Source organism: Nocardia sp. NPDC051981, from assembly GCF_040680715.1.
Classification (GTDB): domain Bacteria; phylum Actinomycetota; class Actinomycetes; order Mycobacteriales; family Mycobacteriaceae; genus Nocardia.
This window is the reverse complement of record NZ_JBFAXK010000008.1, coordinates 1-115,343: the sequence shown is the minus strand read 5'-3', so window position 1 is coordinate 115,343 and position 115,343 is coordinate 1. Positions and strand designations below refer to the sequence as shown.

Annotated in this window: 81 protein-coding genes and 2 pseudogenes (1 of these 83 running past the window's edge); 29 read left to right on the top strand and 54 right to left on the bottom strand. The window is 68.9% G+C overall.

Translation table 11 applies throughout. The features are described 5' to 3' along the window. The 5 genes from AB0L60_RS17100 to AB0L60_RS17080 all read right to left on the bottom strand — a co-directional run. A protein-coding gene (locus tag AB0L60_RS17100) for a non-ribosomal peptide synthase/polyketide synthase (RefSeq protein WP_364614232.1) crosses the window boundary here: on the bottom strand, window positions 1-8,582 show its beginning. Its footprint begins 35,782 nt before the window's first position; 8,582 of the gene's 44,364 nt are visible here — the first part of the coding sequence; its start codon is at window positions 8,580-8,582; its stop codon lies beyond the left edge, outside the window. A gap of 303 nt (window positions 8,583-8,885) precedes the next feature. Then, the gene (gene cobM / locus AB0L60_RS17095; RefSeq protein ID WP_364614229.1) at window positions 8,886-9,644 is read right to left on the bottom strand and encodes a precorrin-4 C(11)-methyltransferase; all 759 of its coding nucleotides are present in this window, start codon (window positions 9,642-9,644) and stop codon (window positions 8,886-8,888) included. A gap of 57 nt (window positions 9,645-9,701) precedes the next feature. Further along, on the bottom strand, window positions 9,702-10,127 hold the full coding sequence (locus tag AB0L60_RS17090; RefSeq protein WP_364614226.1) for a PPOX class F420-dependent oxidoreductase: 426 nt from the start codon (window positions 10,125-10,127) through the stop codon (window positions 9,702-9,704). Window positions 10,128-10,145: 18 nt separating this feature from the next. Next, window positions 10,146-10,781: a response regulator transcription factor gene (locus AB0L60_RS17085; protein ID WP_364614223.1), complete on the bottom strand. Its 636-nt coding sequence runs from the start codon at window positions 10,779-10,781 to the stop codon at window positions 10,146-10,148. Beyond that, window positions 10,778-11,956, bottom strand: coding sequence for a sensor histidine kinase (locus AB0L60_RS17080; protein ID WP_364614219.1), 1,179 nt, complete (start codon window positions 11,954-11,956; stop codon window positions 10,778-10,780). Before AB0L60_RS17080 ends, AB0L60_RS17085 begins: the two co-directional genes overlap by 4 nt. 130 nt (window positions 11,957-12,086) lie before the next feature. On the opposite strand from AB0L60_RS17080, the gene AB0L60_RS17075 reads away from it, so the two are divergent. The 3 genes from AB0L60_RS17075 to AB0L60_RS17065 all read left to right on the top strand — a co-directional run bounded on the left by AB0L60_RS17075 (window position 12,087) and on the right by AB0L60_RS17065 (window position 15,400). Next, window positions 12,087-13,136, top strand: a complete 1,050-nt coding sequence (locus tag AB0L60_RS17075) for an ABC transporter permease (protein WP_364614216.1) — start codon at window positions 12,087-12,089, stop codon at window positions 13,134-13,136. Between the two features lie 35 nt (window positions 13,137-13,171). Continuing rightward, on the top strand, window positions 13,172-13,897 hold the full coding sequence (locus AB0L60_RS17070; RefSeq protein ID WP_364614213.1) for an ABC transporter ATP-binding protein: 726 nt from the start codon (window positions 13,172-13,174) through the stop codon (window positions 13,895-13,897). A 63-nt stretch (window positions 13,898-13,960) separates the two neighbouring features. After that, window positions 13,961-15,400: a DUF222 domain-containing protein gene (locus AB0L60_RS17065; protein ID WP_364614210.1), complete on the top strand. Its 1,440-nt coding sequence runs from the start codon at window positions 13,961-13,963 to the stop codon at window positions 15,398-15,400. Window positions 15,401-15,746: 346 nt separating this feature from the next. Here AB0L60_RS17065 and AB0L60_RS17060 read toward each other — a convergent pair whose 3' ends face one another. Continuing rightward, on the bottom strand, window positions 15,747-16,715 hold the full coding sequence (locus AB0L60_RS17060; RefSeq protein WP_364614207.1) for a YafY family protein: 969 nt from the start codon (window positions 16,713-16,715) through the stop codon (window positions 15,747-15,749). Window positions 16,716-16,807: 92 nt separating this feature from the next. Here AB0L60_RS17060 and AB0L60_RS17055 point away from each other — a divergent pair, with 92 nt between their 5' ends. The 4 genes from AB0L60_RS17055 to AB0L60_RS17040 all read left to right on the top strand — a co-directional run bounded on the left by AB0L60_RS17055 (window position 16,808) and on the right by AB0L60_RS17040 (window position 19,981). Next, window positions 16,808-17,962 carry an epoxide hydrolase gene (locus AB0L60_RS17055; protein WP_364614204.1) on the top strand — a complete coding sequence of 385 codons (1,155 nt, stop codon included), beginning with the start codon at window positions 16,808-16,810 and terminating at the stop codon, window positions 17,960-17,962. Window positions 17,963-17,995: 33 nt separating this feature from the next. After that, entirely contained in the window at window positions 17,996-18,577 is a 582-nt protein-coding gene (locus AB0L60_RS17050) for a TetR family transcriptional regulator (RefSeq protein ID WP_364614201.1), read from the top strand. Window positions 18,578-18,657: 80 nt separating this feature from the next. After that, window positions 18,658-19,419 (top strand): SDR family oxidoreductase, encoded by a 762-nt coding sequence (locus AB0L60_RS17045; protein ID WP_364614198.1) that lies wholly within the window; start codon window positions 18,658-18,660, stop codon window positions 19,417-19,419. 136 nt (window positions 19,420-19,555) lie between these two features. Beyond that, window positions 19,556-19,981, top strand: coding sequence for a DUF4254 domain-containing protein (locus AB0L60_RS17040; RefSeq protein ID WP_364614195.1), 426 nt, complete (start codon window positions 19,556-19,558; stop codon window positions 19,979-19,981). A gap of 3 nt (window positions 19,982-19,984) precedes the next feature. Here the strand turns inward: AB0L60_RS17040 and AB0L60_RS17035 are convergent, their stop codons facing one another. Genes AB0L60_RS17035 through AB0L60_RS17010 form a run of 6 tightly spaced genes read right to left on the bottom strand, consistent with a single transcriptional unit; the run spans window position 19,985 to window position 28,055 of the window. Further along, a complete protein-coding gene (locus AB0L60_RS17035) occupies window positions 19,985-21,919 on the bottom strand; it encodes an acetoacetate--CoA ligase (RefSeq protein ID WP_364614192.1) in 1,935 nt (644 codons plus the stop codon). 11 nt (window positions 21,920-21,930) lie between these two features. Next, on the bottom strand, window positions 21,931-22,764 hold the full coding sequence (locus AB0L60_RS17030; RefSeq protein WP_364614189.1) for a CoA ester lyase: 834 nt from the start codon (window positions 22,762-22,764) through the stop codon (window positions 21,931-21,933). Continuing rightward, window positions 22,761-23,285: a MaoC family dehydratase gene (locus AB0L60_RS17025; protein ID WP_364614186.1), complete on the bottom strand. Its 525-nt coding sequence runs from the start codon at window positions 23,283-23,285 to the stop codon at window positions 22,761-22,763. Before AB0L60_RS17025 ends, AB0L60_RS17030 begins: the two co-directional genes overlap by 4 nt. After that, window positions 23,282-24,442, bottom strand: coding sequence for an acyl-CoA dehydrogenase family protein (locus AB0L60_RS17020; protein ID WP_364614183.1), 1,161 nt, complete (start codon window positions 24,440-24,442; stop codon window positions 23,282-23,284). The genes AB0L60_RS17025 and AB0L60_RS17020 overlap by 4 nt, the downstream gene beginning before the upstream one ends. Further along, on the bottom strand, window positions 24,439-26,457 hold the full coding sequence (locus AB0L60_RS17015) for a biotin carboxylase N-terminal domain-containing protein (RefSeq protein WP_364614569.1): 2,019 nt from the start codon (window positions 26,455-26,457) through the stop codon (window positions 24,439-24,441). Before AB0L60_RS17015 ends, AB0L60_RS17020 begins: the two co-directional genes overlap by 4 nt. Before the next feature lie 17 nt (window positions 26,458-26,474). Then, entirely contained in the window at window positions 26,475-28,055 is a 1,581-nt protein-coding gene (locus tag AB0L60_RS17010; protein ID WP_364614180.1) for a carboxyl transferase domain-containing protein, read from the bottom strand. Between the two features lie 112 nt (window positions 28,056-28,167). On the opposite strand from AB0L60_RS17010, the gene AB0L60_RS17005 reads away from it, so the two are divergent. Next, entirely contained in the window at window positions 28,168-28,758 is a 591-nt protein-coding gene (locus AB0L60_RS17005) for a TetR/AcrR family transcriptional regulator (protein WP_364614177.1), read from the top strand. 223 nt (window positions 28,759-28,981) lie between these two features. On the opposite strand, the gene AB0L60_RS17000 is transcribed toward AB0L60_RS17005, so the two are convergent. After that, a complete protein-coding gene (locus AB0L60_RS17000) occupies window positions 28,982-29,197 on the bottom strand; it encodes a helix-turn-helix transcriptional regulator (protein ID WP_364614566.1) in 216 nt (71 codons plus the stop codon). 231 nt (window positions 29,198-29,428) lie between these two features. Here AB0L60_RS17000 and AB0L60_RS16995 point away from each other — a divergent pair, with 231 nt between their 5' ends. Further along, window positions 29,429-29,641, top strand: a complete 213-nt coding sequence (locus AB0L60_RS16995; RefSeq protein ID WP_364614563.1) for a helix-turn-helix transcriptional regulator — start codon at window positions 29,429-29,431, stop codon at window positions 29,639-29,641. A gap of 328 nt (window positions 29,642-29,969) precedes the next feature. Here the strand turns inward: AB0L60_RS16995 and AB0L60_RS16990 are convergent, their stop codons facing one another. Beyond that, window positions 29,970-30,734 (bottom strand): enoyl-CoA hydratase, encoded by a 765-nt coding sequence (locus AB0L60_RS16990; protein WP_364614174.1) that lies wholly within the window; start codon window positions 30,732-30,734, stop codon window positions 29,970-29,972. Between the two features lie 109 nt (window positions 30,735-30,843). Next, the gene (locus tag AB0L60_RS16985; RefSeq protein WP_364614171.1) at window positions 30,844-31,221 is read right to left on the bottom strand and encodes a zinc ribbon domain-containing protein; all 378 of its coding nucleotides are present in this window, start codon (window positions 31,219-31,221) and stop codon (window positions 30,844-30,846) included. 10 nt (window positions 31,222-31,231) lie between these two features. Between AB0L60_RS16985 and tnpA the strand changes: the two are divergent. Continuing rightward, window positions 31,232-31,499: pseudogene (tnpA, locus tag AB0L60_RS16980) on the top strand (IS200/IS605 family transposase); the annotation flags it as partial. Between the two features lie 41 nt (window positions 31,500-31,540). Here the strand turns inward: tnpA and AB0L60_RS16975 are convergent. Further along, entirely contained in the window at window positions 31,541-31,984 is a 444-nt protein-coding gene (locus AB0L60_RS16975; protein WP_364614168.1) for an SRPBCC family protein, read from the bottom strand. A 95-nt stretch (window positions 31,985-32,079) separates the two neighbouring features. Here AB0L60_RS16975 and AB0L60_RS16970 point away from each other — a divergent pair, with 95 nt between their 5' ends. Next, entirely contained in the window at window positions 32,080-33,300 is a 1,221-nt protein-coding gene (locus AB0L60_RS16970) for a TetR family transcriptional regulator (RefSeq protein ID WP_364614560.1), read from the top strand. Between the two features lie 3 nt (window positions 33,301-33,303). On the opposite strand, the gene AB0L60_RS16965 is transcribed toward AB0L60_RS16970, so the two are convergent. From AB0L60_RS16965 to AB0L60_RS16955, 3 genes are all read right to left on the bottom strand, one after another. Beyond that, window positions 33,304-33,507 carry a hypothetical protein gene (locus AB0L60_RS16965; protein WP_364614165.1) on the bottom strand — a complete coding sequence of 68 codons (204 nt, stop codon included), beginning with the start codon at window positions 33,505-33,507 and terminating at the stop codon, window positions 33,304-33,306. A gap of 645 nt (window positions 33,508-34,152) precedes the next feature. Continuing rightward, window positions 34,153-34,290, bottom strand: a complete 138-nt coding sequence (locus AB0L60_RS16960; protein WP_364614163.1) for a hypothetical protein — start codon at window positions 34,288-34,290, stop codon at window positions 34,153-34,155. A 5-nt stretch (window positions 34,291-34,295) separates the two neighbouring features. Continuing rightward, complete coding sequence (locus AB0L60_RS16955; RefSeq protein ID WP_364614160.1) at window positions 34,296-34,964, bottom strand: TetR/AcrR family transcriptional regulator C-terminal domain-containing protein; 669 nt, start codon at window positions 34,962-34,964, stop codon at window positions 34,296-34,298. Between the two features lie 102 nt (window positions 34,965-35,066). Here AB0L60_RS16955 and AB0L60_RS16950 point away from each other — a divergent pair, with 102 nt between their 5' ends. Further along, the gene (locus AB0L60_RS16950) at window positions 35,067-35,522 is read left to right on the top strand and encodes an ester cyclase (protein WP_364614157.1); all 456 of its coding nucleotides are present in this window, start codon (window positions 35,067-35,069) and stop codon (window positions 35,520-35,522) included. A gap of 190 nt (window positions 35,523-35,712) precedes the next feature. Here the strand turns inward: AB0L60_RS16950 and AB0L60_RS16945 are convergent, their stop codons facing one another. The 7 genes from AB0L60_RS16945 to mftF all read right to left on the bottom strand — a co-directional run bounded on the left by AB0L60_RS16945 (window position 35,713) and on the right by mftF (window position 70,306). Further along, window positions 35,713-35,838: a hypothetical protein gene (locus AB0L60_RS16945; RefSeq protein ID WP_364614154.1), complete on the bottom strand. Its 126-nt coding sequence runs from the start codon at window positions 35,836-35,838 to the stop codon at window positions 35,713-35,715. 63 nt (window positions 35,839-35,901) lie between these two features. Then, window positions 35,902-36,048, bottom strand: coding sequence for a hypothetical protein (locus tag AB0L60_RS16940; protein WP_364614151.1), 147 nt, complete (start codon window positions 36,046-36,048; stop codon window positions 35,902-35,904). Between the two features lie 120 nt (window positions 36,049-36,168). After that, a complete protein-coding gene (locus AB0L60_RS16935) occupies window positions 36,169-36,387 on the bottom strand; it encodes an MbtH family protein (RefSeq protein WP_364614148.1) in 219 nt (72 codons plus the stop codon). Window positions 36,388-36,401: 14 nt separating this feature from the next. Beyond that, window positions 36,402-55,439, bottom strand: a complete 19,038-nt coding sequence (locus AB0L60_RS16930) for a non-ribosomal peptide synthase/polyketide synthase (protein ID WP_364614145.1) — start codon at window positions 55,437-55,439, stop codon at window positions 36,402-36,404. Further along, complete coding sequence (locus AB0L60_RS16925) at window positions 55,439-66,793, bottom strand: amino acid adenylation domain-containing protein (protein ID WP_364614142.1); 11,355 nt, start codon at window positions 66,791-66,793, stop codon at window positions 55,439-55,441. Before AB0L60_RS16925 ends, AB0L60_RS16930 begins: the two co-directional genes overlap by 1 nt. Before the next feature lie 457 nt (window positions 66,794-67,250). After that, on the bottom strand, window positions 67,251-68,603 hold the full coding sequence (locus tag AB0L60_RS16920; protein WP_364614139.1) for a GAF domain-containing protein: 1,353 nt from the start codon (window positions 68,601-68,603) through the stop codon (window positions 67,251-67,253). A 305-nt stretch (window positions 68,604-68,908) separates the two neighbouring features. Next, a complete protein-coding gene (gene mftF, locus AB0L60_RS16915) occupies window positions 68,909-70,306 on the bottom strand; it encodes a mycofactocin biosynthesis glycosyltransferase MftF (RefSeq protein ID WP_364614136.1) in 1,398 nt (465 codons plus the stop codon). 408 nt (window positions 70,307-70,714) lie between these two features. On the opposite strand from mftF, the gene mftR2 reads away from it, so the two are divergent. Both mftR2 and AB0L60_RS16905 read left to right on the top strand, forming a co-directional pair. Next, window positions 70,715-71,335, top strand: a complete 621-nt coding sequence (mftR2, locus tag AB0L60_RS16910; RefSeq protein ID WP_354836466.1) for a mycofactocin system transcriptional regulator MftR2 — start codon at window positions 70,715-70,717, stop codon at window positions 71,333-71,335. A gap of 72 nt (window positions 71,336-71,407) precedes the next feature. Then, window positions 71,408-72,463 carry a ferredoxin--NADP reductase gene (locus tag AB0L60_RS16905; RefSeq protein WP_364614131.1) on the top strand — a complete coding sequence of 352 codons (1,056 nt, stop codon included), beginning with the start codon at window positions 71,408-71,410 and terminating at the stop codon, window positions 72,461-72,463. A 111-nt stretch (window positions 72,464-72,574) separates the two neighbouring features. Here AB0L60_RS16905 and AB0L60_RS16900 read toward each other — a convergent pair whose 3' ends face one another. The 6 genes from AB0L60_RS16900 to AB0L60_RS16875 form a co-directional block, all read right to left on the bottom strand. Continuing rightward, window positions 72,575-73,162 carry a transglycosylase SLT domain-containing protein gene (locus tag AB0L60_RS16900; RefSeq protein WP_364614128.1) on the bottom strand — a complete coding sequence of 196 codons (588 nt, stop codon included), beginning with the start codon at window positions 73,160-73,162 and terminating at the stop codon, window positions 72,575-72,577. Window positions 73,163-73,493: 331 nt separating this feature from the next. Continuing rightward, window positions 73,494-74,273: a DNA alkylation repair protein gene (locus tag AB0L60_RS16895; protein WP_364614125.1), complete on the bottom strand. Its 780-nt coding sequence runs from the start codon at window positions 74,271-74,273 to the stop codon at window positions 73,494-73,496. A gap of 56 nt (window positions 74,274-74,329) precedes the next feature. After that, entirely contained in the window at window positions 74,330-75,469 is a 1,140-nt protein-coding gene (locus tag AB0L60_RS16890) for a hypothetical protein (RefSeq protein ID WP_364614122.1), read from the bottom strand. Window positions 75,470-75,584: 115 nt separating this feature from the next. Then, window positions 75,585-76,793, bottom strand: coding sequence for a lipase family protein (locus AB0L60_RS16885; protein WP_364614119.1), 1,209 nt, complete (start codon window positions 76,791-76,793; stop codon window positions 75,585-75,587). Between the two features lie 128 nt (window positions 76,794-76,921). After that, a complete protein-coding gene (locus AB0L60_RS16880; RefSeq protein ID WP_364614557.1) occupies window positions 76,922-77,557 on the bottom strand; it encodes a helix-turn-helix domain-containing protein in 636 nt (211 codons plus the stop codon). Between the two features lie 223 nt (window positions 77,558-77,780). Then, window positions 77,781-78,134 carry an SPW repeat protein gene (locus AB0L60_RS16875; protein ID WP_354836478.1) on the bottom strand — a complete coding sequence of 118 codons (354 nt, stop codon included), beginning with the start codon at window positions 78,132-78,134 and terminating at the stop codon, window positions 77,781-77,783. Between the two features lie 157 nt (window positions 78,135-78,291). Between AB0L60_RS16875 and AB0L60_RS16870 the strand changes: the two genes are divergently transcribed. Next, on the top strand, window positions 78,292-79,488 hold the full coding sequence (locus tag AB0L60_RS16870; RefSeq protein ID WP_364614115.1) for an FAD/NAD(P)-binding oxidoreductase: 1,197 nt from the start codon (window positions 78,292-78,294) through the stop codon (window positions 79,486-79,488). A 115-nt stretch (window positions 79,489-79,603) separates the two neighbouring features. Then, the gene (locus AB0L60_RS16865) at window positions 79,604-80,386 is read left to right on the top strand and encodes an aspartate/glutamate racemase family protein (protein ID WP_364614112.1); all 783 of its coding nucleotides are present in this window, start codon (window positions 79,604-79,606) and stop codon (window positions 80,384-80,386) included. Window positions 80,387-80,528: 142 nt separating this feature from the next. On the opposite strand, the gene tuf is transcribed toward AB0L60_RS16865, so the two are convergent. From tuf to hppD, 7 genes are all read right to left on the bottom strand, one after another. After that, the gene (gene tuf / locus AB0L60_RS16860) at window positions 80,529-81,719 is read right to left on the bottom strand and encodes an elongation factor Tu (RefSeq protein WP_354836484.1); all 1,191 of its coding nucleotides are present in this window, start codon (window positions 81,717-81,719) and stop codon (window positions 80,529-80,531) included. Window positions 81,720-81,836: 117 nt separating this feature from the next. Then, window positions 81,837-83,939: an elongation factor G gene (gene fusA, locus AB0L60_RS16855; RefSeq protein ID WP_364614108.1), complete on the bottom strand. Its 2,103-nt coding sequence runs from the start codon at window positions 83,937-83,939 to the stop codon at window positions 81,837-81,839. 178 nt (window positions 83,940-84,117) lie between these two features. Beyond that, the gene (rpsG, locus tag AB0L60_RS16850) at window positions 84,118-84,588 is read right to left on the bottom strand and encodes a 30S ribosomal protein S7 (protein WP_030517120.1); all 471 of its coding nucleotides are present in this window, start codon (window positions 84,586-84,588) and stop codon (window positions 84,118-84,120) included. Further along, window positions 84,588-84,962, bottom strand: coding sequence for a 30S ribosomal protein S12 (gene rpsL, locus AB0L60_RS16845; RefSeq protein ID WP_014353064.1), 375 nt, complete (start codon window positions 84,960-84,962; stop codon window positions 84,588-84,590). The genes rpsG and rpsL overlap by 1 nt, the downstream gene beginning before the upstream one ends. Window positions 84,963-85,239: 277 nt before the next feature. Further along, window positions 85,240-85,818 carry a DUF3558 domain-containing protein gene (locus tag AB0L60_RS16840; protein ID WP_364614104.1) on the bottom strand — a complete coding sequence of 193 codons (579 nt, stop codon included), beginning with the start codon at window positions 85,816-85,818 and terminating at the stop codon, window positions 85,240-85,242. Between the two features lie 11 nt (window positions 85,819-85,829). Continuing rightward, the gene (locus AB0L60_RS16835) at window positions 85,830-86,360 is read right to left on the bottom strand and encodes a DUF3558 domain-containing protein (protein WP_354836491.1); all 531 of its coding nucleotides are present in this window, start codon (window positions 86,358-86,360) and stop codon (window positions 85,830-85,832) included. 199 nt (window positions 86,361-86,559) lie between these two features. Continuing rightward, window positions 86,560-87,795, bottom strand: coding sequence for a 4-hydroxyphenylpyruvate dioxygenase (gene hppD, locus AB0L60_RS16830; RefSeq protein ID WP_364614100.1), 1,236 nt, complete (start codon window positions 87,793-87,795; stop codon window positions 86,560-86,562). A 137-nt stretch (window positions 87,796-87,932) separates the two neighbouring features. Here hppD and AB0L60_RS16825 point away from each other — a divergent pair, with 137 nt between their 5' ends. Beyond that, window positions 87,933-88,451, top strand: a complete 519-nt coding sequence (locus AB0L60_RS16825) for an Lrp/AsnC ligand binding domain-containing protein (RefSeq protein WP_364614097.1) — start codon at window positions 87,933-87,935, stop codon at window positions 88,449-88,451. 21 nt (window positions 88,452-88,472) lie between these two features. On the opposite strand, the gene AB0L60_RS16820 is transcribed toward AB0L60_RS16825, so the two are convergent. The 3 genes from AB0L60_RS16820 to AB0L60_RS16810 form a co-directional block, all read right to left on the bottom strand. After that, entirely contained in the window at window positions 88,473-89,585 is a 1,113-nt protein-coding gene (locus AB0L60_RS16820) for a winged helix DNA-binding domain-containing protein (protein WP_364614094.1), read from the bottom strand. 60 nt (window positions 89,586-89,645) lie between these two features. Next, a complete protein-coding gene (locus AB0L60_RS16815; protein WP_354836499.1) occupies window positions 89,646-90,620 on the bottom strand; it encodes an NADPH:quinone oxidoreductase family protein in 975 nt (324 codons plus the stop codon). A 123-nt stretch (window positions 90,621-90,743) separates the two neighbouring features. Further along, window positions 90,744-92,618, bottom strand: coding sequence for a protein kinase (locus AB0L60_RS16810; RefSeq protein WP_364614090.1), 1,875 nt, complete (start codon window positions 92,616-92,618; stop codon window positions 90,744-90,746). Between the two features lie 333 nt (window positions 92,619-92,951). Between AB0L60_RS16810 and AB0L60_RS16805 the strand changes: the two genes are divergently transcribed. Beyond that, complete coding sequence (locus tag AB0L60_RS16805; protein WP_364614087.1) at window positions 92,952-93,728, top strand: acyl-ACP thioesterase domain-containing protein; 777 nt, start codon at window positions 92,952-92,954, stop codon at window positions 93,726-93,728. Between the two features lie 140 nt (window positions 93,729-93,868). Here the strand turns inward: AB0L60_RS16805 and AB0L60_RS16800 are convergent, their stop codons facing one another. Then, window positions 93,869-95,536: an FAD-dependent oxidoreductase gene (locus AB0L60_RS16800; protein ID WP_364614084.1), complete on the bottom strand. Its 1,668-nt coding sequence runs from the start codon at window positions 95,534-95,536 to the stop codon at window positions 93,869-93,871. 225 nt (window positions 95,537-95,761) lie between these two features. On the opposite strand from AB0L60_RS16800, the gene AB0L60_RS16795 reads away from it, so the two are divergent. Then, complete coding sequence (locus tag AB0L60_RS16795) at window positions 95,762-96,253, top strand: histidine phosphatase family protein (protein WP_364614081.1); 492 nt, start codon at window positions 95,762-95,764, stop codon at window positions 96,251-96,253. A gap of 26 nt (window positions 96,254-96,279) precedes the next feature. Here AB0L60_RS16795 and AB0L60_RS16790 read toward each other — a convergent pair whose 3' ends face one another. Further along, window positions 96,280-96,483, bottom strand: a complete 204-nt coding sequence (locus AB0L60_RS16790; protein ID WP_354836509.1) for a hypothetical protein — start codon at window positions 96,481-96,483, stop codon at window positions 96,280-96,282. A 149-nt stretch (window positions 96,484-96,632) separates the two neighbouring features. On the opposite strand from AB0L60_RS16790, the gene AB0L60_RS16785 reads away from it, so the two are divergent. Further along, complete coding sequence (locus AB0L60_RS16785) at window positions 96,633-97,124, top strand: MerR family transcriptional regulator (protein ID WP_364614077.1); 492 nt, start codon at window positions 96,633-96,635, stop codon at window positions 97,122-97,124. Between the two features lie 18 nt (window positions 97,125-97,142). On the opposite strand, the gene AB0L60_RS16780 is transcribed toward AB0L60_RS16785, so the two are convergent. Together AB0L60_RS16780 and ribA are read right to left on the bottom strand one after the other, a co-directional pair. Further along, window positions 97,143-97,946, bottom strand: a complete 804-nt coding sequence (locus tag AB0L60_RS16780) for a class III extradiol ring-cleavage dioxygenase (protein WP_364614074.1) — start codon at window positions 97,944-97,946, stop codon at window positions 97,143-97,145. A gap of 41 nt (window positions 97,947-97,987) precedes the next feature. Next, window positions 97,988-98,623, bottom strand: coding sequence for a GTP cyclohydrolase II (ribA, locus tag AB0L60_RS16775; protein WP_364614071.1), 636 nt, complete (start codon window positions 98,621-98,623; stop codon window positions 97,988-97,990). 95 nt (window positions 98,624-98,718) lie between these two features. Here ribA and AB0L60_RS16770 point away from each other — a divergent pair, with 95 nt between their 5' ends. Continuing rightward, on the top strand, window positions 98,719-99,180 hold the full coding sequence (locus AB0L60_RS16770) for a MarR family transcriptional regulator (protein ID WP_364614068.1): 462 nt from the start codon (window positions 98,719-98,721) through the stop codon (window positions 99,178-99,180). A 15-nt stretch (window positions 99,181-99,195) separates the two neighbouring features. Here AB0L60_RS16770 and AB0L60_RS16765 read toward each other — a convergent pair whose 3' ends face one another. After that, entirely contained in the window at window positions 99,196-99,594 is a 399-nt protein-coding gene (locus tag AB0L60_RS16765) for a MerR family transcriptional regulator (protein WP_364614065.1), read from the bottom strand. A 45-nt stretch (window positions 99,595-99,639) separates the two neighbouring features. Between AB0L60_RS16765 and AB0L60_RS16760 the strand changes: the two genes are divergently transcribed. The 4 genes from AB0L60_RS16760 to AB0L60_RS16745 all read left to right on the top strand — a co-directional run bounded on the left by AB0L60_RS16760 (window position 99,640) and on the right by AB0L60_RS16745 (window position 102,342). Then, a complete protein-coding gene (locus AB0L60_RS16760) occupies window positions 99,640-100,428 on the top strand; it encodes an alpha/beta hydrolase (RefSeq protein WP_364614062.1) in 789 nt (262 codons plus the stop codon). Between the two features lie 107 nt (window positions 100,429-100,535). Next, window positions 100,536-101,018 carry a carboxymuconolactone decarboxylase family protein gene (locus AB0L60_RS16755; RefSeq protein WP_354836523.1) on the top strand — a complete coding sequence of 161 codons (483 nt, stop codon included), beginning with the start codon at window positions 100,536-100,538 and terminating at the stop codon, window positions 101,016-101,018. Window positions 101,019-101,021: 3 nt separating this feature from the next. Then, window positions 101,022-101,336, top strand: coding sequence for a GNAT family N-acetyltransferase (locus AB0L60_RS16750; protein WP_354836525.1), 315 nt, complete (start codon window positions 101,022-101,024; stop codon window positions 101,334-101,336). Between the two features lie 16 nt (window positions 101,337-101,352). Beyond that, window positions 101,353-102,342: a pirin family protein gene (locus tag AB0L60_RS16745; RefSeq protein WP_364614057.1), complete on the top strand. Its 990-nt coding sequence runs from the start codon at window positions 101,353-101,355 to the stop codon at window positions 102,340-102,342. Window positions 102,343-102,396: 54 nt separating this feature from the next. Here the strand turns inward: AB0L60_RS16745 and AB0L60_RS16740 are convergent, their stop codons facing one another. Then, window positions 102,397-103,236 carry a helix-turn-helix transcriptional regulator gene (locus AB0L60_RS16740; RefSeq protein WP_364614054.1) on the bottom strand — a complete coding sequence of 280 codons (840 nt, stop codon included), beginning with the start codon at window positions 103,234-103,236 and terminating at the stop codon, window positions 102,397-102,399. A gap of 165 nt (window positions 103,237-103,401) precedes the next feature. Here AB0L60_RS16740 and AB0L60_RS16735 point away from each other — a divergent pair, with 165 nt between their 5' ends. Beyond that, window positions 103,402-104,409, top strand: a complete 1,008-nt coding sequence (locus AB0L60_RS16735; protein WP_364614051.1) for an aldo/keto reductase — start codon at window positions 103,402-103,404, stop codon at window positions 104,407-104,409. Between the two features lie 21 nt (window positions 104,410-104,430). On the opposite strand, the gene AB0L60_RS16730 is transcribed toward AB0L60_RS16735, so the two are convergent. After that, window positions 104,431-104,922 (bottom strand): DUF4442 domain-containing protein, encoded by a 492-nt coding sequence (locus AB0L60_RS16730; protein ID WP_364614048.1) that lies wholly within the window; start codon window positions 104,920-104,922, stop codon window positions 104,431-104,433. Between the two features lie 111 nt (window positions 104,923-105,033). Beyond that, the gene (gene mqo, locus AB0L60_RS16725; protein WP_364614045.1) at window positions 105,034-106,539 is read right to left on the bottom strand and encodes a malate dehydrogenase (quinone); all 1,506 of its coding nucleotides are present in this window, start codon (window positions 106,537-106,539) and stop codon (window positions 105,034-105,036) included. 254 nt (window positions 106,540-106,793) lie between these two features. On the opposite strand from mqo, the gene AB0L60_RS16720 reads away from it, so the two are divergent. Continuing rightward, window positions 106,794-107,675: an LLM class flavin-dependent oxidoreductase gene (locus AB0L60_RS16720; RefSeq protein WP_364614042.1), complete on the top strand. Its 882-nt coding sequence runs from the start codon at window positions 106,794-106,796 to the stop codon at window positions 107,673-107,675. Between the two features lie 13 nt (window positions 107,676-107,688). On the opposite strand, the gene AB0L60_RS16715 is transcribed toward AB0L60_RS16720, so the two are convergent. Further along, on the bottom strand, window positions 107,689-108,225 hold the full coding sequence (locus AB0L60_RS16715) for a CGNR zinc finger domain-containing protein (RefSeq protein WP_364614039.1): 537 nt from the start codon (window positions 108,223-108,225) through the stop codon (window positions 107,689-107,691). Between the two features lie 39 nt (window positions 108,226-108,264). On the opposite strand from AB0L60_RS16715, the gene AB0L60_RS16710 reads away from it, so the two are divergent. Together AB0L60_RS16710 and AB0L60_RS16705 are read left to right on the top strand one after the other, a co-directional pair. Then, the gene (locus AB0L60_RS16710) at window positions 108,265-109,233 is read left to right on the top strand and encodes a DMT family transporter (RefSeq protein WP_364614036.1); all 969 of its coding nucleotides are present in this window, start codon (window positions 108,265-108,267) and stop codon (window positions 109,231-109,233) included. Between the two features lie 129 nt (window positions 109,234-109,362). After that, complete coding sequence (locus tag AB0L60_RS16705; RefSeq protein ID WP_364614033.1) at window positions 109,363-110,058, top strand: hypothetical protein; 696 nt, start codon at window positions 109,363-109,365, stop codon at window positions 110,056-110,058. Between the two features lie 67 nt (window positions 110,059-110,125). On the opposite strand, the gene AB0L60_RS16700 is transcribed toward AB0L60_RS16705, so the two are convergent. The 3 genes and pseudogenes from AB0L60_RS16700 to AB0L60_RS16690 form a co-directional block, all read right to left on the bottom strand. Further along, complete coding sequence (locus tag AB0L60_RS16700) at window positions 110,126-110,374, bottom strand: hypothetical protein (protein ID WP_364614030.1); 249 nt, start codon at window positions 110,372-110,374, stop codon at window positions 110,126-110,128. 89 nt (window positions 110,375-110,463) lie between these two features. Further along, complete coding sequence (locus AB0L60_RS16695) at window positions 110,464-114,417, bottom strand: DNA-directed RNA polymerase subunit beta' (RefSeq protein ID WP_364614027.1); 3,954 nt, start codon at window positions 114,415-114,417, stop codon at window positions 110,464-110,466. Window positions 114,418-114,507: 90 nt separating this feature from the next. Next, a pseudogene (locus AB0L60_RS16690) lies at window positions 114,508-115,343 on the bottom strand (DNA-directed RNA polymerase subunit beta); the annotation flags it as partial.

Here is a 115,343-nt window from a genome sequence, read left to right as displayed (position 1 = left end):
ATGACCTGGGCCAGGTACACCGGGTCGCGGTGGCCGTCCGGCCTGGCGACCACCAGGCGGGCGCCGGTCTGCAGGGGCCAGAAGAACTCCCAGACCGACACGTCGAAGGTGGCCGGAGTCTTCTGCAGGACAGCGTCGTTCGCGTCGATCGGGTACTCGTGCTGCATCCACAGCAGGCGGTTCACGATCGCACCGTGCTCGACCGCGACACCCTTCGGGCGGCCGGTCGAACCGGAGGTGAAGATGACGTACGCCGTGTGCTCCGGCCGGATCGCCTGTCCCCGTTCGGCATCCGTGATCGGCGCGTCGGAGTAGGCCTCCAGGTTCAGCGTGTCGACCTCGAGCACCGGCACATTGCGGCCGGTGACGAAATCGTCGCGGCTGGTGGTGAGGATCGCGACCGGGCGGGCGGTGTCGAGCACGTAGTCGATGCGCTCGTCCGGCTGATCCGGATCCAGCGGCACGTACGCGCCACCGGCCTCCAGCACCGCGTACATGGCGACGACCAGATCCAGCGAGCGCCGGATGGCCAGCGCCACATGCGATTCCGCGCCCACGCCCTGGGCGATGAGCTTGCGGGCCAGCTGGTGCACCCGCGCCGCGAACTCGGCGTAGGACAGACCCGTCCCCTCGAATTCCACGGCAGGCGCATCGGGGCTGGTCAGAGCCTGTGCTTCGAACAGCGAAACCAGCGTCGCGGCCTCGCCCTCCGGCAGCGCGGGCAGCACCCGCGCCAGGTTGAACGCGGTGTCGTTCCAGTCGTCGAGCACCCGCTCGCGCTCGTCGGCGACCAGCAGGTCGATATCGCCGAGCGGCCGGTCCGGGTCCGCGACCACGGCTGCCAGGATCAGGTCCAGGCGATGCGCGAAGGCCGCGATGGTGGGCTCGTCGAAAAGATCCAGCGCGTAGGAGATCTCGGCGGACATACCGGCGTTCTCGCCGTGGTCGTCCTGCGCCTCCTGCAGGGTCAGCTGCAGGTCGAACTTGGCCAGGCGGGCGTCGTAGTCGATGCCGTTGACCGAGAGCCCGGGCAGTTCCAGGCTGGCCTGCCGGGTGTTCTGGAAGGTCAGCATGACCTGGAACAGCGGGTGGCGAGCCTGCGAGCGGGCCGGGTTGAGCACCTCGACCAGCCGCTCGAACGGCACGTCCGCGTGCGCGAAGGCGTGCAGGTCGGTGTCGCGGGAGCGGGCCAGCAGGTCGGCGAAGGTCTCGCTACCGTCCACCTCGGTGCGCAGCACCAGGGTGTTGACGAACATGCCGATCAGGTCGTCGAGCGCGGCCTCACCGCGGCCGTGCACCGGGGTGCCGATGGCGATGTCGCCGGTCCCGGAGAGGCGGGCCAGCAGCACCGCGAGCGCGCTGTGCATGACCATGAACAGCGAGGCATTGTGCCGGCGGCCCAGATCCACCAGCGCCTGCTGGGTTTCGGCGGAGATGGCGAACGGGTAGGTGCCACCCTGGTAGCTGGCCACGGCCGGCCGCTGCCGGTCGGCGGGCAGCACCAGCTCGTCCGGCAGATCGGCGAGCGCGTCGGTCCAGTAGCGGATCTGCTTGGCGATCAGCGAATCCGGGTCGTCCTCGGACCCGAGCACCTCGCGCTGCCAGAGCGCGTAGTCGGCGTACTGCACCGGCAGTTCCGCCCAGGCCGGGGCCTCCCACGAGGTGCGGGCGGCGTAGGCGACCATGACGTCGCGGGCCAGCGGGCCCATGGACCAGCCGTCGGCACTGATGTGGTGGACCACCATGCCGAGGATGTACTCGGTCTCGCTGATCTCGAAAAGCGCTGCGTGCAAAGGCACTTCGTCGGTGACGTCGAAGGCCATGGTGGCCAGCTCCACCAGGTGGTCGATCAGATTCGACTCGGTGACCGGCACCGGCGTCAGATCGGGCACGATCTGCGCGGCGTCCAGCACCCGCTGCACCGGTCCGTGCGCGGTCTCCGGGAAGACGGTGCGCAGCGACTCGTGGCGGTCGATGACATCGATGACCGCGACCTGCAGGGCCGCGATATCGAGCTCACCGGAGAGCCGGATGGCGACCGGGATGTTGTTCACCGCCGAGGCGGTGTCGAAGCGGTTGAGGAACCACATGCGCTGCTGCGCCAGCGAAAGCGGGACCTCGCTGGGCCGCTCGCGGGCCACCAGGGCCTTGCGGCCGCCGTCGCCGACGTGCGATTCCACCCGGGCTGCCAGGGCTTCCACGGTCGCGGCCTCGAACAGCATGCGCACCGGCACGCGGGTGTCGAGGGCCGTGCCCAGTCGGGTCGCCACCTGGGTGGCGATCAGCGAGTTGCCGCCGAGTTCGAAGAAGTCGTCGTCGACGCCGACCCGGGCGATGCCCAGCACCTCGCCGAAGATCTGGGCGACGATCTCCTCGATCGGCGTTGTGGGAGCACGGAATTCGCGCACCTCGAAGCGCGGCGCGGGCAGCGCGCGGCGGTCCAGCTTGCCGGAGGCGTTCACCGGGAACGCGTCCAGCACCATGATCGAACCCGGCACCATGTAGGCGGGCAGGGTGCGCTGCAGCGAGGTCTTGACGCCGTCCAGATCCACCGGGCCGCCGGCCACGATGTAGGCGACCAGCTGATCGCCCGCCACGGTGTCGATGACCAGCACCACGGCCTGCTGCACCTTGGGGTGGTCCAGCAGCGCGGTCTCGATCTCGCCGAGCTCGATGCGCTGGCCGCGGAACTTCACCTGGAAGTCGGTGCGGCCGATGTAGTCGATGACGCCCGGGTCGTTGTGGTTCCAGCGCACCAGGTCACCGGTGCGGTACAGGCGCGAACCCGGCTCGCCGTACGGGTTGGCGACGAAGCGCTCGGCGCTCAGGTCCGGGCGGCCGAAGTAGCCGCGCGCCACCTGGACACCGCCCAGGTAGAGCTCACCCGGGACACCCGCGGGCACCGGGCGCAGGCCCTCGTCCAGCACGTAGGTCTGCGCGTTCCACACCGGACGGCCGATGGGCACCGAGGTGACCACGGGCGCGTCGATGGGCGCGTAGGTGGCGTGCACGGTGAATTCGGTCGGGCCGTACAGGTTGTGCACGGCCGCGGTGGAGAAGCGGCGGAAGGCGGTCACGGTGGCCGGGGGCAGCGCCTCACCGGCGACCAGCACCGCACGCAGCGACAGGCATTCGGCCGACGAGGCGCTGGAGGCGAACACGCTCAGCATGGACGGCACGAACGAGGTCATGGTGACCCGGTGCCGGCCGATGACCTCCGACAGGTACATCGGATCGCGGTGGCCGTCCGGCGCGGCGATGACCTGCTGCGCGCCCACGGCCAGCGAGCCGAACAGCTCCCACACCGAGACGTCGAAGGTGACCGGCGTCTTCTGCAGGATCACATCGGTGTCGTCGATGTCGTATTCGCGGGTGATCCAGGCGATCTGGTTGAGCACCGCGGCATGCGGGATGGCCACGCCCTTGGGGCGGCCGGTCGAGCCGGAGGTGAACAGCACGTAGGCGGCATTGGCCGGCCGCAGCGGCGCCAGCCGGTCCGCGTCGGTGACCGGGGCGGCGCTGTAGTCGCCCAGATCCAGCGAATCCAGGTGCAGCACCGGGCAATCCGAGGTTTCCACCGCGTCGTCGGCGGTGGTGAGCAGCACCACCGGCTCGGCGGTGCGCAGCACGTAGTCGGTGCGCTCGGCCGGGTGGTCCGGGTCGATCGGCACGTAGCCACCGCCCGCGGTGAGGGTGGCGTAGATGGCGACCAGCATGTCCACCGAGCGGCGGATGCCCACCGCGACCAGGGACTCCGGGCCCACGCCGGCGTCGATCAGCCTGCGCGCCAGGCGATTCACGCGCGCGGAGAACTCCGCGTAGCTCAGCTCCTCGGCGGGGCCGAACATGCTGCCGCTGCGCTCGCCCGGATCGAAGATCAGCGCGGTGGCGCCCGGCCGGATCCGCACCTGCCGCTCGAACAGGTCGAGAACGGTTGCGGCGGAGGGGAGTTCACGCGCGGTGTGGTTCCACGCGTGCAGCACGGTCTCGCGCTCACCGGCGTCGAGGACGTCGATGTCGCGCACCACGGTGTCCGGTGCGGCGACGGCGGTTTCGAGCACGCGCAGGTAGCGCTGCCCGAACTCGGCCACGGTCGAGGCGTCGAACAGATCGGTGGCGTAGGACAGCACCACCGCCAGCCCGGCCGGCTCACCGGCCAGGCCACGCTGCTCGGTCAGCGTCCACTGCAGGTCGAACTTGGCGATGTCGACCTCGAGCTCGTCCGCGGAGACGGTGAGGCCGGGCAGCTCCATGGAGCCGTGCGACATCTCCTGGAACGACAGCATGACCTGGAACAGCGGGTGCCGGGCCTGCGAACGGGTCGGGTTGAGCACCTCGACCAGCCGCTCGAACGGGACATCGGTATTGGCGAAGGCCGCCAGATCGGTCTCCCGGGTGCGGGCCAGGAAGTCGGTGAAGCGCTCGGCCCCATCCACCTCCGAACGCAGCACCAGGGTGTTGACGAACATGCCGATCAGGTCGTCGAGCGCCTGCTCACCACGACCGGCGACCGGGGTGCCGATGGCGATGTCGCTGGTTCCCGAGAGCCGGGCCAGCAGCACGGCCAGCGCGCTGTGCATGACCATGAACAGCGAAACACCCTGGGCGCGTGCCAAACCCGCCAGCCGGGCATGCAGCTCGGCCGGAATGTCGAAGGTGACGCGGGAGCCGTGGAAGCTCTGCACCGGCGGACGCTGACGGTCGGCCGGCAGGTCCAGCTGATCCGGCAGCCCGGCCAGCGCCCCACGCCAGTAGGCGATCTGGCGGGCGGCCATGGACTCGGCATCGGATTCCGAACCGAGCACCTCGCGCTGCCAGATGCTGAAGTCCTGGTACTGCACCGGCAGCGGCGCCCACGCGGGCTCCTGACCGGCCACGCGCGCCAGGTAGGCGGCGGTCATGTCGCGCGAGAGCGGCCCGAACGAGAAGCCGTCCGCCGCAATGTGATGCACCACGAAGGCGACGGCGAGATCGACCTCGCCGGCATCGAGCGCCGCCGCACCGGCGACCCGGAACACCCGCACGCGAATCGGCAGCTGGGTCGAGACATCGAAACCGGCGGAGGCGAATTCCGCCAGCGCGGACGGCAATTCGGCCTCGGCGAGATCGACGACCTCGATGCCCAGCTCCACCTCGGACATCGGCAGCACCTGCTGGAAGCCGCCGTCGCCGGACTCGGGGAAGATGGTGCGCAGGGACTCCTGGCGCGCGACCACATCGGCCAGCGCCAGCTGCAGGGCCTCGATATCGACCTGCCCGCGCAACCGCACCACGAACGGCAGGTTGTAGGTGGGGACGTTCGGGTCGAACTGGTTGAGGAACCACATGCGCTGCTGCGCCAGCGACAGCGGCACCCGGTCGGGGCGCTCCTGGGCCACCAGCGGAGTACGCGAAACATCGGACGGCCCAGCGGCTTCCACCCGCGCGGCGAGGCCCGCCACGGTCGGGGTCTCGAACAGCGCGCGCACACCCAGGCGGGTGCTGAACGCGGCCGAGATGCGGGCCACCACCTGGGTGGCGACCAGCGAGTTGCCGCCCAGATCGAAGAAGTTGTCGTCGACGCCGACCCGGTCGTGACCGAGCACATCGGCGAACACGCCCGCCACGATCTCCTCGGCGGCGGTGCGCGGCGCGCGGTAGCCGGCGGCATCCGCGCTGAACACCGGCTCCGGCAGGGCCTTGCGGTCCAGCTTGCCGGAGGTGTTGAGCGGGAAGGCGTCCAGCACCATGATCGACGCCGGAACCATGTAGGACGGCAGCTTCTCGGCGGCGAAACGGGTCAGCTCGGCCGGATCGATGGACTGGCCGGGGACCGGGACCACGTACGCGACCAGCTGCTGACCGGTGGCGGTGTCCATGACCAGGACGGCGGCCTGGCTGACGGCCGGGTGGGCCAGCAGGTCGGTCTCGATCTCGCCGAGCTCGATGCGCTGGCCGCGGAACTTCACCTGGAAGTCGGTGCGGCCGATGTACTCCAGCGCGCCCGCATCGTTCCAGCGGACGAGGTCACCGGTGCGGTACATGCGTTCGCCGGCGGGCGACAACGGGTTCGCGACGAAGCGGTCCGAGGTCAGATCCGGGCGGCCCTTGTACCCGCGGGCCAGCTGACGGCCCGCTAGGTAGAGCTCACCCGCGGCGCCGATGGCGGCGGGGCGCAGCCGCGAATCCAGAACGTAGACTTCGACATTCCACTCGGGCAGACCGATCGGCACCGTGACGGTGTCGGCGGCGGTGTTCTCCCAGTAGGTGACCGAGACCGCGGCCTCGGTGGGGCCGTACAGGTTGTGCAGGCCGGCCGAGGTGATCTCGCGGAAGCCCGCGCCGGTCTCCGGCGGCAGCGCCTCGCCGATCACGAAAACGTACTTCAGCGAGGCACACTGGGCCCGGGTGGCGTGCGTGACGAAGACCGTCAGCATGGACGGCACGAAGTCGGTGACCGTAACGCCATGGCGCTCGATCATCTCCGCCACGTACAGCGGATCGCGGTGGCCGTCCGGGGTCGCCACGATGAGCTTCGCGCCCACCAGCAGCGGCATGAAGTAGCCCCACAGCGACACGTCGAAGGTGGTGGCCGTCTTCTGCAGGTAGACATCGTCTTCGGTGAGCGGATACTCGTCGAGCATCCACAGCTCTTGGTTGACGATGGCGTGGTGGGTGACGGCGACGCCCTTGGGGCGGCCGGTCGAACCCGAGGTGTAGATGACGTAGGCGGTGTTGTCCGGGCGCAGCGGAGCCAGGCGATCCGCATCGGTCACCGGCTCCGCGGAGAAGCCGGAGACGTCGAGCGTGTCGATCTCCAAGCGCCGCACGGACTCCGGCAGCTCGAGCTCGTCGCGAGCGGTGGTCAGCACACAGACCGGTGCCGCGGACTCGAGGATGTAGGCCGTGCGGTCGGCCGGGTGATCCGGGTCGATCGGCACGTAGGCGCCACCGGCGCGCAGCACCGCGTGCATGCCGACGACCAGGTCGAGCGAGCGGCGCATGCCCAGGGCGACCAGCGACTCCGGGCCGACGCCGTCCTCGATGAGGAAGCGGGCCAGGCGATTGACGCGCGCACCGAACTCGGCGTACGTGAGCTGCTCGCCCTCGAACTCGACGGCGACGTTGTCCGGGGTCAGCGGAATCTGCTTGTCCAGCAACACCGGCAGCGTGGTGACCGGCACCTCGTGCGCGGCGGAGTTCCACTCCACCAGGGTGCGGGTGCGCTCGGCCGCGGTGGTGATGGGCAGGCCCCAGACGGGCTGCTCCGCCCCCGCCGCCAGGAAGCGGTCGAAGAACTCCAGGAACCGCGCGTGGTGACGCTCGGTCTCGTCCGCGGAGTACAGGTTGGGGTTGGTCTCGAAATCGATGTGATTCCGGGTGCCCTTCACCGACTGGTAGAAGTTGACGCCCAGATCCTCGATGGAGCCGGTGGACAGCACGCTGTATTCACCGGTGATGTCACCGAGTACGACCTCGTTGTGGAACAACATGATGTTGACCCACGGGCCGAAGAACTGCGAGCCCACCTCGCCGCCGGTGAACTCGCCACTGGAGTCGCGGCGAATGTCTTCGGCGCGGTAGCGCTGGTGACGCAGCGCACCCGACACCTCGACCTGCACCTGCTTGAGCAGATCGGTCACGGTCACGCCGTGACCGACGCGCAGGCGCAGCGGCACGATGTTCGAGGCGGCGCCGCCGGAGCGGCGCATGATCGCGGTGGTGCGCGCGGTCACCGGCAGGCTGAGGATGACGTCCTCGCTGCCGGTCCACTGCGCGAGATAGGCGGCGAAACCGGCGATGAGCAGACCCGCGGGCGACGATTCGTGGCGTGCCACGGCGTCGTCCAGCAGCGAGCTCTGGTCCTCGCTGAGCGCGCCCGTGGCGATCCGGTTGATGGCGGCCGGCGGCGCGGAGCGGCCGACCAGGCTGGTGCCGTCCTCGAGCCCGGCGACCCGCTCGGCCCAGTACTCCTTGTCCGACTTGAAGCGGCTGCTCTCGCGGTAGGCGAATTCCTGCTCGACCAGGGTGGGCAGGTCGGTCAGCTTGTGCGGCGCGGGCTCGACGCCCCGCACGTACGCGGTGTACAGCTCGGCGACGCGGGTCATGTAGGTCACCGCGCCGAAGCCGTCCAGCACGATGTGGTGGATGCGCGCGTACCAGTAGTAATGACCGTCGGCCAGCTTCAGCATGGCCGTGCGGATGAGGCGGTCCCGGGTGAGATCCAGCGGGGCGCTGTAGTCGGCGCGCATCCAGGCCTGGGCCGCGGCGGCCGGATCGGCCTCATCGGTCAGATCGACGTGGTAGATGGTGCGGTCCAGCGAGTGGTCCACCATCTGCATGGGCTCGCCGTCACGCTCGACGATGCGCAGGAAGCCCGACCCGAACTCCTCCGAGCCGTGGACCATGGCGCGTTCCAGCAACTCGAGGTCGAGTTCGCCGCGCAGTTCCACGTACTGGGCGATATTGATCGGGACCTGCGGGTCCAGGTGCTGGGCATACCAGATGCCGAGCTGCGCCGGCGACAGCGGGAAAAGTTCGCCCGATCCCGGTGCGATTTCGCTGCCAGCTTCGCCGATGCCGCCGAAATCCAGCCGGTCCAACCCAAACCTCGCTTCCGGAACACCACGACACGCAGCGCTCCCCGCCGAAAACCCGAACAAAACGCCACGCCTGCTTCAGCGTGGCGTCCGGTGTTCGGGGCTCACTTCACCGTAAATTGAGACTCCCTGGGGTATCCCCCCAGCTGGCCGATCTTGTTACATGGGCGCGACCACACCCGTCGGCCGCTGCAGGGCAGCCACAGTCGCAAACTTGGTGACGGACACTCGGTCCAATCTACCGTCAGCGCGCAAGCGACAATAAGAAAGGGCCATAGCCCTTAACTATCATCGCATTTCGTTCCTTCAGCCAGTGATGTGCGACCTATCGCGAGCAGGATCGTACAGATGCGACTGGGCACAGTTCAGGGTTTCGGCCAATGCGGGACCCACGAGAATCACCGCCGCCTGCCGCAGTCCGGCCGCCTCCACGCGATCGGCGATATCGGCCAGGGTGCCCCGGAGAACCTGCTGTTCAGGCTGGGTCGCGCGGTAGACCACCGCGACCGGGCAGTCCGCGCCGTAGTCGGGAACCAGTTCCTGTGCGAGGGTTCGGATCCGGGTGATGGCGAGATGCAGGATCAGGGTCGCCCGGGTATGCGCGAAATTTGCCAGCGCCTCCGATTCCGGCATCGTGGTCGACCGCGCCTGTGTACGGGTCAACACAACCGACTGCACCTGCTCCGGCACGGTGAGCTCCGCACCCAGCAGCGCCGCGGCGGCCGCGTACGCCGGCACCCCGGGCGTCACGTCCCAGGGGATTCCCAGGGCGTCCAGCCTGCGTTTCTGTTCGGTGAGCGCGGAATACAGCGAGGGATCGCCCGAGCACAACCGCGCGACGTCCTTGCCCTCGGCGTGTGCCCGCGCACAGTGCGCGATGATCTCGTCCAGATCCAGCCGCTGGGTATCGATCAGCTCGGCATCCGGCGCGCAGTGCCCCAGCACCTCGGGATCCAGATAGGTCCCCGCGTACAGGCACACCGGCGACCACCGCAGCAGCTCGACCGCCCGTACGGTCAGCAGATCCGCCGCCCCCGGCCCGGCCCCGATGAAGTGCACTGTCATCGGCCGAGTCTCGCACACCCGCTCAGCCGAATTGCCCGGCCGCCACCGGCACCGCGATCAGCCGCTGACCGAGAAGTCGGTGACGATCCTGGTGGGGCGGAGGCGGACCACGAGTTCGCCGGGGACGGCATTGCGCTTGCCGAATTCGTCGGCGCGGTCGGGACCCATGTAGCGGGCGCCGATGTCGGTGGCGGTCCGGAGTAGTTCGCCCGGGTCCTCGGAGACTTCGGCCACACCCTGGACCTGAACGAAGGAGTACGGGGGTGCGGAGACGTCCACGCAGAGGCTCAGGCGGCCGTCGCGCCGGATCGAGCGTCCCTTGGCCGTGTCCTTGCCGGTGTTGAAGACGATCTCGTCGCCTTCGAGGATGAACCAGACGGGCGCCACCAGGGGGCGGCCGTCGCTCGCCACGAAGGCGAGCTTGCCGGTCCGGGTGCCCTCGGTCAGGAAGTCGCGTACACGCTGATCGGACAGTGAGGCCATGGGCGACACCGTACGACCTCAGATGGCCCCGCGCTCGCGAGCCCGGGCCACGGCGGAGGTTCGGGATTTGACGCCGAGCTTCGAATAGATGTGGACCAGGTGGGATTTCACGGTGGTCTCGGAGAGGAACAGGCGCTTGCCGATCTCCCGGTTGGAATGCCCGTCGGCCACCAGCCGCAGGACCTCGATCTCGCGCGGACTCAAGGTGGTGTCGGGCTTGCGGACTCGCGTCATGAGACGCGAGGCGACCGAGGGCGACAGCACGCTCTCGCCCTCGGCGGCCGAGCGGACGGCGGCCAGTAGTTCGGCGGGCGGGGTGTCCTTGAGGATGTAGCCGACCGCGCCCGCCTCGATCGCGCCGAGGATGTCGGCGTCGGTGTCGTAGTTGGTGACCACCAGGACATTCGGCGGATTCGGGAGTTCGCGCAGGGCCGCGGTGGCGTCCGCGCCGGACTTGCCGGGGCCGAAGCGCAGATCCATCAGGACCAGGTCGACGGGGGTGGTGGAGCAGAAGGCCACGGACTCTTCGGCGGTCGCCACCTCGCCCACGACTTCGATGTCGTCGCAATCGGTTTCGGCGACGCTGGAGTCCAGCAGCGCGCGCAGGCCCGCGCGGACGATGGCGTGGTCGTCGGCGAGGAGGATGCGGATCATTTCTGCTCCGAGGGGAAGGTGGGCTGCTCCTCCAGGGGGAAGGAGACGGTGACCGCGGTGTGGCCGGGCTCGGATTCGACATCCATGGTGCCGCCCTGCTGCTCCACCCGGCTGCGCATGGCATTGAGGCCGAAACTGCCGGAAGGGGATTCGGCCAGCACCGCGGGATCGATGCCGACGCCGTCGTCGACCACGTCCAGGTGCACGGCGTCATCGGCGTAGGTGAGGGTGACCCGCATGCGCTGAGCGTGGGCGTGCCGCACCACATTCGAGACCGCGCCCTGGGTGATGCGGACCAGGGCGGCCTCCATGGACATGGGCAGCGCCTGCGGCTCCCCCTCGACGAGCACCTGGGCGTCCAGGCCGGGCGCGGCGGCCCGCTCGGCAATGCGGTGCAGCGCACCGGCGAGGGACTGGCCCTCGAGTGCGGCGGGCGTGAGTTCCGCGATGAGCTGGCGGGTTTCGACCAGGCTGTCGGCGGCGGTCTCGCGGGCCAGCCGGATCTTCCCCAGCGCCGGATGATCCGGGGCGGCGCGCTCGACGGCGTGCAGCAGCAACTGAATACTGCTGAGGCCCTGGGCAACCGTGTCGTGGATCTCCTGGGCCAGGCGTTCCCGCTCGGCCATCTTGCCCGCGGTGCGTTCCCGTTCGGCGAGAGTGTTTCTGGTGGCGAGCAATTCGTCGATGAGGCGCTGCCGTTCGGCGGCCTCCCGGAACAGCGCCTGGTAGCCGAGCCCGATGGCCACCGCGACCAGGGCGCCCAGCAGCGGGCCGATCACACCCGCCACCGTCCAGCCGCGGTGCGCGGCGAACCCGACCACCGACACCACCGTGGCCGCGGTCACCGCGAGCAGCCCCCAATTGCGCGGCAGCAGATGGAGATACAGGAAGAACAGCCCGAACACCAGGTACACCGCCAGCGGAGCCACGATCACCAGGCCCAGCCACAGCAGCGTCAACAGGCCCAGCCACACCCGGGCCGCGGGCAGATTGCGACGGAACCGGCCGCCGGCGAAGTAGACGCCGAGAAAGACGCTCGCGAGCACCACGACCAGCACCCGATGCGCACCCGTCAGGAACTCCTGCACCGCCACCACGATGGTGAGCGCCACCACCATGACATGCAGTCCCGCCTGCAGGGCGGAGAAGACCGGGGTGAGTGGCGAGCGGTGCACGCGACCAGCTTATGCCCGGCTATTGCCGCGGCATCCATCGAAAGTAGGAAACGCCGCCCCACCCTTGGCTGGTCCGGGAACCGTCCTGCTCGACGATGGTTTTCGAGGTCCGCGACGACACAGTGGAATCATGTTCGTCGCACTCAGAGATCTGCGGGCCGCCCGCGGCCGCTTCCTCCTCATTTCCCTGGTGGTCACGCTGGTCGCGCTGCTGGTGAGCTTTCTCAGCGGCCTGACGGCCGGATTGGCGCACCAGAACATTTCCGCCATCCAGTCCCTCGAGACCGACACGGTCGTCTTCTCCGATACCGGGTCCTCCCCGTCCTTCGACGCCTCCACCTTGAGCACCGAGCAGGTGCAGACGTGGCAGGCGGCGGGCGGCACCGTCGACCCGATCGGCATCAGCCGCACCCGCGCCACCCTCGACGGCGCGTCGCCCACCCAGGTGGCATTGTTCGGCATCCAGGGCACGCCTTTCGGCAAGCGCGTGGCAACCGATCCGGGCTCGGTGATCCTGTCCAAGGCCGCCGCCAAGGACCTCGCCGCCAAGACCGGCGACACCGTGGAGCTGGGCGCGGCCTCCTACACCGTGCAGGGCGTGACCGATGACGACTGGTACGCGCACACCCCCGTGGTGTGGATGACGCTGGCGGACTGGCAGTCCCTCAACCCCCATGCGGGCGCGGCCACCATTCTCGCGGTGTCCGGCGTGAGCGATCAGTCCGCGGTGAACGCGACCGCGCACACCACCACGACCAGCAGCAAGGACTCGCTCTCCGCGATGTCGTCGTACCAGGCCGAGAACGGGTCGCTGACCCTCATGACCGTCATGCTGTTCGCCATCTCGGCGCTGGTGATCGGTGCGTTCTTCACGGTGTGGACCGTGCAGCGGCAGCCGGATATCGCGACGCTGAAGGCGCTGGGCGCGACCACCGGCTCCCTGATCCGGGATGCCCTGAGCCAGGCGCTGATCGTGCTGCTGCTCGGTGTCGGCGTCGGTGTCGGCCTGACCGCCGTGGCGGGCGTGTTCATGGGCGGCGCAGTGCCTTTCGTGCTCAGTGCGAGCACGACGCTGTTCCCGGCCGCGGCGCTGATCGCGCTCGGTCTGCTCGGCGCGGCCTTCGCACTGCGATTCCTCGTCACCACCGATCCCCTCACCGCCCTCAACCAGGCCCGCTGATGACCACACTCCCTCTGCCTCCCAGGAGCATTGCGATGACCAACGCACTGACCGTCTCCGATCTGACCCTCACCTTCCCGGACGGCACGGACCGCATCACCGCCCTCCACCACGTGAACCTGCGTGTAGGCGGCGGCGAGATCGCGGCCATCACCGGGCCGTCCGGCTCCGGAAAGTCGACCCTGCTGGCCACCGTCTCCACCCTGCTGCGCCCGGATTCGGGGCGGGTCGAGCTCGAAACAGCCACGGGCACAATTGATCTCGCCTCGCTGAGCCGACGCGACGCCGCGACGCTGCGTCGCAACTCGATCGGCATCGTGTTCCAGCAGTCCAATCTGGTCCCGGCGCTGACCGCCGTCGAGCAGCTCGAGGCTATGGTGCACCTGGGGCAGAGCTGGTTCGTCTCGCCCGCCAAGCGGCGCGCAGCTCGGTCGCGCGCACGGGATCTGCTGGCGGCAGTGGGACTCTCGGGGCACGAGAACAAGCGGCCGGCTCAGCTCTCGGGCGGACAGCGGCAGCGGGTGAACATCGCGCGCGCCCTGATGAACGACCCGTCGCTGCTGGTCATCGACGAGCCGACCAGTGCGTTGGATCAGGAGCGCGGGGCGGCCATCATCGATCTGATCGTCGGGATCGTGCGGGAGCATGGAGCCTCGACCTTGCTGGTGACGCACGATCTGTCGCACTTGGATCAGATGGACAGTGTGTATCGGATGGTCGATGGCGTTCTTAAACAACAGGATACGGCATTGGCGGCTTGAAATATGCGGGGATACTGGACAATTCGGATTCCCGTGCTATTGCAGTGGCGATAGAATAGAGGCATGAATTCGAAGGGGGAAGCGCTGGAGAGCTGCGGTATCGCCGAATTGGCGACCGCAGTCCAGACCCTTTCGAACACCAGCCTGAAGCAATTCTCCGATGCCGATGTCGTGGTGTTGATGCAGCGCCTGGAAACCTGCAAACGCCAACTGGCGGCGCTGGATTCACGCCTGATCATCGAGGCCGCGGATCGATCCCTGCCCGAAACCAGCGGGGCAGGCGATCTGGTGCCGTTCCTGCGCCAGACGTTGGGATTGTCGAAGTACGACGCGTCGGTGCGGGTGAAGATCACCCGCCAGTGCGGAGAATTCTTCGAACCCACCGGACACCTGCGCCCGCCCGCTCTCGCCGCGACCGCCGAAGCCTATGAGGCAGGCGACATCTCACGCGACCACGTCCGCAACATCATCGACGTCATGAACCACCTGCCCGCCGACACCCCCGCAGAGGCGCGCACGGAAGCCGAACACATCCTCGTCGGCCACTCGCGCACCGGCTGGCCCGACGACCTGCCCAAGATCGGCCGCGACATCCTCGCCCGCATCGACCCCGACGGCAAGGTCATCTCCGACACCGACCGCCGCCGCAAGCGCGGAATCCTGCTGTGCCGCCCCGGCATCGATGGCATGTCCCGGATCGAAGGCTGGATCACCCCCGAGCTGCGGGCCCTGTTGGATGCGGTGTTCGCAAAGTTCGCCCGTCCGGGCATGTGCAACCTCGAAGACCCCGAAAGCCCCACCGCCACTGCCGCTGTCGTCGATTCGAAGATCCTGGAGGCCGCCGCCCGCCGTGATCGCCGCGATGCCGGTCAGCGCACCCACGACGCGTTGTTCGCGTTGCTGCAGCCCGGTGTCGACCCCGCCAAGCTCGGCTCCCACCGGGGCCTGCCGGTCCAGGCCATCCTGACCATGAACCTCGCCGACCTCGAGCGTGGGGCCGGGATCGCGACCACCGCCTCCGGCGGCCACGTGAGCATCAACGAGGCGTTGAAGCTGGCCGAGGGCACCCGCCCGGTGCTGGCGGTCCTCGACGCCGACGGGTTGCCGCTGTACCTGGGTCGCTGCCAGCGACTGGCCAGCCCGGCGCAGCGTTTGGCGTTGATCGCCCGCGACAAGGGCTGCACCCGACCGGGATGCGATGCGCCCGCCTCGATGTGCGCGGTGCACCACATCACCGACTGGGCCAAGGGCGGCCTCACCGATCTCAACAACCTGACCCTGGCCTGCGATCACTGCCACGCGCTGGTCAACGACAGTCCCGAGGGCTGGAAAACCGTTGTCATGGACAAAGATTCCCCTTATCGGGGACGCACCGGATGGATTGCCCCGAAATGTCTTGACCCCACAGGCACCCCGCGCGTGAACGACAGACATCACGTTGGGCAGTGGGTCGCCGCTGCCATCGAATCGAGTTGCCGAAGGTGGGGTTCACGGGCCGCATGATTCCCGGCTGCGCATGCAATTCCGATGCCATCACCACCGCGTCCGTGACCGTGACCGCCACCGACGACCCCGCGCCCCGTCGGCTCACCGTTTCCCGCCGAACGCCGAACGCCCGCACCGACATTCCTGCCACAGTTTCTCCGATCTCAATCGCCACTGCCGCCACCACGACGCCGACAACCATCATGTGGCGACCCAACCCCCGTGATCCGAAGCAATATCTCCTGCAGTAACCCCACATGCGGCTTCAAGGGTGAGGGGGCTGGTAGGTGCAGGCGCGGACGTGAGCCCGGCCTCCTCCCTTCTCCAGGCATCTTTTGTCTTTTGATTTTTTGGGTTTTGGTTTTTATCTTTTGGCTTCTATTGCGCGGGCGGCGCGATCGCGGATCTTTCGCAGCTCGTCCGTCAGTTGCTGAGGGCTGTGCACTTCGAATTCGACACCCAGCTCCAGGAGGCGATGTGCTACCCATTCGGGGAGGTCGTCCCGGGACATGTTCAGGGCGCAGGTGTTCGGTCCGTGCGGGACGATGTCGCCAGGGCCTTCGCCCAGGCGGCCGATTACGGCTTCGGCGGGTGCGGCGATGTCGACCTGGAAATGCAGGGTTGGGGTTCCCCAGTCGGTTCGCTCGCCGGTTACATAGGCGGCGGGGTTGGCGGCGGGGAGGTCGCGTGGGGTGAAACGGGCGCCGGTGGGGTGGAGGCGGTGGATTCGGTCGGCGCGGAAGACGCGCCAGTCGTCGCGGTCGAGGTCGAAGGCGACGAGGTACCAGCGGTGCCGGTGGGGGACCAGGCCGACGGGCTCGGTGTTGCGTCGGGTTGCGGTGCCGTCGGCTGCTTCGTAGGCGAAGCGGATCCGCTCCCTGTTGGTCACGGCCGCGGCCAGGGCGGTGAGGAGCTCCGGGTCGACGGCGTTCGCGCCGGAGCGGGGCGGGACGGTGGCGGCTCCCAGGACTCGCACCCGGCGGCGCAGTTTGGCGGGCAGTACCTGTTCGATCTTGGCGAGCGCGCGGACGGACGCCTCCTCGATGCCGGCGATGGCGGAGCCCGCGGCCGCCCGGAGGCCGACCGCGATGGCGACGGCCTCCTCGTCGTCGACCAGCAGTGGCGGCATCGCGGCCCCGGCCACCAGGCGGTAGCCGCCGGTGGCGCCCATCGTGGCCGCGACGGGGTAGCCGAGATCGCGGAGGCGGTCGATGTCGCGGCGGACGGTGCGATCGGTGACACCGAGACGTTCGGCGAGTTCGCTGCCGGGCCATTCGCGCGGGGTCTGCAGCAGGGACAGCAGCCGCAGCAGTCGTGCCGACGTGTCGCTCATACCCGCCATCCTCCGCTCGAAATAGGACGAGAATAGTCCTAGATAACTCCTACCGTGGTCAGCGGATCGCCCGCCCGACGTCAGGAGTCACGATGACCAGCACCGATATCCGCCCGTTCCGCATCGCCATCCCGCAGCCCGATCTCGACGACCTCCTCGACCGGCTGGCGCGGACCCGCTGGACCCGGCAACTCCCGGGACAGGGCTGGGAGCGCGGCGTCCCGGTGGCCTATCTGCGCGAGCTGGCCGAATACTGGCGCACCGAATTCGACTGGCGCGCACAGGAAGCGGCGCTCAATGAATTCCCGCAGTTCCTGACCGAGATCGACGGGCTGGACGTGCACTTCCTGCACGTGCGCTCGGACGACCCGGACGCGCTGCCGCTCATCCTCACCCACGGCTGGCCGAACAGCTTCGTGGAGTTCACGAAAACCATTCCGCTGCTGACGAATCCGCGAGCGCACGGCATGGAGTCGGCGCAGGCGTTCCATGTGGTGATCCCTTCGGTGCCGGGTTTCGGATTCTCGGCGGCGCCGCGCGAACCGGGCATGCGGCCGCGGCACGTTGCCCGCATGTGGGTGGAGCTCATGGCCCGCCTGGGTTACGAAAGCTACGGCGCACAGGGCGGGGATCTCGGTGCGTACGTGGTGCAGGAGATGGCGATCGCCGCCCCCGGCCACCTGGTCGGCGTGCACATCGACGGCGGCATCGGCCTGCCCACCGAGGCGGACGTCCCGACCATGACGGCCGAGGAACGCGCCGAGTGGGATCTCATGCAGAAGTGGCAGTCCGGCGTGAATCACCATGTCCTGCTCCGCCAGGCGCCGCAGACCTTCGCCCACGCCTGGACCGACTCCCCGATCGGCCTGCTCGCGTGGCTGGTCCACAAGTTCGACGAGTTCTCTCCGCTGGCCGACCGGCTGGAGGACGCCGTGGACCGCGACCAGCTGCTGACCAATGTCAGCGTCTACTGGTTCTCCGATACCGCCGCCACCTCGTCCTGGCCGATGTACAACGGACTGGGCGACCATGGTTTCGCATGGCCGACCGGCCAGAAGCTGGTCCCGGTGGGCGTGTACGCCGGGGGCTCGCCGGTCATGCGCCGGCTCGCCGACCGCGACAACACCATCGTGCACTGGCCCGAGGGCAACACCGGCAACCACTTCCTTGCCATGGACGTTCCCCGGGCGCACGTGGCCGATATTCAGGCCTGCTTCGGCAAGATCCACCGAGCCCGCCATATTTGACCGATCGATCTTGAAAGTTGTACTGTCCTCGCCATGGCGAGGACCAAGGAGTTCGATCCGGACACCACGCTCCGCCGCGCTCTCGAATTGTTTTGGGAGCGCGGCTATGAGGCGACGTCCATGTCGGATCTGGTTGAGCATCTTGGGATTGCCAGGGCGAGCATCTACTCGACCTTCGGCGGCAAGCGCGACCTCTACCTGAAGGCCCTCCAGCGCTACCTCGAGACCACCGATCCGGTGATCATGGACGAGTTGTCGCAGCCGGGTCCGGTCCTGCCCGCGGTGCGCGGACTCGCGCAGCGGTTCGTACGCGAAGCATCCAGTCCCGATTCATCTCTGGGCTGCCTGGTCGTGAACAGCGCCGTCGAGTTGGCGCACTGCGACGAGGCGGTGGCGCGGCTCGTGGAGTCCAGCTGGGCGCACCTCGAAACGACATTGACTTCCGCGCTGCTGCGCGCCCGCGCACAGGGCGAACTGGCCGCGAACGCGGACCCGCGCGCACTCGCCCGATTCCTTCTCGTCTTCTTCCAAGGAATCCGCGTCATCGAGCGCACGCCGGATTCGACTGCACGCCTGCAGGATGCGGCCCGCGTGGCCGTATCCGTGCTCGGCTGAACAGGTTTCCCGTTCATCCACAGCCTTTCCCGCTGATCACATTCAAGAACGATCATTCTGAAAAGGAGTTACGAACCGTCATGAGCACCCGATTCGACGACAAAACTGTGCTGATCACCGGCGGCGCCGGCACGATCGCGGGCGCGACCGCCCAGGCCTTCGCCGATCTCGGCGCCACGGTGGTGCTGGCGGGCCGTGATGCCCGGCAGCTGGCCGACGCGGCCGGGCGAGTCCGGCCGGCCGGCGGTACGGTCGACTGGGTGGTCGCCGACGTCACCGACGGCTACCAGGTCGCGGCCATGATCGAGGAGGTCGTGCGCCGGCACGGCGGCCTGCACGTGGCCTTCAACAATGCCGGAATTCTGGGCACGCCCGCCCCGGTCGGCGAGCTGGAGGATGCCGACTGGCACCGGGTGCTGGATGTCAACCTGACCGGTGTCTTCCTGTCGATGAAACACGAGATCGCCCATATGCGCGGCAATGGCGGCGGCGTCATCGTGAATATGGCCTCGAATATCGGCGCGCACGGCCGCCGTCCGGGTCTGGCGGCCTACGCGGCATCCAAAGCGGCGGTCAGCGTGCTGACCCAGACCGCCGCGCGTGACCATATCGGTGACGGTATTCGCATCAATGCGGTCAGCCCGGGTGCGACCGATACGCCAATGTCCTTCCGCCCGGGGGAAACTCGCGCGGATCGCGATGCGCGCGTGGCGTCGGCAATTCCGCTGGGCCGGGTCGGGGATCCGGCGGAGATCGCGGCGGCCGTGGTGTGGCTGGCCTCCCCGGAATCCGCTTTCGTCATCGGCCACGATCTGGTGATCGACGGCGGCGCTACCGCGTGATCTCACCGTTTGTCCTACGGGTACGGCGAGCTTCCAATAGCCGAATTGAAGTGGGGTGTTGAACCGGCAGACACGTACCTGTCATCTGCGCTGACTAACGTGCTGGGAATTCGCAGGTCGCGTTATAGGAGTCGCGATGAGGGATACACTGCCATCCAAGAACCAGGTCCTTGAGGCTTGCCGCGGTTCTGGTCAGCCCGGTCATCCACTGCTACGCGCGGCGCAGGATCTGACCGCGTTGCACGAGCGCCTGCTCAATGCCGAACCGGCCCAGCTGACCGAACTCGACACCATTCGGACGGGCCTGGTGCATCAGATCGACTGCTGGGTGACCGCGCAATTGCCGCCATCACACGGTGCGGCCCGGGTGCACACCGAAACCCTGGGCGCGGTCATTGATCGGCTGGCCCGGTTCACCGCCACCGCCTATGCGGCGCTGGCGCACGAATCCGGCCGGGAACTCACCATTGCCTGGGAGCACCTGGCCGAATTGGCGGTCGGGTATGAGGACTTGGCGTCGGAAGTGTGCACCGGGCGTCGTCGTCTGCCCGGTGCGCACTGACGCTCACTTCGGCTTGCGCGCGGCGTACCAGTCCAGGAGTTCGGGGACGTCGACGGCCGTGGGGGCCACCACCGTGGACACCTCGGCGCCCTGGAACAGTTTCTTGATCGGCACTTCCAGTTTCTTGCCGGTGCGGGTATGCGGAATACCGGGTGCCGCGATGATTTCGTCCGGCACGTGTCGCGGGGACACTTCGGCGCGAATGGTCGCATTGATGCGGGATCGCAGCTCGTCGGTCAATTCGGCCCCGGGGGTCAGCACCACGAACAACGGCATCCAGTAGCCGCCGTCCGGTTGTTCGGCGCCGATGACCAGTGCCTCGGCAATTTCCGGTATGCGTTCCACCGCCTGATAGATATCGGCGCTGCCCATCCGGATGCCCTGCCGGTTCAGAGTGGAATCGGAGCGGCCGTGCACCACGATGCTGCCGTGTTCGGTAATGGTGATCCAGTCGCCGTGCCGCCACACACCGGGGAACAACTCGAAATAGGCGTCGCGATAGCGGGAGCCGTCGGGATCGTTCCAGAAGGACACCGGCATGGACGGCATCGGCTTGGTGATGACCAGTTCGCCGACCTCGTCGCGCACCGGATTGCCCTGCTCGTCCCAGGCGTCCAGGGCCACACCGAGGTAGGGGACGGACAGCTCGCCGGGCCAGACGGGCACGGTGCGGACGCCGCCGATGAAGGCGGACACCACATCGGTGCCACCGCTGATCGAGGCCACCGGCACCTGCTCGCCGACATTGTCGCGCAGCCACAGCGAGGACGACGGGGGCAGCGCGGAGCCGGTGATGCCGACCAGCCGCAGGGCGGACAGGTCGTGGTCGGTACGCGGCACGGATCCGGCCTTGGCGCAGGCCAGCACATAGCCGGGGCTGGTGCCGAGGACCGTCGCGCCGGTACGGGAGGCCAACTGCCACAGCGCATCCGGCGTCGGCGCGGCGGGGCTGCCGTCGTAGCAGACGATGGTCGCGCCCACCAGCAGTCCGGCCACCTGGAAGTTCCACATCATCCAGCTCGGGCTGGTGTACCAGAAGAAAGTGTCATCGGGACCGATATCCGATTGCACCGCAACGGCTTTGAGGTGCTCGAGCAGCACGCCGCCGTGCCCGTGCACGATGCCCTTGGGCTTGCCGGTGGTGCCGGAGGAGTACAGCACCCACAGCGGGTGGGCGAAATCCACCTCCTCGATCGGGAGCACGACGAACTCGTCACCGGGATCGACGCTTTTCCAGGCCAGGGTGCCGGGCACCTCGAGGCCGAGGCGCGGCACCAGCACGGTCGCCGCCAGCGAGGGCAGTCCGGCGCGCAGGGCGGCGATATCGGCGGTCTTGTCGTGCGCCTTGCCGCCGAACCGGTAGCCGTCGGCGGTGACCAGCACCTTCGGCTCCAGCTGCCCGAGCCGGTCGAGCGCGGCCTGGGCGGAGTAATCCTGGCCACAGGCGCTCCAGACGGCCCCGATGCTGGCGGTGGCCAGGAAGGCGATGACGGCCTCGGGGATGTTCGGCAGGTACCCGGCGACCCGATCGCCGGGTCCGACGCCCTGCGCGCGCAGGGTGTGGGCGAAGGCGGCGGCGGTGGCGATCAGTGCGGCCCAGGAGATCTCGGTGATCTCGCCGGTCTCATCGACGGACAGGATGGCGGGCCGATCGTCGCGGACCTGCCGCATCACCTGCTCGACGTAGTTCAGCGTGGTGCCCGGGAACCACTGTGCGCCGGGCATTTCCGTGCTCCCGAGCACCTCGTCGGAGCGCTCGCCGAGATCGAAGTAGTCCCAGATCGCGCCCCAGAAGCCGGGCACGTCGTTCACCGACCACTGCCACAGGGCTCGATAGTCCGGCAGGGACAGCCCGGTGCGCTTCTCGACGAACAGCGCGAAGCTGGTCACCTGTGCCTCGGCGATGTCCTGATCGCTCGGCACCCACTGTGGTTCCACCGCAATACCTCCTACGACGCGAATCCCGCGCTGCCGGCCGTGGCGGCCCGCTGCACGATTCGCTCGGCATGCCGGATGACCGGCATGTCCACCATGCGCCCCTCGAAGGTGAAGACACCCCGATGGTTCGGCGCTTCCGCCAATAGTCTTCGCGCCCAGTCGACTTCGCCGGGCGTCGGCGCGTAGGCGGTCCGGATGACCGGCACCTGGCTGGGGTGGATGGCCACCTTGGCGTCGAAGCCGATGGCGACCGCGTCCTCCGATTCGGCCGCCAGCCCGGTCAGATCCGGAATATCCAGGTACACCGAGTCCAGCGCGAACTTGCCGTACGCCTTGGCGGCCAGCAGGGACTGGGAGCGCACGTGCCGCGCCACATCCCGGTAGTCGCCGTCGGCGTGCCGGCTGGAGTTGCCGCCGAGCGCGGCGACCAGATCCTCCGCGCCCCACATGACGCCGATGGCATTGCGCACCATGACCGCCCGCCCGACCGCGAGCGCGCCCAGCGGGGATTCGATGAGCGCGATCACCTCGTAATCGGTCAGCCGCGTGATCTGTTCGGCCGATTCGCATTTGGGCAGCATGATGCGCCGGTACTCGGTGCGCACCAGGGCGTCCAGGTCGAGCATGTGCTCGAAGGTGCCGGCGGCATTGACGCGGACGACGGTGCGTTCGGGGTCCAGCGGGGTGGCGATGAGCGCCTCGCGGGCCGCCGCCTTGTCGGCCTCGGCGACGCCGTCCTCGAGGTCGAGGATGACCACGTCGGCCGCGGCGAGGGCCTTGCCGTAGCGCTCGGGCCGGTCCGCGGGGCAGAAAAGCCAAGCGGGGCCGGGCATTTCCCAACTCATGCGGGCTCCTCGAGCGGGCTGGATGTCGGGCTCCGTCTCACCAGAGTTTTCCGGGCGGCGGTGGCCACGATGTCGCCGTGCTGATTGCGCCCGGTGTGCGCGAAGGTCACGATGCCCTCGCCCGGGCGGCTCTTGGATTCCCGCAGGTCCGTCACCACGGTCTCGGCGTACAGGGTGTCGCCGTGGAAGAGCGGCTTGGGGAAGGCGATCTCGGAGAAGCCGAGGTTGGCCACGATGGTGCCCTGGGTCAGCTGCGCCACCGACAGGCCCACCAGCGTGGACAGCGTGAACATGGAGTTCACCAGCCGCTGGTGGAACGGCGGCAGCGCGTCGGAGAACGCCGCGTCCAGGTGCAAGGCCTGGGTGTTCATGGTCAGCGTCGTGAACAGCACATTGTCAGCCTCGGTGATGGTACGGCCGGGCCGATGCTCGTACACCACGCCGATCTCGAACTCGTCGAACCACAGGCCGCGCTGGACGACCCGCTTCACCCCGGCGGTGCCCGTGTGTCGCTCGCTCACAGGCCGAGCTCCCGACCGATCAGCATCAACTGCACCTCCGTGGTGCCCTCACCGATTTCCAGGATCTTGCTGTCGCGATAGTGCCGCGCCACAGCATATTCGTTCATGAAGCCGTAGCCGCCGAAGATCTGCGTGGCGTCGCGGGCATTGTCCATGGCGGCCTCGCTGGCGACCAGCTTGGCGATGGCGGCCTGCTTCTTGAAAGGCTTGCCGGACAGCATGAGCGCGGCCGCGTCGTAGTAGGCGGTGCGGGCCATGTGGGCGCGCGCCTCCATGCGGGCGATCTTGAAGGCGATGGCCTGGTTGCTGCCGATGGCGCGGCCGAATGCCTCGCGCTCCTTGGCGTAGCGCACGCTCTCGTCCACGCAGCCCTGCGCCGCGCCGACCGACAGCGCCGCGATGGCGATCCGGCCCTCGTCGAGGATGCGCAGGAAGTTGGCGTAGCCGCGGCCGCGCTCGCCGAGCAGGTTCTCGGCGGGCACCCGGACGTCGTCGAAGCTGAGCGGGTGGGTGTCGGAGGCGTTCCAGCCGACCTTGTTGTAGGCGGGTTCGGCGGTGAAGCCGGGAGTGTCGGTCGGCACGATGATCGTCGAGATCTCCTTCTTGCCGTCCACTCCCCCGGTGACCGCGGTAACCGTCACCAGCCGGGTGATGTCGGTGCCCGAGTTGGTGATGAACTGCTTGGAGCCGTTGATGATCCAGCTGTCGCCGTCCAGCCGCGCGGTGGTGCGGGTGCCGCCCGCGTCACTGCCCGCGCCGGGCTCGGTGAGGCCGAACGCGCCCAGCGCGCGCCCGCTGGCGAGCAGCGGCAGCCACTCCGCCTTCTGCTTGTCGTTGCCGAAGCGGTAGATCGGCATGGCGCCCAGGGAGACGCCGGCCTCCAGGGTGATGGCCACGCTCTGGTCGACCTTGCCGAGCTCCTCGAGGGCCAGGCACAGCGCGAAGTAGTCGCCGCCCATGCCGCCGAACTCCTCCGGGAACGGCAGGCCGAACAGGCCCATGTCGGCCATGCCCGAGACCACCTCGTAGGGGAAGCTGTGCTCGGCGTCGTGCTTGGCGGCGACCGGGGCCACCACCTGGTTGGCGAAATCGCGGACGGTGAGGGCGAGTTCGCGGTACTCGTCCGGCAGGGTTCCGGTGGACAGGAAATCGGTCATGACTGGGTGTTCTCCTCGGCGATGATGCGAGCCAGCGGCTGTTCGAGTTTCACCTGCGCGCCGGGCTCGACCAGCAGTTCGACGCGGCCGGCAATGGGTGCGGTGAGGGTGTGTTCCATCTTCATGGCCTCCACGACCACGATGGGCGTGCCCGCGGCGACGATCTCGCCGTCGGCGGCCGGAGTGGCGATGACCGAACCCGGCATGGGGCTCTGGATCTCGGCATCGCCGATATGGGCGTCGCCGCCGCGGACATCGGCCTCGGCGACCTCGCGCAGCAGCGCGGTGCCGGTGCGATCGGCGACCCAGATCTGACCGGACCCGGTCGCGACGCGGAAGCGGGTGCGCAGGCCGTCGAGGGCCAGCATCAGCGAGTCACCGTCGGATTCCACTGTCAGGACGTGCTTTTCGCCGCCCTCGACCCAGGCCGTCGCCTGCTCCGGGGTGCCCGACAGGTACACGTGGGCCGTGCGGTCGCCGCCGATGAGGCGGATGCCGACGGGTGCGTGCGCGCCGACCCGCCAGCCGGTGGGCTGCTGCCACGGATCGACCGGGGCGGCCGGCCAGCGGCGCAGCCAGAGTTCGGCCGCGGCCGCGATGAACTGCTCGTCGCTGACCGGTTCGGGCGTGAAGTCCACGGCGCGGCGGTCCAGCAGACCGGTATCCAGCTGTCCCGCACGGACATCCGGGTCGGCGAGCAGGAAGCGCGTGAAATCGGTATTGGTGCGCACGCCGAGGATCTGCGTGTCCCGCAGGGCCGCATCGAGTTTGGCGATGGCGGCGGCGCGGTCGGCGGCGTGGGCGATGACCTTGGACAGCATGGGGTCATAGTCGCTGCCGACCACGGTGCCGGCGCGCAGGCCCGAATCCACCCGCACGCCGGGGCCTTCCGGCTCCGACAGTGCGAGCACGGTGCCGCCGGTGGGCAGGAAGTCGCGGCCCGGGTCCTCGGCGTAGACGCGCGCCTCGATGGCGTGGCCGGTGAGGCGGATGTCGTCCTGCGCGGCCGCCAGCTTCTGCCCGGCCGCGATGCGCACCTGGCATTCCACCAGATCGACGCCGGTGACCAGCTCGGTCACCGGGTGCTCGACCTGCAGGCGGGTGTTCATCTCCATGAAGAAGAACTCGTCCGGCTGGTCAGCGGAGACGATGAACTCGACCGTGCCCGCACCGACGTAGTCGACACTGCGCGCGGTATTGCAGGCGGCCGCGCCGATCCGGGCGCGGGTCTGCGGATCCAGCAGCGGCGACGGCGCCTCCTCGATCACCTTCTGGTGGCGGCGCTGCAGGCTGCACTCGCGCTCGCCCAGGTGCAGCACGTGGCCGAACTGGTCGGCCAGGATCTGTACCTCGATGTGCCGGGGGCGGGTGACGAAGCGCTCCAGGAACAGGGTGTCGTCGCCGAAGGCCGCGCCGGCCTCACGGCGGGCGCTGACCAGGGCGGCGGGCAGGTCGGCCGGATCGTCGACCCGGCGCATGCCCTTGCCGCCGCCACCGGCGGACGGCTTCACCAGCACCGGGTAGCCGATCTCCGTTGCGGCGTCGATCAATTCGGCGTCGGTGAGGCCGGGCTTGGCGATGCCGGGCACCACCGGTACGCCGTATTCGGCCACCGCGTTCTTGGCGGTGATCTTGTCGCCCATCACCTCGATGGCGCGGGCGGAGGGGCCCAGGAAGGCGATGCCCGCGGCCTCGAGCGCGGCCGCGAAGGCCGAATTCTCCGACAGGAAGCCGTATCCCGGGTGCACGGCCTGCGCGCCGGAGCGCACGGCGGCCGCGACCACCTTGTCGATGCTGAGATAGGACTCGCGAGCGGGGGCCGGGCCGAGGCGGACCGCGGTATCGGCCTCGCGCACATGGCGGGCGTCGGCGTCGGCGTCGCTGTAGACCGCGACCGATCGAATTCCCATGGCGCGCAGGGTGCGAATGACCCGCACCGCGATCTCGCCGCGATTGGCGACCAGCACGGTGTCGAAGGCGACGGGTTGCGCTTTGTCGGAGACAAAGGAGGACATCGTGTTCATCAAGGTCATCACATCCGGAAGACGCCGTAGGAGACGGGCTCGAGCGGGGCCTGCGCGCAGACCGAGAGGGCCAGGCCGACAACGGTTCTGGTGTCGGCGGGGTCGATGACGCCATCGTCCCAGAGGCGGGCCGTGGAGTAGTACGGGTTGCCCTGGTGTTCGTACTGCTCCCGGATCGGGCCCTTGAATGCCTCGAGGTCCGCCTCGGACTGCGCTCCACCTCCCTGCGCTTCCCCGCGCACGGTGGCCAGCACGGAGGCCGCCTGCTCGCCGCCCATGACCGAGATGCGGGCATTGGGCCACATCCACAGGAAGCGCGGCGAATACGCGCGCCCGCACATGGAGTAGTTGCCCGCGCCGTAGGAGCCGCCGATGACCACGGTCAGCTTGGGCACGCGGGCGCACGCCACGGCGGTCACCATCTTGGCGCCGTGCTTGGCGATGCCACCCGCCTCGTAGTCGCGCCCGACCATGAAGCCGGTGATGTTCTGCAGGAACAGCAGCGGGATCTTGCGCTTGTCGCACAGTTCGATGAAATGCGCGCCCTTCATGGCGGATTCGCTGAACAGCACGCCATTGTTGGCGACGATGCCGACCGGGTGGCCGTGGATGCGGGCGAAGCCGGTGACCAGCGTCTTGCCGTATTCGGCCTTGAATTCCTGGAATTCGCCGCCGTCCACCATGCGGGTGATGACCTCGCGGACGTCGTACGGGGTGCGCAGGTCCACCGGGACCACGTCGTACAGCTCGTCTTGCGGCGCAATGGGATCCACGGTCGGCGCGACATCCCACGGGGTCTGGGTCTTCGGGCCGAGGGTGGCCACGATATTGCGCACGATGCGCAGCGCGTCCTGATCGCTCTCGGCCAGGTGGTCGGTGACACCCGAGGTGCGCGAGTGCAGATCGCCGCCGCCCAGCTCCTCGGCGGTGACCACCTCACCGGTGGCGGCCTTCACCAGCGGCGGACCGCCCAGGAAGATAGTGCCCTGATTGCGGACGATGACGGTCTCGTCGCTCATGGCGGGCACGTACGCGCCGCCGGCGGTGCAGGAGCCGAGCACCGCGGAGATCTGCGCGATGCCCTTGGCGCTCATGTTCGCCTGGTTGTAGAAGATGCGGCCGAAGTGCTCGCGATCGGGGAACACCTCGTCCTGGCGGGGCAGGTAGGCGCCGCCGGAGTCGACCAGGTAGATGCACGGCAGGTTGTTCTGCAGCGCCACCTCCTGGGCGCGCAGGTGCTTCTTGACCGTCATCGGGTAGTAGGTGCCGCCCTTGACCGTCGCGTCATTGGCGATGATCACGCACTCGCGCCCGGAGACGCGGCCGATGCCGCCGATGACGCCCGCGCCGGGCGACTCGTCGTCGTACATGCCGTTGGCCGCCAGCGGCGACAGCTCCAGGAACGGGCTGCCGGTGTCCAGCAGCTGGTCCACCCGCTGGCGCGGCAGCAGCTTGCCGCGCGCCAGGTGCCGTTCCCGGGCCCGCTCCGGTCCGCCCAGCGCGCTGATGGCCAGCCGCTCCCGCAGCTCGTCGACCAGCGCCAGATGCGCGGCCCGGTTCCCGGTCCGTGTGCCTTCGGTCAGCGTCATCCGCTCCGCCTCCCCGTTCGGCCGATCCGGCCGCTCGGTTAGTCACCAATAACTGGAAAATAAGATAATCTTCACTAACTGAGTTGTCCAGCACCGGCGAGAGGGAGCCACGGTGAACACTGCGGAAACCGTCACGCTCACCCGTCGTGAGCAGCTCAAAGCCCAGCGTAGGCAGCAGCTGCTGGAGGCGGGGGCGCGGCTCATCGCCGATCGCGGATTCCTGGGCATGCGGCTCGACGACCTGGGCGCGGCGGCCGGGATCAGCGGGCCCGCGGTGTATCGGCACTTCCCCAACAAGGAGGCGCTGCTGGTCGAGCTGCTGGTCGGCATCAGCCAGCGGCTGCTCGACGGCGGCCGGGCCGTGGCCGAGACCGCGAGCTCCCCACTGTCGGCATTGGAGGCGCTGGTCGATTTCCACCTCGACTTCGCGCTGGGCGAGCCCGAACTCATTCGGATCCAGGACCGCGATCTGGAGAATCTGCCGGAATCGGCCCGCCGCCAGGTCCGGCGAACCCAGCGCCAGTACGTCGAGGTCTGGGTCGAGGTCCTACGCAAGCTTCATCCGGAGCTGCCCGAGCAGGCCGCGCGCGTGCAGGCGCACGCGACCTTCGGCCTGATCAACTCGACCCCGCACAGCGCCCCCGCCAGCGCCACTCGCGCCCGCCCGGTACTGCGCCGCATGGCCCTCGCCGCCCTGAGCTGAGTACTCGGAACATGACCCTGACGTAGCGGTTCGAGTCCCCTCAGCTCCACTTCATGGCAAAGCCGCCGGTCATCGACCGGCGGCTTTGTGGTATTCGTGACGGTGCGCGAACCGCTCGTGGCGGTCTCGTTCAAACTCACCACCCACTTCTCGTGCCGTAGTTGTGCTGTCGAGACGGCGCTGCCCGAAGCTGGCCTGCCACGTCTGATGCCGTTTGTCACGGTTACGCGGCCAGGGATACCAAGAGTTCGGCATCGAGGGCGGCGGCAACTCGTTCGAGGGTCGTCAACGTCGGTACCACGTCACCGGCTTCGAGACGGCTGATCGCATGTGGTTTCAGGCCGGATCGCCGGGCTAGCTCGGTTTGTGTCCAGCCGCGCGTTTCCCGGGCTGCGCGTACCTGGCGGCCCAGTTCGTGTGCCAGTGCGTACGCCTTCATGGCTGCCTGGTATTCGGGGGTGGCACGCTTGGCGGCCAGAGTGGTGTCGAAATCTTTCTGTGCATTCATGATTCGGTGTCTCCCATCGGGTCGAACGTGAGGTGTGCCGGGTCGGTGTGGTTGGTTTCGCAGACTTTGCGAGCCATTTTCGCGCGGTCCATCGCCTTCGGCTTGTGCGGGAACTCCGATTTCGACGTCGACTAGTACAACGCCGGGCGCGAGGAAACGCGGCTGGCGATCGAGTTCGCTAATGCTATCCGCGAGCGTCGTCTCGAACTCGGACTCTCGCAGACGCAGCTGGCCCAGCGGGCCGGGCTGCGTCAGCCCGAGGTGTCCCGGCTCGAATCCGGCGGCGGCACACCCACTATCGGAATGTTGGAGCGATTGGCCCACGCACTGGAACTGCGGTTCGTCGCCCGGTTCGAGAAGCACGATGCGGCATGATCCTGCTCGATCATCGATCGGGTAGACGATCGTCAACTCATCCGTTCGGCCGTCCTCACCTGGCCGCACCGACGGTGCGGATCACGATGTACGGCCCGGCGACCAGCACCGCGCGACGCCGTAGCACCTCACAGTGCATCCCTGGACCCAGACGGCGAACCGGGTGCCGGGTCCTTCGGCGTCGGTGGGCGCAACAGTGCGGGCGACATGAATGGGGCGGTCAGAGGTCAAGGATCCGGCCGCGCGGTCGGGGGTCCTGGGATCTCCCCGAGCGCGGTCGGGGACGGTGGCGCGGGCGGATGTGAATCCGCCCGCGCCACTGTGTTTCTCAGTTCTTCGAACCCGTGATCCGGGTCTGGGCCGCGGCCAGGCGGGCAGCGAATTCCGGGGATTCGAGGGAGGCCAGCTGCGGCACCACCTCGGTGTTCACCGCCTCGGCGTGGGCGGCCAGGGCGCGGGTGGCGCGCATGGTGCGCTTGGTGGTGATGAGCAGCTCGCGCGGGACTTCCGCGGTGGCGGAGGCGAATTCGACGGCGGCGGCCACCAGGGCGGCATGATCGCCGTCGACGACGCGGTGCACCAGACCGGCCTGCGCGCCGGCCTGCGCGTCGAGCACCTCCCCGAACAGCGTCATGGCCGCGGCCTGCTGCGGACCGACCGCACGCTGCAGCATCCAGGTCATGCCGCCGCCCGGGTGGATGCCTAGGCGCAGGAAGCGAGCGTCGAAGCGCGCCTTGGGATTCGCGAATCGCACGTCCGCGGCCAGGGCCAGGTTCAGGCCCGCGCCGACCGCCGCACCGCCGACCGCCGCCACGGTGGGCAGCTTGCAGCGCGCCACCGCCAGGAAGCCCTCGTAGATGGCCCGCAGGCCCTCCTCTTTCGCCTCGCCCAGGGCGGTCAGGTTCGCGCCGGCGCAGAAGGCCGGGGGCGTGCCGGTCACCACCAGCGCGTGTACCGAGTCGTCGGCCTCCGCGTCCGCCACCGCGTCCGCGAGATCGGCGGACAGGTCCAGCGTCAACGCATTCCGCTTGTCGGGGTCGTGCACCGTTACGAGCGCCACTGAGTTCAGGCGCTCCACCTTGATCTCCGCCATGGCCCCAGATGGTAACCGCTTGACATCCTCCCAGCCGTGAACGGCCGGGATTCCTGCTGAACCTTGCGGTTCTTCGGTGGGTTCCTGTTTCACAGAGTCGCGCTCTCCGCTAGGCGGGGAGACTGACCGACTCTCCGCAGGCGTTCAGCCTGTCCGCACGTCCTGCGGCCAGAATGTTCTTCGCGGCGTTCAAATCCCGGTCGTGGATGGTGCCGCACATGCAGGTCCATTCCCGCACATGCAACGGCTTCTTCCCCCGAGTGCCCCGCACACCGAACACATTTGCGTGGACGGGAAGAACCGATCCACCCTCGAGAAGTAACCGGAAACGCGGCTGAGCAACCTTCGCGCCCTTGCGTTTCCCAGTGACCGAGGCAAAGAAGTTGCGGTACGCGGTGTGCAGGTCGCCGAGCGCCTGCACCAACACGACACTGGAAACCTCCGACAACCACGCACGTTCCGGGGTCTTCTTCGCCTCGGTGATCACCAAGGTTTGCGAACACGACCACGTGCACCTACTGATCGAGTACCCGCCCAAGGTTGCAGTGTCCAAGCTGGTGAACAGCCTCGAGGGGGGTGTCCGCACGTCGCCTGCGTGACCAATACCGGGGCTGGGTGAACCGGCACAGCATGAACGGGCACCTGTGGTCGCCGAGCTACCTCGCCGCCTCCTGCGGTGGCGCACCGCTATCGATCATCCAGCAGTACATCGAACAACAGCAACGACTACCCCGTACCCCAGGACGACCAAAGTCGATGCGCTAACCCGGCCCTGAAGGACCGAGCTTGCGCGCTACGCTTCCTGGTCACCGTCCGCCCAACTCGCGCTCCGCGGTTCGCAGCACCATGACGAAGCCGCCGCGCACCACCGGCAGGAAGATCCGCGTCCACAGCGGCGCGAGCACGGGCGCGGCGATCTCGAAGGTGGACGACCAGTGCACCCGGGTGCCGGACGCGACCGGCGCGCAGGTGATGGATCCCTCCTGATGTCGCAGCGGCGGAACGGAATTCAGCAATCGGTAGCGCATGAGACGCGGCGGATCGTATTCCACGATCTCCTCGGTGAGGCGCAGCAGCGGGGTCACCACCAGGCGCACCGCGCCCGCGCCGTTGCCCGCGGTATCGCCGGGACGCACCAGGGTGACGCGGCGAACCAACGGGACCCGTTGGTAATTGGCGACATCGGTGAGCCAGTCGAAGACGTCGGGCGGCGCTGCCGCGATGGTGCGTTCGACATCGACCGTGCGCATGCCGGCTCCGTTCTGATGGACGCGGATCCTGTGGGCAGCCTACGAGATCGGCGGCGCGGCGTCGACGGAAATGCCTGGTGACTACCATTGCGAATATGACCGTCGAGGAGCAGCCGCAGCGCGTGATCCGCCGCCGCCCGAAGAACCGGCGCGCCCAGATCGCCGCCACCTCGGCCGCCGCCTTCGGTTCGCTGGGCTATCACGGCGTCAGCATGGAGGACATCGCCGCGCGGCTCGGCATTTCCTCGGCCGCACTGTATCGCCACTATCCGAGCAAATACGCGCTCTTCCGCGAGGAGTTGCTGCGGCTGGCGCGGCTGACCGCGGAGGCCGCCACCCCGCCCGACGAGTCCGAGGGCCTGTCCCCGCGCGAACGGCTGGACCGGGTGCTGGATCGGTTGATCGCCGAGACCATCGCCAATCGCGCCACGGTCACCCTGGTGCGCTGGGAGCGCCGCTACCTCGACGACACCGACCGGCAGACCCTCGAGGAGCAGTTCACCGCGGCGCTGACCACCCTGCGCGGGCTCATCGCGGATGTGCGGCCCGAACTGGACGGGCACAGTCGCGCGGTGCGGGCGGTGTCGATACTCAGTGTCGTCTCCAGCATTGGCGACCATCACGCCACGCTGCCCGCGAAATCGCTGACGGCCCTGCTACATTCGGCCTGCGACGCCATCATCGCGACCGAGCTGCCGCCCGAGGGCACCGTCGCCGAGCCGCCGCGGACGGTGGAGATTCCGCAGAGCTTCAAGCACGAGCTGCTGCTCAAGAAGGCCGTCGAGCTGTTCCACGCGCGCGGCTATCCGAACGTGAGCGTGGAGGACATCGCGGCGGCGGCGGATCTGTCGGCGGCCTCGGCCGTGTACCGCTACTACCGCAGCAAGGGTGATCTGCTGGCCGCCGCGTTCCGGCGGGCGGCGGATCGGGTGTCGGGGGCGATCGGGCCGGCGGTGGCGTCCTCGTCGAGTCCGGCCGAGGCGATGAGCAAGCTGGTGGACCTGTATGTCGCGGGGTCGTTCGCCGAGCGCGAGCTGACCTTCGTGTACTACGCCGAGTTCGGGCACGTCGCCGCCGAGGAGCGCACCATGCTGCGCAATGTGCAGCGGCTCATCGTGACCGAGTGGGTGCGGCTGCTGGTGGCGGTGCGCCCGGAACTGTCCGAGGGCGAGGCGCGCATCCTGGTGCAGGCCGCCTTCGGTCTGGTGGTGGACCTGGGCCGGGAGTTCGGCGGGTATCCGGCGATCTGCCCGCAGCCCAGGGTGATCCGGCTCATGGAGGTCACCCTCTTCGGAGCCGGGACGCCGGAGTCCTGAGGGCTAACCGGCCAGGGTTTTCAGCGGGGTGAACGGCGCGTAGTCGCACACGTGCCCTTTGTCCCAGTCCCACAGCGAGATCGGATCGACGGCGACGCCGCTCTGCAGGATGAGCCGCCAACCGGCGTCCTCCCGCTGCCAGATGTCGCCGTCGCGGTCCCAGTAGAGGCCGATGGTATTCGGTTCGACCGTGTCACTCCGGCTCATGGTCTTCCTCTCATAGCTACCCGTCAGCGATTGCGGGACTCCGGGCGGCCGGGCCGTGGCGCGCATGATCGCCGCCGGGCACGGCCTCGTCGTCCTCACTCCTGCTCATTGCGGTCACCATTGGCAATCCCGGTGTAGCGGTCATGCCGAAAAGTATTCGCTGCCACGCTTCCGAGACTCTTTCGTGGTGATTAGGGCTTCTCTTCTGAGCAAATATATTTGCCAAACATTCGCCGATGGTTGAAGCTGCACGCGCGAGTCGAATTCACTCACCGGTTTCCGCCGTTTGCGGCCGCGTCGCGGCGGAATAATTGCCGTCCTATGGTCGAACCGATTCACATACTCGGCCCGATCCAACTCAGCATAGAAGACCAGTCGGTTGGTTTGGGGGCCATCATGTTACGACCTTCGCCGGCCCCGCCTGGCCGCCGCGGGCGACCGCGCCACCAGCGCCGATCGGCTCATCGACGATCTGCGGGAAGGCAATCCGCCGCCTACCGGCCTGTCGATACCGCAAGTGCGCATTCGCTATACGAGCGGCTGACAGATCTCCGGCGCACTGCGGCGGAAATGCGCGCGGCGGTGGAACTGGAAATCAATCGGCTCACGCATCCTCGGCCCGGAGAATCCGCCGATCGCCCCGGTTCAGCCGCTGACCTCGGCGCCGCGGCTGCGGTCGCCGCCGGCCGCGAGTTCGCCGGATATGGGCACCGCCATGCAGATGATGCCGGACTCACCAACGCACCGCGCGCTGTTCGACACCGCGGTCACCCAGCCGGGCATCGCTCTCACACCAGGTGATTCGCCGGTAGTCCCGCGGCGGCGAAGCCGTGGACGAGGGCCGCTACGGCGAACTCGAAACGGGTGCGGTCATCGGTGCCCGCGCCGGTGCGTGCCGCCCGCAGGATCAGCGGGAATTCCTCGGGCTCGAGGGTTTTCAGGTAGTCGACCGATCCGGGATCACCCGCCTCGTTGACGGGGGTCGTACGGGCTTCGGAATTGGCGTGGGCCACCACGAACAGGGTGAGCGCGTTCAGGGCGTCGAGGGCGGGGCCGAGGTCGAAACCAGCCTCCACCAATAGTTTCAGGCCGCGTTCGGCGGTGTGCAGGGTCTTCGGGGTCACCGCGGGCCGGGTCGCGACCAGCGGCAGCGCGCCGGGATGCGCGAGCAGCGCGGTCCGCAGGGCGCGGGCGTAGTCGACCAGGACCGATTGCCAAGGGCCGTCGGTGAATCCGGCGTCGGCCTCGGACATGACGCGCTCGACCATACCGTCGAGCAGGGCGTCCTTGTTCGGGACGTAGTGGTACAGGGTCATGGCCTCCACACCGAGTTCGGCGCCGAGCTTACGCATGGACAGCGCGGCCAGGCCGTCCCGATCGGCGCAGGCGAGCGCCGCGTCGAGCACCTGGTCACGGGAAATGCCTGCTCGTTCGGCTCGGGTGCGCTTGGCGGCCATCGGTTTTCCTTCCGGCGTTGACAACTCTTACGTCGTAAGTGAATCATAATCCACAGCAACGAACTCTTACGACGTAAGAGTTGTCGGAAAGGGAGAAAGCGCATGACCACCACCGTCGCCGACAACAAGACCGTCATCACCGCGTTCATCGACGCGCTCAACCACGGCCTCGAGGGTGGGACCGAGTGGGTCCGTTACCTGTCCCCGCAGGTGATCGACCACAACAAGGTGATCTTCGGGGAGGAGAACGCACCGGGTGCCGCCATCGAGGGCTTCCGTCAGCAGCTCGCGGCCTTCAGTGCCATCGACGAGCAGGAGAGCGGAATCCTGGTGCAGGAGTTGATCGGTGAGGACGATCGGATCGTGGCGCGGCTGCGGGTGATCGGCCGCCACACCGGCGCGCATGCCCGGATGCCGGAGCCGACCGGACGCACCTGCGACGTCGAGCAGATCTGGATCTTCACCCTGACCGGCTCGCGCATCAGCGAGATCCGCGCGGTCAGCGACCGGCTGGGCATGTTTCTTCAGCTGGGCTGGGACTGGCCGGCCGTCGCCTGAGCGCCGATGGCCGGACGTCGCGGGCCCGGGGCCGCCAGGACCGGAATGTCCTGGCGGCCTTCACACCTGGCCGACCGCTACGCAGTGGTCGTGGTCTGCGGCGGGAAGGTGTACGAGGAGCCGGTGCCCAACGCCTTCGCCATCAGCTCGAAGAGGTCGTTGATTGCACTGCCGCTGAACATCGCGCCTCCTAGACGACCGGCGGCGTGGTGGTGCCCGCGCCCGGCTGGGTGATCGACGTCGACGATCCAGAAGTCACGAGGTGAGCGAAGGCGAGCAAGAGGTCGGTGAAGCCACTGCCTGTGTAGAGAGGCATGGGGTGAATCCTTTCGAGATTGTTTTCTTCAGTGCGAATCGCTTCGCGTAGCGGCAATGCGAATTACTTCGCGTTGCGACGCTTGCCCTTCGGTCCCTTGGGGTTGTAGCTCGCGGTGGAACCAGCGCCGAGGAACTGCAGCACCTGGGTCATCAGGGCGCCGATGTCGACGGTGGTTCCGCCGCCGGTGGGGGGAGGAGTGGTGGTCATGGTGTTTCCCTTTCTTTCACGACGCGGACAGACCCCCTCGATGTGTGGTTTCTTCTCGGGACCGCCGCACGAGGCCATGAGCGGCCTCGGGTTCAGGTGCGGAGCTGTTATTTCCGCGGGTTATTCGGGATCGACCGCCATCGCCTCGATGAGCGATTTGGGCCGCATGTCCGTCCAGTGCGCCTCGACGTAGTCCAGGCACGTCTGCCGCCGGGAGGGGCCGTGCGCGACCGACCAGCCGCCGGGGATGGCGGCGAACACCGGCCACAGCGAGTGCTGTTCTTCCTCGTTGACCAGCACGTAGAACTGCGCGTCTTCATCGTCGAAGGGATTGCTCATTGCGGTATTCCTTTCTAGGCACGGTCTTCCGAGCCGGCTGCGGCGTGCCGGCCGGATTCGTTCGGGAGCTGCCCGTTCAGGGCGTCGGCGACCACGGCCAGCGCCTCCGGGCTCGCCATCCGCCAGTGGGTGGCCCACACCGAGTGGTTGCGCAGTTCGCCGTCGATGGCGTCGGGCCAGCCCGAGATGCCCAGGGTTCCGGTCGGATCGTCCAGGGCCGCCGTGAAATACAGCAGGTCACCGTGGAAGGGGCGAGGCCGGTAGCGGCCGATGAGCTCGAGCGAGGCCACGCCGCTGTCGATGATGCGGGCCAGGCGATCCGCGCCGACCGAGGCGAAGGGCTCGGGCAGCGCGGCCAGCTGGTCGGCCAGGGCGGCCGGGTCGAGGACTTCGAGGTCGGCCGGATCGCCGAGCAGGTCGCCCAGCATCTCCCCGATCGGCACGGTGACCGACTGGGCCCCGGCGTCGACCATGGGGCCGTCCACATCCAGCGAGCTGTCCAGCATGGCCAGCGTCGCCACCCGCTGCCCGTCGTCCTGCAGCCGCACCGCCATCGCGTGCGCGATGACGCCGCCCAGCGACCAGCCGAGCAGATGGTACGGCCCCTCCGGCTGCACCCGGCGGATCTCCTCGACGTAGCGGTCGGCCCATTCCTCGATCGAATCCGGCAGCGGCACCGCGCTGGCCAGCGTCGGGGACTGCAGACCGTAGATGGGCCGGTCCCCCTCCAGGTGAGCGGTCAGGCCCGCGAAGGACCAGGCCACGCCACCAATGGGGTGGATGCAGAACAGGGGCGCGCCGGTACCGTCGCGCAGCGGCAGCAGCACGTCGAAGGCGCGGTCCACCGCGAACTCCCGACGCTGTACCCGCGCCGCCAGGCCGCCCGGGGTGGGGTCGGTGAACAGCGCCAGTACCGGCACCGTGGTGCCGAAGGCCGTGCTCAGCTCGGCGGCCAGCCGCACCGCCAGCAGCGAGTTGCCGCCCAGCTCGAAGAAGTTGTCGTCCAAGCCGATTCGCTCCGCACCGAGCACCTCGGCGAACACGGCGCACACGGTGCGCTCCACTTCGCTGGTGGGAGCGCGGAATTCGCGGGCCGCGAACACCGGTTCCGGCAGCGCGGCGCGGTCCAGCTTGCCGTTCGCGTTGAGCGGCAGGGTATCCAGGACCGTGAAGGCCGAGGGCACCATGTAGGACGGCAACCGTTCGCGCAGCGCGGCCGCCACCCGATCGGTGTCGAGCGCGACGCCCGCGGCCGGGACCAGGTAGGCCACCAGGGTGCCGCCCTGCGCGCCCCGGTCCAGCACCAGCACCGCGGTCCGCGCGATCTGCGGCAGTGCCAGCAGCGCGGCCTCGATCTCGCCCAGTTCGATGCGGAAGCCGCGCACCTTCACCTGGAAGTCGGTGCGGCCCCGGTATTCCAGTTCGCCCTCGGCGTTCCAGGCCACCAGGTCGCCGGTGCGGTACATGCGCTCGCCCGGTTCGAAGGGGTTGGCCACGAAGCGATCCGCGGTCAGTTCGGGGCGACGGAAGTAGCCGCGCGCCAGCTGTGCGCCCGCGAGGTACAGCTCGCCTTCCACCCCGGCGGGGACCGGCCGCAGCCGGGCGTCGAGGACGTAGACCCGCGAGTTCCACTCCGGTGCGCCGACCGGCACCGTGACCTGATCGTCCTCGGTCACATAGTGATTGGTGATCGAGACAGCGGCCTCGGTGGGGCCGTACAGGTTGTACAGCTCGGTGTCGGGCTGCGCCGCGCGGAAGCGCTGGGCCAGCCGCGCGGGCAGCGCCTCACCGATGGCCAGCACCCGCCGCAGCGGCAGCTCGGGCAGGTCGGCTCCGGCGCTGAGCAGCGCGTCCACCATGGACGGTACCGCGTGCAGGGTGGTGACCCGCTCACGGACCATGAGCTCGCGCAGATAGGCCGGATCGCGCTGTCCGTCTGGGCGGGCGATGACCAGCCGGCCGCCGGACGCCGCCGCCGACCAGAACTCCCAGACCGACAGGTCGAAGGTGGCGGCGGTCTTCAGCAGGGCGGCGTCATCTTCGCCGAGCGCGAATTCCGAGGTCTTCCAGAGCAACTGGTTGACGATGGCCGCGTGCGGCACGGCCACGCCCTTCGGCCGTCCGGTGGAGCCGGAGGTGAAGATGACGTAGGCGGTGTGCGCGGGCCGCAGCCGGGCGCGACGCTCGGCGTCGCTGACCGGCTCGTCGGAGTATCCGGCCAGATCCAGCAGGTCGATGCGGACCTGGGCGGTGTCCACCGACAGGTCGGTGCCGGAGGTCAGCACGGTCACCGGGTCCGCGGTCGCGAGGATGTACTCGGTGCGGTCGGCGGGCTGGTCCGGATCCACCGGCACGTACGCGCCACCGGCGACCGACACCGCGTACATGGCGACCACCAGGTCCACCGAGCGCCGCAGCGCCAGCGCCACCCGGCTCTCCGGGCCGACGCCGAGCGAGATCAGGTGCCGGGCCAGCCGATTCACGCGCTCGCCGAGTTCGGCGTAGGTGACGATGACCCGCTCGTCGCCGTCACCTACGAGCGCGATTGCGTCCGGGGTGTCGGCGATGGTGCGATTCAGCAGGTCCGGCAGGGTGAGGGTGCGATCGGTGCGGTACCCGGTCTGGTTCCAGGACTTCAGGATTCGCGACCGTTCGGCCGTGGCCAGCAGTTCCAGGTCCCCGACCGGGGTCGCCGGGCCGGCCACGATCGCGTAGAGCAGGCGGCTCAGGCGTTCGGCGAACCCGGTAGCGGTGCCCTTGTCGAACAGGGCCGTGGCGTAGGTGAGCTGGGCGCTGAGTCCGGCCGGGGCGCCGTCGGCGGCGTAGCGGTCGGCGATCACCAGGTGCAGGTCGAACTGCGAGATGACGGTCTCGAAATCGGCCGCGCCGACCCGCAATCCGTCCAGTTCCAGCTCCGGGGACTCGACATTGTTGAACGAGAAGCCGACCTGGAACAGGGCGTGGCGAGCGGTGGAGCGGACCGGGTCGAGTGCCTCCACCAGACGTTCGAATGGCACGTCGGCGTGTGAGAAGGCGGACAGGTCGGCTTCGCGCACGCCGGCCAGCAGGGCGGTGAAGTCGGCGGCCGGATCCACCGCGGTGCGCAGCACCAGGGTGTTGACGAACATGCCGACCAGATCGTCGAGGGCCTCGTCGCCGCGGCCCGCGACCGGTGAGCCGACCGCGATGTCGGTGGTGCCGGACAGCCGGGCCAGCAGCAGCGCCCACGCCGCGTGCAGCACCATGAACAGGGTGGCGCCGTGCGCGCGGCCCAGTTCGGTGAGCCGCCGGTGCAGGTCGGCGTCGAGTTCGAACTCGACCGCCGCGCCCTCGGTGGACAGCACGGCCGGGCGCGGCCGATCCGACGGCAGGTCCAACTGATCGGGCAGGCCCGCCAGCGCGTCGCGCCAGAAGCCGAGCTGCCGCGACAGCAGCGACCGCGGATCGTCCGCACTGCCCAGGCGGGCCCGCTGCCACAGCGCGTAGTCCGCGTACTGTACCGGCAGCGGCGCCCAGGCCGGGGCCTGGCCCGCGTGCCGGGCGGCGTAGGCGGTCATCACGTCGCGGGCCAGCGGGGCCATGGAGGCGCCGTCTGCGGCGATGTGGTGCACCACCACGACCAGCACGTACTCGTTCTCCGTGCCCGCCAGCGCGAACAGGCGACCGCGCAGCGGGATGCCGCTGGTGACGTCGAAGCCCGCCGACACGAATTCGGTGATCACACCGAACAATTCGCTCTGCGCTACCGAGATAGGTTGCAGCGACGGCAGTTCCACCTGATCCATGGGCTGGATCATCTGCACCGGACCGGATTCGGTGAGCGGGTATACCGTCCGCAGCACCTCGTGCCGCGCCGCCACATCGGCCACCGCGGCCTCCAGGGCGGGGATGTCCAGCGTTCCGGACAGCCGGATCGGAATCGGCATGTTGTAGGCCGAGGAGTCCCCGTCGAAGCGGTTGAGGAACCACATGCGCTGCTGCGGCAGCGACAGCGGCACCGGCCCGGAGCCGGTGCGCGGGGCCAGGATCGGTTCGACGGACGGCCGCACCACGTCGGCGTCCACGGTGGCGGCCAGACCGGCCACGGTGGAGTGCTCGAAGACGGTGCGCATGGCCACGTCCACGCCCAGCCGCGCCGACAGGCGGGCCGAGAGCTTCACCGCGCTCAGCGAATTGCCGCCGAGGGCGAAGAAGTCGTCGTCCAGGCCGACCCGATCCGCGCCGAGCAGTTCGGCGATGGTGTCGGCCACGGCGCGCTCGACGACGGTCTCCGGGGCGCGGAACTCCGCGGTGCGGAAGACCGGCTCCGGCAACGCCTTTCGGTCCAGCTTGGCCATCGGGGTGAGTGGGACGGCGTCGATGACCATGATCACGGCCGGGACCATGTAGGCGATGAGCGAGCGGCCCGCGAAGGCGCGCAGCTCCTCGGTGTCCACCACCCGCCCGGCGGCGGGCACGACGTAGGACACCAGCGACACGTCGCCGGTGCGGCCGGTGTGGCCGACGGTGACCGCGAATTCCACGCTGTCGTGGGCGATCAGCGCGGCGTCGATCTCACCAAGCTCGATGCGCAGGCCGCGCACCTTCACCTGGTCGTCCGAGCGGCCCAGGTACTCCAGGGTGGGTTCGGCGGAGCCCGGGATGGGGCTGCGCACCCAGCGCACCAGGTCGCCGGTGCGGTAGAGACGGCCGCCGGGCGCGCCGTACGGGTCGGCCACGAAGCGGTCGGCGGACAGGCCCGCGCGGCCGTGGTAGCCGCGCGCCAGACCCGGTCCGCGCAGGTACAACTCGCCCGCGGTGCCGTCCGGGACGGGCCGCAGCCGGTTGTCGAGCACGACCGCGGACTGACCGTCCACCAGGTCGCCGAGCACCACGCGGCCGTGTGGCGACAGCGGGTGGCTCATGTGGCTGATGATGGTGATCTCGGTGGGGCCGTACCCGTTGTACAGCTCGCGGGTGCCGCCCCAGCGGTCCACCAGGTCCTGACCGAAGCCCTCGCCACCGACGGTGAGATACGGCATGCCGCGCAGGGTTTCGGGGTCGAGGGTGTTGATCACCGCGGGGGTGAACACGCCGTGAGTGACGCCCTCGGACTCGACGAGCTCCTTCAGCTCCGCTCCGCCGATGATCTCCACCGGGGAGATCACCATGGCCGCTCCCACCGGGAACGCCATCAGAATCTCCAGGATGGAAGCGTCGAAGCTGGGCGAGGTGCGGTGCAGGACACGGGAACTCGACGTGGTCGGCGAGTGCCGGTGGTGCACGCCGGCGATGCCGATGATGCCCGCGTTGCCGACCACCACGCCCTTGGGCCGGCCGGTGGAACCGGAGGTGTAGATCATCCAGGCGGCATTGTCGGTGTGCACCGGACGCACCAGCTCGGCGGGCGTCAGGCGCGCGCTGGGCAGCGCGGCGAGCCGCGCTGCGGTGGCCGGGTCGTCGAGGACCAGCCAGGCGCAGGTGTCGCGCGGCAGCCGGTCGGCGTACTCGGCGACCGTGATGCCGACGGGCGCACCGGAATCCGACAGCATGAAGCCGATGCGGTCGGCCGGGTAGGTGGGGTCCACGGGCAGGAACGCGGCCCCGGTCTTGGCGACCGCGAACAGCGCCACCACCGAGTCCACCGAGCGCGGCACCGACAGGGCCACGAAATTCTCCGCCCCGACGCCATATTCGATGAGCAGTCGCGCCAGGCGCGAGGACCGCTCATCGAGTTCCCGGTAGCTGATCTGCTCGCCCCGGTACACGAGCGCGGTGGCTGCGGGGTTGAGATCTACTGCCGCGCGCAGGATTTCGGCCAGCGACATCGGTTCCAGCGCGGCTGGGCCGCGGCGGGCCAGGATGGCGCACCGCTCACCGGGCGAGAGCACCTCGACGCTGCCCAGGGTGCGGGCCGGGTCCGCGGTGACGGTGCCCAGCACCCGGCCGAAACGGCGCAGCAGGTCGCGGGCGGTGTCCTCGTCGTAGAGATCGGTGGCGTAGACCAGTTCGACCACCAGGTTGCCGTCGGCGTCGAGGTCCTCGCCGACGGAGAAGGTGAGGTCGAATTTGGCGACGGTGTCGTCGAAATCGACCGGTTCCAGCACCAGGCCGGGCACGGCGTGGGTGCCGTTGTCCAGGTCCAGATAGTTCAGCGACACCGTGAACAGCGGATGCCGGGAGGTCTCGGGGGTCACCCCGAGAGCGCTGACCACCTGCTCGAACGGGACGGCGGCGTGCGCGAAGGCAGCCAGATCCGCCGCCCGGGTCTCGGCCAGCAGTTCGGAGAAAGTGCGGTGCGCGGCCGGTCGGGTCCGCAGCGCAAGGGTATTGACGAACATGCCGACCGCGCGATCCAGCACGGGTTCGTCCCGGCCCAATACCGGTGTGCCGACGGCGATGTCGTCGCTGCCGGACAGTCGTGCCAGCAGCGTGGACAGCGCGGCGTGCAGCACCATGAACGGAGTGGCGTGGTGCCTGCGGGCGATCTCGCGCACCCGTTCACCGATGCCGCCGCCGATGCGGCCGCGCACCACCGCGCCGCGGAATGAGGCGACGGCCGGGCGGGGACGGTCCGCGGGCAGGGTGATCTCGTCGGGGACGCCGGCGAGAGTCGCACGCCAGTAGTCCAATTCGGTCTCGCCGACCGCCTCCAACACCCGGTGTCGCCATAGGGAGTAGTCGGCGTGCTGGACGGGCAGCGGCTCCCACGCGGGCTCGTTCCCGGCGGTGCGGGACAGGTAGGCCAGCACCACGTCGGCCAGCAGCGGGTCGGTGGACGCGCCGTCACCGGCGATGTGGTGCAGCACCGCGACCAGTACGTGGCTGGTCTCGGATTCGCGCAACAGCATGGCGCGCAGCGGCAGTTCGGTGGTGACATCGAAACCGGCGGCGGCGAATTCGTAGAACCGCTCCACCACCGACCCGGTGACGACCTCCATGGGCAGGTCGATGAGGGTGCCCACGGGCAGGATCACCTGGTGGCCCACGCCCTCGGCGTCCATCGGGTAGACGGTGCGCAGCACCTCGTGCCGGGCCATGACATCGGCCATGGCAGCGCGCAGCGCCTCGAAGTCGAGGTCGCCGATGAGCCGCACCGCGAACGGGATGTTGTAGGCGGGCGAGGCCGGATCCAGTCGGTTGAGCAGCCACATACGGGTCTGCGACGGCGACAGGGGGATTCGCGTCGGGCGCTCGACCGCCACCAGCGGCGGCAGCGTGCGCCGGCCCGCACCGGTGACCACCGGGGCCAGCAGGGCCACGGTCGGGGCCTCGAACACCGTGCGTACGCCGAGATCGCAGCCGAAGGCGGCATTGATCCGGGCGACCAGGCGCATGGCCAGCAGCGAGTTGCCGCCGCGTTCGAAGAAGTCGTCGTCCGCTCCGATCGGGTCCGCTCCGCCTCCCCGCGCTTCCCCGAGCAGCTCTCCGATGAGGTCGGCCAGCAGCGTCTCCGCACCGGGGTTCGGGGGCCGGTAAGCCGTCGCCGCGGCAGTGAATTCGACCTTTGGCAGGGCCGCCCGATCGAGCTTGCCGACGCTGGTGCGCGGCATGTCCTCGAGCACCACCAGGTGCGCGGGAACCATGTAGGAGGGCAACCGATCCCGGGCGTGGTCCAGGACGGCCGCAGCGGAAAGGCCGGGCCCGGAAACGTATCCGATCAGGCATTCGGTGCCCGTGCTGTCGCGGTCGAGCAGCACCACGGCATTGGCGACATCGGCGGCCGACAGCAGCGCGGCCTCGATCTCGCCGAGCTCGACGCGCTGGCCGCGCAGCTTCACCTGGAAGTCGTTGCGGCCCAGGTACACCAGGTTCCCGGCGCGGTTCCAGCGCACCAGGTCGCCGGTGCGGTACATGCGCGCGCCGGGCACGCCGAACGGGTCGGCGACGAAGCGTTCGGCGGTGAGCCCGCCGCGCGCCTGGTAGCCGCGCGCCAGCTGGGTGCCCGACAGGTAGAGCTCGCCGATGACGCCGGTCGGGACCGGCCGCAGGCGGGCGTCGAGCACGTAGACGCGGGTGTTCCAGTTGGGCAGGCCGATGGCGACCTCGTAATCCGGGTCGGCATCGGTGAACTCGTGATACACCGCCGAGATGGCCGCCTCGGTGGGGCCGTAGGCGTTGTGCACCGCGCCGGAGACATGGGCGCGCAGCGCGCCCAGCAGTTCGGCGGGCAGTGCCTCACCACCGGTGTGCAGGTGGCGGAACGAGCGCAGTGCCTCGCCGTGGCCCTCCGCGACCAGCGCGGCCAGCACCGACGGCACGTGCTCGGCGATGGTGACGCCGTGCTCGCGCATGCGGGCGGCCAGGTAATCCAGGTCCTGGTGGCCGCCCGGCCTGAGCAGCGCCAGCGGCGCGCCGGTGAGGGCGGGCAGGAAGCACTCCCACACCGAGACGTCGAAGGCCAGCGGCGCACGCTGCATGATGCGGTCGGATTCGGTGACGCCGTAGCGGTTCTCGAGCCAGCGCAGCTGGTTCATGATGGCGCGGTGGCTGGTGCCGACGCCCTTGGGCTTGCCGGTGGAGCCGGAGGTGAACAGCACGTAGGCCAGGTTGTCCGGACGCAGGGCTCGGGCGCGTTCGGTGTCGGCGATCGGGGCGGCCGAGAATCCGGAGGTGTCGGAGTCGGTGACCGACAGGGTCCGGATGCCTTCCAGCTCGGGCAGTTCCGCGCCGTCGACGGTGAGCACCAGGCGGGCGTCGGAGGTGGCGAGCACGTGGGCGAGGCGGTCGGCCGGGTGCTCGGGATCGACCGGGACGTAGGCCGCGCCCGCGTGCACGATGCCGTAGAGGGCGACCATCAGGTCCAGGCCGCGCACCGCGGTGACGCCGACGATGTCGTCAGGGCCGACGCCGTCGCGAATCAGCAGGCGCGCCAGCCGATTCGCGCGCTCGGCGAGTTCCGCCCAGGTCATGGTCGCGCCGTCGAGTTCGACGGCGACCGCGTCGGCCGACAGCTCGGCGCGGCGGTCGAGCAGGTCGGCCAGAGTCTCGCGGGGCAGCGCCCGCGCGGTGGCATTGCGGTCCGACAGCAGCAGGCCGCGTTCGGCCACCGACATGAGCTCCAGTTCCGCCACCGTCGTGCGCGGGTCGGTGACGAGCGCGCGCAGCACCCGCTCGTACCAGGCCAGGAAGTCGCCGATGGTCTCGGCGTCGAAAAGGTCCGCGGCGTAGTGCAGGTGGACGTCGATCCCGGCAGGCGCGCCGTCGGCGTAGTGGTCGCTGAGCGTCCAGTCCTGATCGAACTGGGTGGGCAGCATCCCGGCGTCCAGGCCGCTGATGGCCAGGCCGCGCAGCCGGATATCGGGCTGGGCCAGGTTCTGCATGGTGAAGCCGACCTGGTAGATCGGCGAATGCGACTGGGAGCGCACCGGATTCAGCGCGTCCACCAGCGTCTCGAACGGCACCGCGGCGTGATCGAAGGCGGCCAGGTCGTGCTCGCGCACCTCGGCCAGCACCTCCGCCAGGCCGGCATCCGGCCGCACCCGAGTGCGCAGCACCACGGTGTTGACGAACATGCCGACCAGATCGTCGAGGGCCTCATCGCCGCGCCCGGCGACCGGCGTGCCGACCACGATGTCCGCTTGCCCGGACACCCGCGCCAGCAGTACGGCCAGCGCGGTGTGCAGCACCATGAACGGGGTGACGCGGTGTTCGGCCGCGAATTCCACCACGGCCGTGTGCAGTTCGGCGTCGAGCACGGCGGTCCCGGCCCCGGCCCGGCCGGTGGCCACGGCGGGGCGCGGCCGGTCGATCGGCAGGGCCAGCACATCGGGGGCTCCGGCCAGTTCGCGCTGCCAGAAACGCAGTTGGCGGGCCAGCACCGAGGTCACGTCCTCGGGCTCGCCCAACACGCGGCGCTGCCACAGGGCGTAGTCGGCGTACTGCACGGGCAGCGGCCGCCAGTTCGGCGCGGTGGACGCGCAGCGGGACACGTACGCCTGGGCCAGATCGCGGGTGAGCGGGGTGAGCGACCAGCCGTCGGCGGCGATGTGGTGCAGCACGATCAGCAGCACGTAGGTGTCGGCCTCATCGGTGACGCGCAGCAGCCGGGCGCGCAGCGGCACCTCGGCGGTGACGTCGAAGGCGGTGCGGGCCAAGCCCTCCGCCAGCGCGGGCAGTTCGGCCGCGGCCACCGGCCGCGGTTCCAGGTCCACCAGGTGGGTCCCGGCGGGCAGCACCACCTGACGGCCCACGCCGTCCTGCTCGGGGTAGATGGTGCGCAGCGTCTCGTGCCGGTCGATGAGGTCGTCGACGGCGGCGCGCAGCGCCTCGACGTTCAGCGATCCGGTGAGGCGCAGCGCGAATGGCAGGTTGTAACCGCCGCCAGCGGTGTCGAACCGGTTGAGGAACCACATACGCTGCTGGGCGATGGACATCGGGACCACATCGCCGCGGTCCTGCGGAACCACCGGCGGCAGTGCCGTATTCGCGTCGACCTCGGTGTCGTGGGCGTCGAGCCGGGCGGCCAGGTCGGCCACGGTGGAGGCTTCGAAGACCATGCGCACACCGGCCGCGATGCCGGTGGCCTTGGCGAGGCGCGCCACCAACTGGGTGGCGATGAGCGAATTGCCGCCCAGGGTGAAGAAATCGTCGTCCAGGCCGACCCGCCCGGTGCCGTTCTCCGTCCCGGGGATGCCGAGCACCTCGGCGAAGACGGCGGCCACGATCCGCTCGGTCGCGGTCTGCGGCGAACGGAAGGCGCGGACCTGCGCGGCCGGGGCAGGCAGGGCACGGCGATCCAGTTTCCCGTTGACGGTCAACGGGATTCGGTCCATGACGACAATGGCCGTGGGCACCATGTAGGACGGCAGCGACTCGGCCGCGCCGTCGCGCACGGCGTCCCCGGTGAGCGCGGCACCGTCCTCGGGCACCACGTAGGCCACGATGCGCTGATCGCCGGGCTGGTCCTCGCGCACGATGACCGCGGCCTGCGCCACGCCCGGCTGGGCCAGCACGGCGGACTCGATCTCACCGAGCTCGATGCGGAAGCCGCGCACCTTGACCTGGTCGTCGGCGCGGCCCAGGTATTCCAGCTCACCGAAGCGGTTCCAGCGGGCCACGTCACCGGTGCGGTAGAGGCGACCGCCGGGCGTGCCGAAGGGCGAGGCCACGAAGCGGCCCGCCGACAGCTCGGGGCGCCCCAGGTAGCCGCGCGCCAATTGCCCACCGGCCACGTACATCTCACCCGCGACACCGACCGGCACCGGGTGCAGGCGGTCGTCGAGGACGTACACGCTCAAGCCGGCGATGGCCCGGCCGACGATCGATCCCGTCGCGGCGGCGATGGTGCCGGCGTCGAGGAACCGGGCCGACACGTGCACGGTGGTCTCGGTGATGCCGTACATGTTCACCAGGTACGGCGAGGAATCACCGTGGCGGGCAACCCAATCCGACAGCCGACGTAGTTCGAGCGCCTCGCCGCCGAAGATCACGTAGCGCAACGAGAGGCCCGGCTCGTCGTCGGCCGGTGCGGCGATCCGGTCTGCCTCGGCCAGCTGGTAGAACGCCGACGGGGTCTGGTTGAGCACCGTGACCTGTTCGCGGCGCAGCAGTTCCAGGAACTGCTCGGGCGAGCGAGACACGTAGTAATCGACCACGACCAGCTTGCCGCCGAAGAGCAGCGGACCCCACAGCTCCCACACCGAGAAATCGAAAGCATAGGAGTGGAACAGCGTCCACACATCATCGGGACCGAAGCCGAACTCGCGATCGGTGTTCGCCATCAGCCGCACCACATTCCGATGCGCCACGGCCACGCCCTTGGGGCGGCCGGTGGAACCGGAGGTGTAGATGACGTAGGCGACATGGTCCGGGCGCAACGCCGCCCGGCGGTCGGCATCGGTAACCAGGGCATCGGACATGGTGGGCTCCGCGGCGACGTCCCCGATCAGGACGACCGGAAGTTCCTCCGGCAGTTCGACTTCCACGGCGGTATCGGTCAGCACACCGGTCGGCTTCGCGTCCGAGAGCACGTAGGCGATGCGGTCGGCCGGATAGGTCGGATCGATCGGCACGTAGCCCGCACCGGTCTTGATCACGGCCAGCAGCGCCACCACCAGATCCGCCGAACGCGGCAAGAGCACCGCCACCAACGACTCCGGACCCGCGCCCGCACTGATCAGCCTGCGCGCCAGTACATTCGCGCGCCGATCCAGTTCGCCGTAGGTGATCTCCTCGTCACCGAAGCGCACCGCGACCCGCTCGGCATTCTCCGCCACGGCGGCGTCGAACAGGCTCGACAGCGTCGCCTCCGAGTCGGCGGCGGGCTCGCCCGTCGCCACCCAGGTCTCGACGACCGCGCTTCGCTCCTCGGCGTCGAGCAGGTCGATATCGCCTACGAGCACCGAGGGATCAGCTGCCACCGCGCGCAGCATGCGGTCCCAGCGGACCGCGATCGCGGCGGCGGTCTCGGCGTCGAAAAGCTCATCGGCGTAGCGCAGTACGCCGTCGAGCGCACCCTGCCCGTCGTCGTCGACGACCAGGTGCAGATCGAACTTGGCGGTCGGGTCGGTGAGCGGCACCGGGCTCACGGTGAGTCCCGGCAGGCGCAGGTCCGCCACCCGGCCCTCGCCGCCGCCGAAGCTCAGCATGGTCTGGAACAGCGGATGCGCACCGGTGGTGCGATCGGTGACGAGCTCATCCACGACCTGCTCGAAGGGCAGTTCGGCATTGGCGAAGGCCGCCAGATCGGCGTCCCGTACCCCGGCCAGGACCTCAGTGAACGAATTCGCCGCCGCCACCGTGGTGCGCAGCGCCAGGGTGTTCACGAACATGCCGATGAGGCCGTCCAATTCGCGTTCGCCGCGCCCGCCGACGGGCGTGCCGATCACGATGTCCGTGGAGCCGGTCAGCCTGGCCAGGGTGGCGGCGAAGGCCGCGTGTACCACCATGAACAGGGTCGCGCCCTGCGCTCGGGCCAGCTCGCGCAGGCCGGTGGCCACCTCGGCGGAAATGCTGAAATCGACTGTGCCGCCGGTGTTGCGCGGCTGCGCGGGACGGGGGCGGTCGACCGGCAGCGGCAGCTGGGCGGGGGCCGCGGCCAGCGCGTCGCGCCAGAACTGCAGCTGCTGATGTCCGAGATCGCCGGGCGTGCTGGTGGATCCGAGGACCTCGTGCCGCCACAGGCTGTAATCGGCGTACTGGACCGGCAGCGGCTCCCACTCGGGAGCGACGCCGGCCAGCCGGGCGTGGTAGGCCGACATCAGGTCGCTGACCAACGGGCGCAGTGACAAGGCGTCACCGGCGATATGGTGCACCACCACGACCAGGATGTGCTCGTCGGCGTTCGAGGGGGCGTCGGGGCCGCGATCGACCACGAGCAGCGCGATGCGCGAGGGCAATTCGCGGGTGACGTCGAAGCCGGCCTGCGCGATGGCGGTGACGGCGGCCGTCACCTCGTCCTGCCGCACCGGGACCGGGGTCAGAGTGAGCCCGATATCCGCGGCGTCCAGGACCTGCTGGTAGGGGCCGGTCTCGTCCTCGGGGTACTGGGTGCGCAGCGATTCGTGGCGCGCCAGCACATCCATGACGGCCGTCTCCAGGGCGACCGCGTCGAGGCGGCCGGACAGCCGCAGCACCAGTGGGAGGTTGTAGAGGCTGGGGCCGTCCAGCTCATTCTCGAGCCGGTTGAGGAACCACAGCCGCTGCTGTGCGGGCGAGAGCGGAATCCGCTCGGGCCGCACCCGAGCGGTCAGCGCGGGACGCGGCGCGGTGCTGGACAACCGGCTCACGGCGGCGGCGAACCCGGCCACCGACCCGGCCTCGAACAGCATCCCGACCGGCACCCGCACGCCGAGTTCCGCGCCGGTGCGGGCGGCAACCTGGGTGGCCAGCAGCGAGCTGCCGCCGAGGGCGAAGAAGTCGTCATCCAGACCGACCCGGTCGAGGCCGAGCACCTCGGCGAAGACGCGGGCCACCACCCGCTGCGCGGCGTCCACCGGGGCGCGGAAGCGCTTGGCGGCCAGGGCCGGAACGGGCAGCGCCGCGCGGTTCAGCTTGCCGCTGGTGCCCAATGGAAACTCGGTGAGCTCCACGATGGCGGTCGGCACCATGTAAGGCGGCAGCAGCGCGGTCAGCCGCTCCCGCAGCGCCTCGGTGCCGATCTCCGCTTCCTCCGCGGCGATCACGTATCCGGCCAGGTAGTCGCCGGTGTCGGCGGTGATCAGCCGGACGGCGGCCTGCGCCACCTCCGGCGCGGTGAGCAGCGCGCTCTCGATATCGGCCAGTTCGATGCGCTGACCGCGGAACTTGATCTGGAAGTCGATGCGGCCCAGGTAGGCCAGTTCGCCGTCACGGGTCCACTTCACCAGGTCGCCGGTGCGGTACATGCGCGCGCCGGGATCGCCGAAGGGGTTGGCCACGAAGCGATCCGAGGTGAGGTCGGCGCGATCGTAGTAACCGCGTGCCAATTGCACACCGGCCAGGTACAACTCGCCGGGCACCCCGATCGGCACCGGGCGCAGCCGCGCGTCCAGCACGTAGACCTGGGTGTTCCACTCGGGCTCGCCCATGGGCACCGCCGGGGCGAGCTCGTCGGCCTCGCGGTAGGTGACGGTGATGGCGGCCTCGGTCGGGCCGTAGAGGTTGTGCAGGGTCGCGTCGGAGACGGCCCGGAAGGCCGCAACCGTCTCGGCCGGGAACGCCTCACCGGCGACGAAAACGTCACGCAGCGAATCCAATTCGCCCGGCTCGGCGTGCGCGGCGAATACCGACAGCATCGAGGGCACGAAGTCGGTCAGCGTGACGCCCCGTGCGGCAATGGTTTCCGCCAGGTAGCGGGCATCGCGGTGGCCGTCCGGGGTGGCCAGCACCAGCGTCGCGCCGACCCGCAGCGGCAGGAAGTAGCCCCACAGCGAGACGTCGAAGGTGCTGGGCGTCTTCTGGAGGTAGACATCCGACCGGCTGATGCCGTATTCGGCCTGCATCCAGGCCATCTGGTTGGCGATGGCGCGGTGGCTCACGGCCACACCCTTGGGGGTGCCGGTGGAGCCGGAGGTGAACAGCACGTAGGCCGGGTGCTCGGGGTGGACGGGGGCGCGGCGCTCGCGGTCGCCGATCTTGCCCGCCGCGAAGCCGGACAGGTCGGCCTCGTCCACGCGTAGCACCGGGGCGGCGTCGGTGTGGAAGGCGTCGACGACGGTGGTGAGCACCAGCGCCGGGCGTGCGGTGTCCAGCACGGTGGCGATGCGCTCGGCCGGATGGCTCGGATCGATCGGCACGTAGGCGGCCCCGGCGCGCAGCACGGCATACATGGCCACCACCAGCTCGACCGAGCGCGCCATGGCCAGCACCACCAGCGACTCCGGGCCCACGCCCGCTGCGATGAGCCGGCGAGCCAGGCGGTTGGCGCGCTCGGAAAGCTCGGCGTAGGTGAGGTTTTCGTCACCGGAGACCAGGGCGACGGCGGCCGGGCTGCGCTGCGCCTGGGCGTCGAAACCGGCGTGCAGCAGGGTGTCGGCGACCTTCGCGCCGGTGGCGTTCCAGCTGCCCAGCACGTAATCGAGCTCACCGGCGTCCAGCAGCTCGATATCGCCGACGGCGCGTTCGGCGTCCGCGGTGGCCGCGCTCAGCAGGCGCAGGAACTTGGCGGCGAACTCCGCGACCGTGCCCTCGTCGAAAAGGTCTGTGGCATAGGTGAAGTCGACCCGGTAGCCCGCATCCTCGTCGGTGACTTCGAGGTTCAGATCGAATTTGGCGACGGCCTGGTCGAATTCGACCAGCTCGGCGGACATGCCCGGCAGCGTGAGCGCCGGAATGCCCTGGTTCTGCATGAACAGCGCCACCTGGAACAGCGGGTGTCGGTTGCGGGCGCGCACCGGGTTGAGCACCTCCACCAGGCGCTCGAAGGGCACCTCGCGGTGGGCGAAGGCGCGCAGGTCGCGATCGCGGGCGTGGTCCACCAGCTCGGCGAAGGACCGGTCGCCGCGCACCTCGGTGCGTAGCACCAGGGTGTTGACGAACATGCCGATCAGGTCGTCGAGAGCGGCCTCACCACGCCCGGCGACCGGGGTGCCGATGGCGATGTCGGTGGTGGCGGACAGCCGCGACAGCAGCGCGGCCAGGGCGGCGTGCAGCACCATGAACGGCGTGGCCTGGCGGCTCGCGGCCACCGCCTCGACGGCGGCGCGCAGCTCGGCCGGGACCGAGGTGCGGTAGGTCGCGCCGCGGTAGCTCGACACCGCCGGGCGGGGCCGGTCGGCGGGCAGGTCCAGCTGCGCCGGGAGCTCGGCGAGTTCGGCGGTCCAGAAGGCGATCTCGCGGGCCGCGGTGGACTCCGGGTCCGCCTCGTCGCCCAGCACCGCGCGCTGCCACAGCGCGTAGTCGGCGTACTGCACCGCCAGCGGCTGCCAGCCGGGCAGCATCCCGGCCTCACGCGCCGCGTAGGCGACCACCAGGTCGCGCACCAGCGGGCCCAGTGAGAACCCGTCGGCGGCGATGTGGTGCACCACCAGCACCAGAGCGTGGTCGTCCGCGCCCAGGCGCAGCAGCCGCAGCCGCAGCGGGACTCGTGTGGCGACGTCGAAACCGCGTGCGGCCGCGGCGATCACGGCCCGCAACAGCTCTCGCTCGTCCGTCTCGACCGGGGTGAGATCCAGCTCGGCGAGGCCGGATTCCCCTGCCGCGCCGATCATCTGAACCGGGCCGCCGGTGGTCTGCGGGTAGTGGGTGCGCAGAATCTCGTGCCGGTCGACCAGGTCGGCGACCGCCGCACGCAGAGCGGTGACATCGAGGCTGCCGCGCAGGCGCAGGGCCGCGACCACATTGTCCACGGCGGCAGGATCGAAATCGGCCGTGCCCGAACCGTCCTGCGCCAACTGGTTGAGGAACCACATGCGCTGCTGCGCGGGCGACAGCGGCAGCGCCTCGGGCCGCGCGCCGGACGCCAGCACCGGCACGGAACCCGTACCGGCAGTGGCATTCTCGGCCAGCGCGGCGAGCGCCGCCACGGTGGGCCGGTCGAAGAAGTCACGCACGTCCACGACGACGCCCAGCGATTCGCGGATCCGGGCGATGGCGCGGGTGGCGACCAGGGAATTGCCGCCCAGCATGAAGAAGTCGTCGTCGGCGCCGATCCGCTCGACACCGAGCAGGTCGGCGAAGGCCACCGCCACCGCCCGCTCGGCAGGGGTCGCGGGCTCACGGTAGCCGGCGGCCTGGTCCGCGTACACCGGTTCGGGCAGTGCCCGCCGATCCAGCTTGCCGTGCGCGCTCACCGGCATCTCCGGCAGCGACACCAGCAGCGAGGGCACCATATAGCCGGGCACATGCGCGTGGGCGGCGGAAAGCACCGCGGTGGCGTCGATCTCGGCACCGCGGGCGGGCACCACATAGCCGACCAGCGCCTGCTCACCGGTCGCCCGGGTGTGCAGCACGACGACCGCCTGCGCGACGGTCTCGTCGCGCAGCAGCGCGGCCTCCACCTCCCCGAGCTCGATGCGCTGGCCGCGCAGCTTGACCTGGAAGTCACTGCGGCCCAGGTACTCCAGTTCGGTGGGACCGCCATCGATCCCGGCCACCCAGCGCACCAGGTCACCGGTGCGGTACATGCGATCGCCGGCCGGCCCCTCCGGGTTGGCCACGAACCGTTCCGCGGTCAATCCCGGACGGTTGAAATAGCCTCGGGCCAACTGACTTCCGCCCAGATAGAGCTCACCCACGACACCCGGCGGCACCGGGCGCAGATCCTCGTCGAGCACCAGCAGTTCGACATCGTCTCCGGGCATGCCCAGCGGCACCGAATCGACGTCCGCGGCGGTCACCTCGTGGGTGGTGACCATGATGACGGCCTCGGTCGGACCGTAGATGTTGTACAGGGTCGCGCCGTTGACGCTGCGGAAGCCAGCGGCGGTGGCGGCGGGCAGGGCCTCGCCGCCGGCGATGATGAAGCGCAGCGAGTCGCTGAGCCCCTCGGGATCGGCCTCGGCCGCGGCGATGAGCACCGACAGCATGGACGGCACGAAGAAGCCCGCGGTGATCTGCGCGTCGCGCATGGTGCGGAGCAGATAGTCGGTGTCGCGGTGGCCCTCGGGCTCCGCGATCACCAGCCGGGCGCCATTCTGCAGGGGCAGGAAGATCTCCCACATCGAGACGTCGAAGGTGAAGGGAGTCTTGAACAGCATGATGTCCGTGGATGACAACGTCATCAGCCGCTGCTGCCAGTGGAACACCGACTGGATCGCCTGGTGCGTGATGGCCACACCCTTGGGGCGGCCGGTGGAGCCGGAGGTGAACAGCAGGCAGGCGAGGTTGTCATTGCCCGGCTGCGCCAGCCGCGGGTCGTCGGCCGGGGATGGCACCCGGGCCGGGTCGGCGGCCAATTCCCTTGCGGTGGCCTCGAATTCGTCGATCCGCAGCACCGGCACGCCGCCGTCGAAATCGGGCTGGTCGGCGGTGGTGGTGAGCAGCAGCGCGGGCGCGGACACCTCGAGCACGTAGCTGATGCGATCGGACGGGTGATCCGGGTCGATGGGCAGGTACGCGCCGCCCGCCTCCAGGATCGCGTACATGCCGACCAGCATTTCGAAGGAACGCCGGGCCGCGATGGCCACCAGCACGTCCGGGCCCACACCCAGGTCGCGCAGGTGCCGCGCCAGCACTGTGACCCGCGCCGCGAACTGCGCGTAGGTCAGCCGCTCGCCCCGGAACTCCAGGGCGACCGCGTCCGGGGTGAGCCGGACCTGGCGGCGGAACTGCGTGGTCAGCGTCTCGACCGGGGCCAGATTCGGTTCCAGCACATCGGAAGCGGCGACGATGGCGTCATCGATGAGCGCCTCCAGCACCGCGGTCAGCTCGCCGGCCTGGCCGTCCATGAGCGCGGGCAGCTGCCCGGACACCACGACCTGGATCAGCGCCTCCGGTTCCAGCGCGCCGCCCATGGCCTCGGCCAGCACGGCCAGCTCGGTGGCCAGCGCACCGTAGGCGACGGTGTCGCCGGCGTACCGCAGGGCCACGCGCTCGGGGTCCAGCTCGGCCACGACCGCTATGAGGTTCGGTAGATCGCCGACGCCATAGGCTCGGCGCAGGACCGCGAAACGGCCGGTCCGGCTGACAGCGATCGACTCCGCATAGTGCATCAGAGGATTCCTTCCGACGAGCTTTCCGAGCTCCGGACCAGGGTCTGCGTCTGGTCGGCCAGCGTGCTCAGAACTTGTCCGAGACCGGCCCCGCCGAGGGCGGTCAGGATGCCGGGCACCAATCCGGCCAGTGCGACGTTCACCAGGGCTTCCGGTTTGGCGGCGGCGCCCATCGCCCGGGCGGTGGCGCCGATCTTGTCGGCGAAGGCCCGGTAGGTGACGGTGCGATCGCCGTGCTCGAACGCGATCGCCTCAGGGGCGATCACGGCCGCGGCGGCGATCAGGGTGGGCAGGTCGGCCGGGGCATGCCCGGCCGAATCTCCCTCGGGCAAGGCGGATCCGGTCGCGGTCGCACCCGCGCGACCGATCCGCTCGGCATCGACACGAATGTCGATGGTGCGCACCTGGACGGTCGCGTCCGCGACCACGGCGCGCAGGACCAGCAGCAGCCGCTGCGCCAGCAGCCGCACGGTGTGTTCCCCGAAAATATCGGTGGCGTAACCGAATCGCATGCTCAGGCCGGTGACCCGGCCGCCGTCGTCGCGGCGCTCGACGACGGTGAGCTGGAGGTCGAACTTGGCCTCCTCGAGATCCGCCTCCAGCGCCTCGACCACCAGGCCCGGCAACTCCACCGCGCCCGCCGCGATGTTCTGGAAGGCGAACATGACCTGGAAAAGCGGGGTCACCGCGGCCGAACGCGCGCGGCCGGTAGCGGCCGAGACCGCCTCCACCACCCGTTCGAAGGGCACCTCGGCGTGGGCGAAGGCCGCCAGATCGCGGTCGCGCACCTGGCGCAGCAGCTCCTGGAAGGACAGCTTGCCGTCCACCTCGGTGCGCAGCACCACGGTATTGACGAACATGCCGATCAGGTCGTCCAAGGCCCGTTCCCCGCGACCCGCGACCGGGACGCCGACCGAGATGTCGCGCTGGCCGGACAGTTTGGCCAGCAGCACCGTGAAAGCGGCGTGCACGACTCCGAACAGGGTGGCCCCGTGTTCGCGGCCCAGCCCGCTCAGGCGCTCGGTGGTGTCCTGGTCCACCTCGAATTCGACCGTCGCGCCCCGCATATCGCGGCGGGCCGGTCGCGGCCGATCGGTGGGCAGTGTCAATTGCTCGGGCGCGGAGGCCAATTCGTCGACCCAGAAGCGGAGCTGACGCGATATCAGGCTCTCCGCCACGGTGTCCGAGCCGAGCAGCTCGCGCTGCCAGGCCGCGTAATCGCCGTACTGCACCTCGAGCGGCAACCAGCCGGGTGCCTGGTCCGCGGCCCGGGAGGTGTAGGCCAGCACCAGGTCCCGGGTCAGCGGGACCACCGAGTAGCCGTCGGCGCTGATGTGGTGCACCACCACGACCAGCACGTGCTCGTGCGGGGTCAGCCGGAACAGCCGCATCCGCACTGGCGGGGCGGCGGTGACGTCGAAGCCGCCGGCCACCACCTCGGCCACCCGATCGTGAATCTCGCTCTGCGATACAGCGATCGGGGAGAGACCGGCGTCGAGCTCATCGGGACCGAACACCAGCTGCACCGGCTCGCCGTTCTTCTCCGGATAGCTGGTGCGCAGGATCTCGTGGCGCTCCAGCACATCCCGCAGCGCGGCGTTGAGCGCGGGCACGTCCAGATCACCGGTGAGGCGGATAGCGGCGGGGACGTTGTAGGCCCCCGACTCCGGATGCAGCCGGTTGAGCACCCACATGCGCTGCTGGGCCAGCGAAACCGGGGCCGGACCGGTGTCGGTCCGGCGGACCAGGGCGGGCCGGAACTCGGCCGGATCCGCGGTGTCCAGCCAGCGCGCCAGCTCGCCCACCGTCGGGGCCTCGAAGATCGCGGCCACCGGGACCCGCAGGCCCCGGTCCGAGCCCAGCCGCGCGGCCAGCCGCGTCGCCATGAGCGAATTGCCGCCCAGGGCGAAGAAATCGGTGTCCAGTCCGACGGTCCCGGTCTCGGTGAGTCCGACTACCTCGGCGAAGCCCGCCGCAACGGCGAGTTCGAGCTCGGTGACCGGCGCGCGGTACTCGGCGACGGTGAACACCGGCGCGGGCAGCAGCGCGCGATCGACCTTGCCGTTGGCATTGAGCGGCAGGGCATCCAGCACGGTGATCGTCGCCGGGACCATGTACTTGGGCAGCTCCACGGCCAGCGCCGAACGCAGGGTCGCGGCGATCTCGACGCGGCGATCGAGGTCGGCGTCCGGTACGGCGGCGTATGCCACCAGCCGGGCGCCCGCGTCGGCGGCGGTGTGCGCCACGGCCACCGCGGCGGTCACGCCGGGCTGCCGCCGCAGGGCGGTCTCGACCTCACCGAGCTCGATGCGGAAGCCGCCGATCTTGACCTGGAAGTCGGCGCGCTCGACGTATTCCAGGGTGCCGTCGGCCAGCCAGCGCACGATATCGCCGGTGCGGTACATGCGGCCGGGTGAGAACGGGTCGGCCACGAAGCGATCGGCGGTCAGCGCCGCCCGGCCGTGGTAGCCGCGCGCCAGCTGGTCGCCGGACAGGTACAGCTCGCCGGGCACGCCGACCGGGACCGGCGACAGGCGGCCGTCGAGCACATACACCCGGCTGTTCCAGGCGGGCGCGCCGATCGGCACGGCCAGCCGGTGCCGCTCCCGCACCTCGAACGCGGTGATGGACACCGCGGCCTCCGTAGGGCCGTAGAGGTTGAAAAGCCTTGCGCCACCGGCACTCCGCTCCAGGAACTCGCCGGCGGTGGCGGCGGGCAGCGCCTCGCCGATGGCCAGCACGGCCCGCACCGAGGCGGGCAGGTCGCCGCCGGTGAGCAGCATGCCCAGCAGTGACGGCACCGGGTGCAGCACTGTCACACCGCGGTTCGCGATGATGGCGCGCAGCCGATCGGGGTCGCGCTCGTCACCGGCGGCGGTCACCACCAGACTGCCGCCGCTGGTCAGCGGCGACCAGAACTCCCACACCGACAGGTCGAAGGTGGCGGGCGTCTTCAGCAGGGCACGGTCACCCGCGCCCAGCTCGAAAGTGGCTCGCAGCCAGTGCAACTGGTTGACGATTGCGGCATGCGCGACCGTCACGCCCTTCGGCCGTCCGGTGGAGCCGGAGGTGAAGATGACGTAGGCCGGGTGCTGCGGGCGCAGCGGGCGCACCCGCTCGGCGTCGGTGATCGGCGCGGCCGAGAAGCCGCCCAGGTCGAGTCGATCGATCTCCAGCACCGGCGCCTCGGTCACGAAGGACACACCATCGGCGGCCGTGGTGAGAACCGCCGCGGGAGCGACGGTCTCGACGATGTAGGCGATGCGGTCGGTCGGGTGATCCGGGTCGACCGGCACGTACGCGCCGCCCGCCTTGACCACCGCGTACATGGCCACCACCAGCTCGATACCGCGCCGCATGGCCAGCACCACGCCGGTCTCCGGGCCGACGCCCGCGGCGATGAGCCGCCGTGCCAGACGATTGACCCGGGCGTCGAATTCGGCATAGCCGAGCTCGATCCCGGTGTGCGCGTCCAGCAGTGCCACCGCGCCGGGATCGCGCGCGACCTGCGCGTCGACCAGGTCCACCAGCGTGCCGGGGGCGACCGGGTGGGCGGTGGCGTTCCAGTCCACCAGCATCCGCTGCCGCAGCTCCGGACCCAGCAGATCGATATCGCCGATCACCCGATCCGGTTTCGCCGCAACGGCTTCCAGCACCCGGGTCAGTGCCGCCAGGAACTCGCGGGCGGTGGCCTCGGTGAACAGATCGGTGGCGTAGGTGAGAGCCAGGTCCAGTCCCGCGGGCGCGCCGGAGTCGAGGTAGCGGTCCCAGGCGTACAGGTGCAGGTCGAATTGCGCTATGTGGGTATCGAATTCGACCACCGACACCGTCAGCTCGGGCAGCACCAGCTCGGCCTGCTCGAAGTTCTGGAAGGACAGGCCCACCTGGAACAGCGGGTGCCGGGCCTGCGAACGCACCGGGTTCAGCACCTCGACCAGGCGCTCGAAGGGCACGTCGGCGTGCGAGAAGGCGGCGATGTCACCGGCCCGCACCCGGCCCAGCAGCTCGGTGAACGGCGCGCCGGAATCCACCCGGGTGCGCAGCGCCAGCGTGTTGACGAACATGCCGATCACGTCGTCGAGACCGCTGTCGCCGCGACCCGCGATCGGGGTGCCCACCGCGAGGTCGGCCACGCCGGACAGGCGCGACAGCAGCGCACTGTAGGCCGCGTGCACCACCATGAACAGGGTCGCGCCCTGGGCGCGGCCCAATTCGGTGAGCCCGGCGTGCAATTCGGCGTCCAGGCTCAGCTTCAGCTGGCGGCCGCGCAGGCTCTGCCGCGCTGGACGCGGAAAGTCGGTGGGCAGGTCCAGCTGGTCGGGCAGCCCGGCCAGGGTCTCGCGCCAGTACCCGAGTTGCGCCGCCGCCACCGAGGTCTCGTCGTCATCGGAGCCGAGCAGTGCGTGCTGCCACAGCGCGTAGTCCGCGTACTGCACGCTCAGCGGAGCCCACGCCGGGGCGGCGCCCGCGCGCCGGGCGTCATAGGCCACCATCAGATCCCGGACGAACGGGACCACCGAGGATCCGTCGGCCGAAATATGGTGCAGCACACCGGCGAGCACGTGTTCGCCGGTGAACTCGCCCGCAGCGTCCACCAGGCGCAGCAGCTCCACCCGGATCGGCACCTCGACGGTCACGTCGAAGACGGTGTTCAGGACTTCCGGAATCCGCACGGCCAGTTCGGATTCGGTGACCTCGATCGCCTTCAGGCCGGCATATGCCTGCGCCACCGGCAGGATCACCTGGACCGGGCCGTCGGCGGTCTCGGGGTAGACGGTGCGCAGCGCCTCGTGCCGGTCCAGCACGTCACCCAGCGCGTCGGAGAGCCCGGACGTGTCCAGCTCGCCCGAGAGCCGCAGCGCCACCGGCAGGTTATAGGCGGTGGACTCGCGGTCGAAGCGGTTGATGAACCACATGCGCCGCTGAGCGGGCGAGAGCGGCAGCGAGTCCGGCCGCTCCCCCGCCACCAGCGCGGGACGCCGGGTCTCGCCGGTACCCGCGAGCACACGCGCGGCCAGCCCGGCCACCGTCGGTTCCTCGAACAGCAGGCGCACCCCGACCGTCGCGTTCAGCAGGGCACCGACGCGCGCCGCCGCCTTGGTCGCCAGCAGCGAACTGCCGCCCAGCGCGAAGAAGTCGTCGTCGGCCCCGACCCGTTCCACCCCGAGCAGGTCGGCGAAGACCCCCGCCACCACCTCCTCGGCCATGGTGCTCGGCCGCCGGTAGCCGGCCGACTCGAACTTCGGTGCGGGCAGGGCGTTTCGGTCCAGCTTGCCGTTGGCGGTGACCGGGAACTCGTCGAGCACCACGAAAGCGGCGGGCACCATGTACGAGGCCAACCGGCCCGCCAGGCCCGCGCGGACCGCCGCCGGATCCAACGGCTCGCCCTGCGACACCAGGTAGGCGACCAGCTGCTCACCGCGGGCCGGGTCAGTGTGCAGCAGCACCACCGACTGGCGCACGCCGGGCAGCTCGGTCAGCGCGGCCTCGATCTCGCCGAGCTCGATGCGGAACCCGCGCAGCTTCACCTGGAAGTCGTTGCGCCCCAGATACTGCACGTCACCGGCCGCGCCCCAGCGGACCAGATCGCCGGTGCGATACATGCGTTCACCCGGGATCCAGGGGCAGGCCACGAAGCGGTCGGCGGTGAGGCCGGGCCGCCCTCGATAGCCGCGCGCCAGCTGGTCACCACCCACGTACAGCTCGCCCGGCACGCCGATCGGGACCGGGCGCAGCCGCTCGTCGAGCACCCACTCCCGCACACCCGACATCGGGCCGCCGATGGAGACCGGGCCCTGGGCCGGCAGCGGCGCGCTGGCGTTCACGATGATGGTGGTCTCGGTCGGGCCGTAGGCGTCGACGAAGACCCGATCGGCACCGGCCCAGCGCCGCAACAGCTCCGGCGGACAGGCCTCGCCGCCGACCACCACCACGCGCACGTCCGGCACCTCGGCCGGGTCGATGGTGCCCAGCGCGGACGGGGTGATGATGATGTGCGTGACCCGGTGCGACCGGATCACCGCGGCCAGTTCGGGGCCGACCGACGCCTCGGGCGGCGCGACCACCAGGGTCGCACCCGAGTTCGCGGCGAGCAGCAGCTCCGCCACCGAGATGTCGAACGACGGCGAAGCGACCTGCAACACGCGCGCGTCCGGCTCGGCGAAGTAGTTGCGGGTCTGCTCGGCCGCGAGCGCCCAGACACCCTTGTGCGCGAGCAGCACGCCCTTGGGCCGACCGGTCGAACCCGAGGTGTAGATGGTGTACGCGAGGTTGCCGGGGTGCACCGGACGCAGCAGCGTCACCGCGTCCACGGCCTCGCCTGACGGCGTCGCGAAATCGTCGAGCAGCAACCAGGACAGCGAATCCGGCAGTCCGGCGCGGATAGAGGCGATGGTCAGACCGACCACGGCTCCCGAGTCCGCCACCATGTACTCCATGCGGTCGGCCGGGTAGGCGGGATCCAGGGGCATCCAGCCCGCGCCGGTCTTGATGACCGACCAGATCGCCAGCACCGTCTCCAGCGTGCGCGGCATCCCGATGGCTACCAGGTCCTCCGGACCCACGCCGCGCTCGATCAGCATGCGCGCCACCCGATTCGAGGCGGCGTCCAACTCTCGATAGGTCAGCTCGCGCGCACCGTCGACCACCGCGATCACATCCGGGCGGGTGGCCACCGCGGCCGCGAGCATGCCCGGCAGGGTCACGCCGGTCGGGGCCGGGCCGCCGGAACGCGTGGTCAGATCGGCGTATTCATGCTCGGAGAGGACCGAGATCGCGTCCAACCCGGCGGCAGGATCCGCGGTGACCGCGGTCAGCAAGCGCACGAAACGGTCGGAAAGGGCGTCAATGGTGGCGGGGTCGAACAGATCCGCCGCGAACTCGAACTCGGCGGTAATCCCCGCCGGCGCCGGACCTTCCCCAGGACCGGCACCGGCGAAGCTTTCGGTGACCACGACCGAGAGGTCGAACTTGGTCACTCCGGTTTCCAGGGTACCCGTCGTGGCAAGTAGTCCAGGCAGTTCGACACCGGTCGGTCCGGGGGCGGCGAACGACAGCAACACCTGGAACAGCGGATGGCGGGCCTGCGAGCGTGGCGGATTCAGCGATTCGACCAGGGTCTCGAACGGCGCGTCCGCGTGCGCGAAGGCGGCCAGGTCGACCTCGCGCACCCGGTGCAGGAAGTCCCGGAAGCTCGCCGCTTCGTCGATCTCGGTGCGCAGCGGCACGGTATTGACGAACATGCCGATCAGGTCGTCGAGTTCACGCAGACCGCGGCCACCCACCGGGGTGCCGATGACGATGTCCGATTCACCGGACATCCGCGACAGCAGCAGGGCCATGGCGGCGTGCACCAGCATGAAGGTCGAAACACCCTCGGCCCGAGCGGTTTCGGTGACCCGGACGTGCAGTTCGGCGGGCCAGTCGAAGACCCGCTTGCCGCCGCGGCCGCTGGCCACCGCCGGACGCGGACGGTCGCCCGCCAGCTCCAGCAGATCCGGCGCACCGGCCAGGGTCCGCCGCCAGAACTCCAGCTGACCGGCAAGCAGCGAGGCCGGGTCGTCGACCGCACCCAGGCGATCGCGTTGCCACACCGTGTAATCGGCGTACTGCACCGGCAGCTCCGACCAGGTCGGCGCGCCGCCGGCCAGCCGCTCGGTGTAGGCCCGCATCAGGTCGCGTGCCAGCACCGGCAGCGACAGACCGTCGGCGGCGATGTGGTGCAGCACCATGACCAGGGCGTACTCGTCCTGCACACCGGCGGTGAAAACCTGTGCGCGGAAAGGGATCTCGTCAACGAGATCGAAGCCGCGCGCGGCGATGGCCGCCAGGCGCGCGGTGAGTTCGGCCTCGTCGGCAACCGTCTCGTGGGTCACCTGGACATCCAGCTCGGCCACCGGGATCACCCGCTGGTAGGCCGAACCGTCCTCGGTCACCGGGAAGACCGTGCGCAGCGCCTCGTGCCGGGTCAGCACATCGGTCACCGCGGCGCGCAGCGTCGGCAGATCCGCGGACTCACCGCGCAGCCGCACCACGAACGGCATGTTGTAGTTCGCGGCGGTGACGTCGAAGCGATTGAGGAACCAGATGCGCTGCTGGGCCGGGGACAGCGGGACCAGGACCGGACGGTTCGCGCCCAGCGCCACCGGTCGGGCCGCCGCGGAATCGGCGTCGGCGTCCAGGAATTGGGCGTCGATGACCGCGGCCAGCTCGGCGACGCTGGTCGCGGTGAACAGCTCGCGCAGGGTCAGCCGGCAGCCCAGCTCGTCATTGAGGCGCGCCGCCACCTGGGTCGCGATCAGGCTGTTGCCGCCGAGCGCGAAGAAATCATCGGTGCGGCCCACCTGTTCGATGCCGAGCGTCTCGCCCAGTACCCGCGCCACCGCCTGCTCGACCACCGAGCGCGGCGCCTCGTAGCGGTGGGCCATCCGCACCGGCTCGGGCAATGCGGCCCGATCCAGCTTGCCGGAGGTGTTGACCGGCAGTTCGTCCATGAGCACGTAGGCGGTGGGCACCATGTACGCGGGCAGCGCCCGCATGGCCGCGGCCTTGAGCCGGGTCTCGTCCAGCTCGGCGCTGGGCACCACGTAGGCGACCAGCTGGTCGTCGCGCACGATCACCACGGCGCGGGCGACCTCGGGCAGCTCACCCAGCACCGTCTCGATCTCGCCGAGCTCGATGCGCAGACCACGCAGCTTCACCTGGAAGTCGGTGCGGCCCAGGTACTCCAGCTCGCCGCTGTCGGTCCACCGCACCAGATCGCCGGTGCGGTACAGCCGGCCACCGACCTCCGCGCTGTACGGGTCCGCGACGAAGCGTCCCGCGGTCAGACCGGGTTGCGCCAGGTAACCCCGGGCGAGCTGAACCCCCGACAGATACAGCTCGCCCGGGGCGCCCACGGGAACCGGCCGCAGTCGTGCGTCGAGCACGTACAGCCGGGTGTTGAACACCGGCGCGCCGATCGGCACGAATTCGGTGTCCGCGGCCGTCACCTCATGGAAGGTGACCTCGACCGCAGCTTCGGTGGGGCCGTAGAGATTGTGCAGCGCCGCGCCCGAGAGCATCCGCAGCCGATGCGCCGTCGCGGCCGACAGCGCCTCGCCCGAGGTGAAGACCATCCGCAGCGAGGACAGCGCGCGATCGGCGACACCGGGCTCGGCCTCCAGCCCGGCCACGAACACCTCCAGCATGGAGGGCACGAAATGCGTGACGGTGACCCGGTTCTCGGCGATCACCGATCGCAGGTAGGCCGGATCCCGATGCCCGTCCGGCTGCGCCAGCACCAGCGTCGCACCGATCTGCAACGGCCACATGAACTCCCACACCGACACGTCGAAGGTCGCGGGGGTCTTCTGCAGCACCACATCGTCCGGGGTCAGGCCGTAGGTCTCCTGACCGAAGACCATGCGGTTCACCACCGAGGCGTGGCTCACCGCCACACCCTTCGGGCGACCGGTCGAACCCGAGGTGAAGATGACGTAGGCGGCATTGGCGGGCCGCAGCGGAGCCAGGCGATCGGCGTCGGTCAGCGGCGCGCCCGAGAAGCCGGACAGCTCCAGCTCGTTCAGGTTCAGCGCGTCGATGGCGGCGTCGGGCAGATCCCGGGTCGACGCGAGCACCAGCGCGGGCTGCGCGCTGGCGAGAATGTGGCCGGTGCGCTCGACCGGATGATCCGGATCCAGCGGCACGTACGCGCCACCCGCGGCCTGCACCGCGTACATGGCGATCACCAGTTCCGGGGACCGGCGCAGATGCAGCGCGACCCGCGTCTCGGGGCCGATGCCACGCGAGATCAGATAGCGCGCAAGACGATTCACCCGATCGGCGAGTTCGGCATAGGTCAGGTCCGGGGTGCCGGCGAAGCGCAGTGCGGTCGCGTGCGGCGTCCGCGCGGCCTGCGCCGCGAACATCGACACCAGGGTGGCCTCCGCTACCGGGTGCGCGGTGTTGTTCCAGGTCCGCAGCACCGTCTCGCGCTCCGCGGCGGTGGCCACCTCGACACCCGCGAGCGGCGTCGCCGGATCCAGTTCCACCAGTCGCTCCAGCAAATCCAGGAAGCGGGCGTGGTGGGCGCGAATCTCACTGTCGCTGTAGAGGTTCGGGTTCACTTCGATGTTCAGGTGCACCCGGTCGTTGTCGCCGTAGAAGACATTGAGGTTCATGTCCTCGATGGGCGCGGACGACAGCGGGTGCAGCCGCGCGGTGACATCGCCGAACTCGATCCGGTTGTGGAACAACATGATGTTGACCGCCGGACCGAACAGGCTGCGCAGCGGCGGATTGCCCTCACGCTCGGCATCCCGGTGGATGTCCTCCTGCCGGTAGCGCTGATGCCGCAGCGCGCCGGAGAGCTCGACGCGGGTGGCGTGCAGCAGTTCGGCCCAGGTGGTCTCGGCCCGGACCGACATGTGCATCGGCACGATATTGGCCAGCATGCCCACCGAATTGCGCAGCATGGCGGTGGTGCGCGCGGCCACCGGCAGGCTGATGCCCACCTCGTCCTTGCCGGTCATCCGGGACAGGTACACCGCGAAGGCCGCCACCAGCACCACCGGCAGACCGGAATCGTGCTGGACGCCGACCTCGTGCATGCGCTCCTGCAGGCCCTCGGGCAGCGCCGAACCGAACAGGCGGTTGAGGGCGGCGTGCGGCGCGGGACGCGCGTTGAGCGTGGTGGTGCCGCCCAGGCGACGGGTGCGCTCGATCCAGTACTCGCGGTCGGACTGGAAGCGGGTGCTGTCGCGGTACTCCAGCTCGGACTGCACAACCTCTTGCAGCGCACCGACTTTCACCGTCGCGGGCTGCTCACCCCGGGACAGCGCGGTGTAGCGCTTGGCCGACCACTGCATGACGTTCATGGCGGCGTAGCCGTCGCCCACGATGTGGTGCGCCCGCACGAACCAGAACCAGCGGCGGTCGGCGATGCGAATGATGGTGGGAGCGAACAGCACATCGGTCAGGACGTCCACCGGGCGGACCACTTCGGCGAGCATCCATTCCCGGGCCGCCGCAACGGGATCCGGCTCGGCGCGCAGGTCCAGGAAGGTAGTCGGGTCCGCGTCCGCGTCGAGGTCGAAGTACTGGTGCGGGCGGCCATCGATCTCGGCGAATCGCAGCTGGGAGGTGCGCCAGATCGCGACGCCCTCGCGGTTCACCCGGGCCAGCAGGTCCAGGTCCCAGTCGCCCTCGATATCAACGTACTGCGCCATATTGATCGGCACGTCCGGCTCCAGGAGCTGGGCGTACCAGACGCCCACCTGCCCTGGTCCGAGCGGGAACGGGGCCCCCCGGCCCTTCGATTCGTTCGACCCCGATACGTCGCACGACTCGACACCACCCAACTCCGTACCCTGCACCAGAGTCTCCCTTCCTATGGCGAATTGCTATGCCGCCGACCGCTTTCGGGCATCGCGAAATGGACCTGCGGCGGTGCGACGTATCGCGCCGCCCAGGTCGTGGAAAACCGCACCGCCCTGGGTGATTCGACGAATGCGCGGATGGGTCCGCGCCGTGATCCAACTAATGCTCGAAGCGGCCTGGACTTCTGGTCCACCGGCCGGGATGCGACCGCCTCCGGGTCATCGCATCCTGGGTTTCCTGCTGCCGATCTCCTCCAACTGTCACCTGCATCACATGGATGCCGTTCATGGATGCGAACACTAGGCGTTTACAACATAAAAAGGAACTTTTTCCCGAAAAAAAGTTGGACGAGCGTCTAGTTGGGCGACATGCCGGTGCGAAGATCGCAATGAATGTGGGTACGACCACATGGCGAGGCGGCAGTGTGACAGGCCGCACTTTCGGATGTGGAGACTATGAGTCGAAACGTTGCAACTGCGTTGCATCGGCGCCCATGCGCCGATCCAGCACGCGAATCTTGGCTTCGATCTGCGCATACAGCGGAGACTCACGATCGACGGTGGCGCGATAGGTCGCCCACGCGGCCGCATCGTCACGGCCCTCGGCACCGGATGTCCACCGACTCAAGACCGAAGCGTCGCCGGAACGTAATACAGCGGTGCGCAGACGCACTCGCAATTCATCGCGAATGTCTATAACTCCAGGCGCGGTGGAACGCGGCAGCACCGGACCCGCGTAAAGCCGCACCGCCGAATCCACATCCCCGGAGTCCAGCGCGGCGCGCAGCGCCTCCACATCCGTGGCGATCGGCACGCGCAGTCGATAGGGACGCGAGCCGAACACATTCGACCCGACCACCGAACGCAAACGCGACATGGCCGCGCGAATGGTGGCGTTGTCCAGATCGGCATCGTCCAGCAGCAGCGCCAGGTGATCGGCCGACAGGCCCTCGGTGTGCTCGGCCAGCAGCAGCAGGATCTCGGCATGCCGCTGCGACAGGGGGACTCGCTCCCCCGCCACCGTCAGCTGCGGCTGGCCCAGCCCGAGCACCTCCAGGCCCAGCCGCTCCGGCGCCGGCGCATCGGCGTTCGAACGGCGATCCTGACCCGAACGGACCGCGGCCAGCAGCAGATCCATCTCCGCGGCCGTCGCGGCCGCCTTCACCAGCGCCAGGATCTCCGGGCGCGCCACCCGCACCCCGCCGGCAATCATCAGCACGCCCACCAGGCGGCCGTCCGGATCGTGCACCGGCGCCGCGGCTCCGGTGATCTGGTGCATGCGGTGCAGGAAATGCTCCGGCCCGTGGATCCAGGCCGCGCGGCCGGTACGCACCACCAGGCCCACCGCATTGGTGCCTACCCGGCGCTCGCTCAGGTCATTGCCCTCGCGCAGGCCCGCCTCCGCGGCCGCCTGCACCCGATCGGCATTGCCGTGCACCGAGAGCACCCGGCCGAACTGGTCGGCCACCACCACGATCAATCCGGTGCTGGTCGCGTCGCGCAGTAACAGCTTGTCCACCAACGGCATGACCGAGGCGATCGGATGCGCGTCGCGGTAGCGCTCGAGGTCGGTGCCGCGCAGGCCACGACCGTCTCCGTCGTCCATCGGATCGACGCCGCCGCGCAGACTGCGCAGCCATGACTCGAGCACCATCGGCCGCAGCAGGCCGGGCAACTGCCCCAGTTGATCCCCGCCCACACCGAGATACCCGTGCGCCTGGGCGGCATATGTTTCGAGCGCCCCGAGTTGACTGCCCGGTTCGACGCCGTGGTTGGGTTGCCCACCACCTGCGAGATTGCTGACCATTTGCCTTTCTTTCCGCCCCAAAGAGTACCGGCGCACCGAAGACCTCAAGGCGGAAGCCGGACGTTTGTCCGGCAGGTCACATACCAACGGGCGCCTCACAAAATGTGAGCTGCGTCTATTCACCTCCGCTACGCTCCGGCTGTTCGCGGCCCTCGTGACCCCGATTCTTCCCTCCTCCGCTCCTGCGCTTCGCTCCCCGCCCCGTCAGTCCAGATTCGGGGCGGGCCGCGAACCTTCAGCATTTGCATCTGAATGCGTCGGTCACTTTGGCGAATCAGCTTGTGGCGCTCCGCTTTTCGAAGCTTTCAGCTCGTCGGCAAGGTCGGCTTCAGCGCCGCCGCGCTGCGAATGCGGGCAGCGCCCCACCATAGACCCGTTCCGTAGGCGACATCGTCCAGCCGCCGGCACAGCACGTACCGGACCGGGTCCAGGCTGCCCGGCTCCCGGTGGGTGAACCAGTCCGCCAGGCCCTCGGCCATGGCCAGGGTGAACGCGATATGACGGACCCGCCGCGAGCACAGCATGCCCAGCAGCGTGATCGGCCAGTAGTGCCGGCACATGGCCGTCGCCAGCCGCCATACGCCGCCGGTGAAACCGCGCGTCAGATAGATGGCAGCCACCCGGGTCGGATTGTCCAGTCCAGCGAAGACCCGGCGTAGCCGGACCAGGGTGGCGGTCAGCGTCAGCAGACCGCCGAACACGCCCCAGCGCGACATCGTGCCCAACAGCACCGCGGCCACCGCGGTCCAGATCGGCAGCGACAGCGGCGCGGCCAGGCCGGGATGGCGCTGGGCCAGCGGCGCGACACCGGTCCCGTGGGTGACCTTGTGGGCGAACCACTTTCGCAGCGACACCGGATTGCTGTGCGCCACGCGGGCGGCCGGTTCGTAGCGCAGCCGCCAGCCCGCGCGGTCCAGCCGCCAGCACAGGTCGACATCGCCGCCCGCCGCCATGGTCTCGTCGAACCCGCCTTCGCCGAGTAGCGCCAGCCGGCGCACCAGCACCGCCGAACTCGGCACGTACGGCACCGGGCCGTGCGCGTGCACCGCCGACTCGCGGCGGCCGCGATGCACCGAGCCGCGGGTGTGCTCGTAGCGGGCCAGCAGGGTGGAGTCCGGATCCATGGCCAGGATGCGCGGGGCCACCAGTGCCACCTTGGGATCGCTGAAGTGCCCGAGCATGACCTCCAGCCAGCCGGTGCGGGGCACCACCTCGGGGTCCAGGAAGGCCACGAATTCGGTTGCCGCGGCCCGTAATCCGAAATTGCGGGCGGCGGCCGCCCCGTACCGGCGATCGCGGCGCAGCACCGTGATCCGGCAGCGGCTTCTGGCATCCGGGATCTGCACCGGCTGATCCGAGCCGTCGTCCACCACGATCACCGTGTGGCCGCGCAGCGCCGACAGCAGCCGGGACAGCTCGGGAGCATTGTTGTGCACCGGGACGATCACGGTGACGTCCTCCAGCGACGGCAGCAGCCGCGGGCGCGGATTCGCGACGCCGGAATCGAGAAGACGTCTGGCAACCCGAGCCGACGCGGGGTCGGTCACCTCGAGGTACCCGTCACCGATCAAGGCCGCAGCTTCCGGGGCGAGCCGTAGCAACCTCGTCGGCGTGCCGCCGACCAGGAGCCGTCCACCGGAATAAGTGCGCACCCTGGGATCGATTCGCACCCCGAAACCATCGGGAAGGCGATCATGGCGCATTCCCGAATGCTAAGTCAGCCAACCACTGGCAATGATGATCGGCGCGCGGTGTTTAATTGCCCTCCGCTTCGCTCCGGGTGCGGTTCGCGGCCACGGCGCAGGTCTATGGAGCCGCGGTCTCGATTCTTCCCTCCTCCGCTCCTCCACTTCGCTCCCCCGCTCCAAGGCGGAGGTCTATCAACCCGCAGCCCAGAATCGAGACGGCCGCGAACCTCTGGGTGACAGATCCGGCAGGTTCTCGAGGAATGGGGATCGCGGCCCGGGATTCGGCCTTGTCCACGCATCGGACCGTAGCTCGACGGCTGATACGGGGAGCGCTCTACACTGCGGGAGGAAAATCGGCAGTTGAACAGGTAGGGGACGGAAATCCGTGCCCGTGGTGGTCGAGGCGGTATGGGAGTCGGGCGCATGCAGACAGGCGGGGGCGGTAACACCCTCTCGGAATCCGAGATCGTCGAGGCCGCCCTCCGGGTGGTCCGGCAGGACGGTGTGGAGAAGCTGTCCATGCGACGGCTCTCCCGCGAACTCGGAGTTTCGCCGATGGCCCCCTATTACTACGTCGCCGACAAGCGCGAGCTACTCGATCTGGTCGCCACCGCCGCCCTCACCGGCGTGCGCAAGCCGCCACCCGAATTCGGCACGTGGCAAATGCGCTTGCGGGATCTGATCGACCAGATCGACGAGAAATTGCGCAAGCACCCGGGTCTCGGCGACGTGTTGATCGAGCAGATGCTCGGCAAACAGCTGGACCTGATCGCCGCCGTCATGGAAATCCTCTTCGACGCCGGTTTCGACGAGCGCAATGTGCTCTCCGCCTATGCCACCATCCACACCTATCTGTTCGGGCGCTCGAAGGTGAACCCGCGTGATCGGGCGGGCCTGCTGGACCGGGTGCTTCCGGAGGCGGTGGAACGCGCCACCAAACACCTGGCGGATCTCCGCGGCAAGTACTCCTACGACTTCTCGATGGACGTGCTGATCGCGGGCCTGGAAGCTCAGCTTGTCCGGCAGCGGGACGGCCACGTATAGTCAAACTAGAACACGTTCTAGTTTAGGTAGACTGCACCGGCTGCCCAGCACCGCCGGGTTCGAGAGGACACTATGACCACCGTCGACGTACCGCACAGCTCGCGATCGGCCGTGCTGCGGGTCTCCGCGGTCATCAACGAGACGGCCGACTCCTGCTCGCTGGTATTCGACGTGCCCGAGGATCTGCGTGAGCGCTTCACCTACCAGCCGGGCCAGTTCCTGACCCTGCGCATCCCCAGCGACCTCACCGGGTCCGTCGCCCGCTGCTACTCGCTGGCCAGCTCGCCGCACACCGACGACAAGCCCAAGGTGACCATCAAGCGCACCGTCGACGGGTACGCGTCGAACTGGGTGTGCGACAACGTGCAAGCCGGCGACTCGCTCGAGGTGCTGCCGCCCTCGGGCGTCTTCACCCCCAAGAACCTCGACGAGGACCTGCTGCTGTTCGCGGCGGGCAGCGGCATCACCCCGGTGATGTCCATCCTCAAGTCGGCGCTGGCCCGCGGCAACGGCCGCATCGTGGTCGTCTACGCCAACCGCGACCACGACTCGGTCATCTTCGCCCGGGAACTGCGCGAGCTGGCCGACAAGCACCCGCAGCGGCTGGTCGTGATCCACTGGCTCGAGCACCTGCAGGGCCTGCCCACCGCCGACGCCCTCGCCACCCTGGTCGCGCCCTACGTCGCGCACGAGGCGTTCATGTGCGGCCCCAAGCCGTTCATGGACCGCGTCCACGACGCCCTCGGCCAGCTCGGCATGCCCCGCAACCGCACCCATGCCGAGGTCTTCAACTCGCTCTCCGGCGATCCCTTCGCGGAGGTCGCCCCGAGCGAGATCACCGCCGAGGAAGCCGCCGACGCCGCCAGCGTCGAGGTCGAACTCGACGGCGAAACCCACGAGATGACCTGGCCCCGCAGCCAGACCCTGGTCGACATCATGCTCGCCAAGGGCCTCGACGTCCCCTACTCCTGCCTCGAAGGCGAATGCGGCTCCTGCGCCTGCACCGTCCTCGAAGGCGAAGTGGAAATGGAGAACGCCGAAATCCTCGACCCCGAGGACATCGCCAACGGCTACATCCTCGGCTGCCAGGCCCGCCCGGTGACGGATCACCTGAAGATCCAGTTCTGACAAGCCCGCGAAAAGCGAAATGTGGCCGCCGCGTCGAAAACGCGACGGCCACATTCTTATTCGAGGGGTGCGGCGTTGAACCCCGGAGAGCAACCGAAAAGTCGGTGCTGCCTAGTACGCCGAGAAGACGTTGTCGATGGAGCCGTAGCGGTGCGCCGCGTAGTTGCAGGCGGCGGTGATGTTGGCGACCGGGTCGTAGATGTCCCAGGACGTCCCGTCGACGTGGTACGCCTGGAAGGTGGGATCGATCACCTGCATCAGCCCCTTGGACGGGATGCCCGCGGCGGCGTTGGAGTCGTACAGGTTGATGGCCTGCGGGTTGCCACCCGACTCACGCTGGATGTTGCGGAAGATGCCGTCGTAGCTGCCGGGGATGCCGTGCTGGCCCATGACGAAGAGGGCATTCTGGATCCAGCCGTTCAGGTCGTTGGCGAAAGCCGGGGGAAGGACCTGGTTGAGCGGGGCCGGGAGGCCCTGGACGACCTGACGGATCTGGTCCTGCTGCGCAGCGGGGAGACCGTTGTCGAGCTGGATGGCCTGCTGCTGGACCTGCTGAGCGGTGGCCTGGAACTGGGGCGGGACGCCGTTGACGTCGGCGGCGGCCGGACCGGCGGCGATCACGGCCGAGACGGCCAGGGCCGCGGCGGCTGCGCCGGTGATGGTCTTGACGGGCTGGGCGAACAGGTTTCGTTTGATCATCATGGTGATTACAGGCGCAGAGCTCACCACGGCGGGCACCCGGAGGGACTCGCCGATGCACTGCATGGGTTGTGATGTGCAAGTGGCGGAACGAGATCTGGGATATTTCCCAGCTATCACCGTTCAGTCACGCTCCCGCCGAAGGCGGCGGTCTCTGCGTGGTAGTCACCGGCTCATTTCGAGCTGGTATCGGCCTTCACCGACTGATCACAGACTGATCTCGCCAAGTAAACGTAAACTGAACACAGGATGAACACTCAGCGCGAACTGACCGAGTGGTTCGTCACAGCAATCCGGCAGCGTCAGCTGCCGGGCCCGTTTCACCCACGGATCACCGCTGCGCGCGGTACTTCGCCCGCTCTTCGGGAGCGAGATGCTCGGTCGCGTAACTCAGTGCGGTACGGCCCATATTCGCCGCGTGCGCGTCCAGAAATCCGGTGAGAATCGCGGAATCCACCCGCTTGCCGATCTCCCGCAGCATCCAGCCCACCGCCTTCTGGATCAGATCGCGGCGATCGGAGAGCAGACGTTCACACAGCTCGAGCGTGGTCACGGTATCGCCCTGCTTGATGAACGCGAATGTGGTCAGCAAGGCCACCCGCCGCTCCCAGAGCGAATCCCCCGATGCGAATTCGTCGAGCAGGTCCCGGGGACGTTCCGACAGCCACGGGCCGAGAATGAACTCGGCCGAGGAATCCACCAGATCCCAGTTGTTCACCCGGCCGCGGCGCACGGCCGAAACATACAGATCGACGATCTCCCGTTGTCGCGCCGCACCACCGCCGCGATTGTGCGTCCCGCTCCCGCGTTTGCGTGTCGCCCTGGCCATTTCGCCGTTCAGAATCACCAATCCGGCCAGCCGGTGCTCGTGCACCGGACTGTCGAGCAACAGATCGATCTCCGAAAGCGGCAGGCCGGCAAATTGTTTCATCGCCTTCCGGGTCCGCGGAACCCGGACGCCGATGAATACATCCCCTTCCCCGTACTCACCCGGCCCGGTTTTGAAGAACCGTTGCAGATGCACCGCGTCGGCCGGATCGGCGAAGGCCGCCAATTCCGCCTGTACCGCGGCCGCCGTCAGGGTTTTCGACGGCACGCCGGTTCCGCTCATCGCGCCTCCTGCGTCCGTGAGCCGGAGAAGTCTGTCGATCGAATCCTAGATCTCTATCAAGCGGTTTCAGCCGCGGCCTGTAACAGCACCTCGCCGAATTTCCGCATGTGATCCGCTCCGCCGTACCAGGCCGCCACCAATTCCACGGCGGCCGTGCGAGTGCGCCGCGCGACGTCGGCCAGTTCGGCGACGGTGATCTCGCCGGATTCGACCGCCGCCGCGGCCACGTCCAGATCATGGCTGGCCACCAGCAGCCGCATGATGTGGTGCAGATCGATGGTGGCGTCGCCGGTCCGGAACTCGGCGCCGGCCTTGGTCTGGGCCTGGGTCGAATCCTGCTGCGCCACAGCTGGTTCCGGGGCGGCGCGCCGCCGGGACTTGACGCTCGCCGGACGCTCGGGCTCGGCCGGCGAAGCGGGCGCGCTCTCCCGCAGCGAGGCCGCGACGGCCTCCAGGTCTTCCATGCGGGCGGGGGTCTCCATGCGGGCCGGGCTCTCCAAGCGGGCGGGGCTCTCCAACCGGGCCGGCGGCTCGGGGTCCGGCGCGTGCCGGCGACCGGTGGGAGCCTCGAGGTCGGCGGGACGGCTTGCCGCGAATACATCCTCGTGCACACCGGAATGGGCCGCGAACGGCGAGCCATTGGCCGCGGGGCGCGCGGCGATCGTCTCGTTGTCCGCCACGGGCGCCGCCGCGTAGGGCTCGCTCTCGACGGCGGCACTGGTGAACGATCCGCTGTCGGACATGGATCGGGCGTAGGGCGACCCGTTGGTGGCGGGTCGTACCGCGTAGGGCTCGCCATTGGTGGCGGGTCCTGCGGCGAAGGGCTCGCCATTGGTGGCGGGCATCGCGAGCGGTTCGCTGTCGGTGGTGATCCGAGCCGAGAACGGCTCGCCGTCGGCGGCGAGCCGGGCGGCCACCGCCTCCGGGTCCGCGGTGCGCTGCGGCAGATCGGGGGCGATCCGGCGCGGCAGCGCATCGGGTTCCGGTGTGGCGCGCAGGGTTACGGGCGCGGTCGACCACTGCACGGCCTGCTCCTGGCCATTTCGGCCCGGGCCGGCGTAACTGCCGGTGTCGATGCCGGTCAGCACCGGGTTCGGCGACGTGCCCGGTGACGGGGTATCGGGATGGGTGAGTCGGTAGCCCGGCTGGCGCGCGGGGCGCGAATCCCCCGGGCCGGTGGTGAAATCGGCATCCATGGCCGACATTCTTACCGGCCCGGGGGAAGGGGTGCGACTCGGGCTGGGGCCGGGGCGTGCGCACGGTCACCGCGAAACCGGCTCACGATCAACAGTATTGGGGTGTTGACGCCGCTCAGCAATTGCTCGGAGCGGGTTCGCCGCGCAACCGCGCGTCGATCCACCACAGTGCGGCGGGCAGACCCAGCACCGCCGCCGACAGATGTTCCGGGGACTGATTCATATCCATATCCAGTCGCACCCCGGCCGCGCAATAGCGATGATCGGTATTCACGATGGCGTCCACCGGAATCAGCGGATCACTCGGCGAATGCCATTCGAAGATGGGTGTATTCGGCACCCCGTCGTACAGCTCCAGGCTGTTCTCCCGCAGCACCGACATCACCGCCGGATCGTCGATCAGCGCGGTGCTGGCCGCGAATTCGCGCGCACTGTGCCCGGCGCCGATCGCCATGATCTGATTGGTGCAGCCATTGGCCATGGCATTGCGCGCCGCCAGGCCGGCCGTATTCATCTGGGTGCTGATCGGCAACCGGTCCGGATACTCCCGCTCCAATCCGATGGCCGCCGCCATCGCCAGCCCGAACGCCGGATGTGGTTGCAGACCAAGGGCGTTCACCATCTTCACCAGATTCATCGGCACGCCGCCCGTGGCCGCGCCCGCGATCTCCAACTCCGGCGCGTAGCGGGGCGCGAGCGCCGCCGCCCACGCGGTCGCCATGCCGCCGCCGGAATATCCGGCCATCGCCACCCGGCTGTTCGCCAACGCCAATTCCGGCAGCCGCTTCGCCGCGCGAATACCGTCCAGGGTGATCATCCCGCCCAATCTGGCCGCACCGTAGGCGGAATTCGGGCCCAGATGATCCGGCAGCGCCACCGACCAGCCGCGCCGCAGCGCCACATTCAACGCGACCGCCTCGCGCACCTGCAGATTCGGGTCGTTGGTGTACAGCACCCGCGACACCGCGCATTCGGTGCCCAGGCCGTTGATGATGTGCTGATACGACAGCAGCGGCCCGTCCGGCTGGTGCTCGCGCGGGGTGAGCACCGTGGTGACCGCCGCGATCGGAGCGCCCTCGGAACTCGTGGACCGGAATTTCACCATCGTGACTGTGGCCGCGGGAAATATCAGCAGCGGCGGCATCGGCCGCACCGCCAGCACGTCGCCCGGATCATGGTCGGCGATGTCGGCCGGTTGCGCGTAGAACGGGTCCGGGTCGGGCGCGGGATAGATCGGATCCGCGTGCGCCGCGGGCGTCGTGCCCGCGAGCACCAGACCCGCCGCCAGGATTCCGAAACCACGCAGCAACAACTTGGCATTCATCAGGTCCTCCACTAACTTCGCAGTGGGAATCAGACGATTACCCCACAACGAGTGTGGTTCGGGAGTTCTTCAGAAGAAACAGCGACACGCCAGCAAACATTCTGCGGTCGCTCCGGGTTCCCACCGGCTCAACCCAGGTGGGTCATGCCCGCCGCCACCACCTGCGCCACATTCAGAATCTCGTCGGCCGTCGGCAGCGGCACCCCGTCCAGGGCGTGCAACCGATCCGTACTCGCGATGGCCAGCATCGCGGACACCCACGCCGCCGCACACGCCCGCAATGTCCCCGGCTGCACCGGGGCCGGCGCGCTCGCCGCCAGCACCCGCGCCGTCGCGTCCAGCAACTGATCCCGCATGCGGCGCAATTGTTTCCGCACATCCGGGTGGGTATCGGCCTCGCGCCACATGATCACCCGCAGCACCGAGGAATTGTTCTCGCGCAGATTCAGCGCGGCATCCATATTGACCAGGCTCTTGGCCGGATCACCCGGCACCACCACCGACTCGATATCCAGCGGCTGCGAGGGGACCCGCTCGGCCATGAGCGCCGACAGAATGGCGCCCTTGGTCGGGAAGTAGTAGAAGATCAGGCCCTTGGGCACCCCGGCCTCCTCGGCGATGGACGCCGTGGGAGTCGCGTCGAATCCATGGGCCGCGAAAAGCCTTTCAGCGGCATCCAGGATGAGCTGGCGAGCGTCACCGTCGACCTTCTTGCTGCGACGACGCCCCACCCGGCGGGGCACGGGTCCCACATTGCGCAGCAGTTCAGACTCTGCTGTGCGCGGCGAATCCGATTCCGCCCTACGTGATGTGGGCACTGCTCGACTTCCTCCTCACGCTTCGACGCGGAGGCGGCCGCCACCGGTCGGCGGACGTAGACGACAAGCATAACGCGCGGACCCGCCGGCCTCGCCGCGTCTCCCATGCTCACGAGGGCTGTGCACCCGTGATCACACGGAGAGCCGAGGCCGGCACGCCGCGAATCGGTCAGTGATGCGCCGCCGCGCCGAAGCGGCCCGACACCTCGGGCATCTCAGCCAGCGCGACCACGACCGTCAACGCACCCACGATCCACGCGACCCAGGATGCGCCGCTGTAGGAGTGGAAGTTCATCACCCACGGGGAGATGAACATCAGGACGCCCAGCACGCCGAGCGCGTAGCCGACCATGCCGGTCGCCATTTCCGCGATCTGCGCCAGGCCCGCGAGTGCGACCAGCACGCCGAGCACCACGAGGGTCCACAGTGCGCGGTTGCTGTGCGCCACCCAGATCGGGGACAGCGCGGCGATTGCGCCGAGCACGACCGTCATGGCCTGCTCCGCGCGACTCACGGTGAACATGGAATGCCTCCTTTGAAAGGCCAGGGAATATGTTCTGATCTCGTTGTATTCCTGATTGACTGCCCGATCAATAAATGGCCGGATACGATTGGGCCGCATCTCGGGTGTGACGGTCGACACGTCGGCGCAGAACCTCGGGAACCGCTATGGTTGGCGCATGTCGCACTCGGTAGAACACGTTCTAATTGTCGGCGCGGGCCTCGCGGGACTGCGCACGGCCGAAGAGCTGCGACGTGGGGGTTACACCGGCGAACTCACCCTGCTGGGCGACGAGAACCGCGCGCCCTACGACCGGCCGCCGCTGTCCAAACAGTACGTGCGCGGCGAAACCGACGACACCGCCCTGCGGCCCGCGGAATTCTTCACCGAACAGCAGATCCGGCTGCGGCTGGGAGTCGCCGCCACCGGCGTCGACACCGCCGCCCGGCGGGTCCGGCTCTCCGACGGCAGCGAAGCCGGATACGACGCCCTCGTGATCGCCACGGGTTTGCGGCCGCGTCGAATCCCGGGTCTGCCCGAGGTCGCCGGCGTCCACGTGCTCCGCTCGCACTCCGACGCCCACGCCCTGCGCGAACACCTCGGCAGCGCACGCAAGGCCGTCATCGTCGGCGCGGGCTTCATCGGCTGCGAACTGGCCGCCAGCTTCCGGTCCCGCGGCCTCGCGGTGACCATCGTCGAACCCCAGCCCACTCCCCTGTTCGCCGCACTCGGCGAGCAGGTCGGCGCGCTGGTGGCACGGCTCCACGCAACCGAGGGCGTCGAACTGCGGTGCGGGATCGGCGTGGAATCGCTTGCCACCGAGGGCGACAGCGTCCGCGGCGTGCGACTGACCGACGGCAGCGTGATCGGCGCCGACCTGGTGGTCATCGGCATCGGATCGGTGCCCGTGACCGGCTGGCTCGACGACTCCGGCATCCCGCTGGCCGCGCCCGCCGAGGGCGGCGGCGTCCTCACCGACGACACCGGACGCACCAGCGTCCCGGGCGTCTGGGCGGTCGGCGACGTGGCCGCCTGGCCGCACGCGAGCGGCCGCAACAAGCGCGTCGAACACTGGACCAATGCCGGTGAGCAGGCCCAGCTGCTGGCCGCCGCGCTGCTGGGCGCCGACCCGTCCACCGAGGTGCAGGTGCCCTACGTGTGGAGCGACCAGTACGACATGAAGATCCAGGTGCTCGGCATCCCGGCGCTCGCCGACGAGGTGCAGATCGTCGAGGACAAGGGGCGCAAGTTCCTCGCCCACTACCTGCGCGGCGGCGAACTCGTCGCGGTCGTCGGCGCGAGCATGGCCGGCAAGGTCATGAAGGCCCGCGCCCAGCTCGCCGCGACCCTGCGCCCGTCGGCGACGGTCGGCTGAGCTTCTCTACCGCGGTCGGCTGAGGGCTCTCCGCCGCGGTCGGCTACGCCACGCCCACGCGGTTTTTCGACCCGCGGTTCGCGGCGGAGGCGGTTCCTTCACTACCGTGCAGGGTGTGATCGTCGCGCTCATCGACTCCGGACTGGGGCTGCTCCCCACGGCCGCCTGGTTGCGGAAGCTGCGGCCCGATCTCGACCTGCTGCTGCTCAACGACCCCGACGGCGCGCCGTGGGGACCCAAACCCGAGCAGTGGGTCATCGACCGGGTACTGGACACCGCGCGCCTCGCCCTGGGCGAGGGCGCGGAAGTCATCGTGCTGCCCTGCAATACCGCCAGCGTGCAGGCCCTCGAACACGTCCGCACCATGGTCGGCCCCGGGGTGCCGGTCATCGGCACCGTGCCCGCCATCAAACCCGCCGCCGCGGCCTGCCGGAAGGTGGCGGTCTGGGCGACCGCGGCCACCACCGCCAGCGCCTACCAGGCCGACCTCATCGCCCGCTTCGGCGGCGACGCCGACATCACCGGTGTCGCCTGCCACGGCCTGGCCGACGCCATCGACCGCGGCGACCTCCCCGTCATCGCCGAGGCCATCGCCGACGCCGCCGCCCGCACCCCCGCCGATACCGAGGGCATCGTCCTCGGCTGCACCCACTACCCCCTCGTCCTGGACGACATCCTCACCGCCCTCCCCCCGGGCGTCCGCGTCTTCGACAGCGCCGAAGCCGTCGCCGGCCAAACCCTGCGCCGCATGGACGCCCTCGACCGCCCCACTGCGGGCGCCGGCACCGTCCGCGTACTCGCCTCCGGCCGTACCGCCCAACTCCCCACGGCCGCAGCCGCTTTCGAATCCGGCCGCCTGCTCGGCGCCACGGCCGCGGACCGGCTCACCATATCCTGACGCGCGGATCTCCGAACACGGCGAAAGGGCCGTTCCCACACCGGGAACGGCCCTTTCGCCATCCAAAACGCAAACGGCGCCGCTCCTTTCGGAGCGGCGCCGTTCGTCAGCGATTCAGAGAATCACCAGTGATTTCGGAAAATCACTTGATGATCTTGGTGACGCGACCGGCACCGACGGTGCGGCCACCCTCACGGATCGCGAAACGCAGGCCCTCGTCCATGGCGACCGGCTGGATGAGCTTGACGCTCATCTCGGTGTTGTCGCCCGGCATGACCATCTCGGTGCCCTCGGGGAGGGTCACGACGCCGGTCACGTCGGTGGTACGGAAGTAGAACTGCGGGCGGTAGTTGTTGAAGAACGGGGTGTGGCGGCCACCCTCGTCCTTCGACAGGATGTACGCCTGGCCCTCGAACTCGGTGTGCGGGGTGGTGGTGCCCGGCTTCACGACTACCTGACCACGCTCGACGTCGTCACGCTTCAGACCACGAACCAGCAGACCGACGTTGTCGCCCGCCTGGCCCTGGTCCAGCAGCTTGCGGAACATCTCGACACCGGTGATGGTGGTCTTCTGCGACTTCTCGCGGATGCCGACGATCTCGACTTCCTCGTTCACGTTGATCACACCGCGCTCGATACGACCGGTGACGACGGTGCCACGACCGGTGATCGTGAAGACGTCCTCGATCGGCATCAGGAACGGCTTGTCGGTCTCACGGACCGGGTCCGGGATCGACTCGTCGACGGCGTTCATGAGCTCCAGCACGGACTGGGTCCACTTCGGGTCGCCCTCGAGCGCCTTCAGGCCGGACACGCGCACGACGGGGGCATCCTCGTCGAACTCCTGCGAAGCCAGCAGCTCGCGGACCTCCATCTCGACGAGCTCGAGGATTTCCTCGTCGTCGACCATGTCGGACTTGTTCAGCGCGACCAGGATGTAGGGCACGCCGACCTGGCGGGCGAGCAGCACGTGCTCACGGGTCTGCGGCATCGGGCCGTCGGTGGCGGCCACGACCAGGATCGCGCCGTCCATCTGGGCGGCACCGGTGATCATGTTCTTGATGTAGTCCGCGTGACCGGGGGCGTCGACGTGCGCGTAGTGGCGCTTCTCGGTCTGGTACTCGACGTGGGAGATGTTGATCGTGATACCACGAGCCTTCTCCTCCGGCGCCTTGTCGATCTGGTCGAACGCGAACGCAGCGTTCACGTCCGGGTAGGTGTCAGCCAGCACCTTGGTGATCGCGGCAGTCAGCGTGGTCTTGCCGTGGTCGACGTGACCAATGGTGCCGATGTTGACGTGGGGCTTCGTCCGCTCGAACTTCGCCTTCGCCACTGTTGTCCTCCTGGACTAGTTAGTGCGTTGCTTTTGCAGCAGTGCGGTTTTTTCTTACAGGGGGTCGTTCAGACGACCGACTCGGGACGGATTCTCGCAAACCCGTCCCGCAGCGATTTACTCGCCGGTCGCCTTGGCGATGATCTCCTTCGACACGTTGGCCGGAACCTCCGCGTACGAATCGAACACCATCGAGAAGTTCGCTCGGCCCTGGGTCTTCGACCGCAGGTCACCGATGTAGCCGAACATCTCCGAGAGCGGAACCAGCGCCTTGACGACACGGGCACCACTGCGTTCCTCCATGGCCTGGATCTGGCCACGGCGGGAGTTCAGGTCGCCGATCACTTCGCCCATGTAATCCTCGGGCGTGGTGACCTCGACAGCCATGAGCGGCTCGAGGATCACCGGACCGGCCTTGCGGGCCGCTTCCTTGAGGGCCATCGCGCCGGCGATCTTGAACGCCATTTCCGAGGAGTCGACCTCGTGGTAGGCGCCGTCGAGCAGCGAGACCTTCATGTTGACCAGCGGGAATCCGGCGAGGACACCGTACTGCATGGCATCCTGCGCACCGGCGTCGACCGACGGGATGTACTCACGCGGAACGCGGCCACCGGTGACCTTGTTCTCGAACTCGTACGTCGCGCCGTCCTCGCCCACAAAGGGCTCCAGGCCGATGATCACGCGGGCGAACTGACCCGAGCCACCGGTCTGCTTCTTGTGGGTGTACTCGAGCTTCTCGACCTTCTTGGTGATGGTCTCGCGGTACGCCACCTGCGGCTTGCCGATGTTGGCCTCGACCTTGAACTCGCGCTTCATGCGGTCCACGTAGATGTCGAGCTGCAGCTCGCCCATACCGCCGATGACGGTCTGGCCGGTCTCCTGGTCCAGCTTCACGTTGAAGGTGGGGTCCTCCTCCGCGAACTTCTGGATCGCGACGCCCAGCTTCTCCTGGTCGGCCTTGGTCTTCGGCTCGATGGCCACCTCGATGACCGGGTCCGGGAAGGTCATGGACTCGAGCACGATCTGGTTCTGCGGATCGCACAGGGTGTCACCCGTGGTCGTGTCCTTCAGACCGATGACCGCGTAGATGTGGCCGGCCACACCCTCGGAAACCGGGTTCTCCTTGTTGGAGTGCATCTGGAACAGCTTGCCCAGACGCTCCTTCTTGCCCTTGGTCGCGTTGATGACCTGGGCGCCGGAGTCGACCTTGCCCGAGTACACGCGGACGTAGGTCAGCTTGCCGAAGAACGGGTGGGTGGCGATCTTGAACGCCAGCGCCGCGAACGGCTCGTCCGAGCTCGGCTTGCGGGTGAGGACCTCGTCCTCCTTGCCCGGCACGTGACCGTGCACGGACTCGACGTCCAGCGGGGACGGCAGGTAGTCGATGACGGCGTCGAGCATGGGCTGCACGCCCTTGTTCTTGAACGCCGAACCGCAGAGCACCGGGTAGAGCTCCGAGTTCACGGTCATCTTGCGGATGGCGCCCTTGATCTCCTCGACCGAGAGCTCCTCGCCGCCGAAGAACTTCTCCAGCAGGGCCTCATCGGACTCGGCGACGGTCTCGAGCAGCTCCTGGCGGTACTGCTCGGCGCGGTCCTTCAGATCGGCCGGGATCTCGACGACCTCGTACTGCTCACCGAGCTTGGTCTCGCCCCGCCAGACCTTGGCATTGTTCTCGACCAGGTCGACGATGCCCTCGAAGGTGTCCTCGGCGCCGATCGGCAGCTGGATGACCAGCGGCTTCGCGCCCAGGCGGTCCTTGATGGTCTGGACGGTGAAGTAGAAGTCGGCGCCCAGCTTGTCCATCTTGTTGACGAAGCAGATGCGCGGGACGTCGTACTTGTCGGCCTGTCGCCACACCTGCTCGGACTGCGGCTCGACGCCTTCCTTGCCATCGAACACCGCGACGGCGCCGTCGAGGACGCGCAGCGAGCGCTCGACCTCGACCGTGAAGTCCACGTGGCCGGGAGTGTCGATGATGTTGATCTGGTTGTCTTTCCAGAAACAGGTCGTCGCGGCCGACGTGATGGTGATGCCGCGTTCCTGCTCCTGCGCCATCCAGTCCATGGTGGCGGCGCCGTCGTGCACCTCACCGATCTTGTAAGTGATACCGGTGTAGAAGAGAATGCGTTCGGTAGTCGTCGTCTTACCGGCATCGATGTGGGCCATGATGCCGATGTTGCGGACCTTGTGCAGGTCGGTGAGCACGTCCTGTGCCACGGAAATCTTCCCCGCTCGTAGCTAGTTGGGATTCAACGGGATAGGCCTCGAGTTCTCCGAAGCCCTCGGTGTCAACGTCGGGCGCGACGCGTGGGTGCCTCGCTTGGAACAGCTCAGCTGTCGCGCCCGACATGTGACTCGTCTCCCGGCACTTCCGAACGGAGGGCCGGGCCACAGGTCACCAGCGGTAGTGCGCGAAGGCCCGGTTGGACTCGGCCATCTTGTGGGTGTCCTCGCGACGCTTCACCGAAGCGCCCAGGCCGTTGCTGGCGTCCAGCAGCTCGTTGGCCAGACGCTCGATCATGGTCTTCTCGCGACGAGCGCGGGAGTAGTTGACCAGCCAGCGCAGCGCCAGGGTGTTGGCGCGGCCGGGGCGAACCTCGACCGGCACCTGGTAGGTGGCGCCACCGACGCGGCGGGGCTTCACCTCGAGGGCGGGCTTGACGTTGTCGAGCGCGCGCTTGAGGGTGACGACCGGGTCGGTGCCGGTCTTCTCACGAGCCTGCTCAAGGGCGCCGTAGACGATGCGCTCGGCGGTGGACTTCTTGCCGTCCAGCAGGATCTTGTTGACCAGCTGCGTCACCAGGGGCGAGCCGTAGACCGGGTCGTTGATCAGGGGACGCTTGGGAGCGGGACCCTTACGCGGCATTAGCTCTTCTCCTTCTTGGCGCCGTAGCGGCTGCGGGCCTGCTTGCGGTTCTTGACACCCTGGGTGTCGAGCGAGCCGCGGATGATCTTGTAGCGCACACCCGGGAGGTCCTTCACACGACCGCCGCGGACGAGCACCATCGAGTGCTCCTGCAGGTTGTGGCCCTCACCGGGGATGTAAGCCGTGACCTCGACCGCGCTGGTCAGGCGAACACGCGCGACCTTACGCAGCGCGGAGTTCGGCTTCTTCGGGGTCGTGGTGTACACGCGGGTGCACACGCCACGACGCTGCGGGCTCCCCTTGAGGGCCGCAGTCTTGGTCTTGGCGACCTTGTCGCGGCGACCCTTGCGGACCAGCTGGTTGATGGTTGGCATAGACCGGCTTTCCTTTTAGTAACCAGGTGTCTGGAACTTCATGTCTTTGTCATTCGAGCTTTCCGCCCTGTTCTCATGGCATTTCGTCTCCACGAGGTCGGGCGTGTCGTGCACAGTTCAGAGGCCTTTTTCAAGGCATGCTGAAACGGTCAGCCGCTCTCGCTGGCCTACGTACTGCACATCAACTTGCCCGCATGCTCCGGGCACAGCGGTCCACGATACTCGTCGGCTCTTTCGGGGGCAAAAGAGGGTCCCCCCACCGGGGCTGGTAGAGCCGTTATCGAGCCAGGTTCAACGTCAACTCGACCAGCTTGCGCGCCGCATCGCAGGGGTCCGCATGCTGAGATCCGCTGCGGTAGTTGACCCACCAGCCGACGATACCGGTATCCGCGGCCGGCGCGCTCACGCCGCAGGAGTCCGGATCATTCGGACGGCGGGTTTCCACCGAGCGGCGGCCCTGCACGGTTATGTCGTTGGTCACATACTTCAGGCGGTCGTTGTTCTGCTTCTCGTTGTTGAGCGAGCCCAGCTCGTACCAGCTGAGGGTGACCATGCCGCTGCCGGCGGTGCCGCCGGTGAGGTTCCACATGCAGACCGCGCCATTGAAGGACGGCTCCACATACATGTTGTCGCCCACCGATTTCGCGATGTCGTCCTGGGCGACCACCTGGCATTCGCGCAGCAGCTTGTCGAAATTGGTGTTGATGCGCGAGGTTCCGCCGGTACTGGTTCCGGTGGTGCCGCCCGCGGGCAGCGCGCTGCCGGGGACGGTCTTGCCGCAGCCGCCCAGCGCGGCGGTCAGGGCCAGCACCGAGAGGGCGATCGCGCCGCGCACCCGCCTGGATCGACCTGACATTCCGGTCCCCCTCATCCGAGCCGCTGCACGGTCAGTTCGGCCATCTTGCGGGTGCGGTCACACGGGTTGCCGAGGTTGCCGCTGCTGAATACGCCGTAGGAGATGGACCATTCGAAGAAGTCGTCGTCCAGCTGCACCGCGAGATCGCAGACGGCGTTGCTGGGGTCGAGGGCCTGGAAGCCCTTCTTCCCGCCCACCTCGATGGTGTCCGGAGTGCGGCCCACGCTGGCGACCCACGCCTTCTCGCGATCGATGGGGCTGCCGCGGTAGGAGGCGAAAGTGACGCTGGAGGAACTGATTCCGCCGGCCTGCCAGTTGCAGCCGGTCGAGTTCTTGAAGACGGTGGTGAGGGTGCCGAGCCCACCCAGGTCGCGTACCTCGTCGTCGGTGAGGTGGCCGCATTCCCCGACGAACGGGCCCAGCGCCGCCACCTTCTGCGGCGGTTTGAACCCCGGTTCGTCGCCGGAATCGCTCTTCCCCCCACACGCCGACACCAGCAGCGCGAGGCTCAACCCCGTGACAACCGCGGACGCCATTCGCATGGACCCGACTCTACTGTGCGCAGCCAGGAGCAGCCGTTGCACGGATAGCGAAACCCCATGGTTCGCGGCGCGTCTCGGTCTGGACTGCGCTCCGCCTCCCCGCGCTTGGAGTGAACGGCCCCATAGACCGGCGCCTTGGAGGAGACCTCCAGCGCCGCGAACCCGCCCGGAGCGCAGCGGAGGGCAAATTGGAGACAGCTCAGAGGTTTCCGCGTGCCTCCTGTTCACGTTCTATCGCCTGGAAGAGCGCCTTGAAGTTGCCTTTGCCGAAGCCGAGGGAGCCGTGGCGTTCGATCAGCTCGAAGAAGACGGTGGGCCGGTCGGTGATGGGCTTGCAGAAGATCTGCAGCAGGTAGCCGTCCTCGTCGCGGTCGACCAGGATGCCGCGGCGCTGCAGTTCGGCGACCGGGACGCGGACGTGGCCGATGCGGGCGCGCAGTTCCGGGTCCTCGTAGTAGCTGTCGGGGGTGTCGAGGAATTCGATGCCCTCGCGGCGCAGCACGTCGACGGCGGCGAGGATGTCGCCGGTCGCCAGCGCGATGTGCTGGACACCGGGGCCGCGGTAGAACTCGAGGTACTCGTCGATCTGGGAGCGCTTGCGGCTGGGGGCGGGTTCATTGAGCGGGAACTTGACCCGGTGGTTGCCATTGGCCACCACCTTGCTCATCAGGGCGGAGTACTCGGTGGCGATGTCGTCGCCGACGAATTCGGCCATGTTCTCGAAACCCATGACGCGCCGGTAGAACTCGACCCATTCGTCCATACGCCCGAGTTCCACATTGCCGACCACGTGGTCGATGGCCTGGAAGATACGCCGGGGTTGCCCGGCCCGCGGGGCGTAGGCGGAGCGGCGCGGGGTGTAGCCGGGCAGGTAGGGGCCGTAGTAGCGGGAGCGGTCGACGAGAGTGTGCCGGGTGTCGCCGTAGGTGGCGATGGCGGCGGTACGGACGGTGCCGTAGTCGTCGGTCTCGTCGTGCGGTTCGACCAGCACCGTGGCGCCCTGGGCGCGGGCGCGGCGGATGCAGCGGTCCACGTCCGGGACCTCGAGCGCGATGTCCACCACCCCGTCTCCGTGCAGATCGTGGTGTGCGACAAGCGGACTGGCCGGATCCACCGCACCCTTGACGACGAATCGGGCGCCGCCGCTGCGCAGCGCGAACGCCTTGTGGTCACGATTGCCGGTTTCGGGACCCGAGTAGGCCTCCAGCCGCATGCCGAAGGCGGACTGGAGGTAGTGCGCGGTCTGGGTGGCATTGCCGACCACCCAGACGATGGCGTCCCAGCCCAGCACGGGGAACGGGTCGGCGGCGGCATCGTGGTCCACCAGGCCGACGAGGCGGCGGAGTTCGTCGTCGCCGGGCAGGTCGCCGGATCGGGCCCGAGCGAACCCGGGGCGGGCGTGGGCGCTGCCGTGGTGTCCTGCGTCGATGCTCATGTGCCCAGGAAAGGCCCAGCGGCGCGACTAGGCAATATCGCCGAATTCCACTGGACACTCTGGTGAATTGCACCACCATCTGCCGCCGGGTGCTGGACAATTTGAATAGCAGCGAACTCACGAGCGGAGGTTCCGCCATGGCCCGCACGCCCGCCCGGCTGGATGAGCTGGATCTGGCCATCCTCACCGCCATGCACGAGTACCAGAAGGCGGGCATTCTGGAACTCTCCCGCCGCACCCGGGTCGCCCGCGCCACCGTGCAGTCGCGCATCGCGCGCATGGAGGAGGCGGGGGTGATCTCCTCCTACGATCCGCAGATCGATGTCACCGCGGCCGGTTTCGATGTGCAGGCGTTCGTGACGCTGGAGATCGCGCAGGGTGCGCTGGAAGCGGTCGCCACCGGCCTCGACGCCATCCCCGGGGTGCTGGAGGCCTACGCCACCACCGGTACCGGGGATGTGCTGTGCCGGATCGGCGCGGATTCGCACGCCGGATTGCAGGCGGTCCTGCTGAGCATCGACCGGACCAGCTCGGTGGTGCGATCGCACAGCGTGGTGGTGTTGTCCACCGTCGTGCCGCAGCGCACCCTGCCGCTGCTGCGCACGCTCACCCCGTCCGGGTCGAGCAAGGCGCCGGCGTACCGCGCCGCGCACTGAGAATCCGGAACGCGTCCACGGTCAGGGGCGCAGGTCCGCTCCGGGATCGAGGATTTCGATGACGGGCTTGCGGTCCGGTTCCGAGAAGGACAGCAGGGCAGCGGCTTCCGCCTCCACCGCGGCCCGGTCGGCGCGGGACCAGCCGGCGTGCGGGCTGATCCGCAGCGACGCGGTGTCCCCCCTGGCGAACACCTTGTAGACGCCCGACAGGAAGCCGTCGATCAGGATCGGGGAGACCTGGTTGGCGAAGGCGCGCAGGGGCGGGGCATTGCCGTCGGGGACGATGCGGGTGCGGTCCTGGTGGGACAGGATGGCGTTGTCGTACCAGCCGAGCAGGCGGACGGGGGCGGGCAGGTCCGGGTCGGCGAGGGTGGCGTCGGCGGCGTCGTAGAGGGTGCGGCCGCGGTCGTCGGTGTAGGTGCGGACCCGGTCGCCGAGCTTCTCGACGGCCTTCTTCATGCCGGTGAGCTTGGACCAGGTCTGCATGTCCATGGTGGTGGCGGGGCCGAAGGCGCGCAGATAGCGCAGCAGCAGTTCCTCGAGCGGATAACCGGGGTCGAGGGATGCGCCGAGCCAGGGTTGCACGCGGGACCAGACCGGGCGGCTGCTGTCGCCCCACCGGCCGCGGGGCGGGGTCTGCAGAACGGGGAGCTGGTAGAGCCAGGCCTGCACGATCGCGCCGGTATCGCGGTCCGGGTACCGGGTGGCGGCGTGTTCGCGCAGCGTCGCGGCGGGGGTCGGCTCGTCGCCGAGTACCTCATCCCCCTGCGCGCGCACCTCCTCGGGATCCAGGCCGACCAGCGCGCCGAAGTTGAAACCCTTACGGAAGGGGATCTTTTCGAGTTCGGGCTGGATGTGCGGGGCGATGCGCAGCGCGTCGGGCGGGGTGACCAGGTGAATGGTGCCGCGCATCAGGGTGATTCGCACCAGCGACCGATCGTCGAGGGCCTTCGACACCGTCTCGGGATCGAAATCGGCTGTGCGGCTCCACAATGCGACGAACGGCGGCAGCATGTCCTGCGCCTGCAGGCCGATGAGGTGGTCACACAGCTCGTGCACGCCGAGCCCGGACCGCTCGAGCAGATGCTGACGCGCGAGCAGGGTCCGGTTCAGCACCCGGTTGGACAGCTTCACGATCGGTGACGCTACGGGAGCCGGACGCGGTGCGCGCGCGATCGCGCCGGGCGAACCGGGTCAGCGGAGGGTGACGACGACCTTGCCGGTGGCGGTGCGCTTGTCGAGGGCGGAGACCGCCTCCGCGGTGTGCGCGAGGGCGTAGAGGACGGGCTCCGGCGGGGTGATCTTGCCGTTCGCGAGCAGCGGTTCCACCTCGGCCCACTGTTCCTGCAGGTAGCCCGGGTGGGACATGACCCACTCGCCCCAGGCCGCGCCGACCACCTCGACGTTCTTGAGCAGCAGGCGGTTCACCTTGACGGTGGGGATGTCGCCCGCGGTGAAGCCGACCACCAGCAGCCGCCCGGCCGAAGCCAGCGAGCGAATGCTGTCGGTGAAGCGGTCGCCGCCGACCGGGTCGAGCACGATGTCGACGCCGCGGCCGCCGGTGAGTTCCTTGACCGCGGCCAGCCAGCCGTCGGTGAGCACCACGTCGGTGGCCCCGTTGGCCCGCGCGACCTCGGCCTTCTCCTCCGTGCTGACCACGGCGACGACGCGCCCGGCGCCCAATGCCTGCGCCATGCGCAGCGTGGAGGTGCCGATGCCGCCGGCGGCGCCGTGCACCAGCACCGTCTCCCCCGGGGCCAGGCGACCGCGGTTGCGGAGGCAGAAGTGCACGGTCAGGTCGTTGAACAGCACGCCCGCCCCGGACTCCAGCGAGACATTGTCGGGCAGTTTGAAGACCATTTCCGCCGGCGCCACCGCGACTTCCGCGGCCGCGTTGCCGAGCAGGGTCAGCGCGACCACCCGGTCGCCGGGTCGCACATGCGAGCCCTCCGGCGCCTCGCGCACGATGCCGCCGACCTCGCAGCCGACGACGTAGGGCAGCGGCGGCTTCATCTGGTACAGGCCGCGGGTCATGAGTACATCGGGGAAGGCGATCCCGGCCGCGTGCACGTCGATGACGACGCCGCCCGGATACCCCGCCGGCTCGGGAATCTCGAGAACCTCGATGGCCTCCGGGCCTTCCAGCTTGCTCACCACGGCTGCGCGCATTCTCGATCAACTCCGATCAATTCACCGGCGGATACCAGCCGAACGTAGCACCCCGCGCCTTCAGCGGACGGCTGAGAGCAACAACATCATTCGGCGGGCACGAAGGAATTCGGCCGCCGAGGCTCAGCGATGGGCGTATTCGATCATGGACTCATTGGCCGCGACCTGACCGCCGGTGGTGATGACCAGGCTGTAGGCGGTGATCCGGTACTGCGTGTCGTCGGTGGGATTGGTGACCGTGAAGCCGCCGGTGCCGTCGGGCACCGGGTCGTCGAGCTGAATGCCCGCGTTGTCGCTGATGCGGACGCCCTTGTAGTAGAAACGGCCGGTCGCGGTGCGGCATACCACCAGGCGCGATTTGTCGGTGCGGCCGATGGCCATGGCCGGGTCGCCGGCATTGCAGCGCGGCGGCTGCGCGGTGAAACCCTGTGTGTCCGTACTGGATACGGTGCCCGTGAGCGGGACCAGGGTGGTGGTCGGGACGGTCGTGCGCGCGGTGGTCATGGAGCTGTACGCCGCGGTGGTCTGCGCCGGACCGGTGACCGTCGTGACGCCGCCGGCATCGTTGCCACCGGTCCTGCCGGACAACAGTGCCCACGCGAGCACCGCGCCCAGCACCAGGACCACCCCGATGAGCGCGCCCACCAGCAGCGGCACATTGTTGCGTCCTTCGGGCGGCAACGGCAGCGGCGAGGAAGGGTGCTCACGGGGCAGGGCCGGGTTCTCGTAGGGCGCGGCCTGGTTCACGTAAGGCGCGGCTTGGTTCGCGTAGGGCCCTGCCGGGTTCGCGTACGACCCGTGGCCGGGCAGATACCCGGCCGGCCCGGCGGGAGCCCTGCGCAGGACGGTCGGTTCGTTGTTGCCCGGCCCGGCGGGGACCGGGCCGGAAACCTGGCCGTCGCGCGGGTAATCCACCGGTCCGGAAAGCTGCTGCGGTCCCGAATGGTGCACCGGGGGCTGTGTTCCCCGGGCGTAGTCCACCTGGCCCGAGGGGTGACCGGCCCCGGGGACTTCGCCGGGCCCGGCCGGACGACCGGGACGCGGGTATTCGACGGAGCTCGACGGCTGGTCGAGGTAGTTCGGCCCGGAATGCCCGGGCGGGACGGCCGGGGAGCCGATGGTCGGCGGGGCGGGCGCCACGGTGGTGCGGGTGGGCTCGCCGTGGCCGGCCCGCATCAATGCGGCCCGGGCGGCGCGGGCGAGCTGCCCGGCGGTGGCGTAGCGCCGGGTCGGATCCTTGGCCATGCCGATGGCGACCACCTGGTCCAGGCCGACCGGGACCCCGGCGCGGACGCTGGGCCGCGGCGGGGGCGTGAGCATGTGGGCCCGGATGGTGGCGAGATTGCCCTCCACCCGGAACGGCGGCCCGCCGGTCAGGCATTCGTAGAGCACGCAGGCCAGCGCGTAGATGTCGGCGCCCGGCGAGACCGAGGCATTGTGCTCGAAGCGTTCCGGGGCCATGTAGGCGAAGGAGCCGATGGCATTGCCGGTCTGGGTGAGCTGGACGTCGGACTCGGTGTGCGCGATGCCGAAATCCACCAGGTAGGCAAAGGTTTCGCCGGTGAGCAGGATATTGGCGGGTTTGACGTCGCGGTGCACGAGCCCGCCCTCGTGGGCGGCGTCGAGTGCGGCGGCCGCCTGCTCCACCACGGTGACGGCCTGCTCGGGCGCCATCGGGCCCTCGTCGTGCAGGTAGGCCTTGAGGTCGCGGCCGCGCACGAGCCGCATGTCGATGAACAGGACGCCGTCCACCTCGCCCCAGTCGTGCACCGGAATGACGTGCGGTTCCTGGAGTTTGGCGGCGGTACGGGATTCGCGGCGGAAGCGCTCGACGTAGGTGGGCTGCCGCGCCAGGTCGACATCCAGCAGTTTCACCGCGACCACCCGGTCGCGCACCGTGTCGTAGGCCTCGTAGACCTCGCCCATGCCGCCGACCCCGAGCAGCCGCCGCAACTCGTACTGCCCGAACCGCGAACCGGCCCTCGCCCCTGCGGCCACCCTGCGTCGTCCTCCCTGCCGCTGGATATACAACAGGAAGGCTACGGGCCGTGCGACGCAGTGTCATTCCCTCGATCGCGGCACAGTCGTTCCGCCGATGACCGCGACAGTGCGCGATGACCCCGTCAAGCCCCGAGCAGTGCCGTTTCCCTTTCGGCTGGACTGATCTCCACAGCCGAGAAACACTGTCGTTCCCCGAACAGAAGTACAGATGACTCGACGTGAGTGTGTCCCGCACGACCCGTAGAGTCATGTCACGGACTTCGGTCAGTAGGCACCTCACCGGTGCTTTTGGAAAGACATGCGGCACACCGTGCAGCGCGAGGAGCACCAGTGTCACTCGAAGAGCCACTCGCCCCGCTTCCCCAGGAGGGCATGGGCTTCGCTTCCGCGTGGCCCGTCCGAGCCGGCGACGTGGATCCCTATCAACGGCTGCGATTCGATGCCGTGGCCCGCTACCTCCAGGACATCGCCTGGGAGGAAATGCAATCCGGATTCTTCCATCGAACGGATCCGGCCTGGATCGTGCGGCGCACCGTGGTGGACGTGGTGCGGCCCATCCACTGGCCGGACCGGGTGGAACTGCGGCGCTGGTGTTCGGCCATGTCGACGCGGTGGACCAATATGCGGGTGCGGATCACCAGCGAGAACGGCGGCCTGATCGAGACCGAAGGGTTCTGGATCAATATCAACGAGTTCACCAATATGCCGACCCGGATCAGCGACGAGGGCCTGGCCGAGCTCGCCCGCACCACCGATCAGCACCGGCTGCGCTGGCGGCCCTGGCTCACCGACCCCACGCCGCCGGAATCGGACGTGGATCTGCCGTTCCCGGTGCGCGCCACCGATATCGACCAGTACAACCACGTGAACAACGCGGCCTACTGGCAGGCGGTGGAGCAGTACCTGGTCGACTACCCGAAGCTGGTGGCGGGGCCGCATCGCGCGGTCATCGAGTACGTGGCGCCGGTGCTGGCGCGCCAGCACATCAGCGTGCGTAGCCGGTATGAGCCGGGCGATCGGACCGAGCATCCGGCGGCGCTGCGGCTGTGGTTCGTGGTGGGCGGGGTGACGACCACGGCGGTGCGCATCGGGCCGCTGCCCAGCTGAATTCGGTGCTGCCCAGCTGAATCCGGTACCGCCCAACTGAATTCGATACTGCCCCCAACAACCGCGAAAACGGCTGTGCCCCACCCATTACAGGTGGGCCACAGCCATTGGTGCGTGCCCTGAGAGCCCTGGAGTTGGGTCTAGCCCTTGGCGGCCTTGAGGAGGTTCTCGACGCTGGTGAACTTCACGCGCGGGCGGCCAGCGGACTTGCCCGCGGTCTTCTCGGCGGCGTCGATGGCCTTCCAGCCGTCCCGGCCGATCTGGTCGGGCTGGCGCTCGGAGAGCAGGGCCTCCAGCGCGGCGCGGCCGGCTTGCGGGGCAGCGAGCTTGCCCTGGGTGAAGTCCTCGATGAGCTGGTCGACGGTCTCCTGCGAGTCCACGCGGTTGGAGCCGATGACGCCGCGCGGGCCGCGCTTGATCCAGCCGGAGACGTAGACGCCCGCAACCGGGTTGCCGGCGGCCAGGACTCGGCCCTTGTCATTGGGGATGACGCCGCGCGACTCGTCGAAGGGGACGTCCGCGACGGGCTCGCCCTTGTAGCCGATGGAGCGCAGCACCAGCGACGCCTCGACGGTGCCGGTGCGGTCCGAGGCGCGAGCCACGGTGCGGCCGTTCTCCTCGACCAGCTCGTTGTGCACGTACTCGACCGCCTCGGCCTTGCCGTCGCCGGTGATGGCGGTGGGAGAGACCAGGTAGCGGAATACGATTCGCTTGTTGTCCGGGTTGCGGGAACCGGCGGCGTATTCCTGGGCGAGGGTGTACTTGAGCTGCAGCGAGGGCTCGACCTGCGGGTCGTCCAGCTCGGCCTGCGAGGCCGGGTCCAGGACCAGGTCCTCGGGGTCGACGATGATGTCGACACCCTTCAGGTGCGTGAGCGCCAGGAACTCCGGCGAGGTGTAGGCGGCCTGCAGCGGACCGCGGCGGCCCATGACCACGACCTCTTTGATGTTGCTGCGGCGCAGCGCATCCAGGGCGTGGTCGGCGATATCGGTCTTGGCCAACTCGTCCGGGTCGACGGTGAGCACACGGGCCACGTCGAGCGCCACATTGCCGTTGCCGACGATGACCGCGCGCTCGCCGGAGAGGTCGAATTCGCGGTCGGCGAAGTCCGGGTGGCCGTTGTACCAGGCCACGAACTCGGTGGCGGAGTGGCTGCCGGGCAGGTCCTCGCCGGGGATGCCGAGGTGGCGGTCGGTGGCCGCGCCGACGGCGTAGATGACGGCGTGGTGGTGGACGAGCAGCTCCTCGTGCGAGATGTGCTTGCCGACTTCGACATTCAACCGGTACTGCAGCGCCTCGCGCCGGAAGGCCGACTCGAACAGGCCGGCCACCGATTTGGTGCCCGGGTGGTCGGGGGCGACGCCCGCGCGCACCAGGCCGTACGGGGTGGGCAGCCGGTCGAACAGCTCCACCTCGACATCGGCGCGGCGCAGCAGCTCCTCGGCGGCGTAGCAGGCGGCCGGGCCCGCGCCGACGATGGCGACCCGCAGCGTGCCCAGTTCCTTGGGCGCCCGGGACGGCGCGACCAGCGGCTCGAAGTTCGACTCCAGCGGATGCCGTTGGAAGTAGGCGGCATTGATATCGCGGAAGCGCGCCAGCGAGGCGAGCAGGTCGTCCTCGGAGAAGATCGCGTCGACCGGGCAGGCGTCGACGCAGGCGCCGCAATCGATGCAGGTGTCCGGGTCGATGTAGAGCTGCTCGGTGGTGGCGAACTCGCGTTGCTCGGGCGTGGGACGAATGCAATCGACCGGACACTCGGGTACGCAGCTGGCGTCGTTGCAACAACGCTGCGTGATCACATAGGCCATATCTCGCAGATCCTCGAAACTGTCGCGTGTAATACTCCGCTCGGGCTCGAGCAGGGTCGGTAGAACACGTTCTAATATAGGCGGCGTTCCATCGGGTGTCGGCACTGCGATGTGTCGCCACCTTCAGTGTGCCTCGAGTGTGAGCACTGTCTCACGTCGGCACCGGCGCGCGCCGCTGTGAGACCGGTCTCCCGGGCGCACTCGAGGCCCCCTACCGTAATGCCTATGGTGCGGACTCTCATCCTGATGCGGCACGGCAAATCCGGATACCCCGAGGGCGTGCAGGACCACGAGCGGCCCCTGGCCCCGCGCGGGCGGCGCGAGGCGGCGCTGGCGGGTGACTGGCTGCGCGCCACCCAGCCGGAGATCGACGCTGTCCTCTGTTCCACTTCGACGCGAACGCGGGAGACCCTGGCAGCCACCGGCATCACCGCGCCGGTGACGTTCGAGAGCTCGATCTACGAGGCGTCCCCGCACATCATCATCGAGATGCTGCAACTCACCGACGATGCCGTGGAAACCCTGCTGGTCATCGGCCATTCCCCCGGAATGCCCTGGACGGCATGGGAATTGGCGGCCAACCGGCATTCCGGCCCGGCCGGGGAGATGAGCGCGAAATTCCCCACCTCGGCGCTGGCGGTCATCGAGTTCGACCGCCCTTGGGCAGCCGCCGACCCGGGCACGGGTGAACTGGTGCGATTCCACGTGCCGCGGTAGGCCCGGCTCCCTCGGCAGGGCCGGGCTCAGCCGAGTAGCTTGCCCTTCCACACCACGACACCGCCGAAGATCAGCAGGAGCAGCAGCGCCGGCCAGAAGCCGAGCAGCCACCACACCACGCCCAGCACCGCCACCACGGGCAGCGCGGCAATGGCCGTGATCACCGGTTGTTCCTTGGCCGTCTCCAGGGCCGAGCGGGCCCTGATCCGATCCACGTCTTTTCCAGCCATGACCCCAGGGTAGGCGCGAAACGGGCCGGTCGAGCCGCACATCGAAACTTCGCGCACCACGCCCTCGACATCGCACGCCCGTAGGCTTGCTTGGAGTGCACTCCAACCCATTAACGTCGTGGATGGTTCGGCAGGAAGGGGCGAGACCGATGAGCGCAGCACCGGTACAACAGCGCAATCCGGCACCGCAGGACACCGTGGAGCACGAACGGCCGCGATATTCGATCGGCGAGGTCTCCGATCGGTGCGGCCTGACCCGGGACACCCTGCGCTGGTACGAGCGCATCGGCCTGATGGACTACGTGGGCCGCGACCACTCCGGCCAGCGCCGGTTCAGCGATCGGGATCTGGGCTGGCTGGCATTCATCGGGAAGCTGCGGCGCACGGGCATGTCGGTGGCCGACATGGTCAAGTACGCGGAGCTGGTGCGGGCCGGGGAGCACACCTATCCGGAGCGGCTCGAGATGTTCCGGCGAACGCGCGCCGAAGTGCTCGCCCAGATCGAGGAACTGCAATCCACCCTGGTGGTCCTGGACTACAAGATCGAGCTCTACGGCGGCGGACAGACGTGTGATCCGCCGGTCGGGTCGAACGGCGCTGCCCGGGTCGGGTCGAACGGCGCTGCCCGCCAAGGGAACTGAGCGCCGGCTCCGCCGGGATCAGCCGATCTGGATGGAGCGCTTGGCCATTCCGTACCAGAAGCCGTCGATGGCGGTGTGCTGCGTGGCCAGTTCGTCCGCGCCCGCGCCGAGGGTCACGAACAGCGGCGCGAAATGCTCGGTGCGCGGGTGGGCGCGGCGAGCATCGGGGGCGGTGTGCTCGAAGTCCAGCAGGGCATCGATGTCGCCGGCGGCCAGTGCCTCGTCACCCCAGTGGTCGAATTCCCGGGACCAGCCGGGCGCGAAGTCGGCCGGCATGGAGAAGTTCGCCTCACGCAGGTTGTGTGTGAAGAAGCCGCTGCCGAGGATGAGGACGCCCTCGTCACGCAGTGGGGTGAGACGGCGGCCCAGGTCGTAGAGGCCGGCCGGATCGAGGGTCGGCAGGGACAGCTGCAGGACCGGGATGTCGGCATCGGGGTACATCTCGACGAGCGGCACGTACGCACCGTGGTCGAGGCCGCGGGTCGGCGCCTCGTGCACCGGCTGCCCTGGACGGCCCAGCAGCGCACGGACTTTCGCGGCCAGGTCCGGCGCACCAGGGGCGGCGTAGCGGACCCGGTAGTAGTGCTCGGGGAAGCCCCAGAAGTCGTAGAGCAGCGGCACGGTGGTGGTCGCGCCGAGGGTGACGGGCGCGTCTTCCCAGTGCGCGGAGACCACCAGAATGGCGGTGGGCCGGGGCAGTTCGGCCGACCAGGCGGCGAGCTGGCCGGGCCAGATCGGGTCGTCGGCCAGGGGCGGTGCGCCGTGGCTCAGGTAGAGCACCGGCATGCGGTCGGTCCGCTCGTGAGTCACGGCCTGGGACATGGGATTCCTTTCGGTCTCAGCCACGGAGCTGGATGGTCGGCTCAGCCGACGAGCCGGATGGTGTGCCCGGTGTGCTCGGCCTTGGCGCGCAGGTAGCGCAGGTTGTCGGGGGTGGCGTGGACGCCGGTGGGGACGGTATCGCGCACCGTCACGCCGAGCGCGGTCAGCTGGCGGACCTTGTCGGGGTTGTTGGTGAGCAGGTCGAGTTCGCCGACGCCGAGGGCGGTCAGCATCTGGGCGGCCGCGGTGTAGTCGCGGGCGTCCTCGTCGAAGCCGAGTTCGGTATTGGCCTGGTAGGTGTCCAGGCCCGAGTCCTGCAGCGCGTAAGCGTCGAGCTTGTTGTAGAGGCCGATGTCGCGGCCCTCCTGACGCAGGTAGAGCAGGAGGCCGCCGGCGCCGGAGATGAGCTCGACGGCCTCGCGCAGCTGCGGTCCGCAATCGCAGCGGGCGGAGCCGAAGACGTCGCCGGTGAGGCATTCGGAGTGCAACCGCACCAGCGGCGTGGCCGGCCCGTCCGGTCCGAGGTCGGGTTCACCGAGGACGAGGGCGACGTGCTCGCGGCCGTCGGCGAGGCCGTCGAAGGTGACCGCCTGTGCGGTCGTCGAGTAGCCGTCGGCGAAGGTCAGCGGAATCCGCACGCGGGTGCGGACGCTTGCGCCGACGAAGGTGCTGCTCATGATTGCTCCTGAGGCCAGTGACCAGTTCGTTCAAATTTGAACCGCAGGGGGCCGGAGGTTATTCCAACCCGAACAACCGGCTGTAACCTGGGCAGATGAGTCCACGCTGGCTGAACGAGGAGGAACGGGCGGCCTGGCTGGCCTTCCTGAGCGCCTCCAGCCTGCTGGAACGCCGACTCGGCAGACAGCTCGAGCGGGACTCCGGACTCTCCCACCTGCAATACGAGATCCTGGTCCGCCTCGCCGCCGCCCCCGACGGCGAACTGCGCATGACCGAACTGGCCTCGACCCTGCTCAACTCCAAGAGCAAGCTCACCTACCAGATCGACCAGCTGGAGAAGGCGGGCCTGGTGACCCGCCGCAACTGCCGCACCGATCTGCGCGCGGTCTACGCCCGCCTCACCGACACCGGACGCGAGCGCCTCGAGCAGGCCGCCCCGGGCCACGTCGAGACGGTGCGCGAATTCTTCGTCGACGCCTTCACTCCCGAGCAATTGGCCGCTGTGGCAGCGGGTTTCACCGAGGTCAGCCGCCGTCTCCGGGAAGAAACCGCGTAACCGTTCCGAGTCGACTCAGGACGCCTCGGCCACACCGGGATTCGGGTCGTAGGGCGCGGCCAGGACCGCGTCCCGCTGCCGGGCCAGCAGCATGCGGCGCTGGGTCAGCTCGGCGATCTGGTCGTCGAGGCGATCCAGGCCGTCGCTCACCACCTGCCGGGAGTGATCACAGTGCTGGAAGCCGGATTCGGTGGCGCAGGGCAGCAGTTCCCGGATATCGCGGGTGGGCAGTCCGGCGTCGAGGAGTTCGCGGATGCGGGCGACCCGATCCGGGGCGGTCGCCGGGTAGCTGCGGTAGCCGTTCGAATCCCGGTGCGGGACAAGCAGTCCCTGCTCCTCGTAGTAGCGCAGCAGCCGGGCGGGCACCCCGGTGGCCCGGGACAGTTCGCCGATCAGCACTGTGACCTCCCGCACATCGCGTTGACCTTCACACCCATGTGAATCCCTAACGTCGCCGCCATGACGAACATTTCTCCCGAAAGCCCGGTCCTCACCACGCAGGTCTCCGGTTCCGGCCCCGCCATCGTGCTGGCCCACGGCGGAGGCGGCGGCATCGACGCCAACTTCGGCGGCCTGATTCCCCTGCTCGCCACCGATCACCTGGTCATCGGTTCCGATTACCCGGCCGACGACACTCCACTCACCCTGGACTCCCTCGCCGACGCCCTGGTCGCCGAGGCGGCGGCTCGCGGGGCCGAGACCTTTTCGATCGTCGCCTTCTCCCTCGGCACCGCGGTGGCCATCCGGGCGGCGGTGCGGCATCCGGAGCGGGTGCACGGGCTGGTGCTCACCGGCGGCTTCGCCCGGCCCGACAATCGGTCGCGGCTGAACATCCAACTGTGGCAGCGCGCCCTGGCCGCCGGGGACCGCGAATCCTTCGCGCGGTTCGCCCTGCTCGCCGGGTTCAGCGCGGACTTCGTGAATGCCCTTCCCGAAGAGCAGCTTTCGGAGATCCTGGCGCGGACCGCCGCGAACATCCCCGGCGGCACCGCCGCGCAGGCGGCGCTGATCGAGCACACCGACGTGCGCGCCGACCTGCCGCAGGTGGCGGTGCCGACGCTGGTCATCGGGCTCGCCGGCGATCTGCTCTGCGATCCGGCCAACGCCCGCGAGCAGGCCGCCGGGATTCCGGGGGCCGAGTACACCGAGCTTCCGGGCGGGCATGTCGTGATGGTGGAGCAGCCCGATGCCTGGCACGCGGCCGTCCTCGACTTCTTCGCCCGCCAGCGGGCGGCCGCGGCACGCTGAGTTCACGCGGAAGACCCTGGTGAGTTCACGCGGAAGACCCTGGTCTGAAACGCCAATTTTCAGACCAGAAGGCACGGTTCACATTCTCGGCTTACGATGCAGCCACTATGCAGTCGCCTGTAACTCACGACCGGGTGTGGATCGACAAGCAGACGCCCGAGGTCTTCCGCGAACTCAACAGCGTCGCGTTCGCCGTGCGGAACGCCGCCGCGGCCGCCGATCTGGACCGCGCGGTCATGGAATTGGTGAATGTCCGCGTCTCCCAGCTCACCGGTTGCCCGTTCTGCCTGGACCTGCATTCCCGGTACGCCCGTGAAGCCGGCGTCACCCAGCAGCAATTGGATGTCCTGACTGCCTGGCGCCGCAGTCCGTACCTGTTCACGGAACTGCAGCAGGCCGCACTCTCGGTGGCCGAGACGGTCACTTCATTGCCGGATGAGGAGACCATGCAGCGTGAGTATGCTGCTGCGCGGCAACATTTGTCGGATGACCAGATGTCCGTTCTCATCTGGGCTGCGACCACTATCGGCGCGTTCAATCGCGTGTCGATTATGAGCAGACATCCGGTGCGGGTGCGGAAGGAGAACTGAACAATGAGCGAACAGGCCGTGACGGCCGCAGTCGTTCGTAACGACGCGCAACACCGGTACGAGGTGTGGTACGGGAATTCGCTCGCCGGGTTCAGCGAGTACCGCGAGCGCGACGACAACGACACCACCTTCATTCATACCGAGGTGGATCAGGAATTCAGCGGCAAGGGCCTGGCGAATCTGCTCGCGCAGGAGGCGATCAAGGATGTGATCGCCCGCGGCCGCGTCATCGTGGCACGCTGCCCGTTCATCAAGGGCTGGTTGGACAAGCACCCGGAATACGACGAATACGTGGTGGGCAAGGGCATCAAGCGGTGAGCAGGGAGGAGCGGGCATGAGTGATCTGGAGCCACGGCCGGAAGAGGCGCTGTGCGAATCGTCGGGGCGGCCCGGGCCACGCGCCGAGTTCTTCCCGGCCCGCGAGGTGCCGCTGGGTGGCGTGCGCGGGGTGACCGTCTTCCGGTCGCTGCCGCAGCGGGACCTGCCGACGGTCGGCGCATGGTGCTTCCTGGACCATTTCGACGGCGGCTCGCCCGCCAACCCGGAGGGGCACGACATCGACCCGCATCCGCATATCGGATTGCAAACGGTCACGTGGCCGCTGGACGGGCGGATCCGCCACCGCGACAGTGTGGGCTCGGATGTGGAGATCGCACCCGGGCAGCTGAACCTCATGACCTCCGGACGCGGCATCGCGCACTCGGAATATCGAGTGCCGGGCCACATCTCGGGTCACGGGCTCCAGCTCTGGGTGGCACTGCCCGACGAATCCCGGGATATCGCACCGCATTTCGAGCAGCATCGGGACCTGCCCGAGTTCACGCTGCCGGGGCTGCACGGCGTCGTCCTGATGGGCTCGCTCGACGGGGCCACCTCGCCGGCGCGGGCCTACACCCCGATCGTCGGCGCCGATCTGCGGCTCGAGGCGGGCGCGGCGGTGACGCTGCCGCTGAATCCGGACTTCGAGCACGCGGTGCTGGTGATCGCGGGCGGGCTCCGCGTCGACGACACCGACGTCGCGCCCGGCAGCCTGTTCTATCTGGGCAGCGACCGCGAGTCCCTCCGGCTGCACGACTCCACGGGCGGCGCGCATCTGCTGCTGCTCGGCGGTGAACCGTTCGGCGAGGATCTGGTCATGTGGTGGAACTTCGTGGCCCGCAGCCATGAGGAGATCGAACAGGCCCGCAACGACTGGGAGAAGCACGATGTCGGCCGATTCGCCGATATCGCCGGGCACACGCCGGACCAGCGGATCCCGGCGCCGCCGCTGCCGGGGCTGCATCTGAAACCGCGCAAGCGCCGCTGCGGCATACCGCACGAGTGACAGGGTCGGCCCCGAAGCGCATTGGTTCGGGGCCGATCTCGTTGCCGCCGGCAGTCAGCGGCTGGTCATCGACTGAGTTCCGATGACCCGCAACAGATCCAGCTTCTCCTGGGTGTCGGTGCCGGGCGCGGGGTAGTAGATCAGCACGTGCCGGGTGGCGCTGGGAGTGAGCAGCGGTTCGCAGATCAGCTCCAGCACACCGACTTCCGGGTGCACCATGCGCTTGATGTGACCGGTTCCGGTACCCACCTCGTGCTCGTTCCACAGCCGCTCGAACTCCGGGCTGGCGGCCCGCAACCGGGCCACCAGCTCGGTCACGTCGACGTCGCCGGCGCGACGGGCGGAGACCGCGCGCAGATCGGCGACATGCTTGTGGCTCATGGCTTCCCAGTCTTCCGGCGGGAAGATGGCACGGGAGCCCGGTTCGGTGAACCAGCGCCACGGGATGCATCGATCCAGCCCGCGCCGCTGCGAGTAGTCCCCGGACAGCAGGGTGTGCATGCGGTTCTGCACCAGCACCTCACCCAGGTCCGAGATGACCACGGCCGGGGTGTCGTCCAGCTTCGAGAGCAGGTGCAGCAGGCCCGGTCCCACGTGGCTGTCGCCGCCGCGCGCGGGGGCCTGATGGCCGGACAGGTGGTAGACGTGGTCGCGCTCGCTGTCGGTCAGCCGCAGCGCCCGCGCCAGCGACGCCAGCACCTGCACGGACGGGCGCGGGCCGCGGGCCTGCTCCAGCCGGGTGTAGTAGTCGGTCGACATGCCCGCGAGCATGGCGACCTCGTCGCGGCGCAGGCCGGGGGTGCGGCGGCGCGCGCCCGGCGGCAACCCGACGGTGGCGGGTTGCAGCTGCTCACGGCGGCGGCGCAGGAAGTCGGCCAGCTCGGTTCGATCCACCTCACCACTGTCCCCCGTCCCCGGCCCGCTAGCCAGGTACCGGCGATCCCAGTCTGCGCCGCGCGAATTCCGCCCCAGCCGTCCACCGGCGGTTACCAGGGATCGGCGATCCCTGGATGAACGCTCCTCTCCCGGACCCCGCCGCGGAGGCGCAGCGTTATCGGCATGACCACGAACCTCAGCACCGTTCAGCTCGGCAAGACCGGGCCCGCCGTCTCCCGCCTGGCCCTCGGGGCCATGGGGATGTCCGGCATGTACGGCACGGCCGACGACGCCGTCTCGATCGCCACCGTGCACGCCGCCCTCGACTCGGGCGCGAACCTCATCGACACCGGCGACTTCTACGGCATGGGCCACAACGAACTGCTCATCCGGCAGGCGCTGGCCGACCGCAAGCGCGAGGACATCACGCTCAGCGTGAAGTACGGCGCGCTGCGCGGACCCGACAACAGCTTCGGCGGCGTCGACACCCGGCCCGCGGCCACCAAGAACTTCCTCGCCTACTCCCTGCAGCGACTGGGCACCGACTACGTCGACATCTACCGGCCCGCCCGGCTGGACCCGAACATTCCGATCGAGGAGACCATCGGCGGCCTGGCGGAGCTGGTGCAGGCCGGCTACATCCGCCACATCGGCCTGTCCGAGGTGGGCGCGGAGACGCTGCGCCGCGCGGCGGCCGTGCACCCGATCGTGGACCTGCAGATCGAATACTCGCTGGTCTCGCGCGGCATCGAGGCCGAAATCCTGCCCGTCGCACGGGAACTCGGTATCGGCATCACCGCGTACGGGGTGCTCTCGCGCGGCCTGCTGAGCGATTCGCTGCGGCCCGGGCAGCAGTTCGCACCCTCCGATTTCCGGGCGCACAGCCCGCGTTTCCAGGGCGAGAACCTCGACGCCAACCTGCGCCTGGTCGACGCGCTGGCGAAGATCGCGGCCGAGCACCAGGTGAGCGTGGCCCAGCTGGCCATTGCCTGGGTGCTGTCGCGGGGCACGGACATCGTGCCGCTGATCGGCGCGCGGAAGCCGGGGCGCTGGGCCGAAGCCGTTACGGCGGTGGACATTCGGCTGTCCGATGCCGAGCTGGCCACCATCGAGGCGGCCGTGCCCGCCGAACAGGTGGCGGGCGGCCGCTACGCGCCCGCGCAGATGGCCATGCTCGACAGCGAGCGCTGAGTCACCTCGCTGGAGCCGGAATCACTTCCGGCGCGGCCGGATCACCGCGGTGAAGGCGGCGCGGGCCACGGGCTTGCCGGTGACGTCGGCGATCGTCACCGGTACCTCGAGCTCGATCTCGGTGCGGGATTCGATGTTCGCGCGGGTCTCGGCGATGGTCTCCGGCGTCAGCTCGGCGGTGGCGCTGAACGGGCCCGCCTCGCCCTTGGCACGGGCCAGGTATTCGATACGGCCGTCGCGGGCGACGATGAAGGTATCGCCGAGCAGGTCCACGATGCCGGAGATGGACGCGCCCATGGCGGCCGTCTCGGCCAGGCCGAACAGCAGGGCGGCGTGGATATCGCCATTGTGGTTGAAGTGCTCGGGACGCGCGGCCATGCGGACCACATTGCGGCCCGGGGCGTAGTGCACGCCCTCGATACCGGTGAACTGGATGAAGCCGAGCTTCTGGAAGCCCGCCATCACCATCTCGCCCATGGCGGCGTTCGCCTCGTCCTTGGTAGCGCTGTCCATCGCCTCTCCTGCCCGGCCAGAATTGAAACCTGTTCCAATTTCATACCGGGCCGGGCGCGGCTTTGTCCACGGCAGCTTCCTGCCACGCGTCCACGGCGGCTTCCCGCCGGATCAGCCCACCACCCGGCCGGCCAGCCCCAGCGCCTCCGCGGTCCGGGCCATGGTCTGGCGCGCCAGCCGCGGATCCTTGGCCAGGCTCTGCCCCAGCGTCGGCATCAGCTCGCGCAACCGCGGCTCCCAGAGCCGGGAGTAGCGCGGGAAGCAGCGCTCCAGCACCTCGAGCAGGATCACCGGGGCGGTCGACGCACCCGGTGTCGCGCCCAGCACCGCGGCGATCGAACCATCCTGCGCGGCAACGACTTCCGTACCGAACTCCAGCACCCCGCCGTGCTCGGGATCCGGCTTCACCAGCTGGGCGCGCTGACCCGCGGTGACCAGGGTCCAGTCCTCGGCGCGCGCCTCGGGGACGAACTCCCGCAGCGCGGCGAGCTTCTTCTTCCGGGTCGAGGCCAGCTGCGCCACCAGCAGCCGCATCAGCTCGGGATTCGACTTCAGCATGGCCGCGATCGGGCCCGCATTGCCCGGCCGCACCGCCCCCGCGGCGTCGAAGACCGAACCCCGTTTCAGGAAACGAGGATTCGCCCCCGCGTAGGGACCGAACAGCAGCGCGCGATCGCCGTTCACCACCCGGGTATCCAAGTGCGGCATGGCAAACGACGGCGCACCCGAGGGTGCGCTGCCGTAGACCTTCCCGTCGTGCTCGGCCACCACGGCGGGATTGTCGCAGCGCAGGAATCGACCACTGACCGGCAGCAGGCTGTAACCGTGCACTTCCGGAAGACCGGCCCGCTGCAGAATTTTCAGCGCCCACCCGCCCGCGCCCGCGAATACGAAACGGGCGTCCACCTTTCGCGTGAGGCGGTCGTTGTCGGTACGCCAGTCGACCCGCAACTGCCAGGTGCCGTCATTGTTGCGGCGCAGCCCGCGCACCTCGCAATTGCGGTGAATCTCGACATCCTGCCAGCGCAGCCAATGGAACAGCTGGCCGGTCAGTTCGCCGAAATCCACATCGCTACCGGTGATATCCCGCGTCGCGGCGATCGGCTCGGCGGCGTCACGGCCCCGGGTGATCAGCGGAGCCCAGTCGGCAATGACCTCCGGATCGTCGCTGAATCGCATATTCGCGAAAAGGTGATGCGCGGACATGGTTTCGTGGCGACGGCGCAGAAAATCCACTTCCTGCTGCCCGCGCGCCAGCGTCAGGTGCGGAACCGGATTGATGAAGGTCTCCGGCTTGCGCAGCACCCCGGATTCCACCAGCGACGCCCACAGCTGCCGGGTGAGCTGGAACTGCTCATTGAGCTCGAGCGCCGGCTCGATATCGATACTGCCGTCGGGATTCTCGGTGGTGTAATCGAGTTCGCACAGTCCGGCATGACCGGTGCCCGAATTGTTCCAGGCCGCCGACGCTTCGGAGCCCACCTCGGGCAATCGCTCGTACACGCCGATGGTCCAGCTGGGTTCCAGATGCTTGATCAGCATCGCGAGCGTCGCGCTCATGATGCCGCCGCCGATCAGCACGACATCGTAGGGCCGCAGCGGCAGTTGTGTTCTCATCGTCATTACCTGGAAAACCCCGATTGAACTCGTACAGCGTACGGGCACGCTAGCACCATCCACCGGCCCGCCAGGGCGGCGCAGCAACATTATCGCCGAACCCCGCCCCGCGCACCCGGAGCTACCGGCCGGGTTGCGACATTGTTCGAAAGCGTCCTATATTGGCCACAATCCAAGAGATGCTCTCCAGAAGTTGTGCCGCAGAATGAGAGCATCCGCCTCCGGAGAGGCGCGGAGTGGGCGGCAGTGCAGTTGTGCCCACTCATCTCTCCATGGAGGTCATCCCCATGCACATCGGTCTCGGACTTCCCATTTCCGATCCTGTCGCCCTGCTCGACTGGGCGCGCCGCGCCGACGCCGGCCCCTTCTCCACCCTCGGCCTGCTCGATCGGCTGGTCTACGACAATCCCGAACCGCTGGTCACCCTCGGCGTGCTCGCCGGCGCGACCAGCCGCGTCAAGCTGCAGACCGAGGTCCTCATCGCGCCCCTGCGCGATCCCGCACTGCTCGCCAAACAGGCCGCCACCCTGGATGTGCTGTCCGGCGGGCGCTTCGTGCTCGGCCTCGGCGTGGGCGGGCGCGCCGACGACCACGAGGCCTCCGGCACCGACCTGCACACTCGCGGCCGCCGCCTCGATCAGCAGATCGGCCTCATGCGCGACCTCTGGGCGGGCAAACCGTTCAGTTCCACCTGCGGGCCCATCGGCCCCGCACCGAGCTCGCTCCCCGGCCCGGAACTGCTCTTCGGCGGCTTCCAGCCCGCCGCGCTGGAACGCGTCGGCCGCTGGGGCGGCGGCTTCCTCGCGGCCGCCGCGCCCTCCTGGGCGGGCGGGCTCTTCGACACCGTCCGCCGTTCCTCGCGCGACCACGGCCGCACCGGCGCGCCCCGCATCGTGGCCCAGGTCAATGTCGCGCTCGGCCCGGATGCCGTGCTCGACGACGCCCGCGCGTCCATGGGCGCGTACTACGAATTCTCCGGCCACGCCGACTTCATGGTCGGCGGCATGCTGACCACGCCCGGCGAAATCCGCGACGCCATCCGGCAATTCGGCGATCTCGGAGCGGACGAGGTGATGCTGTACTGCTACGGCCGCGACGCCGATCAGGTGGATCGGCTCGCCGACGTGATCGGCTGACCGTCCCGCGGGCTCAGCCGACCATCTTGCGAGCCCGGTAGGCCGCGACCGCATTGCGGTTGGTGCAGGCCGTCGAGCAGTAGCGGCGGGAACGGTTGCGGGACAGGTCCAGCACGATGCCCGCGCAGGTCTCGTCGGCGCAGATGGCGAGCCGGGACAGCTCGCCGGCACGGATCAGGTCGATCATGGCCATGGCGGTCTCGACGGCCATGCGGACATCCAGCGGAGCCTCGGGCGGCACCGCGTGGATGTGGTAGTCGAGGCCGTCGTGGCGGACCAGCCGCGGCACCGCGCGATGCTCGGCCAGGATGGCGTTCACCAGATCGACCGCGGTGTCGCGGTCGGCGGTGAGCAGGCGGCGCAGCGGGGCGCGCTGGGCGCGGACGGCCGTCAGCTCCGCCCGCGTGCGGGCATGGACGCCGGTATAGCCGTGCTTGACGAAAAACTCGTCCAGCTGGGCGATCTCGGTCAGGGTGTCCGGGTCCTCGGCCGAGTTCACCAGTTCGACCGCCGCCGCCATGGCCGCCACCGTGTCATCAGCGAAAATCACTTTGACAGATTACACCCGGGCCACCTAGCGTCATTTGTCATGGCCACTTTGACTCATGACAGTCCGGCGGTGTCGCACCGGCTGCGCTCCGGACTGCTCTGCGCCGCGCTGTCGGCGTCCGCGTTCGGGCTCTCCGGCCCGCTGGCCCGCGGGCTCATAGACGCCGGCTGGAGTCCGGCCGCCGTGGTCATCGTGCGCGTACTACTCGGCGCGCTGGTGCTGCTGCCCGTGGCCGCGCGGCAGCTGCGCGGCGACTGGAACCTGCTGCGCCGCAACGCCGCTCTGCTCGTGGGCTACGGCCTGCTGGCCGTCGCCACCGCGCAGCTGGCCTATTTCAATGCCGTCGCACACATGGATGTCGCGGTGGCGCTGCTCATCGAATACACCGCACCCATCGCGGTGGTGATGTGGCTGTGGCTGCGGCACAGCCAGAAGCCCGGGCGCGCAACCATTCTCGGCGCGGCCATCGGCGTGACCGGCCTGATCCTGGTGCTCGACCTGAACTCCGGGACGGCTACCAGCTGGGTCGGCGTCACCTGGGCGCTGGGCGCGATGGTCGGCGCGGCAGCGTATTTCATCCTGTCCGCGCACGCCGGAGATCAGGTACCCGGCACCGTGCTGGCCACCGGCGGACTGCTGGTCGGCGGGCTCGGCATTCTGGCGGCCGGGCTGATCGGCATCGTGCCGCTGCACGCCACCACCACTTCCGTAGCGTTCCAGGGCTTCACGGTGGACTGGTGGGCGCCGCTGCTCGCGCTCGGCGTGATCACCGCCGCCGTCTCGTACGTGACCGGCATTGCCGCCACCCGGCTGCTCGGCTCCCGGCTGGCGTCCTTCGCGGCGCTCGGCGAGGTGCTGGCCGCCATTCTGTTCTCCTGGGCGCTGCTCGGTCAGGCGCCCGCGCCGATCCAATTGCTCGGTGGCACATTGATTCTCATCGGCGTGGTGGTGGTCCGGCTGGGCGAGCCCGCGGACGACCCGCTCGCGAGCGTCACACCGCACTCCTGACACCGGCGCTGACCTGCCGATTCGATTCATCGATTGCCCTTGTGCGCCACAACCCTTCACATCTCGAGTTGATAACGGTAGTTTGTCGCAAATGTCGGGGAACCAGTCCGCAACTCGAGGAAAACCACGATGGCTATAACCAAATACATTGCGCCCGCCCTGCTTTGCCTGACCGCGACCACGGTCGCGGGCACCGCAACCGCCGAACCGGCGCAGGCTCCGGAGCAACCCGCCCTGCAGATCAAGGGCATCGATCACAACATCGGCTATGACGTGGCCCTCACCGCCGACCATCGCGCCGCCGTCAGCACCCTGCAGGCCGGGCACTTCCTCGCCACCTGGGACGGCGACGCCGTCATCGTGACCAACGACGACGGCGTCCTGGTCTCCACGGTCCCCCTGAAGTACGACATCGGCGGCAGGACAGCCGAATTCACCCCGGCGATCGATCAGGACAACCGCCGGCTGACCCTCACCCCCATCGCGGAATCCGACACCCCGGTCCGTGAGGTCGATGCCCAGCAGCACTTCTTCGACGTCGTCCAGGCCAACCTCCCCGCGGTAGCCACCGGCGCGGCCATCGGCGCCACCATCGGCTTCATCGCGGGCTTCCCCGTCGGCCTGTTCGTCCTCGACTTCATCACCGCTCCCCTGCTCGCCGTGGTCGGCGGCGTGGTCGGCGGCGCCATCGGACTCCAGATGTCCGGCGGCCAGCAGGCCACCGACGCGGCCCTCAGCTACGCCGACACCCTCGCCCCCGGCACCGGCAACCTCTTCCGCCCGGTCTTCGCCGCCCTCCCGGCCGCCCCCCAACCGGCGAACTGACCCGCCCCGCAGCACAAGTCGGCCCGCGCTCCTCGTCAGAGCGCGGGCCGACCTGCGGGTACATGAACTACCAAGTGACCTCGGGCAATTCGATGTCGATGGGGAACGGGCGATCAACCTTCACCCTGCCGGTGGGCGCATATCCGCCCTCTGGCAGTAGTTCGAACAGGTCCTCGGCGGTGAAACCACCGGACGGAGGCACGGGTACAGACACCAGCCGCGTACGAATCGGCTCGTCGATGTGCTCGGCGGCGGCCATACGTGCGGATTGATCCCCAAAGCCGACAGGTAACCGTTGATAGCCGATGGTCGGCATCGCAGCTTCGAAACCGAAGGCAGCGCAAATGATTCGGCCCCCACTTCGATGTGAAGCGGGGGCCGAATCCTATTGACTGCCTACCAGGCTCAGCGGTAGTCGCTGAAGCCGTAGTCGTCCAGCGGGACCGCGGCACCGGTGGAGGTGCCGAAGCCGTCCGGGCTGTAGTAGCTGTCGTCGTAGGACGGGACAGCGTACGCGGCCTGGCGGGCCTCCTCGGTGGGCTGAACCTGGATGTTGCGGTACCGGTTGATGCCGGTGCCGGCCGGGATCAGCTTACCGATGATCACGTTCTCCTTCAGGCCGATCAGCTTGTCGGAGCGGCAGTTGATCGCGGCGTCCGTGAGCACGCGGGTGGTCTCCTGGAAGGAGGCCGCCGACAGCCACGAATCGGTCGCGAGCGACGCCTTGGTGATACCCATCAGCACCGGGCGACCCGAGGCGGGCTCGCCACCCTCCGCGACCACGCGGCGGTTGGCGGACTCGAACTCGGCGCGCTCCACCAGCGAACCCGGGAGGAACTCGGTCGCACCCGAATCGATGATGGTGACGCGGCGCAGCATCTGGCGGACGATCACCTCGATGTGCTTGTCGTGGATGGACACACCCTGCGAGCGGTACACCTCCTGGACCTCGTGGACCAGGTGGACCTGCACCTGACGCGGACCCATCACGCGCAGCACCTCGTGCGGATCGGCCGAGCCCTCGAGCAGCTGCTGACCGACCTCGACGTGGTCACCGTCGGCCAGAAGACGCTCGGAGCCGTCCTCGTGCTTGAACACCCGCAGACGCTGACGCTTCGACAGCTTGTCGTACAGGACCTCGTCCGACCCGTCGTCCGGGATGATCGTGATCTTGTAGAAGCGGTCGTCGTCCTCGAGCCGCACGCGACCCGACACCTCGGCAATGGGGGCCTTGCCCTTGGGCACACGAGCCTCGAAGAGCTCCTGCACTCGGGGCAGACCACCCGTGATGTCGTCACCCGCGACACCACCCTGGTGGAAGGTACGCATGGTCAGCTGGGTACCGGGCTCACCGATGGACTGGGCGGCGACGATACCGACGGCCTCACCGATGTCCACCAGCTTGCCGGTCGCCATCGAGCGGCCGTAGCAGGTGGCACACACGCCGGTGCCGGTGGTGCAGGTCAGCACGGAGCGGACCTTCACCTCGGTGATGCCGGCCTCGAGCAGCGCCTCCAGGGCGGGATCGCCCAGGTCGTGGCCCTTCTCGACGACGACATTGCCGTTCGCGTCCACCGCGTCGGTGGCCAGCGTGCGAGCGTAGGTGCTGGTCTCCACGTGGGCGTCCCGGATGAGCGAGCCGTCGGCCTGCTTCTCCGCGATCGGCACCACGATGCCGCGCTCGGTGCCACAGTCGGTCTCGCGCACGATGACGTCCTGCGACACGTCCACCAGACGACGGGTCAGGTAACCCGAGTCGGCGGTACGAAGCGCGGTGTCGGCCAGACCCTTTCGCGCACCGTGGGTGTTGATGAAGTACTCCAGAACCGTCAGGCCCTCACGGAAGGAGGACTTGATCGGCCGCGGGATGAACTCACCCTTCGGGTTGGTAACCAGACCCTTCATACCGGCGAGGGTACGAGTCTGGGTGAAGTTACCGGTCGCGCCCGAGTCGACGATCGTGATGATCGGGTTGTCGGCCGGGTAGTGCGCGCGCAGCGCCTTACCGACCTCTTCGGTCGCTTCCTGCCAGATCTTGACCAGGGCGTTGTTGCGCTCCTGGTGATCGAGCGCACCACGCTGGTACTTCTTCTCGATCTGATCCGACTGCGCCTCGTAGCGCTCCATGATCTCCGCCTTCTCCGGCGGAACGAGCACGTCCGACATGGAGACGGTGACACCGGAGCGGGTGGCCCAGTAGAAGCCGGAGTCCTTCAGCTTGTCGACGGTCTGCGCCACGACGATCATCGGGTAGCGCTCGGCGAGATCGTTGATGATCGCCGCCTGACGCTTCTTCGGCATCGGCTCGTCGATGAACGCGTAGTCCGCCGGGAGCAGGTCGTTGAAGATGACGCGGCCCAGCGTGGTCTTGGTGATCCACGCGTCGCCCCGCTGCCAGCCGTCCGGGAACAGCTCGGCCTCGACGTCCTTCGGCGGACGCTGCTCGGTCAGGCGGATCTTGATCAGCGAACGCACGGTCAGCTCGCCGCGGTCGACGGCCATCTGCGCCTCGGCGGGCGAGGAGTAGACGCCGAACTCGGCCTCGTCCTTGGTGGCCGCGCGGTACTCGCCCTTCGCGCCCTCTTCCAGGCGAGTCAGGTAGTACAGACCGGTCACCATGTCCAGACGCGGCATGGCGAGCGGACGACCCGACGCCGGCGACAGGATGTTGTTCGAGGACAGCATCAGGATGCGGGCCTCGGCCTGCGCCTCCGCCGACAGCGGCAGGTGCACGGCCATCTGGTCACCGTCGAAGTCGGCGTTGAACGCCTCACACACCAGCGGGTGCAGCTGGATGGCCTTACCTTCGACCAGCAGCGGCTCGAAGGCCTGGATACCCAGGCGGTGCAGGGTGGGCGCACGGTTCAGCAGCACCGGGTGCTCGGAGATGACCTCTTCGAGGACATCCCACACCTGGGGACGCTGACGCTCGACCATCCGCTTGGCGGACTTGATGTTCTGCGCGTGGTTCAGGTCGACCAGACGCTTCATGACGAACGGCTTGAACAGCTCGAGCGCCATCAGCTTGGGCAGACCACACTGGTGCAGCTTCAGCTGCGGACCGACGACGATGACCGAACGGCCGGAGTAGTCGACACGCTTACCGAGCAGGTTCTGACGGAAACGACCCTGCTTGCCCTTGAGCAGATCGCTCAGCGACTTCAGCGGGCGGTTACCCGGACCGGTGACCGGACGGCCACGACGGCCGTTGTCGAACAGCGCGTCCACCGACTCCTGAAGCATGCGCTTCTCGTTGTTCACGATGATCTCGGGCGCACCCAGATCGATCAGTCGCTTCAGCCGGTTGTTGCGGTTGATGACGCGGCGGTACAGGTCGTTCAGGTCGGAGGTCGCGAAGCGGCCACCGTCCAGCTGCACCATCGGGCGCAGCTCCGGCGGGATCACCGGCACGGCGTCGAGGACCATGCCCATCGGCGAGTTGCCGTTGGTCTGGAACGCGGCCACGACCTTCAGACGCTTCAGCGCGCGCAGCTTCTTCTGGCCCTTGCCCGTGCGAATGGTCTCGCGCAGGTTCTCGGCCTCGGCGTCGATGTCGAAGGTCTCCATGAGCTTCTGGATCGCCTCGGCACCCATGGCACCGGTGAAGTACTCGCCGTAGCGGTCCTGCAGCTCGCGGTAGATCACCTCGTCGATGATCAGCTGCTTCTTGGCCAGCTTGGTGAAGGTGGTCCAGATCTCGTCGAGCCGGTCCAGCTCACGCTGGGCGCGGTCGCGCAGCTGACGCATCTCGCGTTCGCCGCCGTCCTTGACCTTGCGGCGGACGTCGGACTTGGCGCCCTCGGCCTCCAGCTCGGCCAGGTCGGCTTCCAGCTTCTGGGCACGGGCCTCGAGGTCGGCGTCGCGCTGATCGGCGACCGACTTCTTCTCGACCTCCATCTCCGCCTCGAGCGTGGACAGCTCGTTGTGGCGCAGCTCGTCGTCGACCGAGGTGATCACGTACGCGGCGAAGTAGATGATCTTTTCCAGATCCTTCGGCGCGAGGTCGAGCAGGTAGCCCAGGCGCGACGGCACACCCTTGAAGTACCAGATGTGGGTGACCGGGGCGGCCAGCTCGATGTGGCCCATGCGCTCACGACGCACCTTGGCACGAGTCACCTCGACACCACAGCGCTCACAGATGATGCCCTTGAAGCGGACACGCTTGTACTTACCGCAGTAGCACTCCCAGTCCCGGGTGGGACCGAAGATCTTCTCGCAGAAGAGGCCGTCCTTCTCCGGCTTCAGCGTGCGGTAGTTGATGGTCTCCGGCTTCTTGACCTCACCGAAAGACCAGTTGCGAATGTCTTCGGCGGTTGCCAGACCGATCCGGAGTTCATCGAAGAAGTTGACGTCTAGCACGTAACTTCCTTTCCCCTGTTCGGGTTGAGAATGAGCAAAAGTTCAAATCCGTTGCCCTGGAGCGCCTCTCGGCGCTCCAGGACCGTTCGCTCACTGCGCCAGGTCGTCGACCGTCGCAGCCTCGTTGCGGGACAGGTTGATACCCAGGTTCGCCGCGGCGCGCTCCAGGTCCTCGTCGTCGCCGTCGCGCATCTCGATGGCGGCGCCGTCCGAGGACAGCACCTCCACGTTCAGGCACAGCGACTGGAGCTCCTTGAGCAGGACCTTGAACGACTCCGGGATACCCGGCTCCGGAATGTTCTCGCCCTTGACGATCGCCTCGTACACCTTCACGCGGCCGACAACGTCGTCCGACTTGATGGTGAGGAGTTCCTGCAGGGTGTAGGCCGCGCCGTACGCCTGCATGGCCCAACATTCCATTTCACCGAAGCGCTGACCACCGAACTGCGCCTTACCACCCAGCGGCTGCTGCGTGATCATCGAGTACGGACCGGTCGAACGCGCGTGGATCTTGTCGTCGACCAGGTGGTGCAGCTTCAGGATGTACATGTAGCCGACCGAGACCGGGTACGGGAACGGCTCGCCGGAGCGGCCGTCCAGCAGGATGGCCTTACCGTCGTCGTTGATCATCTTCTCGCCGTCGCGGTTCGGCAGCGTCGAACCGAGCAGGCCGGTCAGCTCTTCCTCACGCGCACCGTCGAACACCGGGGTGGCGATGTTCGTGTCGGCGGGCTGGCCGATCATTTCCTCGGGCAGGTTCTTCGCCCAGTCCGGGGAACCGTCGACCTGCCAACCGGTCTTGGCGATGTAACCCAGATGGGTCTCCAGCACCTGGCCGATGTTCATACGACGCGGCACACCGTGGGTGTTCAGGATGATGTCGACCGGCGTGCCGTCGGGCAGGAACGGCATGTCCTCCTGCGGGA

What these genes read in the sequence shown, in the direction of transcription:
- AB0L60_RS16960 (WP_364614163.1), bottom strand. Translation starts at nt 34,290, where the DNA reads ATGCCCGGCTGGGTGACCGCGGTGTCGAACAGCGCGCGGTGCGTTGGT.
- AB0L60_RS17040 (WP_364614195.1), top strand. Translation starts at nt 19,556, where the DNA reads ATGAGGGATACACTGCCATCCAAGAACCAGGTCCTTGAGGCTTGCCGC.
- AB0L60_RS17015 (WP_364614569.1), bottom strand. Translation starts at nt 26,457, where the DNA reads ATGTCCTCCTTTGTCTCCGACAAAGCGCAACCCGTCGCCTTCGACACC.
- AB0L60_RS16705 (WP_364614033.1), top strand. Translation starts at nt 109,363, where the DNA reads ATGGCTATAACCAAATACATTGCGCCCGCCCTGCTTTGCCTGACCGCG.
- AB0L60_RS16825 (WP_364614097.1), top strand. Translation starts at nt 87,933, where the DNA reads ATGGCCCGCACGCCCGCCCGGCTGGATGAGCTGGATCTGGCCATCCTC.
- AB0L60_RS17075 (WP_364614216.1), top strand. Translation starts at nt 12,087, where the DNA reads ATGTTCGTCGCACTCAGAGATCTGCGGGCCGCCCGCGGCCGCTTCCTC.
- AB0L60_RS17030 (WP_364614189.1), bottom strand. Translation starts at nt 22,764, where the DNA reads ATGAGTTGGGAAATGCCCGGCCCCGCTTGGCTTTTCTGCCCCGCGGAC.
- AB0L60_RS16745 (WP_364614057.1), top strand. Translation starts at nt 101,353, where the DNA reads ATGAGTGATCTGGAGCCACGGCCGGAAGAGGCGCTGTGCGAATCGTCG.
- AB0L60_RS16885 (WP_364614119.1), bottom strand. Translation starts at nt 76,793, where the DNA reads ATGAATGCCAAGTTGTTGCTGCGTGGTTTCGGAATCCTGGCGGCGGGT.
- AB0L60_RS17050 (WP_364614201.1), top strand. Translation starts at nt 17,996, where the DNA reads ATGGCGAGGACCAAGGAGTTCGATCCGGACACCACGCTCCGCCGCGCT.
- AB0L60_RS16785 (WP_364614077.1), top strand. Translation starts at nt 96,633, where the DNA reads ATGAGCGCAGCACCGGTACAACAGCGCAATCCGGCACCGCAGGACACC.
- AB0L60_RS16710 (WP_364614036.1), top strand. Translation starts at nt 108,265, where the DNA reads ATGGCCACTTTGACTCATGACAGTCCGGCGGTGTCGCACCGGCTGCGC.
- AB0L60_RS16760 (WP_364614062.1), top strand. Translation starts at nt 99,640, where the DNA reads ATGACGAACATTTCTCCCGAAAGCCCGGTCCTCACCACGCAGGTCTCC.
- AB0L60_RS16755 (WP_354836523.1), top strand. Translation starts at nt 100,536, where the DNA reads ATGCAGTCGCCTGTAACTCACGACCGGGTGTGGATCGACAAGCAGACG.
- rpsG (WP_030517120.1), bottom strand. Translation starts at nt 84,588, where the DNA reads ATGCCGCGTAAGGGTCCCGCTCCCAAGCGTCCCCTGATCAACGACCCG.
- AB0L60_RS16750 (WP_354836525.1), top strand. Translation starts at nt 101,022, where the DNA reads ATGAGCGAACAGGCCGTGACGGCCGCAGTCGTTCGTAACGACGCGCAA.
- mftF (WP_364614136.1), bottom strand. Translation starts at nt 70,306, where the DNA reads ATGCGCCATGATCGCCTTCCCGATGGTTTCGGGGTGCGAATCGATCCC.
- AB0L60_RS17090 (WP_364614226.1), bottom strand. Translation starts at nt 10,127, where the DNA reads ATGGCCTCACTGTCCGATCAGCGTGTACGCGACTTCCTGACCGAGGGC.
- AB0L60_RS16735 (WP_364614051.1), top strand. Translation starts at nt 103,402, where the DNA reads ATGACCACGAACCTCAGCACCGTTCAGCTCGGCAAGACCGGGCCCGCC.
- AB0L60_RS16955 (WP_364614160.1), bottom strand. Translation starts at nt 34,964, where the DNA reads ATGGCCGCCAAGCGCACCCGAGCCGAACGAGCAGGCATTTCCCGTGAC.
- AB0L60_RS16875 (WP_354836478.1), bottom strand. Translation starts at nt 78,134, where the DNA reads ATGTTCACCGTGAGTCGCGCGGAGCAGGCCATGACGGTCGTGCTCGGC.
- AB0L60_RS16945 (WP_364614154.1), bottom strand. Translation starts at nt 35,838, where the DNA reads ATGCCTCTCTACACAGGCAGTGGCTTCACCGACCTCTTGCTCGCCTTC.
- AB0L60_RS16815 (WP_354836499.1), bottom strand. Translation starts at nt 90,620, where the DNA reads ATGCGCGCAGCCGTGGTGAGCAAGCTGGAAGGCCCGGAGGCCATCGAG.
- AB0L60_RS16800 (WP_364614084.1), bottom strand. Translation starts at nt 95,536, where the DNA reads ATGGCCTATGTGATCACGCAGCGTTGTTGCAACGACGCCAGCTGCGTA.
- AB0L60_RS16940 (WP_364614151.1), bottom strand. Translation starts at nt 36,048, where the DNA reads ATGACCACCACTCCTCCCCCCACCGGCGGCGGAACCACCGTCGACATC.
- AB0L60_RS16920 (WP_364614139.1), bottom strand. Translation starts at nt 68,603, where the DNA reads ATGGTCAGCAATCTCGCAGGTGGTGGGCAACCCAACCACGGCGTCGAA.
- AB0L60_RS16700 (WP_364614030.1), bottom strand. Translation starts at nt 110,374, where the DNA reads ATGCCGACCATCGGCTATCAACGGTTACCTGTCGGCTTTGGGGATCAA.
- mftR2 (WP_354836466.1), top strand. Translation starts at nt 70,715, where the DNA reads ATGCAGACAGGCGGGGGCGGTAACACCCTCTCGGAATCCGAGATCGTC.
- AB0L60_RS17055 (WP_364614204.1), top strand. Translation starts at nt 16,808, where the DNA reads ATGACCAGCACCGATATCCGCCCGTTCCGCATCGCCATCCCGCAGCCC.
- AB0L60_RS17000 (WP_364614566.1), bottom strand. Translation starts at nt 29,197, where the DNA reads ATGAAGGCGTACGCACTGGCACACGAACTGGGCCGCCAGGTACGCGCA.
- AB0L60_RS16795 (WP_364614081.1), top strand. Translation starts at nt 95,762, where the DNA reads ATGGTGCGGACTCTCATCCTGATGCGGCACGGCAAATCCGGATACCCC.
- AB0L60_RS17020 (WP_364614183.1), bottom strand. Translation starts at nt 24,442, where the DNA reads ATGACCGATTTCCTGTCCACCGGAACCCTGCCGGACGAGTACCGCGAA.
- AB0L60_RS16835 (WP_354836491.1), bottom strand. Translation starts at nt 86,360, where the DNA reads ATGCGAATGGCGTCCGCGGTTGTCACGGGGTTGAGCCTCGCGCTGCTG.
- cobM (WP_364614229.1), bottom strand. Translation starts at nt 9,644, where the DNA reads ATGACAGTGCACTTCATCGGGGCCGGGCCGGGGGCGGCGGATCTGCTG.
- AB0L60_RS16895 (WP_364614125.1), bottom strand. Translation starts at nt 74,273, where the DNA reads ATGAGCGGAACCGGCGTGCCGTCGAAAACCCTGACGGCGGCCGCGGTA.
- AB0L60_RS16840 (WP_364614104.1), bottom strand. Translation starts at nt 85,818, where the DNA reads ATGTCAGGTCGATCCAGGCGGGTGCGCGGCGCGATCGCCCTCTCGGTG.
- AB0L60_RS16950 (WP_364614157.1), top strand. Translation starts at nt 35,067, where the DNA reads ATGACCACCACCGTCGCCGACAACAAGACCGTCATCACCGCGTTCATC.
- AB0L60_RS16965 (WP_364614165.1), bottom strand. Translation starts at nt 33,507, where the DNA reads ATGAGCCGGAGTGACACGGTCGAACCGAATACCATCGGCCTCTACTGG.
- AB0L60_RS16790 (WP_354836509.1), bottom strand. Translation starts at nt 96,483, where the DNA reads ATGGCTGGAAAAGACGTGGATCGGATCAGGGCCCGCTCGGCCCTGGAG.
- AB0L60_RS16780 (WP_364614074.1), bottom strand. Translation starts at nt 97,946, where the DNA reads ATGTCCCAGGCCGTGACTCACGAGCGGACCGACCGCATGCCGGTGCTC.
- AB0L60_RS16970 (WP_364614560.1), top strand. Translation starts at nt 32,080, where the DNA reads ATGACCGTCGAGGAGCAGCCGCAGCGCGTGATCCGCCGCCGCCCGAAG.
- AB0L60_RS16900 (WP_364614128.1), bottom strand. Translation starts at nt 73,162, where the DNA reads ATGATCAAACGAAACCTGTTCGCCCAGCCCGTCAAGACCATCACCGGC.
- AB0L60_RS16770 (WP_364614068.1), top strand. Translation starts at nt 98,719, where the DNA reads ATGAGTCCACGCTGGCTGAACGAGGAGGAACGGGCGGCCTGGCTGGCC.
- mqo (WP_364614045.1), bottom strand. Translation starts at nt 106,539, where the DNA reads ATGAGAACACAACTGCCGCTGCGGCCCTACGATGTCGTGCTGATCGGC.
- AB0L60_RS16935 (WP_364614148.1), bottom strand. Translation starts at nt 36,387, where the DNA reads ATGAGCAATCCCTTCGACGATGAAGACGCGCAGTTCTACGTGCTGGTC.
- AB0L60_RS17085 (WP_364614223.1), bottom strand. Translation starts at nt 10,781, where the DNA reads ATGATCCGCATCCTCCTCGCCGACGACCACGCCATCGTCCGCGCGGGC.
- AB0L60_RS16990 (WP_364614174.1), bottom strand. Translation starts at nt 30,734, where the DNA reads ATGGCGGAGATCAAGGTGGAGCGCCTGAACTCAGTGGCGCTCGTAACG.
- AB0L60_RS16890 (WP_364614122.1), bottom strand. Translation starts at nt 75,469, where the DNA reads ATGGATGCCGATTTCACCACCGGCCCGGGGGATTCGCGCCCCGCGCGC.
- AB0L60_RS17010 (WP_364614180.1), bottom strand. Translation starts at nt 28,055, where the DNA reads ATGACGCTGACCGAAGGCACACGGACCGGGAACCGGGCCGCGCATCTG.
- AB0L60_RS16975 (WP_364614168.1), bottom strand. Translation starts at nt 31,984, where the DNA reads ATGCGCACGGTCGATGTCGAACGCACCATCGCGGCAGCGCCGCCCGAC.
- rpsL (WP_014353064.1), bottom strand. Translation starts at nt 84,962, where the DNA reads ATGCCAACCATCAACCAGCTGGTCCGCAAGGGTCGCCGCGACAAGGTC.
- AB0L60_RS16905 (WP_364614131.1), top strand. Translation starts at nt 71,408, where the DNA reads ATGACCACCGTCGACGTACCGCACAGCTCGCGATCGGCCGTGCTGCGG.
- AB0L60_RS16930 (WP_364614145.1), bottom strand. Translation starts at nt 55,439, where the DNA reads ATGCACTATGCGGAGTCGATCGCTGTCAGCCGGACCGGCCGTTTCGCG.
- hppD (WP_364614100.1), bottom strand. Translation starts at nt 87,795, where the DNA reads ATGAGCATCGACGCAGGACACCACGGCAGCGCCCACGCCCGCCCCGGG.
- AB0L60_RS17070 (WP_364614213.1), top strand. Translation starts at nt 13,172, where the DNA reads ATGACCAACGCACTGACCGTCTCCGATCTGACCCTCACCTTCCCGGAC.
- ribA (WP_364614071.1), bottom strand. Translation starts at nt 98,623, where the DNA reads ATGAGCAGCACCTTCGTCGGCGCAAGCGTCCGCACCCGCGTGCGGATT.
- AB0L60_RS17060 (WP_364614207.1), bottom strand. Translation starts at nt 16,715, where the DNA reads ATGAGCGACACGTCGGCACGACTGCTGCGGCTGCTGTCCCTGCTGCAG.
- AB0L60_RS17045 (WP_364614198.1), top strand. Translation starts at nt 18,658, where the DNA reads ATGAGCACCCGATTCGACGACAAAACTGTGCTGATCACCGGCGGCGCC.
- AB0L60_RS16870 (WP_364614115.1), top strand. Translation starts at nt 78,292, where the DNA reads ATGTCGCACTCGGTAGAACACGTTCTAATTGTCGGCGCGGGCCTCGCG.
- AB0L60_RS17065 (WP_364614210.1), top strand. Translation starts at nt 13,961, where the DNA reads ATGAATTCGAAGGGGGAAGCGCTGGAGAGCTGCGGTATCGCCGAATTG.
- AB0L60_RS16730 (WP_364614048.1), bottom strand. Translation starts at nt 104,922, where the DNA reads ATGGACAGCGCTACCAAGGACGAGGCGAACGCCGCCATGGGCGAGATG.